At 67.5% G+C, this 105,653-nt stretch carries 120 protein-coding genes and 3 tRNA genes; 57 read left to right on the top strand and 66 right to left on the bottom strand.

What is annotated here, in order from left to right; translation table 11 throughout:
* Positions 1 to 492 precede the first annotated feature (492 nt).
* The gene (locus J0I99_RS18060; protein ID WP_291398878.1) at positions 493 to 939 is read right to left on the bottom strand and encodes a hypothetical protein; all 447 of its coding nucleotides are present in this window, start codon (positions 937 to 939) and stop codon (positions 493 to 495) included.
* 154 nt (positions 940 to 1,093) lie between these two features.
* On the opposite strand from J0I99_RS18060, the gene J0I99_RS18055 reads away from it, so the two are divergent.
* A complete protein-coding gene (locus tag J0I99_RS18055; protein WP_367115452.1) occupies positions 1,094 to 1,438 on the top strand; it encodes a recombinase family protein in 345 nt (114 codons plus the stop codon).
* Between the two features lie 43 nt (positions 1,439 to 1,481).
* Here the strand turns inward: J0I99_RS18055 and J0I99_RS18050 are convergent, their stop codons facing one another.
* Together J0I99_RS18050 and J0I99_RS18045 are read right to left on the bottom strand one after the other, a co-directional pair.
* Positions 1,482 to 1,997: a hypothetical protein gene (locus J0I99_RS18050; protein WP_291398877.1), complete on the bottom strand. Its 516-nt coding sequence runs from the start codon at positions 1,995 to 1,997 to the stop codon at positions 1,482 to 1,484.
* Between the two features lie 178 nt (positions 1,998 to 2,175).
* Positions 2,176 to 2,265 (bottom strand) — tRNA-Ser (locus J0I99_RS18045).
* A gap of 232 nt (positions 2,266 to 2,497) precedes the next feature.
* Here J0I99_RS18045 and J0I99_RS18040 point away from each other — a divergent pair.
* The 3 genes from J0I99_RS18040 to J0I99_RS18030 all read left to right on the top strand — a co-directional run bounded on the left by J0I99_RS18040 (position 2,498) and on the right by J0I99_RS18030 (position 3,505).
* Positions 2,498 to 2,821 (top strand): hypothetical protein, encoded by a 324-nt coding sequence (locus J0I99_RS18040; protein WP_291391282.1) that lies wholly within the window; start codon positions 2,498 to 2,500, stop codon positions 2,819 to 2,821.
* 10 nt (positions 2,822 to 2,831) lie between these two features.
* Positions 2,832 to 3,176, top strand: coding sequence for an MmcQ/YjbR family DNA-binding protein (locus J0I99_RS18035; protein WP_291398876.1), 345 nt, complete (start codon positions 2,832 to 2,834; stop codon positions 3,174 to 3,176).
* A gap of 62 nt (positions 3,177 to 3,238) precedes the next feature.
* Positions 3,239 to 3,505, top strand: coding sequence for a hypothetical protein (locus J0I99_RS18030; protein ID WP_291398875.1), 267 nt, complete (start codon positions 3,239 to 3,241; stop codon positions 3,503 to 3,505).
* Positions 3,506 to 3,559: 54 nt separating this feature from the next.
* Here J0I99_RS18030 and J0I99_RS18025 read toward each other — a convergent pair whose 3' ends face one another.
* The 7 genes from J0I99_RS18025 to J0I99_RS17995 form a co-directional block, all read right to left on the bottom strand.
* A complete protein-coding gene (locus tag J0I99_RS18025) occupies positions 3,560 to 4,195 on the bottom strand; it encodes a peroxiredoxin (RefSeq protein WP_291391279.1) in 636 nt (211 codons plus the stop codon).
* A gap of 176 nt (positions 4,196 to 4,371) precedes the next feature.
* On the bottom strand, positions 4,372 to 4,560 hold the full coding sequence (locus tag J0I99_RS18020) for a hypothetical protein (protein ID WP_291391278.1): 189 nt from the start codon (positions 4,558 to 4,560) through the stop codon (positions 4,372 to 4,374).
* A gap of 111 nt (positions 4,561 to 4,671) precedes the next feature.
* Positions 4,672 to 5,217: a CreA family protein gene (locus tag J0I99_RS18015; protein WP_291398874.1), complete on the bottom strand. Its 546-nt coding sequence runs from the start codon at positions 5,215 to 5,217 to the stop codon at positions 4,672 to 4,674.
* Positions 5,218 to 5,283: 66 nt separating this feature from the next.
* The gene (locus J0I99_RS18010; RefSeq protein WP_291398873.1) at positions 5,284 to 6,099 is read right to left on the bottom strand and encodes an amino acid ABC transporter permease; all 816 of its coding nucleotides are present in this window, start codon (positions 6,097 to 6,099) and stop codon (positions 5,284 to 5,286) included.
* 43 nt (positions 6,100 to 6,142) lie between these two features.
* Positions 6,143 to 6,940, bottom strand: coding sequence for an ABC transporter substrate-binding protein (locus J0I99_RS18005; protein ID WP_291390690.1), 798 nt, complete (start codon positions 6,938 to 6,940; stop codon positions 6,143 to 6,145).
* A 217-nt stretch (positions 6,941 to 7,157) separates the two neighbouring features.
* Positions 7,158 to 7,469: a SelT/SelW/SelH family protein gene (locus J0I99_RS18000; protein ID WP_291390692.1), complete on the bottom strand. Its 312-nt coding sequence runs from the start codon at positions 7,467 to 7,469 to the stop codon at positions 7,158 to 7,160.
* Positions 7,466 to 7,894, bottom strand: coding sequence for a Crp/Fnr family transcriptional regulator (locus J0I99_RS17995; protein ID WP_291398872.1), 429 nt, complete (start codon positions 7,892 to 7,894; stop codon positions 7,466 to 7,468). The genes J0I99_RS18000 and J0I99_RS17995 overlap by 4 nt, the downstream gene beginning before the upstream one ends.
* A gap of 334 nt (positions 7,895 to 8,228) precedes the next feature.
* Between J0I99_RS17995 and J0I99_RS17990 the strand changes: the two genes are divergently transcribed.
* Entirely contained in the window at positions 8,229 to 8,636 is a 408-nt protein-coding gene (locus J0I99_RS17990) for a DapH/DapD/GlmU-related protein (protein ID WP_291398871.1), read from the top strand.
* 233 nt (positions 8,637 to 8,869) lie between these two features.
* On the opposite strand, the gene J0I99_RS17985 is transcribed toward J0I99_RS17990, so the two are convergent.
* Positions 8,870 to 9,895 carry an aldo/keto reductase gene (locus tag J0I99_RS17985; protein WP_291398870.1) on the bottom strand — a complete coding sequence of 342 codons (1,026 nt, stop codon included), beginning with the start codon at positions 9,893 to 9,895 and terminating at the stop codon, positions 8,870 to 8,872.
* Positions 9,896 to 9,967: 72 nt separating this feature from the next.
* On the opposite strand from J0I99_RS17985, the gene J0I99_RS17980 reads away from it, so the two are divergent.
* Together J0I99_RS17980 and J0I99_RS17975 are read left to right on the top strand one after the other, a co-directional pair.
* Complete coding sequence (locus J0I99_RS17980) at positions 9,968 to 10,951, top strand: rhodanese-related sulfurtransferase (protein WP_291398869.1); 984 nt, start codon at positions 9,968 to 9,970, stop codon at positions 10,949 to 10,951.
* A gap of 168 nt (positions 10,952 to 11,119) precedes the next feature.
* Entirely contained in the window at positions 11,120 to 11,626 is a 507-nt protein-coding gene (locus J0I99_RS17975; RefSeq protein WP_291398868.1) for a DUF2306 domain-containing protein, read from the top strand.
* Here J0I99_RS17975 and J0I99_RS17970 read toward each other — a convergent pair.
* Positions 11,623 to 12,429, bottom strand: a complete 807-nt coding sequence (locus J0I99_RS17970) for a LytTR family DNA-binding domain-containing protein (RefSeq protein WP_291398867.1) — start codon at positions 12,427 to 12,429, stop codon at positions 11,623 to 11,625. The genes J0I99_RS17975 and J0I99_RS17970 overlap by 4 nt on opposite strands.
* A 113-nt stretch (positions 12,430 to 12,542) precedes the next feature.
* Between J0I99_RS17970 and J0I99_RS17965 the strand changes: the two genes are divergently transcribed.
* From J0I99_RS17965 to J0I99_RS17950, 4 genes are all read left to right on the top strand, one after another.
* Positions 12,543 to 13,031 (top strand): DUF6622 family protein, encoded by a 489-nt coding sequence (locus J0I99_RS17965; protein WP_291398866.1) that lies wholly within the window; start codon positions 12,543 to 12,545, stop codon positions 13,029 to 13,031.
* Between the two features lie 73 nt (positions 13,032 to 13,104).
* The gene (locus J0I99_RS17960) at positions 13,105 to 14,748 is read left to right on the top strand and encodes a GMC family oxidoreductase (protein WP_291398865.1); all 1,644 of its coding nucleotides are present in this window, start codon (positions 13,105 to 13,107) and stop codon (positions 14,746 to 14,748) included.
* A 147-nt stretch (positions 14,749 to 14,895) separates the two neighbouring features.
* A complete protein-coding gene (locus tag J0I99_RS17955) occupies positions 14,896 to 15,534 on the top strand; it encodes an FMN-binding negative transcriptional regulator (RefSeq protein WP_291398864.1) in 639 nt (212 codons plus the stop codon).
* A 63-nt stretch (positions 15,535 to 15,597) separates the two neighbouring features.
* On the top strand, positions 15,598 to 15,732 hold the full coding sequence (locus tag J0I99_RS17950; RefSeq protein ID WP_291390703.1) for a hypothetical protein: 135 nt from the start codon (positions 15,598 to 15,600) through the stop codon (positions 15,730 to 15,732).
* Between the two features lie 221 nt (positions 15,733 to 15,953).
* Here the strand turns inward: J0I99_RS17950 and mbfA are convergent, their stop codons facing one another.
* Positions 15,954 to 16,937: an iron exporter MbfA gene (gene mbfA, locus J0I99_RS17945; protein ID WP_291398863.1), complete on the bottom strand. Its 984-nt coding sequence runs from the start codon at positions 16,935 to 16,937 to the stop codon at positions 15,954 to 15,956.
* Between the two features lie 165 nt (positions 16,938 to 17,102).
* Positions 17,103 to 18,047: a LysR substrate-binding domain-containing protein gene (locus J0I99_RS17940; protein ID WP_291398862.1), complete on the bottom strand. Its 945-nt coding sequence runs from the start codon at positions 18,045 to 18,047 to the stop codon at positions 17,103 to 17,105.
* A gap of 96 nt (positions 18,048 to 18,143) precedes the next feature.
* On the opposite strand from J0I99_RS17940, the gene J0I99_RS17935 reads away from it, so the two are divergent.
* Together J0I99_RS17935 and J0I99_RS17930 are read left to right on the top strand one after the other, a co-directional pair.
* Complete coding sequence (locus J0I99_RS17935; RefSeq protein WP_291390084.1) at positions 18,144 to 18,293, top strand: hypothetical protein; 150 nt, start codon at positions 18,144 to 18,146, stop codon at positions 18,291 to 18,293.
* Positions 18,294 to 18,378: 85 nt separating this feature from the next.
* A complete protein-coding gene (locus tag J0I99_RS17930; protein ID WP_291390086.1) occupies positions 18,379 to 18,522 on the top strand; it encodes a hypothetical protein in 144 nt (47 codons plus the stop codon).
* A 14-nt stretch (positions 18,523 to 18,536) separates the two neighbouring features.
* On the opposite strand, the gene J0I99_RS17925 is transcribed toward J0I99_RS17930, so the two are convergent.
* The 4 genes from J0I99_RS17925 to J0I99_RS17910 form a co-directional block, all read right to left on the bottom strand.
* Positions 18,537 to 19,379: an extensin family protein gene (locus J0I99_RS17925; RefSeq protein ID WP_291398861.1), complete on the bottom strand. Its 843-nt coding sequence runs from the start codon at positions 19,377 to 19,379 to the stop codon at positions 18,537 to 18,539.
* 53 nt (positions 19,380 to 19,432) lie between these two features.
* Positions 19,433 to 19,924, bottom strand: coding sequence for a hypothetical protein (locus tag J0I99_RS17920; protein ID WP_291398860.1), 492 nt, complete (start codon positions 19,922 to 19,924; stop codon positions 19,433 to 19,435).
* A gap of 152 nt (positions 19,925 to 20,076) precedes the next feature.
* A complete protein-coding gene (locus tag J0I99_RS17915; RefSeq protein ID WP_291398881.1) occupies positions 20,077 to 20,280 on the bottom strand; it encodes a DUF4389 domain-containing protein in 204 nt (67 codons plus the stop codon).
* A gap of 9 nt (positions 20,281 to 20,289) precedes the next feature.
* Complete coding sequence (locus J0I99_RS17910; protein ID WP_291398859.1) at positions 20,290 to 20,715, bottom strand: DUF4389 domain-containing protein; 426 nt, start codon at positions 20,713 to 20,715, stop codon at positions 20,290 to 20,292.
* A 194-nt stretch (positions 20,716 to 20,909) separates the two neighbouring features.
* Here J0I99_RS17910 and lepA point away from each other — a divergent pair, with 194 nt between their 5' ends.
* Positions 20,910 to 22,715, top strand: coding sequence for a translation elongation factor 4 (lepA, locus tag J0I99_RS17905; RefSeq protein WP_291398858.1), 1,806 nt, complete (start codon positions 20,910 to 20,912; stop codon positions 22,713 to 22,715).
* 190 nt (positions 22,716 to 22,905) lie between these two features.
* Here the strand turns inward: lepA and J0I99_RS17900 are convergent, their stop codons facing one another.
* The 3 genes from J0I99_RS17900 to J0I99_RS17890 form a co-directional block, all read right to left on the bottom strand.
* Positions 22,906 to 23,601 (bottom strand): L,D-transpeptidase, encoded by a 696-nt coding sequence (locus J0I99_RS17900; protein WP_291398857.1) that lies wholly within the window; start codon positions 23,599 to 23,601, stop codon positions 22,906 to 22,908.
* Positions 23,602 to 23,768: 167 nt separating this feature from the next.
* On the bottom strand, positions 23,769 to 24,830 hold the full coding sequence (locus tag J0I99_RS17895; RefSeq protein WP_291398856.1) for a macro domain-containing protein: 1,062 nt from the start codon (positions 24,828 to 24,830) through the stop codon (positions 23,769 to 23,771).
* Positions 24,830 to 25,513 carry a DUF4433 domain-containing protein gene (locus tag J0I99_RS17890; RefSeq protein WP_291398855.1) on the bottom strand — a complete coding sequence of 228 codons (684 nt, stop codon included), beginning with the start codon at positions 25,511 to 25,513 and terminating at the stop codon, positions 24,830 to 24,832. The genes J0I99_RS17895 and J0I99_RS17890 overlap by 1 nt, the downstream gene beginning before the upstream one ends.
* A 268-nt stretch (positions 25,514 to 25,781) precedes the next feature.
* On the opposite strand from J0I99_RS17890, the gene J0I99_RS17885 reads away from it, so the two are divergent.
* Together J0I99_RS17885 and J0I99_RS17880 are read left to right on the top strand one after the other, a co-directional pair.
* Positions 25,782 to 26,480: a hypothetical protein gene (locus J0I99_RS17885; protein WP_291398854.1), complete on the top strand. Its 699-nt coding sequence runs from the start codon at positions 25,782 to 25,784 to the stop codon at positions 26,478 to 26,480.
* Positions 26,481 to 27,008: 528 nt separating this feature from the next.
* Positions 27,009 to 27,509, top strand: a complete 501-nt coding sequence (locus tag J0I99_RS17880) for a Crp/Fnr family transcriptional regulator (RefSeq protein ID WP_291393219.1) — start codon at positions 27,009 to 27,011, stop codon at positions 27,507 to 27,509.
* A gap of 3 nt (positions 27,510 to 27,512) precedes the next feature.
* Here J0I99_RS17880 and J0I99_RS17875 read toward each other — a convergent pair whose 3' ends face one another.
* Entirely contained in the window at positions 27,513 to 28,613 is a 1,101-nt protein-coding gene (locus tag J0I99_RS17875) for a THUMP domain-containing protein (protein WP_291398853.1), read from the bottom strand.
* Positions 28,614 to 28,815: 202 nt separating this feature from the next.
* Between J0I99_RS17875 and cpaB the strand changes: the two genes are divergently transcribed.
* From cpaB to J0I99_RS17860, 3 genes are all read left to right on the top strand, one after another.
* Positions 28,816 to 29,988, top strand: coding sequence for a Flp pilus assembly protein CpaB (gene cpaB / locus J0I99_RS17870; protein WP_291398852.1), 1,173 nt, complete (start codon positions 28,816 to 28,818; stop codon positions 29,986 to 29,988).
* A 125-nt stretch (positions 29,989 to 30,113) separates the two neighbouring features.
* Positions 30,114 to 31,469: a type II and III secretion system protein family protein gene (locus J0I99_RS17865; RefSeq protein ID WP_291398851.1), complete on the top strand. Its 1,356-nt coding sequence runs from the start codon at positions 30,114 to 30,116 to the stop codon at positions 31,467 to 31,469.
* Positions 31,466 to 31,735 (top strand): hypothetical protein, encoded by a 270-nt coding sequence (locus tag J0I99_RS17860; RefSeq protein WP_291398850.1) that lies wholly within the window; start codon positions 31,466 to 31,468, stop codon positions 31,733 to 31,735. The genes J0I99_RS17865 and J0I99_RS17860 overlap by 4 nt, the downstream gene beginning before the upstream one ends.
* 62 nt (positions 31,736 to 31,797) lie before the next feature.
* Here J0I99_RS17860 and J0I99_RS17855 read toward each other — a convergent pair whose 3' ends face one another.
* Positions 31,798 to 32,322 carry a tetratricopeptide repeat protein gene (locus tag J0I99_RS17855; RefSeq protein WP_291393209.1) on the bottom strand — a complete coding sequence of 175 codons (525 nt, stop codon included), beginning with the start codon at positions 32,320 to 32,322 and terminating at the stop codon, positions 31,798 to 31,800.
* Positions 32,323 to 32,523: 201 nt separating this feature from the next.
* Between J0I99_RS17855 and J0I99_RS17850 the strand changes: the two genes are divergently transcribed.
* Positions 32,524 to 32,994, top strand: coding sequence for a cyclic nucleotide-binding domain-containing protein (locus J0I99_RS17850; RefSeq protein WP_291393207.1), 471 nt, complete (start codon positions 32,524 to 32,526; stop codon positions 32,992 to 32,994).
* Positions 32,995 to 32,999: 5 nt separating this feature from the next.
* On the opposite strand, the gene J0I99_RS17845 is transcribed toward J0I99_RS17850, so the two are convergent.
* On the bottom strand, positions 33,000 to 34,298 hold the full coding sequence (locus J0I99_RS17845) for a sorbosone dehydrogenase family protein (RefSeq protein WP_291398849.1): 1,299 nt from the start codon (positions 34,296 to 34,298) through the stop codon (positions 33,000 to 33,002).
* A gap of 96 nt (positions 34,299 to 34,394) precedes the next feature.
* Positions 34,395 to 35,270 carry an NAD(P)-dependent oxidoreductase gene (locus J0I99_RS17840; RefSeq protein WP_291398848.1) on the bottom strand — a complete coding sequence of 292 codons (876 nt, stop codon included), beginning with the start codon at positions 35,268 to 35,270 and terminating at the stop codon, positions 34,395 to 34,397.
* A gap of 86 nt (positions 35,271 to 35,356) precedes the next feature.
* Here J0I99_RS17840 and gnd point away from each other — a divergent pair, with 86 nt between their 5' ends.
* Positions 35,357 to 36,334: a phosphogluconate dehydrogenase (NAD(+)-dependent, decarboxylating) gene (gene gnd, locus J0I99_RS17835; RefSeq protein WP_291398847.1), complete on the top strand. Its 978-nt coding sequence runs from the start codon at positions 35,357 to 35,359 to the stop codon at positions 36,332 to 36,334.
* Here gnd and J0I99_RS17830 read toward each other — a convergent pair.
* From J0I99_RS17830 to J0I99_RS17790, 9 genes are all read right to left on the bottom strand, one after another.
* On the bottom strand, positions 36,331 to 37,326 hold the full coding sequence (locus tag J0I99_RS17830) for a DUF1624 domain-containing protein (protein ID WP_291398846.1): 996 nt from the start codon (positions 37,324 to 37,326) through the stop codon (positions 36,331 to 36,333). The genes gnd and J0I99_RS17830 overlap by 4 nt on opposite strands.
* 175 nt (positions 37,327 to 37,501) lie before the next feature.
* Positions 37,502 to 38,713, bottom strand: coding sequence for an O-antigen ligase (locus tag J0I99_RS17825; RefSeq protein ID WP_291398845.1), 1,212 nt, complete (start codon positions 38,711 to 38,713; stop codon positions 37,502 to 37,504).
* Between the two features lie 2 nt (positions 38,714 to 38,715).
* On the bottom strand, positions 38,716 to 41,124 hold the full coding sequence (pheT, locus tag J0I99_RS17820; protein WP_291398844.1) for a phenylalanine--tRNA ligase subunit beta: 2,409 nt from the start codon (positions 41,122 to 41,124) through the stop codon (positions 38,716 to 38,718).
* A 130-nt stretch (positions 41,125 to 41,254) separates the two neighbouring features.
* Positions 41,255 to 42,385, bottom strand: coding sequence for a phenylalanine--tRNA ligase subunit alpha (gene pheS / locus J0I99_RS17815; RefSeq protein WP_291398843.1), 1,131 nt, complete (start codon positions 42,383 to 42,385; stop codon positions 41,255 to 41,257).
* 240 nt (positions 42,386 to 42,625) lie between these two features.
* A complete protein-coding gene (gene rplT / locus J0I99_RS17810; RefSeq protein WP_291398842.1) occupies positions 42,626 to 43,027 on the bottom strand; it encodes a 50S ribosomal protein L20 in 402 nt (133 codons plus the stop codon).
* A 12-nt stretch (positions 43,028 to 43,039) separates the two neighbouring features.
* Entirely contained in the window at positions 43,040 to 43,240 is a 201-nt protein-coding gene (rpmI, locus tag J0I99_RS17805) for a 50S ribosomal protein L35 (protein ID WP_291398841.1), read from the bottom strand.
* Between the two features lie 130 nt (positions 43,241 to 43,370).
* Positions 43,371 to 43,820 carry a MarR family transcriptional regulator gene (locus tag J0I99_RS17800; protein ID WP_291398840.1) on the bottom strand — a complete coding sequence of 150 codons (450 nt, stop codon included), beginning with the start codon at positions 43,818 to 43,820 and terminating at the stop codon, positions 43,371 to 43,373.
* A 130-nt stretch (positions 43,821 to 43,950) separates the two neighbouring features.
* Entirely contained in the window at positions 43,951 to 44,721 is a 771-nt protein-coding gene (locus tag J0I99_RS17795; protein ID WP_291398839.1) for a hypothetical protein, read from the bottom strand.
* A 117-nt stretch (positions 44,722 to 44,838) separates the two neighbouring features.
* Entirely contained in the window at positions 44,839 to 45,726 is an 888-nt protein-coding gene (locus tag J0I99_RS17790) for a LysR family transcriptional regulator (RefSeq protein WP_291392213.1), read from the bottom strand.
* Between the two features lie 44 nt (positions 45,727 to 45,770).
* Here J0I99_RS17790 and J0I99_RS17785 point away from each other — a divergent pair, with 44 nt between their 5' ends.
* Both J0I99_RS17785 and J0I99_RS17780 read left to right on the top strand, forming a co-directional pair.
* A complete protein-coding gene (locus J0I99_RS17785; RefSeq protein ID WP_291398880.1) occupies positions 45,771 to 46,451 on the top strand; it encodes an NAD(P)-binding domain-containing protein in 681 nt (226 codons plus the stop codon).
* 101 nt (positions 46,452 to 46,552) lie between these two features.
* Entirely contained in the window at positions 46,553 to 46,912 is a 360-nt protein-coding gene (locus tag J0I99_RS17780; RefSeq protein WP_291392215.1) for a DUF423 domain-containing protein, read from the top strand.
* 57 nt (positions 46,913 to 46,969) lie between these two features.
* On the opposite strand, the gene infC is transcribed toward J0I99_RS17780, so the two are convergent.
* Positions 46,970 to 47,506 carry a translation initiation factor IF-3 gene (gene infC / locus J0I99_RS17775; protein WP_291392258.1) on the bottom strand — a complete coding sequence of 179 codons (537 nt, stop codon included), beginning with the start codon at positions 47,504 to 47,506 and terminating at the stop codon, positions 46,970 to 46,972.
* Between the two features lie 181 nt (positions 47,507 to 47,687).
* On the opposite strand from infC, the gene J0I99_RS17770 reads away from it, so the two are divergent.
* Entirely contained in the window at positions 47,688 to 48,488 is an 801-nt protein-coding gene (locus J0I99_RS17770) for an alpha/beta fold hydrolase (protein WP_291392217.1), read from the top strand.
* 4 nt (positions 48,489 to 48,492) lie between these two features.
* Here J0I99_RS17770 and J0I99_RS17765 read toward each other — a convergent pair whose 3' ends face one another.
* The 4 genes from J0I99_RS17765 to J0I99_RS17750 all read right to left on the bottom strand — a co-directional run bounded on the left by J0I99_RS17765 (position 48,493) and on the right by J0I99_RS17750 (position 52,027).
* Positions 48,493 to 49,149 (bottom strand): GNAT family protein, encoded by a 657-nt coding sequence (locus J0I99_RS17765; RefSeq protein WP_291398838.1) that lies wholly within the window; start codon positions 49,147 to 49,149, stop codon positions 48,493 to 48,495.
* The gene (locus J0I99_RS17760) at positions 49,146 to 50,018 is read right to left on the bottom strand and encodes an SDR family oxidoreductase (RefSeq protein ID WP_291398837.1); all 873 of its coding nucleotides are present in this window, start codon (positions 50,016 to 50,018) and stop codon (positions 49,146 to 49,148) included. Before J0I99_RS17760 ends, J0I99_RS17765 begins: the two co-directional genes overlap by 4 nt.
* A gap of 12 nt (positions 50,019 to 50,030) precedes the next feature.
* On the bottom strand, positions 50,031 to 51,182 hold the full coding sequence (gene queG, locus J0I99_RS17755) for a tRNA epoxyqueuosine(34) reductase QueG (RefSeq protein WP_291398836.1): 1,152 nt from the start codon (positions 51,180 to 51,182) through the stop codon (positions 50,031 to 50,033).
* Between the two features lie 167 nt (positions 51,183 to 51,349).
* On the bottom strand, positions 51,350 to 52,027 hold the full coding sequence (locus J0I99_RS17750) for a glutathione S-transferase family protein (RefSeq protein ID WP_291392225.1): 678 nt from the start codon (positions 52,025 to 52,027) through the stop codon (positions 51,350 to 51,352).
* A gap of 86 nt (positions 52,028 to 52,113) precedes the next feature.
* On the opposite strand from J0I99_RS17750, the gene J0I99_RS17745 reads away from it, so the two are divergent.
* The 5 genes from J0I99_RS17745 (at position 52,114) to J0I99_RS17725 (ending at position 55,986) form a co-directional block, all read left to right on the top strand.
* A complete protein-coding gene (locus J0I99_RS17745) occupies positions 52,114 to 52,926 on the top strand; it encodes an undecaprenyl-diphosphate phosphatase (protein WP_291392227.1) in 813 nt (270 codons plus the stop codon).
* 225 nt (positions 52,927 to 53,151) lie between these two features.
* Entirely contained in the window at positions 53,152 to 53,979 is an 828-nt protein-coding gene (locus J0I99_RS17740; RefSeq protein WP_291398835.1) for an arylamine N-acetyltransferase, read from the top strand.
* Entirely contained in the window at positions 53,979 to 54,578 is a 600-nt protein-coding gene (locus J0I99_RS17735) for a YdeI family protein (protein ID WP_291392231.1), read from the top strand. Before J0I99_RS17740 ends, J0I99_RS17735 begins: the two co-directional genes overlap by 1 nt.
* A complete protein-coding gene (locus J0I99_RS17730; RefSeq protein WP_291398834.1) occupies positions 54,575 to 55,093 on the top strand; it encodes a DUF1697 domain-containing protein in 519 nt (172 codons plus the stop codon). The genes J0I99_RS17735 and J0I99_RS17730 overlap by 4 nt, the downstream gene beginning before the upstream one ends.
* Positions 55,090 to 55,986, top strand: a complete 897-nt coding sequence (locus J0I99_RS17725) for a ribokinase (RefSeq protein WP_291398833.1) — start codon at positions 55,090 to 55,092, stop codon at positions 55,984 to 55,986. The genes J0I99_RS17730 and J0I99_RS17725 overlap by 4 nt, the downstream gene beginning before the upstream one ends.
* 150 nt (positions 55,987 to 56,136) lie before the next feature.
* On the opposite strand, the gene J0I99_RS17720 is transcribed toward J0I99_RS17725, so the two are convergent.
* Positions 56,137 to 57,003 carry a glycosyltransferase family A protein gene (locus J0I99_RS17720; protein WP_291398832.1) on the bottom strand — a complete coding sequence of 289 codons (867 nt, stop codon included), beginning with the start codon at positions 57,001 to 57,003 and terminating at the stop codon, positions 56,137 to 56,139.
* Positions 57,004 to 57,130: 127 nt separating this feature from the next.
* Between J0I99_RS17720 and J0I99_RS17715 the strand changes: the two genes are divergently transcribed.
* Positions 57,131 to 57,550: an Hsp20 family protein gene (locus tag J0I99_RS17715; protein ID WP_291392250.1), complete on the top strand. Its 420-nt coding sequence runs from the start codon at positions 57,131 to 57,133 to the stop codon at positions 57,548 to 57,550.
* 15 nt (positions 57,551 to 57,565) lie between these two features.
* On the top strand, positions 57,566 to 57,838 hold the full coding sequence (locus tag J0I99_RS17710) for a DUF1150 family protein (RefSeq protein WP_291392251.1): 273 nt from the start codon (positions 57,566 to 57,568) through the stop codon (positions 57,836 to 57,838).
* Between the two features lie 156 nt (positions 57,839 to 57,994).
* Here J0I99_RS17710 and J0I99_RS17705 read toward each other — a convergent pair whose 3' ends face one another.
* From J0I99_RS17705 to J0I99_RS17675, 7 genes are all read right to left on the bottom strand, one after another.
* A complete protein-coding gene (locus J0I99_RS17705; RefSeq protein WP_291392252.1) occupies positions 57,995 to 58,462 on the bottom strand; it encodes a PTS sugar transporter subunit IIA in 468 nt (155 codons plus the stop codon).
* 48 nt (positions 58,463 to 58,510) lie between these two features.
* Entirely contained in the window at positions 58,511 to 59,074 is a 564-nt protein-coding gene (locus J0I99_RS17700; protein ID WP_291392254.1) for an HPF/RaiA family ribosome-associated protein, read from the bottom strand.
* A gap of 206 nt (positions 59,075 to 59,280) precedes the next feature.
* Positions 59,281 to 60,786 (bottom strand): RNA polymerase factor sigma-54, encoded by a 1,506-nt coding sequence (gene rpoN, locus J0I99_RS17695; protein ID WP_291398831.1) that lies wholly within the window; start codon positions 60,784 to 60,786, stop codon positions 59,281 to 59,283.
* 222 nt (positions 60,787 to 61,008) lie between these two features.
* Positions 61,009 to 61,770 (bottom strand): LPS export ABC transporter ATP-binding protein, encoded by a 762-nt coding sequence (lptB, locus tag J0I99_RS17690; protein ID WP_291398830.1) that lies wholly within the window; start codon positions 61,768 to 61,770, stop codon positions 61,009 to 61,011.
* Positions 61,767 to 62,219, bottom strand: a complete 453-nt coding sequence (lptA, locus tag J0I99_RS17685; RefSeq protein WP_291389973.1) for a lipopolysaccharide transport periplasmic protein LptA — start codon at positions 62,217 to 62,219, stop codon at positions 61,767 to 61,769. The genes lptB and lptA overlap by 4 nt, the downstream gene beginning before the upstream one ends.
* The gene (locus J0I99_RS17680; protein WP_291398829.1) at positions 62,216 to 62,854 is read right to left on the bottom strand and encodes a hypothetical protein; all 639 of its coding nucleotides are present in this window, start codon (positions 62,852 to 62,854) and stop codon (positions 62,216 to 62,218) included. The genes lptA and J0I99_RS17680 overlap by 4 nt, the downstream gene beginning before the upstream one ends.
* On the bottom strand, positions 62,854 to 63,468 hold the full coding sequence (locus tag J0I99_RS17675) for a ribonuclease H-like domain-containing protein (protein ID WP_291389971.1): 615 nt from the start codon (positions 63,466 to 63,468) through the stop codon (positions 62,854 to 62,856). Before J0I99_RS17675 ends, J0I99_RS17680 begins: the two co-directional genes overlap by 1 nt.
* Positions 63,469 to 63,595: 127 nt before the next feature.
* Between J0I99_RS17675 and J0I99_RS17670 the strand changes: the two genes are divergently transcribed.
* Positions 63,596 to 65,449: a nucleoside-diphosphate sugar epimerase/dehydratase gene (locus J0I99_RS17670; protein ID WP_291398828.1), complete on the top strand. Its 1,854-nt coding sequence runs from the start codon at positions 63,596 to 63,598 to the stop codon at positions 65,447 to 65,449.
* A gap of 24 nt (positions 65,450 to 65,473) precedes the next feature.
* Here J0I99_RS17670 and J0I99_RS17665 read toward each other — a convergent pair whose 3' ends face one another.
* Both J0I99_RS17665 and J0I99_RS17660 read right to left on the bottom strand, forming a co-directional pair.
* Complete coding sequence (locus tag J0I99_RS17665) at positions 65,474 to 65,929, bottom strand: group III truncated hemoglobin (protein ID WP_291391828.1); 456 nt, start codon at positions 65,927 to 65,929, stop codon at positions 65,474 to 65,476.
* Between the two features lie 11 nt (positions 65,930 to 65,940).
* Entirely contained in the window at positions 65,941 to 66,075 is a 135-nt protein-coding gene (locus tag J0I99_RS17660) for a hypothetical protein (protein WP_291398827.1), read from the bottom strand.
* 24 nt (positions 66,076 to 66,099) lie between these two features.
* Between J0I99_RS17660 and J0I99_RS17655 the strand changes: the two genes are divergently transcribed.
* The 4 genes from J0I99_RS17655 to arsC are packed head-to-tail and all read left to right on the top strand — an operon-like array spanning position 66,100 to position 68,125.
* Positions 66,100 to 66,471, top strand: coding sequence for a helix-turn-helix transcriptional regulator (locus J0I99_RS17655; RefSeq protein WP_291398826.1), 372 nt, complete (start codon positions 66,100 to 66,102; stop codon positions 66,469 to 66,471).
* On the top strand, positions 66,461 to 66,991 hold the full coding sequence (locus J0I99_RS17650) for an arsenate reductase ArsC (protein WP_291398825.1): 531 nt from the start codon (positions 66,461 to 66,463) through the stop codon (positions 66,989 to 66,991). The genes J0I99_RS17655 and J0I99_RS17650 overlap by 11 nt, the downstream gene beginning before the upstream one ends.
* Positions 66,992 to 67,037: 46 nt before the next feature.
* A complete protein-coding gene (locus J0I99_RS17645) occupies positions 67,038 to 67,706 on the top strand; it encodes an MIP/aquaporin family protein (protein ID WP_291398824.1) in 669 nt (222 codons plus the stop codon).
* Entirely contained in the window at positions 67,703 to 68,125 is a 423-nt protein-coding gene (arsC, locus tag J0I99_RS17640; RefSeq protein WP_291398823.1) for an arsenate reductase (glutaredoxin), read from the top strand. Before J0I99_RS17645 ends, arsC begins: the two co-directional genes overlap by 4 nt.
* 148 nt (positions 68,126 to 68,273) lie before the next feature.
* Here arsC and J0I99_RS17635 read toward each other — a convergent pair.
* Positions 68,274 to 68,358, bottom strand: a tRNA-Leu gene (locus J0I99_RS17635).
* 198 nt (positions 68,359 to 68,556) lie between these two features.
* Here J0I99_RS17635 and J0I99_RS17630 point away from each other — a divergent pair.
* Positions 68,557 to 69,519: a complex I NDUFA9 subunit family protein gene (locus tag J0I99_RS17630; RefSeq protein WP_291398822.1), complete on the top strand. Its 963-nt coding sequence runs from the start codon at positions 68,557 to 68,559 to the stop codon at positions 69,517 to 69,519.
* A gap of 12 nt (positions 69,520 to 69,531) precedes the next feature.
* On the opposite strand, the gene J0I99_RS17625 is transcribed toward J0I99_RS17630, so the two are convergent.
* The gene (locus J0I99_RS17625) at positions 69,532 to 69,762 is read right to left on the bottom strand and encodes a hypothetical protein (RefSeq protein ID WP_291398821.1); all 231 of its coding nucleotides are present in this window, start codon (positions 69,760 to 69,762) and stop codon (positions 69,532 to 69,534) included.
* A gap of 87 nt (positions 69,763 to 69,849) precedes the next feature.
* Here J0I99_RS17625 and J0I99_RS17620 point away from each other — a divergent pair, with 87 nt between their 5' ends.
* The 5 genes from J0I99_RS17620 (at position 69,850) to J0I99_RS17600 (ending at position 73,583) form a co-directional block, all read left to right on the top strand.
* Complete coding sequence (locus J0I99_RS17620; RefSeq protein WP_291398820.1) at positions 69,850 to 70,824, top strand: YafY family protein; 975 nt, start codon at positions 69,850 to 69,852, stop codon at positions 70,822 to 70,824.
* A 63-nt stretch (positions 70,825 to 70,887) separates the two neighbouring features.
* Entirely contained in the window at positions 70,888 to 71,253 is a 366-nt protein-coding gene (locus J0I99_RS17615) for a helix-turn-helix transcriptional regulator (protein ID WP_291398819.1), read from the top strand.
* Positions 71,246 to 71,746, top strand: coding sequence for an SRPBCC family protein (locus J0I99_RS17610; protein WP_291398879.1), 501 nt, complete (start codon positions 71,246 to 71,248; stop codon positions 71,744 to 71,746). The genes J0I99_RS17615 and J0I99_RS17610 overlap by 8 nt, the downstream gene beginning before the upstream one ends.
* A 95-nt stretch (positions 71,747 to 71,841) precedes the next feature.
* Positions 71,842 to 73,254 (top strand): glucuronate isomerase, encoded by a 1,413-nt coding sequence (gene uxaC, locus J0I99_RS17605; protein WP_291398818.1) that lies wholly within the window; start codon positions 71,842 to 71,844, stop codon positions 73,252 to 73,254.
* Entirely contained in the window at positions 73,251 to 73,583 is a 333-nt protein-coding gene (locus tag J0I99_RS17600) for a cupin domain-containing protein (RefSeq protein WP_291398817.1), read from the top strand. The genes uxaC and J0I99_RS17600 overlap by 4 nt, the downstream gene beginning before the upstream one ends.
* On the opposite strand, the gene J0I99_RS17595 is transcribed toward J0I99_RS17600, so the two are convergent.
* From J0I99_RS17595 to J0I99_RS17575, 5 genes are all read right to left on the bottom strand, one after another.
* Positions 73,580 to 74,410: a DUF6544 family protein gene (locus tag J0I99_RS17595; protein WP_291398816.1), complete on the bottom strand. Its 831-nt coding sequence runs from the start codon at positions 74,408 to 74,410 to the stop codon at positions 73,580 to 73,582. The genes J0I99_RS17600 and J0I99_RS17595 overlap by 4 nt on opposite strands.
* A gap of 84 nt (positions 74,411 to 74,494) precedes the next feature.
* Entirely contained in the window at positions 74,495 to 75,754 is a 1,260-nt protein-coding gene (locus tag J0I99_RS17590) for an Hsp70 family protein (protein ID WP_291398815.1), read from the bottom strand.
* Positions 75,755 to 75,909: 155 nt separating this feature from the next.
* Positions 75,910 to 76,311, bottom strand: a complete 402-nt coding sequence (locus tag J0I99_RS17585) for a hypothetical protein (RefSeq protein WP_291391814.1) — start codon at positions 76,309 to 76,311, stop codon at positions 75,910 to 75,912.
* Between the two features lie 113 nt (positions 76,312 to 76,424).
* Positions 76,425 to 77,792, bottom strand: a complete 1,368-nt coding sequence (locus J0I99_RS17580; protein WP_291398814.1) for a HAMP domain-containing sensor histidine kinase — start codon at positions 77,790 to 77,792, stop codon at positions 76,425 to 76,427.
* Positions 77,785 to 78,465 carry a response regulator transcription factor gene (locus J0I99_RS17575; protein WP_291391812.1) on the bottom strand — a complete coding sequence of 227 codons (681 nt, stop codon included), beginning with the start codon at positions 78,463 to 78,465 and terminating at the stop codon, positions 77,785 to 77,787. The genes J0I99_RS17580 and J0I99_RS17575 overlap by 8 nt, the downstream gene beginning before the upstream one ends.
* 183 nt (positions 78,466 to 78,648) lie before the next feature.
* Here J0I99_RS17575 and J0I99_RS17570 point away from each other — a divergent pair, with 183 nt between their 5' ends.
* Positions 78,649 to 78,906: a DUF1344 domain-containing protein gene (locus J0I99_RS17570; RefSeq protein WP_291391811.1), complete on the top strand. Its 258-nt coding sequence runs from the start codon at positions 78,649 to 78,651 to the stop codon at positions 78,904 to 78,906.
* 126 nt (positions 78,907 to 79,032) lie between these two features.
* A complete protein-coding gene (locus tag J0I99_RS17565) occupies positions 79,033 to 80,067 on the top strand; it encodes a PAS domain S-box protein (RefSeq protein WP_291398813.1) in 1,035 nt (344 codons plus the stop codon).
* Positions 80,068 to 80,128: 61 nt separating this feature from the next.
* Here J0I99_RS17565 and J0I99_RS17560 read toward each other — a convergent pair.
* Positions 80,129 to 80,204, bottom strand: a tRNA-Ala gene (locus J0I99_RS17560).
* A 186-nt stretch (positions 80,205 to 80,390) separates the two neighbouring features.
* Positions 80,391 to 80,813: a TIGR02300 family protein gene (locus J0I99_RS17555; protein ID WP_291391809.1), complete on the bottom strand. Its 423-nt coding sequence runs from the start codon at positions 80,811 to 80,813 to the stop codon at positions 80,391 to 80,393.
* A 182-nt stretch (positions 80,814 to 80,995) separates the two neighbouring features.
* On the opposite strand from J0I99_RS17555, the gene J0I99_RS17550 reads away from it, so the two are divergent.
* The 3 genes from J0I99_RS17550 (at position 80,996) to J0I99_RS17540 (ending at position 84,191) form a co-directional block, all read left to right on the top strand.
* On the top strand, positions 80,996 to 81,637 hold the full coding sequence (locus J0I99_RS17550; RefSeq protein ID WP_291398812.1) for a d(CMP) kinase: 642 nt from the start codon (positions 80,996 to 80,998) through the stop codon (positions 81,635 to 81,637).
* Positions 81,638 to 81,810: 173 nt separating this feature from the next.
* Positions 81,811 to 83,508 (top strand): 30S ribosomal protein S1, encoded by a 1,698-nt coding sequence (rpsA, locus tag J0I99_RS17545; RefSeq protein ID WP_291398811.1) that lies wholly within the window; start codon positions 81,811 to 81,813, stop codon positions 83,506 to 83,508.
* Positions 83,509 to 83,684: 176 nt separating this feature from the next.
* The gene (locus J0I99_RS17540; RefSeq protein WP_291390123.1) at positions 83,685 to 84,191 is read left to right on the top strand and encodes a GNAT family N-acetyltransferase; all 507 of its coding nucleotides are present in this window, start codon (positions 83,685 to 83,687) and stop codon (positions 84,189 to 84,191) included.
* Here J0I99_RS17540 and J0I99_RS17535 read toward each other — a convergent pair.
* Entirely contained in the window at positions 84,175 to 84,726 is a 552-nt protein-coding gene (locus J0I99_RS17535; RefSeq protein ID WP_291398810.1) for a hypothetical protein, read from the bottom strand. The two genes, J0I99_RS17540 and J0I99_RS17535, sit on opposite strands and share 17 nt — an antisense overlap.
* Before the next feature lie 111 nt (positions 84,727 to 84,837).
* On the opposite strand from J0I99_RS17535, the gene J0I99_RS17530 reads away from it, so the two are divergent.
* The 10 genes from J0I99_RS17530 (at position 84,838) to J0I99_RS17485 (ending at position 92,910) form a co-directional block, all read left to right on the top strand.
* Positions 84,838 to 85,530 (top strand): TetR/AcrR family transcriptional regulator, encoded by a 693-nt coding sequence (locus J0I99_RS17530; protein WP_291398809.1) that lies wholly within the window; start codon positions 84,838 to 84,840, stop codon positions 85,528 to 85,530.
* A gap of 111 nt (positions 85,531 to 85,641) precedes the next feature.
* Positions 85,642 to 86,589 (top strand): signal peptide peptidase SppA, encoded by a 948-nt coding sequence (gene sppA, locus J0I99_RS17525; RefSeq protein WP_291398808.1) that lies wholly within the window; start codon positions 85,642 to 85,644, stop codon positions 86,587 to 86,589.
* Between the two features lie 34 nt (positions 86,590 to 86,623).
* Positions 86,624 to 86,908 (top strand): integration host factor subunit beta, encoded by a 285-nt coding sequence (locus J0I99_RS17520; RefSeq protein WP_291390127.1) that lies wholly within the window; start codon positions 86,624 to 86,626, stop codon positions 86,906 to 86,908.
* A 15-nt stretch (positions 86,909 to 86,923) separates the two neighbouring features.
* Positions 86,924 to 87,277 carry a lipopolysaccharide assembly protein LapA domain-containing protein gene (locus J0I99_RS17515; RefSeq protein ID WP_291390128.1) on the top strand — a complete coding sequence of 118 codons (354 nt, stop codon included), beginning with the start codon at positions 86,924 to 86,926 and terminating at the stop codon, positions 87,275 to 87,277.
* A gap of 13 nt (positions 87,278 to 87,290) precedes the next feature.
* A complete protein-coding gene (locus J0I99_RS17510) occupies positions 87,291 to 87,941 on the top strand; it encodes a phosphoribosylanthranilate isomerase (RefSeq protein ID WP_291390129.1) in 651 nt (216 codons plus the stop codon).
* Positions 87,942 to 87,954: 13 nt separating this feature from the next.
* Entirely contained in the window at positions 87,955 to 89,175 is a 1,221-nt protein-coding gene (gene trpB / locus J0I99_RS17505; protein WP_291398807.1) for a tryptophan synthase subunit beta, read from the top strand.
* The gene (trpA, locus tag J0I99_RS17500) at positions 89,176 to 90,003 is read left to right on the top strand and encodes a tryptophan synthase subunit alpha (RefSeq protein ID WP_291398806.1); all 828 of its coding nucleotides are present in this window, start codon (positions 89,176 to 89,178) and stop codon (positions 90,001 to 90,003) included. It begins immediately after the preceding gene.
* Between the two features lie 217 nt (positions 90,004 to 90,220).
* A complete protein-coding gene (locus J0I99_RS17495) occupies positions 90,221 to 90,442 on the top strand; it encodes a type II toxin-antitoxin system HicB family antitoxin (protein WP_291390474.1) in 222 nt (73 codons plus the stop codon).
* Positions 90,443 to 90,582: 140 nt separating this feature from the next.
* Complete coding sequence (gene accD, locus J0I99_RS17490; RefSeq protein WP_291390475.1) at positions 90,583 to 91,542, top strand: acetyl-CoA carboxylase, carboxyltransferase subunit beta; 960 nt, start codon at positions 90,583 to 90,585, stop codon at positions 91,540 to 91,542.
* A gap of 45 nt (positions 91,543 to 91,587) precedes the next feature.
* Positions 91,588 to 92,910: a folylpolyglutamate synthase/dihydrofolate synthase family protein gene (locus tag J0I99_RS17485; protein WP_291398805.1), complete on the top strand. Its 1,323-nt coding sequence runs from the start codon at positions 91,588 to 91,590 to the stop codon at positions 92,908 to 92,910.
* A 186-nt stretch (positions 92,911 to 93,096) separates the two neighbouring features.
* On the opposite strand, the gene trxA (J0I99_RS17480) is transcribed toward J0I99_RS17485, so the two are convergent.
* From trxA (J0I99_RS17480) to ahcY, 7 genes are all read right to left on the bottom strand, one after another.
* Positions 93,097 to 93,432, bottom strand: coding sequence for a thioredoxin (gene trxA / locus J0I99_RS17480; protein ID WP_291398804.1), 336 nt, complete (start codon positions 93,430 to 93,432; stop codon positions 93,097 to 93,099).
* Between the two features lie 194 nt (positions 93,433 to 93,626).
* Positions 93,627 to 93,950, bottom strand: coding sequence for a thioredoxin (trxA, locus tag J0I99_RS17475; RefSeq protein ID WP_291390478.1), 324 nt, complete (start codon positions 93,948 to 93,950; stop codon positions 93,627 to 93,629).
* 80 nt (positions 93,951 to 94,030) lie between these two features.
* Positions 94,031 to 97,453, bottom strand: coding sequence for a double-strand break repair helicase AddA (addA, locus tag J0I99_RS17470; RefSeq protein ID WP_291398803.1), 3,423 nt, complete (start codon positions 97,451 to 97,453; stop codon positions 94,031 to 94,033).
* A gap of 10 nt (positions 97,454 to 97,463) precedes the next feature.
* Positions 97,464 to 100,418, bottom strand: coding sequence for a PD-(D/E)XK nuclease family protein (locus tag J0I99_RS17465; protein WP_291398802.1), 2,955 nt, complete (start codon positions 100,416 to 100,418; stop codon positions 97,464 to 97,466).
* A 156-nt stretch (positions 100,419 to 100,574) separates the two neighbouring features.
* The gene (gene tsaE, locus J0I99_RS17460; RefSeq protein ID WP_291398801.1) at positions 100,575 to 101,015 is read right to left on the bottom strand and encodes a tRNA (adenosine(37)-N6)-threonylcarbamoyltransferase complex ATPase subunit type 1 TsaE; all 441 of its coding nucleotides are present in this window, start codon (positions 101,013 to 101,015) and stop codon (positions 100,575 to 100,577) included.
* Positions 101,016 to 101,054: 39 nt separating this feature from the next.
* The gene (locus J0I99_RS17455) at positions 101,055 to 103,475 is read right to left on the bottom strand and encodes a PAS domain-containing sensor histidine kinase (RefSeq protein ID WP_291398800.1); all 2,421 of its coding nucleotides are present in this window, start codon (positions 103,473 to 103,475) and stop codon (positions 101,055 to 101,057) included.
* Between the two features lie 505 nt (positions 103,476 to 103,980).
* A complete protein-coding gene (gene ahcY, locus J0I99_RS17450) occupies positions 103,981 to 105,381 on the bottom strand; it encodes an adenosylhomocysteinase (protein WP_291398799.1) in 1,401 nt (466 codons plus the stop codon).
* Between the last annotated feature and the right edge of the window lie 272 nt (positions 105,382 to 105,653).

The raw sequence follows: 105,653 nt of genomic DNA, 5'->3' as shown, positions 1-105,653 counted from the left end.
AAAATGCCAGCGTCGGATAACGCTCAACAATGCCATGTCGATCACTCCACAGCCCCCGCTCAAACCACGAGGGGCAAGGGTCACACATGGGTCAAATCTCGATGGAAAAATCCCAGCCTGCTGGGTCAGTTCTCAGTGGCAATCAACAGGCTGACTGTATCGGCAACTGGTGTCCCGTCGAGACTGGCCACCATGCCGGTTGGGTCCACCGCCACTACGTTGCGGCCGTGTCGGACCCGAAACACTGTCTTGTCCGGCGAGCCGAAAGTACCCTTCGGGCATGGCCCAACGAGAGATCGCGTACGCTCACGAAGCTTCCGCGAGGTATGTGTGGTTTGGTTCTGCTGCCATACGAAATTGATGGCTGGCAGAAAGTCCGTGCGGGAGGATGGGAGGGATGGTTACTATCTGCAGGCGTGCGGTGAGTGGGTGCGGTCCTGGCCTAGATGCGGTCCGCTTGCCAAGCGCATCGGGGAGGCCGTCTAGACGCAGCTATTGAGCCGCCTCTTTCACCTCTGGCCCCACATCACCCCCGCCAGAAGCCACCTTAAGCTCATCCAGTCGAAGCCGCAGTAGCTCAAGCTCCGTGGTTGCCAGATGCACCTCAATGGCAAGGCCAGAAAGCTCCGCCGACATGGCCTCTGACTCCTTCCTGATTGCCGCCAAGTCTACCGCTGCGAGGTGCGCCGCGCGGAGGGCAAGGGACAGGAAATACCCCAAGGCGAACGCCACCAGCGCCCATGTAACCGCCGCCTGAGAGCCGGGGCCGAGGCGGATCGACCCAAGCTCAAACGCTTCCGGGGACAGGTGTATGCTGAGCACAACGCTGTAGGTGCCCCAAGCCCAGAGCATTCCCGTGAGGAACGGCAGGCAGGCCCTCCACGTCTCGCCAATGACATACGCAATGGCCTCGCCCAAGGCCTCGAGCTTCGCCAGCATAGCTCCTCCCCGCCGAGCACACAGACCCCGCAGGCACTATAAGCAGCCTGATTTGGACCGACCAGAGGCTACCCTGCCACTGGCCTGCCGCAGGGCCGCTCACCGGTGGACCGCCTCAGCGTCGTTCATCGCCCAGCTAATGGATGACCCCAAAGTGCGGCTCCGCGTTGCCACCATGCCGCAGGCCGACAAGTTCCAGCTTCACATCTACGCCGCGCTGGCCGAGCAGGAGCGAGACTTCATCTCCGCCCGCACCAAGGCAGCCCTGAAGGCCGCTAAGGCCCGTGGGACGAAGCTGGGAGCCTTCCGCGACACCACCATGAGGCGCAACGCCGCGATCCAGCGAAAGGCTGCCATGGAGGCCCAGAAGCTACTCCAGATCATCGGCCCCATGCGCAACGCCGGACAGACCCTTGAGGCCATCGCGGCCACACATGGAAGTCGCGACCTCCAGAGGCGGCACGTGGACGGCGAAGCAGGTTTCACGGGTGCTGTGTAGAAGAGAAGAAGCGCCAGATAGTGGCCCTGCGCAAAGCGTCAGCCTACCTAGATAGGGTAACAAGATCGAGCAGTTGCAAAGCGTCGCTGACCGGCGCTGAGCCCTGCATCGTCAAGACCATTCGCACGACACAGCCGTCTACGAGCGTAAACCTAGCACCATACGCCCGACGCTCTGGTGACCCAGCGATCCCGTCCTCGTCCTCATAAGTAACCGTCAGGGCGGAGCCACCGTCGATCGCTTGGAGGTTGGGTATCACCTGACGAAGTGCATCTAGTATCATGTGCTTGTAGGCATCGAATTCCGTCCCGCTTATGATCACCGGGTTGCCCCCAGGCACATACAACCACGAACGGCCGTCCTCGCTTTCAATCGCGTAAGGCGTCCACATCTCCTTGGGACGCCAAGAATCAAGTATCCCGGCCCGCTCAAGGTTTACCGGCCAAGAGCAAACACTGTCCGATATGGCATCGGACGCTCCCTGCGATGACCCACCCAGTAGACCTGTTGCGATGAGCGTGGCCACGGTCAGCGGCCTTGCCTTCAGGAGAAAGCCCAATCACGCCTCCAAAACAAGCGGCAACGAAGGAGCGCCACCCATCGAGACTAGCCGAAGGCTTTCACTAGTGCCACCGAGACAGCGAACGCAGCTTTGGGGCACCGGCGTGGGGCACCAGCCCTTTGTGGCACTTGCAAAAACACTGCAAAATCAATGAATTAGGATACATAAGAGCTGCTGGCGGAGAGAAAGGGATTCGAACCCTTGAGACGGTTCCCCGCCTACACACTTTCCAGGCGTGCGCCTTCGACCACTCGGCCATCTCTCCGCTTGTGCAGCGGCCGGGCACCAGTCCCGGAGGTCTGCGCATCCGGAGGCAGAGCCGGCCGGAGCGGGCGCAATATACTCATCGAGGCCCGGACCGCAAGGCAGATAACACACCGCGTCGGCGCGTCGTGGCGTGGCCGGCTGCCGCCGCGACTTGTGAGTGCGGCCGAACGCATGGCACAAGGGCATGGCGGCGCCTCGACGCGCACGCGCGGTGGGACCGACGAGACCAGATGCGGCTTATTCTCAGAGTGCTGGGCACCTGGTTGCTCGGCGTGGCGCTGATCCTGCTGATCATCGACGGCACGAGGTCGCTCGGCGCCAATGAACTGGTCTTCACCTCGCTGGCCGAGGACTGGGGCTGGGCCCACGCGCCGAGCCTCGCGGCGGTGCGCGAGTTCATCGCCGGGCGCTTCTTCGGCCTGGTACTCGAACCGGCCAGCGCGTTCATCCTTGCCCTTCCCGGCTGGGCGGTGCTCGCCGTGCCCGGCGCCTTGCTGGCCTGGGCCGGTCGTTCGCGCAAGACCCGGCTCTTTGTGCGCCACGACCAGATCTAGGCGTCCGGCGATGAGCCTGCACGATCGCGATGCCTACCGTGCTTTCGTCTCGAGCCTTGCGGCCGTCACGCTGCACGAGCAATGGGACGCGCTGGTCGCCAAGGTGGGCGGCAAGGTGTTCTGTCTGCACGGCAACGCCAACGGCGACCTCGTCTTCAAGGTGAGCGAGATCGCCTTCGACGGGCTGGTCGCGATGCCGGGTATCGGCCAGGCCGCCTATTTCGCCAGGCGCCAATGGGTGCGGGTGTCCCCGGCGGCGCTCGATGACGACCTGCTGGCCGGCTACATCGGCGAGGCGCACCGGCTGATCGCCGGCAAGCTGACCCGCCGGCTCAGGGACGAACTCGGCCTGTGAGGGCGTTGACTTGCCTCCGAACGCCTCCTTTACTCCCGGTCAACCATGCGAGGAGGGCGACGATGGTTGCGGGATTGCTGTATCTGGCCGGATTGGTGGCGACGCTGGTGACCTTGGTGATGGTCGGGTTCTCGGCTCCCACCCTGATCCAGAACTTCACGGTCGGCCTCGACTCACCGGGCGCCGACCTCATCGCCAATGTCGTCGACACGGCCCGGGCCCTCGGCTGGGCGGTCCTGCCGCTGGTCGGCGGCCTGGCCGTGATGGGGTTTGGGCGCATGCTCATGCTGCTCGGCTCGATCGACCGGGCGCTGCGCGGCAATCCCTGAAACGCGACGGGGCGGCCCCGAAGGACCGCCCGCATGCTGGTCGACCCGAGCCGGTCAGGCGCGCGGCTGCGGCACGATGCGCAGGTACGGCTTCAGCGTCTTCCAGCCGTCCGGATACTTTTCGCGCGCCGCCTCGTCCGAGACGGCCGGCACGATGATCACGTCCTCGCCGCTCTTCCAGTTCACCGGGGTCGCGACCTGGTGGCGGGCGGTGAGCTGCAGGCTGTCGATGACGCGCAGGATCTCGTCGAAGTTGCGGCCGGTCGAGGCGGGATACTCGATCTTGAGCTTGATCTTCTTGTCCGGTCCGATGACGAACAGCGAGCGCACGGTCAGCGTGTCGTTCGCATTGGGATGGATCATGTCGTACTTGGTCGCGACCTCGCGGTCGGGATCGGAGATGAGCGGGAAGTTGAGGCTCGCGCCCTGCGTCTCGGCGATGTCGGCGGCCCAGCCGGCGTGGTTCTCGAGCTTGTCGACGGACAGGCCCAGCACCTTGACGCCGCGCTTGTCGAACTCCGGCTTCAGCTTGGCGGTGTAGCCGAGTTCGGTCGTGCAGACCGGCGTGAAATTCTTGGGATGCGAAAACAGGACGGCCCAGCTGCCGTCGATGTAGTCGTGGAACCGGATGCGGCCCTCGGTGGTCTCGGCCTCGAAGTCGGGGGCGATATCGCCGATCAGAACTGCCATGATGAACTCCGTTGTGCGGTCGTTGCCGCGCTGCGCCTGGTGCGCCTGCGCGTCCAATATCGGACGCCCGGGACGCGATTGCGACGCCGGGCCTTGAAAACTTTTTGTGCGTTGCGGTCAAGGCGAAGCAATCGCTTCGCGACTTCGCGCCCTGCCTGGAATGCGCGCCGCAGGGCCTAGATGAAACCGAGCGCCAGGCCGTTGTCGAGCGCGACGGCGTAGGCCATCGGGGTCAGCGCGAGGGCCAGGGCCAGGCCCTGGCTGAGCCGCGCCACCCGGGCGATGAGGAAGATCGCGACGATCAGCAGCACCGAGGCGAACAGCATTGCCGCATCCTGCTGGAGCAGTTCGATCGCTTGCGTCATGGCCGGTCTCCCGGAGCGCGGGCCTCGCGCTCCCCAGGGCCGGAATCGTGGCCCTTGGGCCTTGCCGGCCGCTTGCCGGGATCGGTCGTGTTTGATCCGGATTTGAACGGATCAGATGCCGCCGGCGGCGCTGCCGGCAGGAGCCGCCTGCTTGGCGCCGGCGGGGGCGCCGTTGCTCCAGGTGACGTCGAGCCCGCTGAGCGGCACCACCGACAGGCTCATCTTGCCCGAACCCTGCTGCAGCTCGCGGGCATGGGCCAGGTAGACCAGCGCGTTGTTCTCGGCGTCGTAGATGCGCGACACGCGCAGGCTCTTCCAGATCAGCGAGCGCGACTGCTGGAAGATCTCTTCGCCGCCCTTGCCGGTATTGATCTTGCCCACCGTGATCGGCCCCGAGGCCGAGCAGTCGACCGCCGAGTAGGAGGGATCCTCAAACCAGTTGCCCTGCTGCAGCCGGTCGATCAGCGAGCGGTTGAAGTAGGCGACGTGGCAGACGACGCCCTTGACCTGGGGATCGGCGACCGCCTCGACCGAGATGTCGTTGCCGGTCCAGTCGACGCCGACGCTGCCGACATTGGTGCCGTTGTTGTTGCCGCAGGCCGCGAGCGCGCCGGCGAGGACGAGGGCAGAACCGAGGGCGGCGAGGCGCTTGAGCATGGGGCGAAGTCCCGGGGTTGGCATTGCGGACCGCGGTGATGTGGGGACCGCTGCGCCCCGCTGCAACTAGCGGTCCTGCGATTGTCTGAGGCGTGCTTCAAGCCAGCGCACGAACAGCGACAGCGAGATGGTCATGCTGAGGTAGAGGAAGGCCACGACATTGTAGGTCTCGAAGAACTTGAACGTCCCGGACGAATAGACCTTGCCCAGCTGCGTGATGTCCTGGACGCCCAGCGCCGAGACCAGCGCGGAATCCTTGATCATCGAGACGAAGTCATTGCCGAGCGGCGGCAGGATGGTGCGCAGCGCCTGCGGCGCGACGATGAAGCGGAAGGTATGCCAGCGGTTGAGGCCGAGCGAGCGCGCCGCCTCGATCTGGCCGCGCTCCACCGCCTCGATGCCGGCCCTGAAGATCTCGGCGATGAAGGCCGAGTAGCAGACCGTGAGCGCCACGATGGCGCGCCAGGTGAAATCGAAGTTGCGCACCGTCAGCGGGTCGGTGAGGCCGGCCTCGATCAGCGGCGTCAGCAGCCAGTTGGCGGCGGCGACCATGGCGGGCGCGCCGACGAAGGCGACGTAGAACAGCGCCACCAGCATCGGGATGCCGCGGATGACCTCGACATAGAAGGTCGCGGCCTGGCTGAGCCATGCATTGCCCGAGGTCCGGGCCAGCGCCACCCCGAGCCCGAGCCCGGAGGCGAGCACGAAGGCGACCAGCGTCACCCACAGCGTGGTGACGACGCCCCTGCGCAGCGTGTCGAAGATCTCGGCATAGCCCTGGTCGGCGACGATGGCCCACAGCGTGAATAGCCCGAGCAGCGCGATGGCCAGCAGCCACCACGGGAAACGGGACAGGACCTGGGAGTGCGGGCTGTTCGGCATCAGGAAGGGACGCGCGGTTGCACCCGCGCGTCCCGGTGGGGGATCAGGACTTCTGGCCGTACTCGAAGAACCACTTCCTGATCAAGCGATCGAGCGTGCCGTCGGCCTTCATCTGGTCGATCGCCGCGTTGAACGGCGCCACCAGGTCGGAGCCGGGTGTGAGGATGAAGCCGAGCGGCTCGGACTTGATCGGCTCGCCGACCTGCTTGAAGGCGCCCGGATCGGCGCCGATATAGCCGGACGCCGCCGACTGGTCGGCGATCACCGCATCGACGTCGCCGGCCTTGAGCGCGGCCACCGAGGCACCGAACGTGTCGAACAGCTTGACCCGCGGGTTGGCCTCGTCGCCGTCGAGCACGTCGTAGATGGCGGTGTAGAAGGCCGAGGTGCCGGGCTGGGCCCCGAACAGCAGCTTGTCGTCGCTCTTGAAGCTGTCGATACCGGTGATGCGCGTCTCATCGGCGCGGACGAGGAAATACTGCTCGACCGTGATGAAGGGCTGGGTGAAGTCGATCTGCTCCTCGCGCTCGGCATTGATGGTGATGCCGTCGGCGCCGATGTCGTACTGGCCGGTGCGCACCGCCTCGATCATCACGTCCCAGGCGGAAAGGCCCCATTCGACCTTGGCGTTGAGGCGCTTGGCCACCTCGTTGATCACGTCGTACTCGAGCCCGATGCCCTCGCCGGTCTTGGGGTCGGCGAAGTTGAGCGGGTAGTAGGCGTTCTCGGTCACCGCCTTGATGGTCCGGCCGCCGAGGTCCGGCAGCGCCTGGGCCTGAGCGGGCAGGGCGAGGCCGAGCGCCATCAGCGGCACGGCAAGAAGGGTCAGCATCGATTTCATGAGGCGGCGTTCTCCCGGAATGTGTGTTCGAGCCGGCCATTGTCACCCCTGCCGGCATGGCGGCGACAATATCCATTTAGCTTCGGCGCCCTCAACCGGATTGTTGGCAAAAAGGCTTGTGGAATCCCCCCTCTCCCTGGGGGAGGGGCAGGGGGTGGGGGTCCGTCGTTGGTGAACCGCACTCCCCTCCCTCGATCCATCCCCCAGGGAGCCCCGATCAGGGACGGCCGTGCCGGGCCGCCGGACCATGCGGGTGATCGATGTGACCGAGGTCGCGGCCGGGGTCGATCCTGTCGCGCACCAGCTGCTTGATCTGCTTGGCGTCCGGGAAGCCGCCATCGCGCTTGCGCTCCCACACCAGCTCGCCGTCGAGGTGGATCTCGAAGATGCCGCCCGTTCCAGGGATGAGGCTCACCTCGCCCATCTCGAGGCTGAAGGTGGAGAGCACCTCCTGCGCCATCCAGGCGGCGCGCAGCAGCCAGTTGCACTGCGTGCAGTAGGTGATCCGGAGCGTCGGCTTGCCGGTCATACCTGCGGATCCACCCAGCTGGAGAAGACGTTGCTGGGCAGCACGAGGACGTCTTCCTCGGCTTCCCGGCTCTTGAGCTCGACGAGCTGGGCCGTGGTGGCGTTGACGCGCTGGGCCAGCAGGCGGGCGATCTGCAGCAGCCAGGCCGGATGGGCCTCGAGCACCTTGAGCGCATCTTCGATGACGTAGAGCTGAACGTCGGTCACCGCGCTCACGCTCGCCGAATGCGGCCGCTCGAGCAGGACGCTCATCTCGCCGAAGATGGCGCCCGGCTGCCGGATGGTGGAGACGAACCTGCCGTCGCGGATGACCTCGACCTCGCCCTCCTTGAGCACCAGCAGGCTGCCGCCGGCGTTGCGTCCCTGGGTGATGAGCTCGCTGCCGGCCGGAAAGTAGTCGAACCTCACCCAATCCTGATCTGCCACCCGCGTACTCCCGCCCGGAACGCCGCTGCGCCGGATGGTAGCCGAGGTTCGGGGTGATGCGAAGCCGGATTGACACTGCAAGGATCGCCGAGCGAAGCGGCGTATCCACGGATTATCCGGGCCAAACGAAGAGCCGCATAGGCAAATGGAAGGTACTCAGCCATAAGCTCTGGCTCCGCCTAGGTTACTGCATAGACTAATAATCAGGCTTCGAGCATTTGTGAGGACAGGTTAATTGAGAAGGCCGGTAGAGCGGCTGATGAGGGTGCGAGAGCGGTTGCACCCCATTGCCTTGAAGCCAAAACGTGACAGAAGCCTGATTGAGCGTCTGTTGATGGCGATGCATGCCCGAAGGTATGCGCGCGAGATGGCTACCCGCTATGGCGCAGCAGTGCCCATCACCGCCGAGATCGGACCTGGGCTTCGACTGCTCCATGAGTTCCACGGCATCTTCATCGCGAAGCGCGCGAGGATTGGAGCCAACGTCACGATCGGCCAGCATGTGACCATTGGGGCATCCTACAAGGCGGATCAAAGCAGTCTGAAGACACGCGCGTTCCCATTGATCGGCAACGGGGTATTCATTGGGGCGAACGCCACGATCATCGGCCGCTGTGTTATTGGTGACGGGGCCCGGATCGGTGCCGGCGTAACGCTGGTCGACGCGACGATCGACTCGGGCGAGGTCGTGATCGACAAGACTGCCTTCAGCCTGACCAAGGGTCGGCCGGTCCACTCGTAAGGGCACGCGAGGCCTGTCGCCTCGCGCAACCGCTGCCCGTCGAAGCCCTTTCCCCGGGGTATTAGGTTGTAGTCAGCACTCAGACCGCGCCATGATCGGAGGCAGGAAGAAGCGAGATCCGCCACCGCGCCACACCGCTCACCACCGCCTCCCGACCCTGTGATGGAAGGGTCGACGGAGGGGTGGCGCGGTGCTCCCCGATGGATTCCAAGGGGACGCCGACCCGTTGCGGCCTACTTGATCGGCCGGCTGTCCACCAGCCCGCCCTTGCTCGCGTCGTCGATCGCCGCGATCTCCTCTGCCGACAGCTCGAGGTTGTCGAGCACGCCGAGGCAGTCCTTGAGCTGCTCGAGGGTGCGCACGCCGATGAGCGCCGAGGTCATCTCCTTGCGGCGCAGCACCCAGGCCAGCGCCAGCTGCACCATCGACTGCCTGCGCTTCTCGGCGATGGCGCCGAGCTTCTGCACTGCATCAAGGATGCGCGGCTCGAGCCGGCCGGCGTTGAGCGAGTAGTTCTCCGAGGCGCGCGTGCCTTCGAGCCGGCCGGCCAGCTTGTTGTACTTGCCGCTGAGGATGCCCTGCATCAGCGGCGAGAAGGCGATGACGCCGATGCCCAGTTCGCCGCAGGCATCGATCGTCTTGTCGTCCTCGATCCAGCGGTTGAGGATCGAGTAGCTCGGCTGGTGGATGACGCACGGAACGCCCATCTCGCCGAGGATGCGGTGCGCCTCGCGCGTCTGCTGCTCCGGATAGGACGAGATGCCGACATAGAGCGCCTTGCCCTGCCGGACGAGCTGCGCCAGCGCGCCCATCGTCTCCTCGAGCGGCGTATTGGGGTCGAAGCGGTGCGAATAGAAGATGTCGACGTAGTCGAGCCCGAGGCGCTTGAGGCTCTGCTCGGCCGAGGCGATGACATATTTCTTGCTGCCCCATTCGCCGTAGGGACCGTCCCACATCAGGTAGCCGGCCTTGGACGAGATGATCATCTCGTCGCGATAGGGGCGGAAGTCGCGCGCCATCACGTCGCCGAACAGCTCCTCGGCCGAGCCCGGCGGCGGGCCGTAGTTGTTGGCGAGGTCGAAATGGGTGATGCCTCTGTCGAAGGCATGGCTCAGGATCTCGAAGGCCGACGGATAGTCGCGGTTGCCGCCGAAATTCTGCCACAGCCCCAGGCTGATCACCGGTAGCTTCAATCCCCACTTGCCGGTCTTGCGATACTGCATGGCGCCATAGCGAGCGTCGCTGGCCCGATAGGTCATGTCATCCTCCACTCATGTCCGATTTGCCCGGTGGCGCCGGTGAATGCTACACCCGCCGCGATGTCCGAGCCCGTGAAAATCACTGCCAGTCTGACCGATGCGGATGCACGGTTCAAGGTGCTGGCGCTCTACAAGTTCGTCCGCCTGCCCGATGCCGAAGCGCTCAAGCCCGAGCTCGCCCGCTTCTGCTGCGCCCACAGGATTCGCGGTACCTTCATTCTCGCCCCCGAGGGCATCAATGGTACCGTCGCCGGCCGGCCGGAGGCGGTCGACGAGCTGATGGCATGGTTCACGACGAGCCCGCTCTGGGCCGGCCGCCTCGCTGGCGCCGAAGCGAAGATCTCGAGTGCAAGCGAGATGCCGTTCCTCAGGATGAAGGTGCGGCTCAAGCCCGAGATCGTCACCCTGCGCGCGCCCGAGGCCGATCCCTCCAGCATCGTCGGCACCTATGTCGAAGCCCGCGACTGGAACCGCCTTATCGAGCGCAACGACGTCACCGTCATCGACACGCGCAACGACTACGAGGTGAAGCTCGGCACCTTCGCCAATGCGCGCGATCCGGGGACGCAGAGCTTCACCGAGTTCAAGGACTACGTGGCCGGGCTCGATCCGAACCGGCATCCCAGGGTCGCCATGTTCTGCACCGGCGGCATCCGCTGCGAGAAGGCCTCGGCCTACATGCTGTCGCAGGGCTTCAAGGAGGTGTTCCACCTCAGGGGCGGCATCCTCAGATACCTCGAGGTGGTGCCGGAGGGCGAAAGCCGTTTCAACGGCGAGTGCTTCGTCTTCGACGAGCGCGTCTCGGTCACGCACGGGCTCAGGGAAGGCGAGGCCGTGCTCTGCCGCGCCTGCCGCGACCCCATGATGCCGCACGAAGCGGTGGGCTCGCTGTGCCGCGACTGCGCCGAGGCGGCTCCCGAGGGTGCGCAAGAACGCGAGCGGCAGATGCAACTGGCCCGAGCCCGCGGGGACGCCCATCTCGGCGACGATGCGGCAGAGGTCGCGGCGCGCAACAAGGCGGCGAAGCTGGCGAGGCGCCGGCAGCCGGTCGGCTGAACAGCCCAAGCCCGGCCGCCGGATGTGGCCTGGCGCCTGCATTCCACGAAGCGTGAACTGCACGGCAGCGCCGAACACGTAGCGGCGCGTCGTTCCGCGCAGTCGGCGTTGCCGCGCCGCGCCCCATGTCCGATTGGCCCGGACAACCCCAACGTCCGGAGCCAGACCATGAACCTCACCCCGCTCGCCACTGCCCCGCTTGCCGTCCAGATCCACGCCGTCGCCGCCATCGGCGCCCTCGTCCTCGGCGCCCTCGTGCTGTTCCGCCGCAAGGGCACGCCGCTGCACCGGCTGATGGGCCGCCTCTGGGTGGTGCTGATGCTGGTGGTGGCGACCAGCGCGCTGTTCATCAACGAGATCCGCCTGATCGGACCGTTCAGCCCGATCCACCTGTTCGTGGTGGTCACCTATGTCGGCGTCGCCCGCGGCATCTATACCATCCGGCGCCGCCGGGTGGCGGAGCACCGGGCCGCGATGCAGGGGCTGTACTTCTTCTCGCTGGTTCTCGCCGGTTGCTTCACGCTGCTGCCCGGCCGGCGGATGGCCGCCGTGCTGTTCGGCGCCGAGGCCGGCTGGACGCCGTCGCTGGTCGCCATCGCGCTCGGCCTGGTGGTGTCGGCCGCCATCTACATGCGCCTGCAGGCGCGCGCCCGCCGCGTCGGCGCCCGAGTCTAGTTGAACCCGGCGGCGCGCACCGCATCGACATGGCTGCGGCTCACCGGCAGGCGGCGCCCGTCGGTGAGCTCCAGCATGGGCTTGCCGTCGACGCGCACCAGCCGCCTGACCGCATCGAGCGCCACCCAATGCGAACGGTGGATCTGCAGGCCGGGGACGTCCCCGGCCTCTTTCATGGCATCGCCCAGCCGGATCAGCACCAGCCCGCGCCCCTTCTCGGTGGTCACCTCGACATAGTGATCGGCCACCGACATCGACACCAGCCGGCCGCGCTGCGGATGCGGCAGGCGCGCGACGATGGCCGGCGGGGCGGCCGGCGCGTCCTGGGCCGGCATGGCCGGGGCCGGCGGCGCCTCGGCGGCGGCCTGGCGGATCGACGCATCGAGGATTTCCAGCATAGTCATCACGCACAGCCCGATCAGCGTGCATTGCGCCCACAGCGTCAGCACGTCGCCCGGCAGCCTGCCGTAGGCGATGACGTTGACCAGCGTCACCGCGAGCGTCACCGGCACGCCGGCGATGGCGCCGAACACCAGCACGCGTGCCCACACGGCGGTGATGCGCCGGCCGAGGCCGAAGGCGTGCGAGATCAGCAGCGACACCGAGAAGGCGAGGCCGTAGGAGCTCGCAACGATCGCCGCCCAGTAGGCGAAGCGGGCGCCCAGGGTCATCGAGTCGCTCGTGCCGAACGGGCCGGCCAGCGCCAGCACCACGGCGACGACCAGCATCGCGCCGAGCACGCGCAGGTTGCTGAAATGCGCCCGTATTTCACGAAGCGCCGAATGCAGGGCAGTGCGGTTCACGTAGTTTCCGGGCGGCTGGCGCAGGGGCGATTGCGACCTAGTGCTATGCGGACCATTCCGGCCTGGCAAGCCGCGGCACGGCGCCGGCGGCACACCATATTCCGAGGTTCCGCATGTCCACCCTGTCCGCCATCATCGCCCACACGCCCTTCTGGGTCTGGCTCGCCCTCGCCGCCATCGTCGTCATCGGGCTCAAGCGGACCCAGGATCGCACCGTCTCGAGCGCGCGGCTGGTCTTCATGCCGCTGATCATCCTCGCGCTGGCCGTTTCGAGCCTTGCGGCGAGCAACGGATCGCTCGCCGCCCTCGTCGGGCTCGGCATCGGCCTCGTTGCCGGCACCAGCGCCGGCCTCGCCATCGAAGGCCGCGCCGGCACGACGCAGGTCAGCCGCGGCGTCGTGCTGGTCAAGGGCGACTGGGTGTCGCTGTTCGTGCTGCTGGCAATCTTCCTCGTGCGCTACGTCGCCACCGTCATCGCCACCACCGTCCCCGCGGTCGCGGCCGGCGAGGGCTATCAGTTCGTCACCGCCCTGCTCGCCGGCTTCTTCGCCTTCCTGACCCTGAGCCGCACCGGCCTGCGCCTGCGCATCGCCTACGCCTGATGCGGGACCGGGCCCCCCGGGGGTCCACTTGCGCCCGCTTCTCGGCTAGAACGCTGCAGTCGAGGAGTGGCGGATGGCCGAGCGCAGTTTCGATTTCATCATCGTGGGGGGCGGCTCGGCCTCATCCGTGGCCGCCATGCGGCTGGTCCGCGACTTCGGCTTCTCCGTGCTGATGATCGAGCGCGGGCCGCGCGCCACCAACCCCATCATGGCGATGCCGGCCGGGTACATGAAATACCTCGCCCGGGACACCTTCCTCGAGATGCACCGCACCGTGCCGCAGCCGCAACTGGGCGGTCGCGCGCCCATCGTCCCGGTGGCCAAGGCCCTCGGCGGCGGCAGCGCGGTCAACGCCATGGTCTATATGCGCGGCCAGAAGGAGGATTACGACGGCTGGGCCGCCGGCCTGGGCCATACCGGCGAGTGGAGCTACGAGGACCTCCTGCCGCACTGGACAGCGCTCGAGCACAACGCGCGCTTCAACAACCGCTACCACGGCATTTCCGGCAACCTGCGCGTCTCCGAACCGGGCTACATCTCCGACACGACCGAGGATTTCCTCCTCGCCGCGCAGGGGCTGGGCCACGCCTACAATCCCGATTTCAACGGCGAGCGGCAGAACGGGGTGGGCCTCATGCAGCACACCTACGGCCAGTGGGGCCGCTACCGCCGGCGCTCCGACGCCAGGAAGGCCTTCCTCGATCCTCTGCGCCGTGACAAGCGGCTGACCATCGTCACCGATGCGCGCGTCGACCGCATCCTCATCGAGCACGGCCGCGCCGTCGGCGTCGCCTATACGCGCCATGGCGATCCGCACGAGGCGCGGGCGGGGCGCGAAGTGCTGGTCGGCGCCGGCACCTACAACTCGGCCAAGCTGCTGATGCTCTCCGGTATCGGCCCGGCCGATCACCTCGGCGATTTCCAGATCCCGGTCGTCGCCGACCTCATGGGCGTGGGCGAAAACCTCATGGACCACCACGAGGTGCCGGTCATCGCCACGACGAAAGGCAGGTCCGGCTATTTCGGCCAGGACCGCGGCTGGCCGATGATCCGCAATGGCCTGCAATACATCCTGTTCAACTCCGGGCCGGTGACCACCACGGGCATCGAATCCTGCCTGTTCTACGATCCGGACGGCGGCGACCGGCCGACCATCCAGCTCTACTGCGCGCCGATCGTCTACCAGGACCGCGACGTGTCGAAGGCCAGGCCCACCTGGGGCGTCACCCTGACCTCGTGCCTGCTCCGCCCCAGGGCGCGCGGCACGGTCAGGCTGCGCTCGGCCGATCCGGCGGCCCAGCCGCTGGTCGACTGCAACTTCTTCGGCGACCCCGAGGACCTGCGGCTCACGCTCGCGTCCATGCGCTTTGCCCGCAAGATCCTCGCGACCGAGCCCTTCCTGTCGAAGATCAAGGAGGAGACTCTCCCCGGCCCCGGCGTCACCGACCTGGCCGGCATGACCCGCTTCGCGCACGAGACGGTCAAGACCAACTATCACCCGTCGGGCAGCCTCAGGATGGGGCGCGACGACGACCCCACGGCCGTGGTCGATGCGCGCCTGAAAGTGCGCGGCGTCGAGAACCTGCGCGTCATCGACTGCTCGATCATCCCCGCCATCCCCTCCGCCAACACCAACGCCATCGCCATGGCGATCGGGTCGAAGGCGGCGAGCCTGATTGCCGCCGATCACGGTTCAACTGCCGTTCAGCCGGCCTGAAGTACCGACTCGCCTGCCCCACGCACCGGGTCATTCCCGCGAAAGCGGGAACCTCTGTCTGCGGCGCGTGTGGCCGGACGGAGATCCGCCGCTTTGGCGGATGACGCCGGTGGTGTCGTCGAAAACGAGATTTGTCCGAGGTCCGCCATGTACCAGCCCCCCGCCTTCCGCGAGACCGACGTCGCGACCCAGCAGGCGTTCATCGCCGCCCATCCGCTCGGGCTGCTGATCTCGGGTGGCGCGGCCGGCCTCCTCGCCAACCCGATCCCCTTCATGCTCTATCCGGGCGAGGGGCGGTTCGGCACGCTGCGCGCCCACCTGTCGCGCGCCAACGCGCAGTGGCAGGCGCTGGCGGAGGCGCCCGGGGCGCTCGTCGTGTTCCAGGGCGCCGAGCACTACATCACCCCCAGCTGGTACCCGCAGAAGGCCGTGGACGGCAAAGTCGTCCCGACCTGGAACTACGCCGTGGTGCAGGCGCGCGGTACGGCGCGGGTGGTCGAGGATGCCGGCTGGCTGCTGGCCAATGTCGCCGCCCTGACCGATCGGCACGAGGGCGGGCGCCCGCAGCCCTGGGCCGTCTCCGACGCGCCCGATGCGTTCATCGCCGGCCAGCTCAAGGGCATCGTCGGCATCGAGATCGAGATTTCGGGGCTCGAGGGCAAGTTCAAGGCCAGCCAGAACCGCGTCGAAGCCGATCGGGCTGGCGTAGCCGCGGGCCTTGCCGCCGAGGCGTCGCCCGAGGCCGCGGCCATGCGCGAACTCGTGAAGGCGCGCGGCGGCGTCTGACACTTCAGCCGCACGGCGCGCGATGCTATCCTGCTGCCTCGGGTCAATCGACTGGAGGCCATGATGGCCGTCATTCGCCACGAGACGCTCGACCATCCGCTCGCGCCGCAGCGGGAACTGCACCTGCTGGCCTGGCCCTACCTGGTGGTCCTGTTCGCCGTCCTGACGCTGGTGGTGTTCTTCGTCGTCGCCAACTGAGGCGACGCCGCAGCGACAGCCGCGGCTGTTTCGAGTAACCGGACGCGTTGATCCGGGGTGATCCTGCTTTGACCCTCCTGGGAAGGCCGACCCCTTGCCCGCCGTGACGCCGCGCCCTCTGCCAGCGGCACGATCACGCCACGCCACCACCTCTCCCTCTGGGGGAGAGGTCGGCCCGAAGGGCCGGGTGAGGGGGCCTTTCGCGACCCCGGGAAGGACCGTCAGGCGCTGCCGATCAGGATGCCGGCGGCAAACACCAGCGCGCCGCCCAGCACGACCTGCAGCGCCGCACGCCAGAACGGGGTCTGCATGTAGCGGTTCTGGATGAAGGCGATGGCCCACAGTTCGATCACCACCACCACCGCGGCCGCGCCCGTCGCCGTCCAGAAATGCGGGATCAGGTAGGGCAGGGCGTGCCCGAGCCCGCCCAGCGTCGTCATCAATCCGGTGACCACACCGCGCGTGATCGGCGAGCCCCGGCCGGTCAGCTTGCCGTCATCGGCGGCGGCCTCGGTGAAGCCCATGGAAATGCCGGCGCCCACCGCCGCGGCGAGGCCGACGAGGAAGGTCGACCAGGTGTCGCCGGTGGCGAAGGCCGCCGCGAACACCGGGGCCAGCGTCGACACCGAGCCGTCCATCAGGCCGGCCAGCCCCGGCTGCACGTAGGTCAGCACGAACTGGCGGTGCTCCTCGCTCTTTTCGGCCGAGCGCTCCTCGGGCCCGAGCGACTCGGTTTCCAGCCGGTCGGCCAGGTGGGCATGCTTGCGCTCGTCGACGGCAAGATCGCCGAGCAGCTTGCGCACCCCGGCATCGGTCGCCTGCCGTGCCGCCTCGGCGTAGAAGGAGGCCGCCCCCTCCTCCATCTCCCAGGCCAGCTGGCGCACCTGCTCGAGGCTCATGGCCTGGGTCAGCCAGATCGGCTTGCGCGCGATGTAGCCGCGCACGTGCTCGCGCCGGATCGGCACCAGGCGCGGCCCGAACTTTTCGACATAGAGGTCGAGCAGGCGGCGCCGATGCCCGTCCTCCTCGGCGGCCATGCCCTCGAAGACGCGCGCCGTTGCCGGATAGCGGTCGGCAAGGCGCACCGCGAGTTCCGCGTAGATGGCGCCATCCTCTTCCTCGGACCCCACCGCCAGCGACAGGATCTCGCGTTCGTCGAGAGAGGAGAAATCGCGCCGGTTCGGCTGGAGAAAGCGTGCAAGCATGGCCAGTTATCCATTCAGTTTAGAACTCTTCTAAACTGTGGATCGGGTCGCTTCAAGAGGGGCGGTGCGCGACCCCGCGCCCCTGAGGGGAGAGGGTAGCGTCGCCAGGAGCGCAAGCGACTTGGCAGAGCTTGGCCGAGGGGTTCAGCCTCGCGACAGGACCCGTCATCCGGGGCTGCGCGCCACCTTCCCACCACCGTGGCCCCGCCGCGCCTGGTCGACATAGCCCGCGGCGGAGTCCGGCACTTCCGCGCGCAACCAGTCGCGGAACAGCTGCACCTTGCGCGGCATCCGTCGGCCCTCCGCAACGATCAGCCAGTAGCCGACGTCGCTGTCGACGTGGATGTCGAACGGCCGCACCAGCCGGCCGTCGCTCACCGCATCGGCCGACATCAGGTCGACCGCCATCAGCGCCCCCTGTTCCGAGATCGCCGCGTCGAAGGCCAGCGTGGGGTCGTCATAGCGCGGACCGCCGAGCGGGATCGGGGCGATCCCGGCCGCGGCGAACCACGGTTCCCACGGCAGCATCGAGGCCGTGTCGCGGATCAGCGGCAGGTGCCGGAGATCGGCCGGGGTCCGCAGGCGCCGGGCCAGGGGAGGGGCGACCACGGGACTGTAGCGCGATCCGCCTACCAGCTCGGAGCGCACGCCCGGCCAGCTGCCGCGCCCGAAGCGGATGCCGACATCGATGTCGGAATGAGCAAGGTCGATCATCGTGCCGGTGACCACGAGCCGCACCTCGATGTCCGGATGCAGGTGGTTGAACTTGGCGATGCGCCAGATCAGCCAGCGCGAGGCGAAGACGCTGCCCACGGTCAGCGTCAGCACATGCTCGTCGCCGCCCTTGAGGCCGGCAATGCCATCGGCCAGCGCGTTGAAGCCGGCCGTCAGCTGCGGCATCACCTGGCGCAGCGCCGCCGTCGGCTTCAGGCCCTGTGCGGTCCGCTTGAACAGCTCGATCCCCAGCCGCTCCTCGGCCCGGCGCAGGTGCTGGCTGACCGCGCCGGGCGTGACCCCCAGCTCCTCGGCCGCCGGCGCCAGGGCGCCGCGACGGGCCACGATCTCGATGGCGCGCAGCGCGTTCAGGGGAATGGGGAAGGGGTTTGCCATATAGATAATCTAAAGATGCGTCGAACTCTTGTCGATTGTCGATCGCAGCCTCTGCGCTCATATCAGGCGCGATCCTGCTCAAGAGGAGGTTCGAAAATGCACAAAATCTTCATGGTCGTCCGTCTCTGGCTGGGCGAGCTGCTGAGCCATGATCCGCCTTCGGACCCGCTCGCCGGCATGAGCGCCCGCGAACTCGCGGACCTGCCCGTCCACCACCCCGCCAGCGATCGTTGCCTGCTCGGCTGAGGCCATCGGCTGACGGGCGGTTCATGGTCGGTTCAGCCACGGCCGCATAGATCGCCGCCCCTGACCCCGAACGGGGAGAGAGAAGATGAAGATGAGAGAACTGTTCAAGCGCCGCCGCGAGCCTTCGGCAGGCAAGCCCCGCACCCGCGACTGGTCGGTGGACTTCACGCCGCGCGATTGGGCCGACCTGCCCATCCACCACCCGCGTCGCGACGACGACGCGGCCTGATCGCGGCCCGTCGGCTACTCGCACAGCCGCGCCGTGCAGGCCTTGCCGTGGCAGCCGAGATCGACATGCAGGTGGTCGCGATGCAGCGCATTCGCCTCCGGTCCGAGCACGGTGGTGAAGTGGGCGCAGGCCGAGTCATGCGCAAAGCGCAGCAGTCGGCCCTCCGCTGACAGCGCGTCGGCCCAGCCGGCCTCGACCGTCACGGTGCGTCCGTCCTCGAGCCGAAACCCGACCACGTCGAGCGCATCGGCAAAGGCATGGAAGCTGAGCTTGCCCTCGCCGGCATTGTTGACGTTGCGGCACATGTAGGACGTGCCGACCAGCACCTCGGCGATGCGGGTATTGTCCCGGGCCAGCAGGTAGCCGTCGATCGACTCGATCCAGCCCGGCAGCGCCGAGGCCACCCCGCAGTCGGTCTGTACGCCGCCCGAGACCGGCACCATGCGTCCATTCGCCACCACCCCCGTCACCGACAGGGGTGATGGCGTGCCGCATTGCCCGTTCTCGCGGATCGGCGGCAGCGCCTCGGCCTCGATCCGTCCCAGCAGCACTGCCGGACAGGCCGTCTGGTAGATGCGCGTCGGCGCGGGCGGCTCGGTCGACCCCGTTGAGCGTGCATCGGGATTGGTGGGCGGTCCGTAGCGTTCGCCCTGGCGCTCGGCGCCGGCCGCCGGCGCCGTCGGTGCGGCAGGGCGATGGCGCGGCAGCGGTACGATCGGCGGCTCGGGCGGGGCGGGCGTGATGCCAGCGAGGCCGGTTGCGCTCGGTCGCGGTTCCGGCAGGGGAGGGGTGGCCTGCTGCGCCTGGGCGGGCAGGCTTGCGAGCAGCAGCAGCAGGGTGGCGAGGGCGATCCGCATCGCCTGCCAACGCGCGTGGGCGTTCCGGGTTGCGCCGAAGTGACCGGGCCCCGTCAGCCGCAGCGGTCGAGCACCTGCCGTATGGCCCCCGACGAGCCCTTTGCGCCGAACTCGTTGCCGTCGAAGACGTGCAGCTTGCCCGCTGCGTCCTTGTGCACATACGCGACCCGGATCGCCGCCTTCGCCTGCTGCGCGATGCGGGCCCATTGCCGGGCCACCGGACCGCGCACGATCATCGAGCTGCCGTCGCTGTGGATGAGCGGCATGTCCTGGGCATAACTCGTGTTCGCCGCGGGGTCGCCGGCTCCCTTGCCGGGGTCCGGCGTGATCGCCATGTTCATCGCGGCCGCCGCGGCGACCGCCTTGCTCGGCGAGCGGACCCAGAAGCCCATGGCCAGGTCGCCGCCGCGACACGCGAACTGGAACTGCGCGGCGCCGTTGTCGACATAGGCGATCGGCACCGCGCCGCCTTCGTAGCGCCATTCCTCTGCCGTAGCCGCCGTCGCCACCAGCAGCAGGGCGATGGTGGCGGATATCCTGAGCATGTGCATCCCCTGGCAACTGTCGAAGCCGCGGCGCTCGCGCGACGAGACCGCGGCCAACTCTTGCGAGCGCCAGGGTTTACAATTGCTTACAGGCCACCGCGCGCCTGTTCAAAACCGCGTGCCGGCTCCCGTGATCCGGCGCCCCCGTGGGCTCAGCGCAGGCTGAACGGCGGATAGGTGTCCGTCACCAGCAGGAACGCATAGGCCCAGACGCGCGCCGCCCAGCGCCCCACGCCGACGACGAAATCGAACAGCCCGCGCGGATAGCTCCCGGTGAACAGGATCGCGAACCAGGCGAGGATCGTCGCCAGCACCGCCAGGATGCTCAGGACCGCCAGCACGATGTAGTGCGGGATGGCGAGCAGTCATTTCACCAGCGGCAGCCAGCGGTTCAGTTGCATGGCGTCGGGATAGTCGACCTCGATGTGCACCGACTGGGCCTCGGTGGTCGACGGATACTTGTCGGTGAGCAGGAACAGGTAGGCGCTCACCCGCGCACTGAAGCGCGCCAGCTCGACGCCGAAATCGAACCACCAGCGCGGGTATTTCTGCCGGACCACCAGCATCAGCACGGTGGCGACGAACAGCCCCGCGGTGATGCCGCCGCCGCCCGACTGCACCGCCTTGCCGGCCGCGTCGACATATTGATAGCCGCCGCCGGTATTGGTGATCAGCCCGAACAGGATCAGGATCGGGATCGCCCAGATCAGCCGCAGCAGCGTGGTCAGCCGGTCCATCCGGCCGGGATAGTCGATTTCGAAACGCACTGCGTAGTCGCTGCCGTCGGCCATGTCGTCCCCCATGCTGCCCGGATCGGACCCTTCCGCCCCGGCCCCTGGCCACCAATAGCACGTCTCGGGCGAAGGGCGTGCCGTTAACCCTGCGTCCCCCGCACTGTTAACCCCCCATAAACCATCTTTGCCCCGCCCCGCCCCTCTGCTATCAGGCGCAGCAAGCGGCGCGTAGCGCGCATCTGGAATCCTGCATGTCCGTGCCCCTCGACCACATTCGCAATTTCTCCATCGTCGCCCACATCGACCATGGGAAATCCACGCTTGCCGACCGGCTGATCCAGCTGACCGGCGGGCTCGATGCGCGCGAGATGAAGGAGCAGGTGCTCGACTCGATGGATATCGAGCGCGAGCGCGGCATCACCATCAAGGCGCAGACCGTCCGGCTCTCGTACAAGGCGAAGAACGGCGAGACCTATATCCTCAACCTCATCGACACGCCCGGCCACGTCGACTTCGCCTATGAAGTTTCCCGCTCGATGTCGGCCGTGGAAGGCTCGCTGCTGGTCGTCGACGCCAGCCAGGGCGTCGAGGCGCAGACGCTGGCCAACGTCTACCACGCGCTCGATGCCAACCACGAGATCGTCCCCGTCCTGAACAAGGTCGACCTCCCCGCCGCCGATATCCCGCGCGTCAAGCAGCAGATCGAGGACGTGATCGGGCTCGATGCCTCCGACGCGCTCGAGATCTCGGCCAAGACCGGCATCGGCATCGACACCGTGCTCGAAGCCATCGTGCACCGCCTGCCCGCGCCGCAGGGCAAGCTCGATGCCCCGCTCAAGGCCCTGCTCGTCGACAGCTGGTACGACACCTATCTCGGCGTCGTCGTCCTCATCCGCGTCGTCGACGGCACCATCCGGAAGGGCCAGAAGATCCGGATGATGGCCTCCGGCGCCACCTACGAGCTCGACCGCGTCGGCGTGTTCACGCCCAAGCTGGTCACCGTCGACAGCCTCGGCCCCGGCGAGATCGGCATGTTCACCGCCTCGATCAAGCAGGTGGCCGATACCAATGTCGGCGACACCATCACCGATGATAGGAAGCCCACCGAGCACGCGCTGCCCGGCTTCCGCCCGGCCCAGCCCGTCGTGTTCTGCGGCCTGTTCCCCGTCGATGCCTCGGACTTCGAGGAACTGCGCGAGGCCATGGGCAAGCTCCGCCTCAACGACGCGAGCTTTTCGTACGAGATGGAAACCTCGGCCGCGCTGGGCTTCGGCTTCCGCTGCGGCTTTCTGGGCCTGCTGCACCTCGAGATCATCCAGGAGCGCCTCTCCCGCGAGTTCGACCTCGACCTCATCGCCACCGCGCCGAGCGTGGTCTACGAGATCGAGCTCACCAACGGCGAGACGATCCAGCTGCACAACCCGGCCGACATGCCGGACGTGGTCAAGATCGAGGAAATCCGCGAGCCCTGGATCAAGGCGACGATCCTCACCCCGGACGAATATCTCGGCTCGATCCTGAAGCTCTGCCAGGACCGGCGCGGCATCCAGCGCAACATGACCTATGTCGGCAACCGCGCCATGGTCGAATACGACCTGCCGCTCAACGAGGTCGTGTTCGACTTCTACGACCGGCTCAAGTCGATCTCGGCCGGCTATGCCAGCTTCGACTACCAGCTGTCCGACTACCGCGCCGGCGACCTGGTGAAGCTGTCGATCCTCGTCAATGCCGAGCCCGTCGACGCCCTGTCCATGCTGGTGCACCGCAACGCCGCGGAATCGCGCGGCCGCCAGATGTGCGAAAAGCTCAAGGAGCTGATCCCCCCGCACCTGTTCGTCATCCCGATCCAGGCCGCCATCGGCGGCAAGATCATCGCCCGCGAAACCGTCCGCGCCATGCGCAAGGACGTGACCGCCAAGTGCTATGGCGGCGACGCCACCCGCAAGCGCAAACTGCTGGAGAAACAAAAAGCTGGTAAGAAGCGCATGCGCCAGTTCGGCAGCGTCGAGATCCCGCAGGAGGCGTTCATCCAGGCGCTGAAAATGGGCGACGAGTAGCCCATCTCCGCTCGCCCCGGGCATTTCATCCTTTTGTGGAATCGCTCAGTCATCGCCTCCCTCCCCCTTGAGGGAGGGATTGAGGGAGGGGGTGGTGCCGCGATCACCGATGGACCCCCACCCCTAACCCCCCTCAAGGGGAGGGGAGCCCGACCATCAGCGTTTCGATCGGAAGGTGAATCGCTCCGCCTCAGGCCTTGAGCACGATCACCTTGGTATTCACCGGCGTGCGTTCGTAGAGATCGAGCATGTCCTGGGTCAGAAAGCCGATGCAGCCGCTCGAAATGCCCTTGCCGATCGTTTCGGGGTGGCTGGTGCTGTAGAGCGTGTAGAGCGTGTAGCGCCCGTCCTGGTAGAGATAGAGCACCCGGGCGCCGAGCGGATTGTCGAGGCCGGGCGCCATGCCGCCGGCGTACTTGGCCGCCTCCGGCTGCCGCTTGATCATCTCCTCAGGCGGTGTCCACACCGGCCATTCGGCCTTGCGCCCGATATAGGCGTCGCCGCTCCACAAGAACCCCTGCCGCCCGACGCTGACGCCGTAGCGCGTGGCCATGCCGTCGCCCTCGATGCGATAGACATAGTGGGCCCGCGGATCGACGATGATCGTCCCCACCGCCTCCTTGCTGGCGTAGCTCACCGTGCGGCGCAGGTACTTCTCGTCGACCTTGTTGAGGTTGACCGCCGGGATCGGGAACCGCTCACTGGGCACCGGCCCATAGGCCACTTCCGCCTGCGCCCGACTCATCCCCGCCGGCGCACAAGCACTGAGCGCCAGCGCCCCGACCCCCGCCACCGACCCGAACAGGACGGCGCGACGGGTCAAGCGCTCGTCCCGGCCGAGCGCACGGCGTTCACCTGAAGCACTGGAATCGTTCACAGACGTCATCCGAGGCCCTCCCCTTTGCCCGACCAACGAGCACACGAGCCCCCACCTGTGCAGGGGTGAGAGTGGGACGGATGGGGGCGGTTGGCAAGGGTGGTTGGGGGGTGGGCATAGATGACCGCTTTGCGCCAAAAGCGACCCCCCACGCCCCATCATTAGTCGCGGGGCGGCTAAGCAGCGATAGTCACCAATCGATCGATAGCCAAGCCAATCATCCGCTTGTCGAATAACGCTAGCTTACGCTCCCCAGCTTTGCGTCCGCCGGGCCAATCAGACAAGGCCGACTGAATCGAACCGACATCGGGAGCGACACCGTCGGCAAGCAGCCAGTCCACGGTCGCCAGCAGCTCCATGCCGAGGGGCGATTCAAAACCGTCGATTAGGTCGGAGGTCTGCTCAAGTGCGTCAGAGTACTGCTTGGCTTCGGTGTTAAGATAAAGCGCGACCTGAGCCTTCTTGCCCTCGTCGAACCAAATCGTGTCCAATGCACCAGCGTCAGCCAATCGCTTGTCGCAGTGCAGATAGCTACCATCCAGGCCATCTAGGAGGTGTGTCAGCCTATTCGCATATGGACCAAACTTGTTGGCTTCGAACCTAAGGTCGAGAGGATTGCTCGAACCGGTTCGAACAATCATTCGCTCCAGAAAATAGGCGAGTTTCTGCACCTCAAGCAACGTGCACTCCAAACCCAGAATGCTGTATCGACGCACCAGCTCCGCGACCAATGCCCGTGCTGGAGTTAGCTTCTGAACGCCGGTTCTCTTGGCGACATTCTGGTACTTATTGGTAGGTTCGTAGACGATAATGTCCGCATCAACGTCACCCAATACCTCTTGAATGACCTCTCGAACATCAGGCCACTGCAAACCACCATTGCCGCTGCCCAGTGGAGGGATAGCGATTGACCGAATTTCGTTGGCGCGTATGAACGCCTTCAAGTCCTCCAGGCCCGAGCGAATCCACTCAATCTTCGAGGGATTCCTCCAATGTTGCTTGGTCGGGAAGTTTACAATCCACCTCGGGCCCAAGAGCTGATCTCGGCGGGTAACGAACATCTTTCCAACGGTGATGCGCTGCTCCTTCGAAGCAGCTTCATATTCCCGAAAATTCTCTGGGAATGCCTCCTTGAACATCAGAGCGATGCCCTTGCCCATCACACCAACGGTGTTGACGGTATTGACCAGAGCCTCGGCGTCAGACTTCAGCAGGTTTCCCTCGGTGAACGTCATCATCAGAAGTACCACCCCCCCTTAGCCAGCACCTTCAATTGAACCCTGTGTTCATCGACGATGCCCTGAATTTCATCTCGAACGGTTGGGTTGCAACAAGCAAACCCCAGTAGCCCATTCACACCAACGCTTTTGTGGACCAGTGCTTCTGCTTGGTAGCGCTCGACCTTCCCGAGGTCGTCCGGATCTCGCTTAAAGTCACGATTCTGCAATATCCCCCAGTCAATCATGGAAAGATCGGCCGGATCATCACTAAATTTGGCTGCAACGAGATAGGCGTGACGATCGGTAAACAGATAAGGTATGCCATTCTTTTCAAGGTGGGGAAGAGACGAGACCATAATTACTATCTCAGTATTGTCTCTTTTCTTAATGCCGTTGTACCCCGTCTTGATGTTGAGGAGCATGGGCGAAAGCGGGGTAAAATAGAACGGTACGTAGTCGCTCAACGTTCCGCCTGGGGCGTGCGAAACGGTCCTGCCGTGCCGCTTGTCGATGAGGTCGGGATTACCGATGTTGACGTATTGCGGGTCGAAAACCTGAGAATTCCTGCAATGGACGCCATGACCGAGTATCCATGGGAGGTTGTCCCGGTGGACTATCCTGAAGATCAGCGCTCGCTCCGGATTGAGCTCCGGCAACATATCGACCGCCCCCGCGACTCGCACCGGGACTCTTTGTCCCATCCAATCATCCGTGTCCCATGAGCAGGTGTCTGCGTCCACCTATAATGCGGTGACAATGCTATATTTAGCACAGGAACAAAGCAGGAACAATGCCGTGCAGGGCGCGCACGTCACGCTCCTCCTGATTGAAAGCCTGACGGACCCCACACCCTAGATACGGGCGATGGGGTCCGAGCGTCCCCTTTGGGCCAATAGCGGACTTCCCTTATCCCCACCCCCTCCCACCCGCCGTATCCTCCGCCGTTTCACCCACAGCGGAGGCGCGATCGTGCCCATCACCCTCACCGAAACCCTCATCGCCACCCATGAGCGGCTCTATCCTCGCCTTGCCGCGCTGTTGAAGCAGGTGGAGCGGGCGCGGCCGGGTGCGGCTGTGCCCGAGGAGACCGTGCGGCTCTCGCGAACCCTTTGCCGGGAGGCCAGGAAGCTGCTTGGGCGGGAGGGGCAGTCCATCACCCTCCCCGGCGGGAAGGCGGGCAAGGGCGCTCCGCTCGATCACCAGGGGCTGGCCGTGGCGCTGGGGCAGGCGGTGGCCGGGCTCGAGGCGTTCGAGGCGGCGCATTCGGGCTGGTCGGCCGAGCGCAAATGCACCGTGTGGATGCTCGATGGTCCGGCGCGCCCGGTGCTGCGCCTGTTGCCGCCGGGCAGCGCGGCCAACCCCGTCACGACGCGGGACCGCCAGCGCGACGGCAACCGGGCCTTCATGATCAGGCTGATGCTTTCCCGCTATGCGGCCGGTTACGATGACGGCTACCGCCAGGCCAGCGAAGGCAAGCCGCCCTCGCCGGACTATGCCGAGGACGCCTGGGACGGGCTCGTCGCCAAGGCGCGCGGCAATGACGAGCTGGCCCGCCTGCGCGAGCTGAAGCGGCTCTACGGCTCGGTGAACCCGCCGCCGCACCTGCTGCCCGTGGGCGCGGTACTGCGCGATCCCAAGATGCTGCGCGGCGCCGGCAAGAAAAACTAATCCCCCTCGCTTCCTGCCCCCTCATACTGCCCCGGCCTTCCCGCACGGGACGGAGTCGAGACGAACGGCTGCGGGGAGGTGGACGGGTCGGTGGCGGGTCGCCGCCACCGAGGCCCAAAGCACGCGCGGCAGGCGCCGGTTCGCCGGTGAAGCCGCTGTCAACGCGGGGTGGCGCCATGCCGGCGCCATCACGGACCGGAAGCTGCCAAGGCATGGGCAGCGGGTAGCGGCGTCGCGCAGAGCTTCGTGCACGGCGATCCGTCGATACCCACCGGTCTCGCGATGCGGCAGGGGATGCGCCCCGGTCCGCGTGCCATAAGCCCAAAACCCCGGCCGCGCCGGTGGGGCGATGCTCCACCTTCCTGCGGACGACCGCGTGAGGGGCAAAGCCCCACCGGCGCGCTGTCCCACTGGCCTGCCATCCCCCGAGGCTTCCGGCCGTCGGGCGCTTCGGCACGCCTCTTTCCATAGCCGGCGCAACGGGATAGGGTTTGCCTCGATACTCCCCGGCCATGATCGAGAGCGACGATGTCGAGCCCTGCTGCGCCTGCCGCGTCCTATTCCACCCTCCGGCTGGCGCCCGGCGACGTGCTGATCCGCCAGGGCGAGCCGGGCGGCACGCTCTACGTGCTCGAGGAGGGTGAGCTCGGCGTGGTGCGCGACGGGGTCGACATCGCCACGGTGTCGCGGCCGTTCTCGGTGGTGGGCGAGATGTCGGTGGTGCTCGGCACGCCGACCAGCGCCACGGTCAAGGCGCGGCAGCCCAGCACCGTGCGGGTGTTTGCCGATGCGCGCTCGACCCTGTCGCAGGACGCCGATTTCGCCTTCCGCATCGCCTATCTGATGGCGTGCCGGCTCGATGCCACCTCCTCGCTCCTCGTCGAGCAGGCCCGCAAACACGGCGGCAAGCCCGAGGGCGACGTGTTCAGCCGCATCCTCTCGGCCCTGCACCTGCCCGAGCAGCCCGGCTTCACCATCGCCCGCGACGACATGTTCGGCCGCCCCGAGGAGGCCGCGTTCCGCGACTAGCGCCTATTTCAGCGGCGGCGTGACGAACAGGCTGACCCTGATGCCGCCATGCGACACGGGCGGGTACGGCGCCGCGAACGGCAGGCCGGTGGCCCTGGCGAGCCCCGCCTCGGTGGTGATCAGCGCCACTCGCCAGCCGCTGAACCGGGCGAGGCTGCGCCCCAGCGTGCGGTAGAGCGGGGTCACGGCGCCTCGTTCGCCGATCCGCGCCCCATAGGGCGGGTTGACGATCACCAGCCCCGGCGCCCCCTCCGGCGGCACGATGTCGGCGATATCGGCCTCGGCAAAGCTGGTCCAGTCGGCAACTCCAGCCCGCTCGGCATTGGCCCGGCTCATCCGGATCGCTCCCGGATCGCGGTCGCTGCCGTAAAACCGCGCCACCGGCACCCCGTTCGCCCCCGCCGTCCGCATCGCCGCCCAGGCGGCCGCATCGAAATTGGCCAGCTGCTCGAAGGCAAAGCGCCGGTCCCGCCCCGGCTTCAGCCCCGCCGCCATCTCGGCCGCCTCGATCACGAACGTCCCCGAGCCGCACATCGGGTCGAACACCGGCCCGCTGCCGTCATAGCCGGCCTGGCGCAGGAACAGCGCCGCCAGCGTCTCCCGCATCGGCGCCCGATTGACCGCCTCCTTGTGCAGCATCTCGCCGGACGTATCGACACTGATCGTCACGAGATCGTCCTCGATCCGTGCCTTGACGACCACCTGTGCATCCGCCGCGATCGGCGCGCCCAGCTCCTCCCGGATGGCAGTCGCGATGCGCTGCGCCGCGGCCCCGGAGTGGTAGATCTTCGAGCGCCGGCAGGTCGCCTCGACCTGCACCGGACGATCCGCGCGCAGCACCTCGGACCACGCCAGCTTGCGGGCCCGCTTGTCGAGCTGCGCCAGGTGCATGGCGCGAAAGCTGGCAATGCGCACCAGCACGCGGCTGGCGCCGCGCAACTCGAGATTGGCGCGCCACGCCTCGTCCCAGGGCCCCTCGACGGTCACGCCGCCCTCGCCGATGCGGGCGCCGGCAAATCCCCGCTCGACTGCCTCGGCATATAGTGGCGCCTCGAGCCCGGGCGGGGCGACAAGGAAGATCTCGTGGCGGGAGGAGGTGTCCATCCGGGCTCAATAGCGCCAACGCCGCCCGGCAGCGACAGGTTTCTACGGTCCGATAAGGTTAACCGTGTCTGGCGACGAACGATAAACCTCGGGGCATGAAATGGGACGAAGCAGTGAGGCTTTTTCCTTTAGATGGGCATGGGGCACTCGGACATCGACAACCGGTAGTGTCCCGTATCTTGGCTGTTCCCAGGAGGGGCATTTGCTTCGGCGTTCGGAAAAGATCGTGCTCAGGGACGAGCCTGCGGGCCGGGAGGACGTCATTCCCCGCACCCTCGCGCAGCGTCGTGGCCTCGGCACCCTGAAGTCTGAGGCCGCTGAGCCCTCACCGCCCTCCGACCCGGAACCCGCGCCGATGGCCGAGGACGCCACCGCGCAGCGCTGGCGCGAGGAGATTGCGCAGCAGCCGCAGATGTCGCCGGAGCATCGCCGCAACATCGATCGCTGGCGGGCCGAAGTCCTGCAGTCGGTCGCGGCCAGCGACGAGGACGAGGGGGCCACCGGCCGCTGGCGGCACCTGTTCAAGCCCGCCAACATCGCCCTCATCGCCGTGGCGCTGATTGCCGGCGGCACGGCGGCGTTCCTTGCCATGCAGCAGGGTGCGCCACCCGCGGAGGCGCCCGTCATCGCCGCGGCCCCCGCGCCGCAGACCATCACGCAGGTGGTGGAGGAACCCAAGGTTCAGGTGCTGGTGGCCAGGACCGCCATCGCCGTCGGCCAGCGCCTCTCGCCCGCCTCGGTCGAGTGGGTCGAGTGGCCGGAGGACACGACGCGCCCGGACTTCCTGCTCCAGACCGCCGCCCCCGATGCGCTCGAGACCATGAGCGGCGCCGTGGCGCGCTACGAGTTCTTCCCCGGCGAGCCGATCCGCGAGATCAAGCTGGCACGCGCCGACCGCGGCTTCCTGTCCGCCGTGCTCGATCCGGGCACGCGCGGTGTTTCGGTGGCGGTGAGCGCGGAATCCGCCTCGGGTGGCTTCATCCTGCCCAACGACCGGGTCGACGTGGTGCTCACCACCACCGTCGGCGCCAAGCAGGCCTCGAGCACGATCCTGCGCAACGTCAAGGTGCTCGCCATCAACAGCACGATCGGCGAAACGGCCGGCGCCAAGCCGAAGAGCGAGAGCAGGAACAGCGGCGACAGCGACAAGCCGCAGGGCGAGGACGCCGCGGATGCGGTTCCCGGCACCTTCTCGAGTGCCATCGCGACCCTGGCGCTCGCTCCCGAGCAGGCCGAGGTGATCATTTCGGCGACGCTCAACGGCCGGCTGTCGCTGGTGCTGCGTCCCACGGCGGACGTGGCCGAGGCCGCCGACGACGGGGTGCGCGCCGCCAACGAGGCCATCCGCATTTCCAGCCCGTTCTGGGCGAACTGATCGTGCATGACATTAAGCGGGCGTTGACCGAACGGCGGTACGCTTGCGCAAAGGGCTTGGTTTGACTGGCGGACGGGGCGAAATTGGCGGCGGGTAGGCAACAGGGGGCTTCGGCCCGGGCGGTGATGGGTGCGGTGATCGCCCTGCTGTTGGGCATGGTCGCCTTCGGCGCGAGCCCGGCCGCGGCGCAGACCGTCAAGTACGACCTCAAGACCACCTCGGTGATGCGGATCAACCTGCCGGTGTCGCAGGCGGTGACGGTGGTCATCTCCGACGCGGTCGGCAAGATCGTCTCGGCCGACCCCACCATTGCCGACGCACAGCCGATCACCGATCGCTCGCTCTACCTCGTGGGCAAGAGCTTCGGCACCACGACGGTGAACCTGTTCTCCGATACCGGCGCGCCGGTCGGCCTGCTGGCGGTCGAGGTCGGCGCCGACGTTGCCGACATGAACCGGTCGATCAAGGCCGCCGTACCCAACGCCGACGTCAAGGTCTCGACCGTCAATGGCCGCATCCGGGTTGGCGGCACCGTCCCTGACGACGTGACGATGGGCAAGGTGCTCGAGATCGTCGGCCAATACGGCAGCCCGGCAGTGATCAACACCATGACCGTCACCGGCGGCCGCCAGGTCAATCTCGAGGTCCGCATCCTCGAGGCGCAGCGCGACGCCGGCCGCCAGCTCGGCATCCAGTGGGAGGGCAGCATCGGCGGGGTGGGCGTCAACGTCATGGGCGGCGCCGCCAATCCGGCGGGCGACGCCACCAAGTTCTCGAGCTTCGTCACCCAGGTGCTCTCGGGCGGCGGCGTCGGTCTCAGCGCTACCATTAATGCGCTCGAGGGCAAGGCGCTGGTCCGCACCCTGGCCGAACCGAACCTCACCACGCTGTCCGGCGTCAAGGCGAGCTTCCTCGCCGGCGGCGAGGTGCCGATCCGCGTGGTCGACAACAACGGCAACGCAGCGCTCGAATATCGCGAGTTCGGCGTCCGGCTGATCTTCACCCCGCAGGTGCTCGACAACGACCGCATCCAGATTCATCTCACGCCCGAGGTCAGCGGGGTGACGATCACCAAGGATAGCGATCCGGTCTTCAACACCCGCAAGCTCGACGCGACGGTCGAACTGCGCGACGGCCAGAGCTTCTCAGTGGCCGGGCTGCTGCAGAACGACTCCCAGCTGAGCCAGAACCAGTTGCCGTGGCTGGGCGATGTGCCGGTGCTGGGCTCGCTGTTCAAGTCGTCCGGTTTCCAGAAGCACGATACCGAGCTGGTCGTCATCGTCACCCCCCGGCTGGTGCAGCCGATGGTGCCCGGCCAGGTCGCTGCGACTCCGCTCGACCAGACCCAGCCGGCCAACGACTTCGAGTTCTTCGCGCTCGGCCAGATGGAAGTGACGCCCAAGATGATCAAGAACTTCCAGACCGGTGCCGGCGTTGTCGGGCCCTACGGCTACATCATCGACCTGGGGAGCGGCAGTTGAGCGCGACACCGACCACAAAGCTCGCCGGCGCCTTTGGTCTTGGCGCCACCCTGCTGCTCGGCGGCTGCGCCTACGACTACGCCCAGCATACCGACCGCGTCGGCTATGTCGCCGGCAATGCCGTGAAGGCCAACATGGCCATGCAGACGATCAATCCGTCCAAGCCGTCGATGAATACGACCACGGGCTTGGGCAAGAACGGCGTCGTCGGCACCGAGGCCACGACCTCGACCACCCCCACCACGACGCCTCCGGCGACACCCTAGTCGTGGTCCCACGCCTGTCGGCGCGCGGCAGGGCCGTATCCGGGCTCTGCCTCTCGTTCGGCTCAGGCGCGAGAGGCCGCTGCGTCCTTGAGGATCTGGATATTGTTGGCGACCACGAGGTTCTCCGGGTCGATCGCCTGGGCCTTGCGGAAATTCGCCAGCGCCTCGCTCAGCTTGCCGCGCAGCATGAAGGAATAGCCCAGGTTGTTGTAGTACTGGGCGGTGCCGCCGGAGAGCTTGTACAGCGAGGCATAGACGCGATCGGCGAGGTCGAACCGGCCGAGCCGGTCGTAGGAGGCCGACAGCCCGACATAGCCCTCGGCATTGCCGGGGTTCAGTTCCACGGCGCGCTTGTAGAGCGCGGCCGAGTAGCCGAAGTCGGAGTTGCGGAAATGGGCACGCCCCTCGGACAAAGCCCGCTCGGCCGTGTAGTCGCCGATGTTCTTGAGTTCGGCGACCTCGAGCTTGTTCTGACCGAAGCTCGAGTAGCCGATCGAACTGCAGGCCGAGAGCGAGGTCCCGCCCAGCGCCAGCGCCACCGCGAACAGCCCGAACCGGGCCGACCTGCCGAGGCCGTTCTTGATCATTCTATGCCCCCATACGAATCCGCCGGTAGACTGGGCGGACGTGCTTTCGCGACCCAAGCTAGGGGGATTGATGGTTACTTTTGGTGAACGGACCTGGTTGACATGACGGTAGGCTTAACGAGGCGTTAGTGGCCCCTGTTTGCCCTCTTCCGTTCGAGGCGTGCGCCATGCAACTCTGGCGCGCCAACGGAGATTTGCGCCATGCCCGGCCTTGCCGCCCTCACCGTCGCCCTGCCGCTCGAGACCCTGGCTCCGGGCACGCAGCTGACGACCGAAGGCACTCGTTCCGGACAGCTCTACATTCTCGAGAGCGGGAAGCTGAAGGTCACGCGCGGCGGGGTGACCCTGGCGACGATCGACCAGCCCGGCGCGATCGTCGGCGAGATGGCGGTCCTGCTTGGCACCCCGCACAGCGCCACGGTTGTCGCCGAGACGCAGAGCACCGTGCGCGTCGTCGACGAGGCGATCGAAGTGCTGATGCAGCATCCCGAGCTGGCGCTGCAAATCGCGACCATCGCCTGCGCCCGGCTCAACACCACCTCGGCCCTGCTGGTGCAGCTGCAGAGCCAGGCGACCGACCAGCCGCGCGAGAACGCCCTGCTGAACCGCCTGCTCGGCGCCCTCAGCGCCATGCCGCGCGGATCGCGCGGCAACTGGGCGGATCACGAGTAGCGGGCTCAGGCGCCCGTCACGCGCCAGATCACGTCGCCGACGTCGTCGGCCATCAGCACCGCACCATCCGGACCGATCACCACGCCGACCGGCCGGCCGTACGACTCCTTCTCGTCGGGCGAGAGGAACCCGGTCAGGATTTCGCGCGGCGTCCCGGTCGGCTTGCCGTTGACGAAGGGCACGAAGGCCAGCTTGTAGCCCGACAGCGTCGAGCGGTTCCACGAGCCGTGCTGGCCGATGGCCATGCCGTCGGGAAAGCCCGGCAGCGTGCCTTCGGGCAGCCAGCACAGGCCCAGCGAAGCTGTATGCCCGCCCAGCGCATAGTCGGGTGCCGTGGCCTTGGCCACCATGGCTGGATCCTGCGGCACGCGGTGATCGACGATCTGGCCCCAGTACGAATAGGGCCAGCCGTAGAAGCCGCCGTTCTTGACCGAGGTCAGGTAGTCGGGCGGCGTCTCGTCGCCGATGCCGTCGCGCTCGTTGACCACGGTCCACAGCTCGCCGGTGGTCGGCTCGAAGGCGAGCCCGACCGGGTTGCGCAGGCCGCCGGCGAAGATCCGGTGCGTACCGGTGGCGAGGTCGAGTTCATAGATGCAGGCGCGGCCGATCTCCGCTTCGAAGCCATGCTCGGCGATATTGGAGAGCGAGCCGACCCCGACATACAGCTTGGTCTTGTCGGCGCTGGCCAGCAGGCTGCGCGTCCAGTGGCCGGCGGGCTTGGTGTCCATCAGCTTCTTACCCGGCGCGGTGATGCGCGTCTCGCCGGGCTTGAACGGATAGGCATAGACGCCGTCGGTGTTGCCGACATAGAGCGTCTCGCCGATCAGCTGCATGCCGAATGGCTGGTTCAGGCCCTCGAGCAGGGTGTGGCGCACCTCGGCTACGCCGTCCCCGTCGGCGTCGCGCAGCAGCGTGATGCGGTTGGGGCTTTCACCCACCGCGGCGGCGCGCTTCATCGTCGTGTAGATGGCGTAGTCGAACGGGGTCTTGATTCCGCCCGGCGTCGACAGCGCCTCGGCCACCAGCACGTCGCCATTGGGCAGCACGTGCATCCAGCGCGGATGGCGCAGGCCCTTGGCGAAGGCGTTGACCTTGAGGCCCGCCGCGGCCGTCGGCTTGTGGTCGCCGGACCAGCCGCGTGCCGTCGGCATCTTCAGCGTCGGGATCGCCTGCGGCTTGGCCTCGGGAATGGCGGGCGTGCCGCCATAGATCGGATCGCGCCTGGGCTCGTTGAAGCTGCGGGCGAGAATTGCCCCGGCGCCGATCCAGGCAACGACGCGGGCGTAGATATCGGCAAAGCTCATTGTGTTCCCCCTGTAGTGACGGGCGGCGCGCCGGGCGCGCCGTCCTGCTGGTGCCGCATTACTTGCCGGCGGCTCCGAAGGCAATGCCCGCGAGCGTCAGGCGCGCCCCGCCTTCTCGAGCTCGGCCCAGACGTCGTCCTGGGGATCGTAGCCGATCCAGGCGCGTCCGTCCTCGAGGTCCCAGGGCATGCCCGAATTGTTCGACATGCCGTTGACGACGATTGCCGGGGCCGGCCACTTGCTGGCGTCGGCGGTCAGGGCCGCGATCATCAGCCGCTCGTGGTCGGCGTTGCTGAGCCACATGTCGCGATACCACCGGGCGTTGCGCGCGGCGCCGCTGGCGTCGGGCTCGCCGGCCCCGCCGCCGCCATCGGTGAGCGTCGTCGCGAGGTTGGCGCCGCCCTGGCACCAGCCGATGCGAGTCGCAACCGCGGTAATGCGGCCGTTGGTGGCGTGGGCCCGCGCCATGCAGACGCGCTCGCCCAGCATCTTGGTCGCGCCATAGGCGGCGCCCCAGCGATACATCTGTCCGTCCCAGTAGCGCGTGCCGCTCATCTGAGGCGTTGCCATCCTGAGCTTCTGGCCCCCCGGCAGCGGATCGTCCTTGTAGCCGCCCATGGCGTGATTGGACGAGGCGAAGACGAACCGGCACGGCCGCGAGCCGCCGCCGGCGTTCTCGAGCAGGTTTGCCGTCATGTCGAACGACTTCGCCGATTCGGCCCAGCTCGAGGTCGGCGCCGGATTGGCCGAGGCATAGTGCACGATTCCGTCGGCGGCGCGGACCGGCTCCAGCCAGCGCTCGTCATCGGGGTCGGCGAGATCGGCAACCACCGACCGGGACTTGCCCGAGGCCTCGAACGGCCTGACGTCGATGCCGACGACCTCCTCCACCCAGTCGGCCGTCTCCAGCGCCAGCCGCAGCTTGGTTCCGAGATTGCCGGCTCCGCCAGTCACCACTACCCGCATAGTCATCCTCCTCGCCGGGGGCTTGCTCCCCCCGTGCCACGTTGTCGCGTATAACACTCCCCGCGTCAGTCGCCAGCACGGAGAACATAATCATGCAGATCGGCATTGTCGGGTTGGGCCGCATGGGCGGCAATATCGCCAAACGGCTGATGCGCGCCGGCCATGAAGTCGCAGTCTACGACATCGACGCCGATGCGCGCGCCGCCCTGGGCGGGGAGGGCGCCCGGCCGGCCGAGACGCTGGAGAGCCTAGTGGGGTCGCTGAGCGCGGCGCCGCGCGCCATCTGGGTCATGCTGCCTGCCGGCAAGATCACCGAAGGGACCCTGGCCCACCTCGCCTCCTGCCTCTCGCCAGGCGACATCCTGATCGACGGCGGCAACACCTACTACAAGGACGACATCCGTCGCGCCGCCGAGTTCGCGCGCACCGGCATCCGCTATGTCGACGTCGGCACTTCCGGCGGCGTCTGGGGGCTCGAGCGCGGCTACTGCCTGATGATCGGCGGCGACAAGGCCGCGGTCGACCATCTCGACCCGATCTTTGCCGCTCTCGCGCCCGGGCGCGGTGACATCCCCGTCACCCCGGGCCGCGAGGGCTCCGATCCCCGCGTCGAGCAGGGCTATATCCATGCCGGACCGGCCGGGGCCGGCCATTTCGTCAAGATGATCCACAACGGCATCGAGTACGGCATGATGCAGGCCTATGCCGAGGGCTTCGACATTCTCGCCAGCAAGAATTCCGAGCTGCTGCCGCCCGACCTCCGGCTTGACCTGAACGTCGCCGACATTGCTGAAGTCTGGCGGCGAGGCTCCGTCGTCACCTCGTGGCTGCTCGACCTCAGCGCCACGGCGCTCGCCAGGGATCCCGAACTCGAGGGCTTCTCCGGCCACGTCGCCGATTCCGGCGAGGGCCGCTGGACGGTGGAGGCGGCGGTCGAGGAAGCGGTGCCGGCCGAAGTGCTGACGGCGGCGCTCTTCACGCGCTTCCGCTCCCGGCAGGACCACAACTTCGCCGAGAAGATGCTCTCGGCGATGCGGTTGGGCTTCGGCGGTCACCGGGAACAGAACTAGGGAGCCGGCGGGTTCTGCACCATCGCGGTGCAGAGCTTGGCGACCGAGTTCAGGCCCGCCAGTTGCTCTGCCGTCGGGTCGGAGGCCGACACGGTGTCCCACATGTCGGCCTTGTCGACCTGCTCGAGCGCGCAGGCGCAGTAGCGCGTGCAGTACTCGGCCGTCGCGCCGGTCGCTTCGCAGCTCTGGCGGCAGGTGCGCACGAAGCCATCCGACACCGACTCGACCGCCGGCATCACCGCGGGCGGCTGCACCATCTGCAGCAGGTCGAATCCGCCGATGAGCAGCGGCTGGTGCAGCAGGTAGATCAGCAGGCTCCAGCGCCCGACAAAGGCAAGCCCGCGCGCCGCCGGCTCATTGCTCGAGAACGCCGCCAGTCCCCCGGCGAGCGGGCTCGCAAGCACCAGTTTCATGCCCGCGATGCCGAGCAGCACCACACCCAGCCAGGGGAAGATCGGCACCACGTCGCTGGTCGGCGGCGAGCTCGGCCAGAAGCCGATCCAGCCCAGTTCCCGGCTCGAAAAGACCGGATTGCTGTAGGCAAAGTTGGCGGCGATCGCGACCACGCCGGCCGCCGCCGTCAGCCATGGCGGCAGGCGCAGGAACGCCAGGCCGATGAGCGAAAACAGCGCGATGGCATGCAGCACGCCGAAGAACACGAAGAAATCCGGAAACTGGATGTATGTCCCGGCCGTGACCAGCAACGCGGCCAGCACGAGGAATGCGAAGCGCCGCCAGAAACGCGTCCAGCGGATGCCGCTGCCATGCGCAAGCATAAGACCGGCCCCCACCAGCAGCAGGAAGCTCGTCAGGATCGCCTTCTGGAAGATGACCCAGCCCAGCTCGCTCGTGACGTCTACGTTCGAGTAGCCGAAGTAGAACAGGTCCCAGGCGATGTGGAACACGATCATGGCGAGAATCGCCAAACCGCGCAGGATGTCGAGCAACTGGTAGCGCGGCCGCGGCGCGACGCTCACCTGTTCCGAACCCAATTTCGACCCCCGCACGACTCGGCGCCGACAATAGTGGAACCCATCGGCTGCTCAAGCGTTTGATGGAGGTCCCCTGTCCGGCAGGTGCGCCCCCACCGCCGGCCGAGCCGCCCGAACCTCCCCCGTTCGGGCGGCTTCTCTTTGCCGCAACGGGCAAGACGGCCGAGCCCTGGTATCAAGGGCGAGGGGAACGCCCAACCACCGCCGCAGCCAGCACCACGTAGATCGTCAGCGTCATCGGCGCGGCGAGGAAAGTATCGGGCAGGCCCAGCACGAGCGCCCCGACGACCAGCACCAGCAGCGCGTGGCGGCGCTGCGGGGTACGCGCGTTGTCAGGCAGGCGCAGGTATCCGGCAATCGGCGCCAGGACAAGCAGCAGCCAGGCCATGATGCCGAAGAGGCCGCCGGAGACGGCGAACTGGGCGATGTCGCTATGGAGGTGGGGCAGGCGTCCCCAGCTGAGCTGGGCGGGCGTAAGGAGCGCCCACACCTGCGGCATCGTCGCTTCGCCCCAACCGTGGCCAAGCAACGGCGACGAAACAAACAGCTCGGCGGCGGCGCGGTACAGCCCGAGGCGGATGTCGATGGCCGAGTCGCTCACCGGGCTGCCGGAACCGATCGCGACGAGGATGTCCCACAGCCGTACGCGCTCGGTGCCGGGGAGTTCGACGAACAAGGCGGCGACAATCACGGCCACTGCCGCGGCGATGACCGCTATCCGCGCAAGCGGTCGGCGCGCGAGGCAGAGACCGGTGATGAGCATCAGTACCGGCAGGCCGAGCAGGGCGGTGCGGGACCCGCTGAGCACGATGACGGCAACGCCGGCGGCAAGGGCGAAAAGGCTCAGACCGCGCCAGCGGTGTTGCGAGAACCAGGCGCCGAGGCCAAGCGTCGCGGCGAGCAGCGTGGTGACGGCCAGTCGGTAGGGATCGGTGAGCCAGGAACCCTCGGCCGCGCGGGGCATGCCGAGGCCGTAGCGGTAGAGGAGGGCGGTGGCGAGTCCGATGATGGCACCGGCAATGCCGTAGCGGACAAGATCGGCGCCGCCGACCAGGCTGGCGAGGGGCGCGTAGAACAACGGCGCGGCAAGGCCGAGGAGGGGGACGAGGTCCGCAGGGGTGCGAACGGTCGTGAGGGCCGAGACTGCGATGAGGAGGTAGGAGAGGCCGAACAGAAGGGCTGGGAAGGCGCCCACACCCAGCCTCGGGCTGACCCCTCCCTCTGGGGGAGAGGTCGCCGCGAAGCGACGGGCGAGGGGGCCTTGCCAAAGCCACGAGATTGCCGCCAGCCCAAGCAGCACGAAGGTCGTCGCGTAGCCGAGCGCGGGGCTCAGCCCCAGCGCCACCGTCAGGACCGCCGATCCGAGGTATCGTCCGGCGGTGCCCATGGTCAGGTGCGCAGCGTGCCGCCGGTCGCCTTGGTGACGGCGGCGACGACGGCCTGGCTCACCGCATCGATCTCCTCGTCGGTGAGGGTTTTCTCGGTCGGCTGCAGGGTCACCGCGATGCCGACCGACTTCTTGCCCTCGGGCACGCCCTTGCCCTCGAACACGTCGAACACGCCGACATCGGTGATCAGTGCCTTGTCGGCCCCGCGCGCCGCCCTGAGGATGGTCGCGGCGGCGACATCGCGATCGACGAGGAAGGCGAAGTCGCGGTTGAGCGGCATCAGGTCGCTGAGCTTCAGCGCCGGCTTGGAACGGGTCGGCCTCCGGCGCGGCTCGGGGATGGCGTCGAGGTCGAGCTCGAAGGCGGCGATCGGTCCCACGAGGTCGAACGCCTGAAGTTCGGAGGGGTGCACCTCGCCGAACCAGCCGATGACCACCTTCGGGCCGAGCTGCACGCGGCCGCCGCGGCCAGGATGGCTCCAGGACGCGGATTCGGCGACGAGCTGAAGCTTGTCGATATCATGCCCCATGGCGTCGAGCAGCGCCGCGATATCGGCCTTGGCGTCGAACACGGAAACCTGGCCGTTCTGCGCCTGCCAGTGGCGCGAGCCGCCCAGGCGGATGCCGGCGGCATAGGTGCGCTGGCCCTCGGGCAGCACCGAGTGGAACACCTGGCCGATCTCGAACAGCTTCAGGTCGGCGAAGCCGCGATTGGTGTTGCGCTGCGCCGCCGCGAGCAGGCCCGGCAGCAGCGAGGGCCGCATGTCGGTGAGCTCGGACGCGATCGGGTTGGCGAGCTTCAGTTCCGGCTTGCCGCCACCAAAACGCCGCGCCTCCGCCTCGGGGATGAACGACCAGGTCACCGCCTCGTCGAGCCCGCGCGCCGCGAGCGTGCGGCGGGCAATGCGGCGGCGGTTCTGCAGCGTGGTCAGCATGCGCGTCGCAACGTGGTTGAGCCGCGGCAGCGGGTCGGTGGGCACGTTGTCGACGCCGACCATGCGCATCACTTCCTCGGCGAGGTCGGCCTTCATTGTGATGTCGGGCCGCCAGGACGGGACCTGCACCTTGCGGGTGTTGCCGGTCCCCTCCAGCCTGAAGCCGAGGCGGCTCAGGATTGCTTCGATCTCGGTAGCGCTGGTTTCGAGCCCGGTCAGGCGCTTGACCTCCGAAAGTGGGAACTCGACGACCGTATTGGGGAACACGTCCTCGCCGGAGATCACCGGCTCCATGGCCTGCCCGCCGACCATCTCCAGCATCAGCCGGGTTGCGAGCTCGAGGCCGGGCTCGGTCAGTGCGGGATCGACATGGCGCTCGAGGCGATAGCGCGCGTCCGAGACAATGCCGGTCCTGCGGCCGGTCTGGGCGATGAGGTCGGGATCCCAGCTGGCGCATTCCATGAGGACGTTGACCGTCCCCTCGGTGACGCCCGAGCGGATGCCGCCCATGATGCCGCCGAGGCAGAGCGGGCCCTGGTCGTCGGCGATGACGGTCATGGTCTCGTCGAGCGCGTAGATCTTGTTGTCGAGGGCATCGAACTCTTCGCCGGGCTTCGCGACGCGCAGCACCGGCTGGCCGACGATCTTGTCGGCGTCATAGGCGTGCAGCGGCCGGCCCCAGCCGAGCGAGACGAGGTTGGTGATGTCGACAACCGTGTTGATGGGACGAAGACCCACGGCGCGCAGGCGCTGCTGCAGCCAGTCGGGCGACGGACCGTTCTTGATGCTCTTGAAGTAGCGCCCGGCGAACTTGCGGATGGCCTTCGGCTCGCCAGCCGCGAAATTGTGCGGCAGGGCTGGAATCGGGCTCGGGCCCTTCGAGGGTACCGGCGACATATCGGTGGGCTTGAGCGTGCCGAGGCCGAAGGCAGCCAGGTCGCGCGCCACGCCGTAGACGCCCGTGGCATCGCCGCGGTTGGGGGTGATCGAGATGTCGATCACGGTGTTCCCGAGCTTGGCATATTCCACGTAAGGCATGCCGACCGGCGCATCGGCCGGGAGCTCGATGATGCCGTCGTGGTCGTTCGAGAGTTCGAGTTCGGCTGCCGAGCACAACATGCCGTCCGACTTCTCGCCGCGGATCACGACGCCGGCCTTGAGGGTGAAGTCCTTGCCCGGGATGTAGGTGCCGGGGGGGGCAAATACCGACTTCATGCCGGTGCGGGCATTGGGCGCGCCGCACACCACGTCGATGATCGTGCCGGTGCCGGCGTCGACCTTGCAGACGTTGAGATGGTCCGAGTTCGGATGCGGCTTGGCCTCCACCACATGCGCAACGACGAAGGGACGGAGCTTCTCGGCCGGATCGACGATCTCCTCGACCTCAAGGCCGATCATGGTCAGCGCCTTGCCGACCTCCTCGGCCGAGGCGGTGGTGTCGAGATGCTCCTTGAGCCAATCAAGGGTGAATTTCATCGGGAAACTCGCAATTGTAAGTACCGGGTCATCCCCGCGAAAGCGGGGATCCCTGTTTTTCTGTCGGCACCGCAAACGAAGATTCCCACTTTCGCGGGAATGACGCCGAGTGTGGGGATAGAGCGAAGCATCAGCTCGACAGCCCACCGAACAGCGTCGGCAGGTCGAGGGGGCGGAAGCCGTAGTGGTCGAGCCAGCGCTTGTCGGCGTCGAAGAAGGCGCGCAGGTCGTTCATGCCGTATTTCAGCATGGCGATGCGGTCGATGCCCATGCCCCAGGCGAAGCCCTGGTAGACGTCGGGATCGAGCCCGCAATTGCGCAGGACGTTGGGGTGCACCATGCCGCAGCCGAGAATCTCGAGCCAGTCATTGCCCTCGCCGATCTTCACTTCGGGGCCGGAGCGGTCGCACTGCACGTCGACTTCCATCGACGGCTCGGTGAAGGGGAAGAAGCTCGGGCGGAAGCGCAGCGTGACGTCGTCGACCTCGAAGAAGGCCTTGAGGAACTCCTCCAGCACCCAGCGCAGCTGGCCGATATGCGAGCTCTTGTCGATGACCAGGCCCTCGACCTGGTGGAACATCGGCGTGTGGGTCTGGTCGGAGTCGTGCCGGTAGGTGCGGCCCGGCATCACCACGCGGATCGGCGGATCGATCGTCGGGGTGAGATAGGGCGCTGCCGGCTTCTCGTTGGTGTTGAGCATGGTCCGGATCTGCACCGGCGAGGTGTGGGTGCGCAGCACGCGCTTCACCCCGTCCGGCGCGGGGGCCATGAAGAAGGTGTCGTGCATTTCGCGCGCCGGATGCCCCTCGGGGAAGTTCAGCGCGGTGAAATTGTACCAGTCGGTCTCGATGTCTGGACCTTCGGCGATCGAAAAGCCCATGTCGGAAAAGATCGCCGTGATCTCGTCGATCACCTGGCTGACCGGATGGATGCGGCCCTCGGCGGTCGGCGCGGGGCGCACCGGCAGGGTGACGTCGACGCGCTCGGCGGCGAGGCGGGCATCGAGCGCAGACTTGGCGAGTTCCCCGGCCTTGGCCTCGATCAGCGCGGTGACCTCGGTCTTGAGGCCATTGATGGCGGCGCCGGCCGACTTGCGCTCCTCCGGCGCGATGCCGCCGAGCGTGGCGAGCAGCGCGGAGACCGAGCCCTTCTTGCCGAGCGCGGAGACGCGCACCGCTTCGATGGCGGCTTCATCGCCGGCGGCGGCGACGGCAGCGCCGATATCAGCGCGGAGGGTGGCAATCTGAGCGTCGAGGGACATTATTCTATCCATTTGTCTGTCATGCCTCCCACCCACCGGTCATACCGGCGGAGGCCGGTATCCATCTCGAGGTCTTCCACCGCCCCAGCGGGAGGAACTGTCTCATGATGGACCCCGGCCTTCGCCGGGGTGACGCCGCGTGTGGGGCGGCGCTTGGCGCAGAAACACAAAAGCCCCGCGCCGTCCCGAATGTTCGGGCGGCGCAAGGCTTAGCTTGAGGCCTCAGAAAAGGCTAGGCGATTACGCGCTGATGCGCTCGTGCGTGGTCGTCTCGAGCTTCTCGAGATACCCCAGGGCCTTCTTGGCCTGGGCAACCAGCGCGGCGAACGCTGCGGGCTCGGTGATCGCGAGATCGGAGAGCACCTTGCGGTCGACGGCAATCTCGGCCTTGCTGAGGCCGTCGATAAATCGACCGTAGGTCAGGCCGTGGTCACGTACCGCGGCGTTGATGCGCTGGATCCAGAGGGCGCGGAAGTTGCGCTTCTTGACCCGGCGATCGCGGTACGCGTACTGGCCGGCCTTGTCGACGGCGGCCTTGGCGGTGCGGATGGTATTCTTGCGGCGGCCGTAGAAGCCCGAAGCAGCCTTCAGGACCTTCTTGTGGCGAGTGTGGGCGGTGACGCCTCTCTTAACGCGGGACATAGGTTCGGCTCCTTAACGGTTGTACGGCATGTACCACTTGACCAGACTTTCATCGCCCTTCTTGAGGATCTTGGTCCCCCGGTGAGAGCGGATGTAGTCGGCATCGTGGCTAAGGAGGCGGTGACGCTTGCCCGCGACGCCGGTCTTGACGCGGCCCGTCGCAGTCATCTTGAAGCGCTTCTTGGCGCCCGATTTAGTCTTCATCTTTGGCATTTTGCTTGTCCTGTTAGAGGCGGTCCCGGGGGACCAGCATTTCGAACCGCCACGGCATGCCTTTTGGCCGGGCGACCCGTCGAAGAAGCCGGGTGTATAGGGGGAAAGGCGTCGAGGTGCAAGGGGGCGGCTACGCCCGGTTTGCCGCAGCCAGTTCGCTCAGCCCGTCGATCAGCAGTGCCGCCTCGGTGCGGCTCAACGAGGCCACCGCCTGCCGGTCGGCTTCCGCCGCGGCTTGGGCCGCCAAGGGCAGTATCTCCCTGGCGCGCGCACTGAGATACAGCCCCTGTGCCCGGCCCTTGCCGAGCGAGGACTTCTCGATCCAGCCCTCCGCCTCGAGCGCGGCCAGCGTGCGCGCCACGCCCGGCTGCTCGAGATGGAGCCGTACCACGAGCTCGGCCTGCGTCAATCCTTCGCGCTGCGCGATCTCGCTGAGCGCGGTGAACTGGGCAGGATGCAGCCCGAACGGCACGAGCGCCTCGCGCAAGCCGCTGGAGAGCTGGCGCGCCAGCAGGCTGGCGACGTGGAACAGAGTTTCCTTGTGGTCGAACATCGGCTCCTCCTCCGAGGATCGGGCCATGATACGCCTCCGGAAATTAAGGGCTTCTGACTGACCTCAATGGCCCCAGGATAGGCTGCGGCAGTGCCAAACGCGCTGGGATGACAGCCGGTGTTGTGGAGATGGTGTGCCCGCAACAAGGCCTTGGTACCTATCTCACGATCTCCGACCATGGCCGGCCGCTGCGGGCGGCGGCCGCGGCGAGGGCGATGAAGCGCTTCTGCGGGGCGGTCAACTCGTCCGATACAATGTTGGCGGCATTGGCCGGATCGAGCATGGCACGCGGCACCAGCAGGCGCTCGAGGAAGCCGAGCGTGGCCCAGACGTTGTCGACGAGGGCGCCGACCGGCCGTCGGCGCAGCGCCGCGTTGGTCGCGAGTTCCAGGTAGAACGAGGGAAAGTCCAGCCCGTTCTGGTCGCGCCAGAGCTTAAGGATGCGAATCTCGTCCTGCCGATTGGCCTCGTGACTGTCGAGCACGTGCTGGTGCAGGTTCGTGGTGATCGCCTGGGCCCGGCGGCTGGAGTAGATCTCGTGGATGTCCGAGATCATCGACAGCCGCCTCGCGGGCAGGACGTCGACGGCAATGGTGCCGACCTGCAGCGCGATAGTGACGTCGCGTCGGATCGGCCTGAGGCCCAGCCGCTGAAACGTCGCATGCATGGACTCGTAGACCTCGGGGATGCGGCGCCCCGCATCGGTTCGGATCCAGACGACGAAATCCATGCAGATGCCGGAGCGATTGGCGGTCGACTTCTCGAAGCCTCCTCCCGGGACGACTTCGACGATGTGCTCGCCTCCCCAGGCCGTGCACAGCAGTTCGACCTTGCGAGCGATCCCGTCCAGTTGGGTGGCTGAGCGGCGATCGACCACCTCGCGCGCGAGAATGCGCGAAAGATAGTCTGACGCTGTTACGCTGCGCACGGCCGTACTCATGCCGGGCATTTTACGAAATTATGCTCGTTAAGGCCAGTAGTGCGGCCGGTGGACGAGTTGAAGTGGTTAGCGCGTGAAGTTAACCGCGCTAGCCGCGGCCGATGGTTACTCCTTCAAGCCGGCGGCGATCGCATCCATGAATGCGCTCAACCGGCGCGGAACCAGTCGGCGCGACGGATGGACAATATGGATGGGCAGCGTCATCCTGTTCCAGTGCGGCAGCACTTCGATCAGCTCGCCGGTCTTGAGCGGCGCCTCCACCAGGTCGACCGGGAGGTACACGATACCGGCCCCGGCCAGGGCCGCCGCGAGCTGGGCCTCGCCATTGTCGATCTGCAGCCCGCCCTCGACCTCCGCCACCACCGAGACCCCGCCGGGGCCGATGAACGGCCAGCGGTTGCGCGGACTCATGTTGAGATTGAGGATGCAGCGATGGTGGCGCAGTTCCTCGGGTGTCAGCGGCAGGCCAAGCGAGGCGGCATAGGACGGGGCGGCGGCGCAGCGAAAGCGATAGGTGCCGATCCGCCGTGCAATCATGCTCGAGGCCTGCAACTCGCCGACGCGGACCGCCACGTCATAGCCCTCGGCGATGAGGTCGGCGCGCCGGTCGTTGAGGCTCAGCTCGACCGTCACAGCCGGATTGAGCTCGCAGAAGCGGGCGACGATGGCGGCGAGCCGGTGGATGCCGAGTGTTGCCGGTCCGGTCGCCCGGATGCGGCCGGTGAGCCTGCCAGGCTCGGTGCGCGTGAGGTCGTCGAGCTCGCTCATCGCCTCGAGCACGGCTTGGGCCTGCGCGTAGAAGCTCTCGCCCAGCTCGGTCAGCCGCTGCGCGCGCGTGGTGCGTTCGATCAGCCGGGCGCCGTGATGCTCCTCCAGCGCCTGGATGCGTCGTCCGACCATGGCCGGCGAGATGCCGAGCAGCCGCGCCGCGCCGGCGAAGCTTCCCGACTTCACCGCCGTGACAAAAGTCTCGAGGTTGATCAGCTCTGCCATTCGATACCTTGATGCAAGGGTGAAGCGCGAATGGCGGCAATTCTATACTCCAGAGGCCGGGACTAGATAGGGGTCATCGCAATCGCAACAGAGGGATTTCCCAAATGACCACCGCAATCCTCGGCCTCGGCAACATGGGCAAGGGCCTCGCCAAGCGCCTTGCCGGCAAGACCGAACTGGTGCTCGGCGCCTCCAATGTCGCCGCCGCTGCCGACTTCGCCAAGTCCGTGGGCGCCACCGTGACCGACTACAAGTCGGCCGTCGCCGGTGCCGACATCGTCGTCCTCGCCGTGCCCTACCCGGTAGCGCTGGAACTGGTGAAGACCCTTGAACTCGCCGGCAAGACCGTCGTCGACATGACCAACCCGGTGAAGGCCGACTTCTCGGGCCTGGCGATTGGCCACACGACCTCGGCCGCCGAAGAACTGCAGGCCGCTGCGCCCGCCGCCAAGGTGGTGAAGGGCTTCAACACGATCTTCGCCAGCCTGTTCGACACCCCCGCCTCCGCCACCGCCCATGTCCCGGTGTTCCTCGCCGGCAACGACGCCGCTGCCGTCGACGCGGTTGCCGCGCTGGTCAGCGCCGCGGGCTTCGCGGTCGAAAAGGTCGGCGGCCTTGACGGCGCTCGCCTCGTCGAGCCGGTCGGCATGCTGAACATCCGCTTCGGCTACGGCCTCGGCCAGGGCACCGCTATTGCCCCGGCATGGCTGAAGCTCGCCGCCTGATCCGAAAAACCTGCAGCAGACGACAAGGCCGGGGAGCGATCCCCGGCCTTTTCGTTTGTCGTCGCCTCGGCTATCGATCGCGGGCGCCTCGAGGAAAATCCATGTCGAGTACTGTTCCCGGCCGACTGCTGGTCACCGCCGCCGGATTGTTCGGCGCCCTTGGCGTGGCCGCGGCGGCACGCGCCAGCCATGCCGGCGACGACAATCTCGGGATCGCCGCCAATTTCCTGCTCCTGCACGCGCCGGTGCTGATCGGCCTCAGCCTGATGGCGGCCAGCCGGCTGGCGGTGGCAGCCGGTGCGGTGATGACGGTGGGGGTTGCGCTGTTCGCAGGCGATCTCGTCATGCGGGCCTTCACCGGCAATGCGCTGTTCCCGATGGCCGCGCCGACCGGTGGCGGTGCGATGATCGCCGGCTGGGTGCTGGTGATGGTATCCGGCATCTGGGGCCGGCGTTCGTAGATAGCAGAAGGGCGCCTTGCGGGCGCCCTTGTCATGTCGGTCGGATGGTGTCGGCCCTCACTTGGGAGCCAGCACCATAACCATCTGGCGACCTTCCGAACGGGGGGCCGATTCGACCTTGGCCTTGGCCTCGAACTCGTTCTGCACCTTGACGAGCAGTTGCATGCCCAGTTCCTGGTGCGCCATCTCGCGGCCGCGGAAGCGCATGGTGACCTTGACGCGGTCGCCATCCTCGAGGAAGCGCGCCAGCGCCTTCATCTTGGTCTCGTAGTCATGGGTATCGATGCCAGGACGCATCTGGATTTCCTTGACCTCGATCACCTTCTGCTTCTTGCGCGCTTCCGCTGCCTTCTTCTGGGCGGAATACTTGAAGCGGCCGAGATCCAGGATCTTGGCCACCGGCGGCGTCGCGTTCGGCGAGATGATGACGAGATCCAGTCCCTGCTCCTGCGCTTCAGCGAGCGCTTCACGCGTGCGCACAACGCCGCGATTGGCGCCTTCGCCATCGATGAGCTGGACGTCGGGGGAGGAGATGTCCTCGTTGGATTGCGGCCCATCCTTCTGGGGGGCGACGGGTCTCATGGGACGACGAATGGCAGGCGATCCTTCAACTGTTACCGAAGCGGCGGGAAATCCGCGCTAAAATCGTGCTGCGCCGGGCATAAGTCAACACCGGGTGGCGCAAGAAACACACGCTCGAGGCACATCGTCGACAAACTGTTGCCGCGAAGCGAGGCTCGGGGCATAGGCCTTTTCCACATTGGAGTCGATGGTGATGACGGAACCGGCGCTCGAGTACCTTGAAGTCGGCGCGGGGGCGGGCGCGCGGCGCGTCGCCATGCTGCCCCGGACCGGCAAGGCGCCCGGCATCTTCTGGCTCGGCGGTTACCGCTCCGAGATGACCGGTTCGAAGGCGACGGCGCTCGACCGGTTCGGCGCCGACAGGGGCGTGGCGGTGACCCGGTTCGATTATTCCGGCCATGGCCAGTCGGGTGGCGAGTTCCTCGACGGGACGATCTCGCGCTGGCTCGAGGAAGCGCTGGCCGTCTTCGCCCAGACCGAAGGACCGCAGGTAATCGTCGGCTCGTCGATGGGCGGCTGGCTGGCGCTGCTCCTCGCGCGGCACATGCACCGACTCGGCAACAGCCGGGTCAAGGCGCTGGTATTGATCGCCCCGGCGGTCGACATGACCGAGGAACTGATGCTGAAGGGCTTTTCGAAGAAGGAGCTGAAGGCGCTGCGCGAGACCGGCGTCGTCGAGCAACCCTCGGAATATTCCGCCGACCCCTATCCGATCACCGCCAGACTGATCGAGGACGGCCGGGAGCACCTGATGTTCGGGCGCGGCATCGATGTGGGCTGCCCGGTGACGATCCTGCAGGGCGGCAAGGACCCGGACGTGCCGCGCGACCATGCGCTGAAGCTCGTGCAGCACCTGTTGACCGACCCGGTCACCTTCACGCTGGTGCCCGACGGCGACCATCGGCTAAGCCGGCCCGAGGACCTCGAACTGCTCGAGGCGGCGGTCGAGCGCGAGATCGCTGTGCCGCCGGAGCAACTGGCGCTGGATATCTAGTTCCTCACACGAGGCGAAGCGGCGCGAGTTGTCGCCCCTCGGCATCGAAATTGGCCGGGTCGAGCCAGCGTTCGAACGCGGCCTTGCGCGCCGGCCACTCGCTGTCGAGCATCGAGAACCAGGCCGTGTCGCGGTTCTCGCCCTTGACGATCATGTGCTGCCGGAACGTGCCTTCGTAGGAGAACCCGAAGCGCGTCGCGGCGCGCTTGGAGGGCTCGTTACGGTCGTTGCACTTCCACTCGAAGCGGCGATAGCCGAGATCGTCGAAGACGTGCCGGGCGAACAGGTAGAGCGCCTCGGTGGCGCGGCGAGTCCTGGCGATGTCCGGGCCCCAGTAGATCGAGCCGATCTCGATGACGCCGTGCTCGGGCACGATGCGCATCAGCGCCTGCCGGCCGCCGGCCTTGCCTGTTGCCGTGTCGATGACGGCGAACAGCATCGGGTCGTCCTGGGCGGACACCTTGTCGACCCAGCCCCGCATCTCGGTCTCCGAGGCCGGCGGAGTCTCGAACAGGTAGGCGAAGCGTTGCGCCGCGTCGGGGGCGGACGAGGCGCGATAGAGATCGGCGGCGTGCCGTGGTCCGAGCGGCTCGAGTCGTACGTACCGGCCATCGAGCACAATGCGGGAGGGACGGGCCTTGGCCGGCCGCGGCGCACTCACGCGTGTGCTTTCCAGATGGCGTCGAGGCCTTCGCGATAGGTCGGGAACTCGAGTTCGGTGCCCAGCGCCGCGAGCACGCGCTTGGACGAAACCCGCTTGTTGTCGGAGTAGAAGCTGCGCGCCATCTCGGTCATCTGCGCCGTCTCGAACGGAATCTCCGGTGGGGGGGCGATCCCCATCATCTGGGCCGCATAGGTCACGAGGTCCTGCGGCGGGGCCGGTTCTGCATCGGCGAGGTTGTAGGTGCCCTCGAGCTTGGCGAGCGCCGCCAGCGCCGTGATCCGCCCGATGTCGGCCACGTGGACGCGATTGAACACCTGCCCCGGCTTGACGATGCGCCGGGCCGTGCCCTCGCGCAGCTTGTCGAAGGCGGAGCGGCCGGGGCCATAGATGCCGGCCAGCCGCTCGATGAACAATGGCACGCCGCGCGCCCCGGCGTAGTCGCGCCAGGCCTGCTCGGCCTCGACCCGCTGCTGCGACCGGACATTGACCGGCCGCGTCGGCGCGTCCTCGTCGACCCACTGGCCGCCGAAATCGCCATAGACGCCGACGGTCGAGAAGTACCCGATCCATTCGAGATTCTGCGCCGCATCGAGATCGGCGCGGTGGTGCAGCAGGGCGGGGTCGCCACGCTCGTCGGGCGGGATCGAGAGAATGACGTGCGTTGCCTTCCGCAGGTCTGGCCCGAGCGTCGCCCCGCGGACCTCGCCGTCGAAGATGTGGATGCGGTAGTTGGTGTCGGCGAAGGCCTCGGCGCCCTCCTCGCTGCGGGTCGTGCCGGAAATCGGGATGTCCGGGTCGCGCAACTGATGCAATGCTCGCGCCGTGGCCCGCGAGGAGTAGCCCATGCCGAAGAAGAAGACGCCCATCTGAAGTGGTCTCTAGTTTGCGCGCGCCGGCTGGACGGCTGCGCTCCACTCTGCCTGGACGCTCATGTCGCCCTCATCGGGCAAAAAGGCAAGCCTCAGCGCGTCCGCGCGCGCTTCGTTCACAAGGCGTCGGACGGCCCACACCGCAGCGCCGCGGATGAGCGGATCGGGGTCGCCGAGCCGCGCTTCGACGAGCGGGACGAGCGCGTCGTCCGCGGAATTGCCCGCAGCGACGAGGACGTTGCGCAGGAACCGCGCGTGGCCGATGCGCTTGATCGGCGAGCCGGTGAACAGGGCGCGGAACTTGACCTCGTCGAGTTGCAGCAGATCGGCCAGCGCCGGCGCGCGCAGCTCGTCGCGCGCCATCAGCTTCATCTCCCGCGTCGCCGAGGCGAACTTGTTCCACGGGCACACCGCGAGGCAGTCGTCGCAGCCATAGATGCGGTTGCCCATGGCGGTGCGGAACTCGTGCGGGATCGGGCCCGGATGCTCGATGTTGAGGTAGCTGAGGCAACGCCGCGCATCGAGCTGGAACGGCGCGGGGAAGGCATCGGTCGGGCAGACATCGAGGCAGCGCCGGCAGTTGCCGCAGCTTTCGGGGTGCGGGTCGTCGGCCGGGAACTCTGCGGCAGTGAAGATCGCGCCGAGGAACAGCCACGAACCGTAATCGCGCGAAACGAGCACCGTGTGCTTGCCCTGCCAGCCGATGCCCGCCGCCTCGGCGAGCGGCTTTTCCATCACCGGGGCAGTGTCGACGAAGACCTTGGCCTCCTCGCCGGTCCAGCGCCGGACGAGACCTGCGATCTCCTTGAGCTTGCCCTTGACCACATCGTGGTAGTCACGGTTGCGGGCATAGACCGAGATGTTGCCGATGCCCGGCTTGCTGAGGTCGGACATCGGATCGGAGTCCGGGCCGTAGTTCATGCCCAGCATGATCACCGAGCGGGCTCCGGGCCACAGCCCCGCCGGCGCGGCGCGGCGCTCCACCGTCTCGGCCATCCAGGCCATTTCGCCATGCCAGTGCCGCGCCAGCGCGGTCTCGAGCTTTTCCGGCAGATCCGGCCGTGCATCGGCCCGCGCCACGCCGAAGGCAGAAAAGCCGAGGCTTGTGGCGCGGGCACGGAGCTTGGCGAGCAGTTCTGTGCGGTCTTGCGCTTCTGTCACTGTGTCATCCCGCGAAAGCGGGATCTCCGTTTGCGGTGCCTGCAACAAGACAGAGGTTCCCGCTTTCGCCGAATGACACCGTGCATGGAGGATAGCACCTCGCCCCTATTCCAACGCAGCGCTGGATTAGTTCCAACTCCCGCACGCTAATCCAACGTTGGGTTGGACTAGAAGTCCAAGTCAGCGTAGCCGGCCGCGGCCGGCATGCCGCCGATGCGGTCGTTGAGCAGGGTGCGGAAGGCGGGGCGCGACTTGATGCGGGCATACCAGTTGCGCGTCTCGATCGAGGTGTCCCACAGCACATCGCCCAGATAGTCGAGGCTGGACAGATGTGCGGCCAGTGCGAAATCGGCGAGCGTCATGGCGTCGCCGGCGATCCAGTGCCGGGTCGCGAACAGCCAGTTGAAGTAGTTGAGATGCTCGGCGAGGTTGGCCTTGGCGACGCGCAGCACGCCGGGATCGGGCACGGCGCCGCGCTGGTCGCGCTTCACGATCTTCTCTTCGAGGATGTAGCGCGTCACCTCGTCGTTGAGCTTGACCAGGACCCACTCGTTGAGCCGCCACATCTCGTTGCGCATGGCCGGCTGCATCGGAACAAGGCCGGCAACCGCGCTTGGCGCGTAGCGATCCTCGATTGCGTGGATCACCGCCATCGTTCCGATGATCGGCGGCTCCTGCGTGTCGACGAGGATGGGCACCGTCGCCGCCGGATTGATCTCGAGCAGAGCGGGGTCGCGCGTCCACGGCTTGATGTCCTCGAGATCGATCCCGACGCCATACTCGGCGAACATCAGGCGGGCGAGGCGGGAGGACGGGTCGAGCCGGTGCTGGAGCAACCTTGGCATGCGCTGTTCGATCCTTGGCGGGCTACCGCAAATCGGGCTAGATGCCGCCCGGCGCCCCGAGCGGTGGGGTTGAGTTAGGGGATCAGATGAACGCCGATCAAGGTCTTTTTGTGCCCCTGATCCTCGGGATCATCGAGGGGCTTACCGAATTCCTACCGGTCTCGTCGACCGCCCACATTCTGCTCGCTGGTCATTTCCTCGGTTTCAACAGCCCGGGGCGTGTATTCGAGGTGCTGATCCAGTTCGGCGCCATCCTCGCCATCCTCGTGGTCTATTTCGGACGCCTCGTCGGCATCGCCAAGGACGCCATGGCCCGCAAGCCCGGGGCCCTGCGCTTCATCCTGGGGGTGGTGCTGGCATCGTTTCCGGCGGCGATTGCCGGCGTGCTGCTGCACGACTTCATCAAGAACGTGATCTACGAGACGCCGGTGGTATTCTGCGTATCGCTGATCGTCGGCGGCATCGTGCTGCTCTATGTCGACCAGCTCAAGCTGACGCCGAAATACACAGATATCTACAACTACCCCCCACTCCTTTGCCTCTATATCGGGCTGTTCCAGATGCTGGCGCTGGTCCCGGGCGTGTCGCGCTCCGGCGCGACGATCGTCGGCTCGCTCCTGCTCGGCACCGACAAGCGCTCGGCGGCGGAGTTCACCTTCTTCATCGCCATGCCGATCATGGGCGGCGCCTTCCTGTACGATCTCTACAAGAGCCGTGAGTTCATCACCGCCGAGCTCGGTGCCGCCGTGATCATCGGGTTCGCTGCCGCGTTCGTCGTCGCCTTCTTCGTCGTCCGCTACCTGCTCGACTACATCTCGCGGCACGGCTTCGCCATCTTCGCATACTGGCGGATTTTCGTAGGTGCGATTGGGCTTTGGGCCGTCCTGCTGTTCAGGTAGTCGGGCCGTTCGTGCGGACTGATCCGGATGCTTGCCGTGACCCACGGAGTCATTCCCGCGAAAGCGGGAACCTCTGTTTTCGGCGCGGGCGGCAAAACGGAGATCCCCGCTTTCGCGGGGATGACCCTGTGACCGATGCCGTCGTCGGTGAACACTTCCCCACTGGTCGGGGTGACAAAGCCGCGCCGCTTCATCATTATGGCCCTCCCGGAATCGGCGGTGGGGATGTCCGTGGCGACTAAGGCCAATATCGATGCCTGGTTCGAGCGCATCGGCTTTGCCGGCTCGATCGCTCCTTCGCTGGAGACCTTGGGCCAACTGATGCAGCTGCACCTTTCGGCCATTCCGTTCGAGAACCTCGATCCTCTGATGCGGGTGCCCGTCCGGCTCGAGCTCGCAAACCTGCAGCAGAAGCTCCTGTTCGACCGTCGCGGCGGCTATTGCCTCGAACACAACCTGCTGTTCAAGGCCATGCTCGAGGAACTGGACTTCGCCGTGAAGCTGCACGCGGCCACTGTGCTGTGGGGGCAGGTCGAGCCCGTCGATGGTCCGCCCACGCATGTGCTGCTCACCGTCGACATCGCCGGTTCCAGCTACCTCGTCGATGTCGGCTTCGGCGGCCAGACGCCGACCGCGCCGCTGCGCCTGCGCGCCGATGTCGAGCAGGCGACTCCGCACGAGCCCTGTCGGCTCAGCCAAACGGATGGCCTGTGGCGGCTCGAATCGCAGATCGGGGCGGAGTGGCAGCCGCTTTATGCTTTCACCACCGCCGAGCCGGAGGCCGATGCCCTGGTCCGGATGAACGAGAGTGTTTCGTCGAGTCCGGCCTTCCGCGAGCGGCTGGTCGCGGCCCGGGTCGACAAGGGGCGGCGCCTGGCACTCCGCAACCTCCGTTTCAACATCCACGCAATCGGCGGGGACAGCGAGACCCGGTTGCTCGGTTCGGTCGCCGAACTGCGCGAGGTTCTCTCCGGCCCGTTCGGCATCGCTCTGCCCAATGACGAGCGGCTTGAGCCGGCGCTTCACAAGGTCGTCGAGCGAGGGGCAGCCTGATGGCGCCGTTCGTCGTCAACCACGACAATGTGCGCGAGTTCGAAGACTTTCGGGCGTTCTACGACTGGCTGGCGGCCAACCACGACAAGGCCGACGAGGTCTGGATCAAGATGCACAAGGCCGGCTCGGGCCTCAAGTCGATCAATGCCAAGGAGGCGATCGACGCCGTCCTGTGCTGGGGCTGGATTGACGCAATCCGCAAGGGCCACGACGAGAGGAGCTTCCTGCAGCGCTACACGCCGCGTGGACGCAAGAGCGTGTGGAGCAAGATCAACGTCGACAATGTCGCCCGGCTCGAACAGGCGGGGCTGATGACCGACCACGGTCGCGCCCATGTCGCTGCCGCCAAGGCTGATGGCCGCTGGGACAAGGCTTATGGCAGCGGCAAGGACCTGAAGATCCCCGACGACCTGCAGGCGGCGATCGACGCCGAGCCGGCAGCGAAAGAAATGCTGGGCAAGCTGACCGAGCAGAACCGCTTCGCGCTCGCCTTCCGTATTCACAACCTCAAGACCCCCGCCGGGCGCGAGAAGAAGATCAGGACCTTCGTCGACATGCTGAAGGCGGGGGAGACGATCTATCCCCAGAAGGCCAAATGACCGTCTGGGTCGCTTTCCTGCGGGCCGTCAATGTCGGCAAGCGCCAGATGAAGATGGCCGAGCTCAAGGCGCTTTGCGAAGAGCTGGGCTATAGCGGCGTCAAGACCATCCTCGCCAGCGGCAACGTGCGCTTCGAGTGCGGCCATGAGCCCAAGGCCGAGCTCGAGGCGGCGATCGCGAGGCGCTGGGGCTGGTCCAGCCAGGCGCTGATCCGCACCGGCGACGAGATAGAAGCCATGCTTGCCTCCACTCCGTTCGCCGCCTATCCCGACGAGGGGCCGTTCCATCGCTACGTGATGATGTTCGATAAGCCATTGTCGAACAACACGAAATTCACCGGCGCCACCGGCGACTATGACATCGTGCGGGTCGATGCCCGCGACCTCTTCCTCGTCGGCTGGCGCCAGCCGGACGGGCGGCATGGGCCGGGGCTGGACAAGTTCGACCGGCAGTTGGAGAAGGGGGCGGTTGCCACCATGCGCAACTGGAACACCATACCCAAGGTCCTCGAATGATTACGGTTCTCGGCTCCACCAATCTCGACCTGATCGGCACCGTGAGCCGCATTCCCAAGCCCGGCGAGACCGTGCCGGGGCACCAGTTCTCGATGGCGGCCGGGGGCAAGGGCGCCAACCAGGCCCTGGCGGCGCGTCGGGCCGGGGTGGAAGTCCGTATGTTCGCAGCGGCAGGTTCCGATGCTTTTGCAGCAGAAGCCTTGAAACTTCTACGCGGCGATGGGGTCGATCTATCGCATGTGCGCACGGTCGAGGGCCCGACCGGCATCGCCATGATCTTCGTCGACGACGCGGGCGAGAACGTCATCGCCATCCTGCCCGGCGCCAACGGCACGATGGGCCCGGCCGATGCCGATGCGGCGCTCGCCGGGCTCGGCATCGGCTCGGTGCTGATGCTGCAGCAGGAGATTCCGCAGGCGGCGACCGAACGGGCGCTTGAACTGGCCAAGGCGCAGGGCGTGGTCTCGATCCTCAACACCGCCCCCTTCCTCACGACGACCAGGGCGGTGGCCGAGCAGGCCTCGATCGTCATCGCCAACGAGACCGAGTTCGAACTGCTGACCGGCGCCGGACTCGACCGGCTCGACGCCGCCATGACTGACTGGGCCCGCTCGCAGAACCAGACCGTGATCGTCACCCTGGGGGCCGACGGCGCCCGCGCCGCCACCCCGGCCGGAAGCTTCAGCGTGCCGGCCATGCGGGTGGAGCCGGTCGATACGGTGGGCGCCGGCGACACCTTCTGCGGCTACCTTGCCGCCGGCCTCGACCAGGGCCTCGCCCTCGAGCCCGCCATGCGCCGCGCTGCGGTGGCCGCTAGCCTTGCCGTGCTGAAGCCTGGCGCGCAGCCCTCGGTGCCCTATGCGGCGGATGTAGAGAAGGCGCTGCGGGGCTGAACGGCCGGATGGGGAGAAGCTTGTTTTCGGACCACACCCGGGTCATCCCCGCGAAAGCGGGGATCTCCGTTGGCCGCACGCGCCGAAAACAGAGGTTCCCGCTTTCGCGGGAATGACTCTGTGCGTTACGGCGGCCGCCGGTGCAGTCCGCTAGTCCCCCTTTACCCGCGCCTCATGGGCCCTGAGCATCGGCTCGAGATGGTCCTCGAACAACAGGCCGGGCTTTTCCTGAAGCGCGGCCGGATAAGCGGCCTCGGCGGCCAGCGACAACTCGAGGAAGGCGATCAGGCCCTCGGCGGCGTCGGGGGCGGCGAAGCTGTAGTGCCCGCCCTGCAGCCGCTCGAGCAGGGTGGTCTTGGACGCGATCATCCTGGCGGTGACACCTTCGCTATTGCTCATCGAACTGGCGATCTTGACGTAGTCGTGCTGCGGCGTGCCCAGGTGATGCACGACCCCGGCGGTACGCCACAACTGCATCAACAGTTCGAGATCGGTCATGTTGGAAAGGTCGGGGTCGTAGCGGGCATCGCACCGGCGCCGGTCCCAGACGATCATCGAATCCATCGACAGGTTGGTGAACTTGTAGCTCCCCGGCGCCAGGCGGCGGTCCGGACCGTCGCCCACCAGTCGCAGCCGCCGGTAGCGCTCGTCCATCACGTCGAGCGCGCTCGAGACGATCGGCGCTTCGGCAAGCGCCGCGATCGCCAGTTCCAGCTTGTTCGGCTTCAGTCGGTCATCGGCATCGAGGATGGCGGCGTAGGGCGTCTCGATCCGGTCGAGTGCGAGGTTGCGGGCGCGCGAGGCGCCGGCAGCGACCCGGCCGGTCGAGAGGAAGTGGAAGCGTGGATCGCTGAGGCCGGCCCGGCCCAGCAGCGCCTCGTAGTCGGTGCCGTCATCGGCGATGATCCAGATCTGCCAGTCCGGAAAGCTCTGCGCCAGGACCGATTTCACCGCCTCGCCGATAAACCGCTCGGCCTTGTAGGCGGGGATCACCACCGCCACCGTCTGTTGCTCCAAGTCCTGGTTCTCCTACCCCCCGCCGGACTTGATCCGGCCCCGTGCCGGACCCATATCACGAGCATGAAACGGTGCCACTGAAACTCGGGCCGCTTCACGAACCGTTGCTTTGAACAAGGACGATCGGATGTCGCGCGTCTCCATGTTTTCGGCGCCCTTCCTGCTTGGTTTCGATGCCTTCGAGGAACGCATCGACCGCTTGAGCAAGGCCGCCGACGGCTATCCGCCCTACAACATCGAGCGCACGCTCGAGCGGGAGGGCGCGGAGAGCTTCGTCATTTCCATCGCCGTCGCCGGGTTCGCCGAGAGCGACCTCGACGTCACGGTGGAAGACAACCAGTTGCTGGTGCGCGGCCGGCAGAAGGACGACGCGACACGCGAATACCTGCATCGCGGCATCGCCGCGCGGCAGTTTCAAAGGAACTTCCTGCTCGCCGACGGCATGGTGGTCCAGGACGCCGAACTGAGGAACGGGATGCTGGTGATCTCAGTTGTTCGTCCAAAGGCCGAAAAGATTGCCCGTCGGATCGAGATACGTTCTGCCTAGAAAGGGGAACATGAGATGCAAGAGAACAGAGAACAGCCTTTCGACAATCCCCTGCGGAACCTGACCGAAGCCCAGTTCATGGCGCTCGGCGGCAACGCGGTGGTCTATGTCAAGCACGTCAAGGGCGCGGAGATGGGGCCGATCCTGCCCGGCGCCGATTTCGACGAGGAGACCGATTTCCACATCGTGGTCTCGGCCGATGGCTCGCCGCTGATGGTCGGCGATAGCGAAGAGGCCGTCGCAGAGTGGCTGAGCGACAAGTCCTTCGGCATCGTCACCCTGCACTGACGGCTTGATCCTCCATCGCTGAGCGACGGAGTTCAGCACCGGGCCATTCCCGCGAAAGCGGGAAACCCCGTTTACGGGGCCTCCCAAGACAGAGATTCCCGCTATCGCGGGGCCAAGAGGTCGGTGGTGGCTGCAGCCGAGGCCGTCTGCGGGCTCTCAGGCGGCCTGCGTCTGGGTGAGCGGCTGGGTCAGGATCGCGTACAGTTCTGCGGCGTCCTCGGCCGCGCGCAGGCGTGCCACGACCGCATCGGTGCGCAGCAGGCGCGCCACCCGGGCCAGGGCCTTCAGGTGGTCGGCGCCCGCCCCCAGGGGGGCGAGCAGCATCATGACCAGGTCGACCGGCTGGTCGTCGACCGCCTCGAAGTCGATCGGCGTGGTCAGCCTGGCGAACACGGCCGACACCGAATCCAGACCGGCGAACTTGCCGTGCGGAATGGCGATGCCGTTGCCGAGGCCGGTCGACCCCAGTTGCTCGCGCGCATTCACCGCTTCGAAGATGGTCGCTACACTCTGTCCGGTGACCCTGGCAGCGCATTCGGAGAGCTTGTGCAGGACCTCGGACTTGGTCTTGATGCCCGAGCAAACAATCACGGCCTCCTCGGAGAGGATATCAGCCAATTCCATCAAGAAGTTCCTATCGTGGAAGCGGAGAGGACACGCTCTCTGGGAGCCCTAGTTCGGCTTGAGGGCAGGATCGATCCAGCCAATATTGCCGTCGGCGCGGCGGTAGACCACATTCAGGCCACCATGTCCAGCATGCCGGAATACGACCACTTCTGCCTGGGTCAGATCAAGCTGCATGACCGCTTCTCCCACAGACATCTGCCTCAGGCTCGAGGTGGTCTCGGCGATCACCGGCGGGGAGTAGTCCTCGGCGAGCTCCTCGTCGCCCGGGGCGGCGAGCACGTATGACGGGGCCTCCTCGTTCGTGCCGTTGTGCTTGCGATGGGCCTTGAGCTTGCGGTTATAGCGCCGCAGCCGCTTCTCGATCGCGTCGACCATCAGCTGGTAGGCCGAGATGGCGTCGCCGCCATAGGCGTTCGACTGCAGCACCGTGCCAGAGTCGAGGTGAACGAGGCATTGCGCGTTGAACCCCGAGCCCTCCGGCTCGAGCGTCATGTGGCCGTTGTAGTTGCCGTCGAAATACTTCTTCACGACCGCGTCGAAGTGCCCCTGTGCCTTGGCCCGAAGCGCGTCGCCGACATCCATGTTCTTTCCTGAAACACGCAGAGTCATGGAAGTCCTCTCTTGAATTGGTGGTAGCCGGCCGGAGCCGCCCACCACCAGAGGTGAACTCCCCGGCAAGCAGGAGTCTAGCCCGCCCCCTCGCAGGGGGCAATGCGGCGAATGCGGATCGGGTCGCGGGGATTGTGCGGCGACAAAAGCCGGTGCGAGAAGAGGGCATATCTTTTCTGCTTCGGCGGAGGAGCCGGCCAGGCAGCTTACCGCGCTGCCGCCAGGGCCCGTTTCTGCCGCCGGCGGATGACCGAACTCGGGATGTTCATGCCTTCGCGATACTTGGCGACCGTGCGGCGGGCCACCTCGATGCCCTTTTCCTTCTGGAGCATCTCGGCGATCGTGTCGTCCGAGAGGATGTCGCCCGGCTGCTCGGCCTCGATCAGTTGCCGGATGCGATAACGCACCGCTTCCGCCGAGTGGTCCCCCTCGCCGGTCGACGAGGCGAGCGCGGTGGTGAAGAAGTACTTCATCTCGAACAGGCCGCGCGGCGTCGACACGTATTTGTTCGAGGTGACGCGGCTCACCGTCGACTCGTGCATCTCGATGGCATCGGCGACGGCCCTGAGCGTCATCGGCCTCAGATGCGTGATGCCGTGCTGCAGGAAGCCGTCCTGCTGCCTGACGATCTCGGCGGTGACCTTGAGGATGGTCTGGGCGCGCTGGTCGAGGCTCTTGGCCAGCCAGTTGGCAGTGGCGAGGCAATCGGTGAGGAAGGTCTTTTCCGCCGTATCGCGCGTCTTCCTGGTCACCGAGGCATAGTAGGTGCGGTTGACGAGCACGCGCGGCAGCACGTCGGAATTGAGCTCGATCTGCCACTCGCCGCCGGGACCCGGACGGACATAGACATCCGGAACCACGGCCTCCACCGGCCCGGACTCGAAGGCGCGACCGGGCTTGGGGTCGAGCTGGCGCAACTCGGCCAGCATGTCGGCCAGATCCTCGCGGTCGACGCCGACGTCGCGCATCAGCCTGGCCATGTCGTGCCCGGCGATTAGCTCCAGATGGTCGAGCAGGCGCTGCATCAGCGGATCGAGCCGATCCTTCTCCCGCAGTTGCAGAGCGAGGCATTCGCGCACGTCGCGGGCGAATACGCCGACAGGGTCGAGGGTCTGCAGCTTTCCCAGCACAGCTTCGACCGACTCCAGCGGCGCACCGAGTTGTGTGGCGACGGTATCGAGCTCGACGGCGAGGTAGCCTGCCTCGTTCAGGCTGTCGATCAGGAACTGCGCGATCAGGCGCTCAGCCGGGTCGGCGATGATGAGGCCGGCCTGCGCGGCAAGGTGATCGCCGAGGCTGAGCCGCGCCGCGACGAACTGGTCGATGTCGGCCGGCTCGCCGTCGCCGCCACCGCGTTCGCTCCAGGGCTGCGCATCGGCGCGCCGGTCGGTGCTGTCCTGCTCTGGGAAGACGTTCTCGACCGCAGTGTCGTAGCCGTCGGCGATCGAGTCGGCCGACTGGATGCGCTCGGAGAAGTCGACCGTGTCCTCGGCGGCGTTGAGTTCGACCGGACGCTCGGCTGGCTCGACCGTGTCGGTCTCGCCCGGCTCTGCGTCCTCGCGCTCGAGCAGCGGGTTGCGCAGCAGTTCGGCTTCGACGAAGGCATTGAGTTCGAGGTGGCTGAGCTGCAGCAGCCGGATCGACTGCATCAATTGCGGCGTGAGCGTCAGGCTCTGGCCCTGGCGAACCTCAAGCCGTGGCGACAAGGCCATGCACTACACTCCCGCGGCACGTAACAGGCTTCCCGCTGTCACAATGCACATTCGGTCCGGTTGGGCAAGGATGGAGGGCAAGAAGCGTGCCAAGCTGCAGCGCGTCTCGCTTGTTGCGGGGGCCTCCCTCCCCCTTGAGGGGAGGGAGCGAGGGAGGGGGTGCTCCTGTGATCGCCGATGGACCCCACCCCCGACCCCTCCCTCAAGGGGGAGGGGAGCATTTCACGTGTCGAACGTGTCGCCCAGGTAGACCCGCCGCGCCTCGGGGTCGGCGGCGATCATCTCGGGCTTGCCCTGGATCATCACGCGCCCCTCGTGGATCAGGTAGGCGCGATCGACCAGCGACAGCGTCTCGCGCACCGAGTGATCGGTGATCAGCACGCCGATGCCGCGCCGCGTCAGGTGCCGGACCAGGGTCTTCACCTCGCCCACCGCGATCGGATCGACCCCGGCGAAGGGCTCGTCGAGCAGGATGAACAACGGGTCGGAGGCCACGGCGCGGGCGATTTCGACGCGGCGGCGTTCGCCGCCCGACAGCGCCATCGCATTGGACCTGGCGATGTGGCGGATGTGGAACTCGTCGAGCAACTGGTTGAGCCGCTCGATGCGGGCGGCGCGGCGCGGGACGTGGCCCTCGAGCACGGCAAGGATGTTGCCCTCGACGCTCAAGCCCCGGAAGATCGAGCTTTCCTGCGGCAGGTAGCCGATGCCGAGCCGGCCGCGCTGGAACAGCGGCAGGTTGGTGATCGGCCGCCCGTCGAGCAGGATGCGGCCCTTGTCCGGCTTGACCAGCCCCATGATCATGGTGAAGACCGTGGTCTTGCCGGCGCCGTTCGGGCCGAGCAGGCCCACCGCCTCGCCGCGCCGCACCGCCAGACTCACGTCCTCGACCACGGTGCGCTTGCCGAAGCGCTTGTTGAGCCCGTGCGCCACGAGCCAGCCGCTCTGGTCGAGGGTACCTGAGGGGTCCGCGGCGGCGCTCATTGCGGGGTGAACACCCCGGTGACCCGCCCGCCCTTGCCGCCCTCGAAGGTCGAGGTTTGGCTGGCCAGGTTGATGGTGAGTTCCGGTCCGCTCACCTTGCCCTGGGCGTTGAGCACGGTGACGTTCTCGGTGAGCTTGAGGATCTGGGTCAGTGGATCGAACGTGGCGCGGCCGCCGGTGGCTTCCTGCGCCGGGGTCTTGATCCGCACCGCGCCGGTGGCGGTGATGGTGTCGATGTCGCTCTCGCCGCCCTTGCCGTAGGTGACCACCACCTTGTTGGCCCAGATCGTCAGGTTGGTGCGGGTGATGACGACGCTGCCGGTGAACGTGCCGGACTTGTTGCCCTGGTCGACGGTGAAGTTGTCGGCCGTGATCTTGACCGGCTCGGCGGCGACGACCGGGGCGGCGAGCAGCAGCAGGGCGAGAGCGAGGGCGAGGCGGTGCTTCACTTGCCTTCCCCCGGCGTCATGGTCAGGTTCACCGTCACGTCCTTGAAGCTGTAGAGCCGGGTCTTGTGGTCGTAGCTCATGCCGCCGGCATCGAGCGTCGCGCCGTCCGGCATGCTGAGATGGACCTTGCCGCTCGCCGTCATCGTCCACTGCATCAGGTCGGCGAAGATCCCGTCCACCGTGCCCTCGAGCCCGTCCGTGCCCTGCACGCGGGTGGTGCCCGGGACGCTGAGGAGCTGGTTGGAGGTCTGGAACTGCGCCGCCGCGGCCGTCGCCGTCACCGTCGCGCCCTTGCTGGGGGCCATGGTGAGGCGTGCCTCGGCCATGTCGATGATGTCGCGCTGCGTCACCGACACCCGGGCCGACTGGGCCGTGACCGAGAACACCGTGCCGTCCTGCCCGGTCGAGGTGAGTTGCGGCGTCTCGACCACGAGGTTGTCGCGGTCGATGCGGATGTTGGCGAAGCCGAAGCGGTGCGCGAGGGCGTCGAGCGCCATCGCCCCGATCACCACCGCCAGCACCGCGGCGCCCGCGGCCGGGACCACCCAGCGCAGCACGGCCACGATCCGGTTGCGCCGCATCAGGCCACGATAGAGCCGCTCGCGCGTGTCGGTGGGAGCGGCGACCGCGGCCATCAGCTGTGCGCGAAGATGTCCGTCTCGTCCCAGCCCTGGAGGTCAAGGTCGATCCGGTGCTTGAGGAACTCGAAGCAGGCGGCGGCCAGCTCGACGCGCCCCTCGCGCTTCAGCATGCGATCGAGATGGCGCTTGACGTCGTGCAGATAGAGCACGTCGGAGGCGGCATAGTCGAGCTGCGCCTCGGAGATCTTCTCGGCGCCCCAGTCCGAACTCTGTTGCTGCTTGTTGAGGTCGATGTTCAGCAGCTCGCGCACCAGGTCCTTGAGCCCGTGCCGGTCGGTATAGGTGCGCACCAGCCGCGAGGCGATCTTGGTGCAGTAGATCGGCCCGGTGACGATGCCGAAGCGGTGCTTCAGCACCGCCATGTCGAAGCGCGCGTAGTGGAAAATCTTGGTGACCCCGGGATCGGAGAGCAGCTTCACCAGGTTCGGCGCCTCCTTGAGGTCGGCCGGGATCTGCACCACGTCGGCGCTGCCGTCGCCCGGCGACAGCTGCACCACGCACAGCCGGTCGCGCCGCGGATCGAGCCCCATCGTCTCGGTGTCGATCGCCACCTCCCGGCCATAGCGGGACAGGTCGGGCAGGTCGCCCCGGTGCAGTCTGACGGTCATGTCGTGATCCTGATCGAACGGTAGGGGCTGTGATGCCACAGCATAAAGGCGTTGGAAAGGCCGGGCCGCACCGCTAAGAAACCTCTCGGTCGCGGCGCCGCGACCGGCTGGGCGGCATGTGGGTCGAATGGACGCATTGGAAAAAGTCCGGGATGCGCTCAGCAGCCTGCCGCGCCCGTTGAAGCGCGTCCTGTTCATCGGCTTCGACATGGTGGGCCTGTTCGGGGTGCTGTGGCTGAGCTTTGCCATCCGCCTCGCGCCGCCCTATGCCCCGCCGGGTCCGGCCCATCTCGGCCTGATGCTGCTGGCGCCGGTGATCGCCGTGCCGGTGTTCGTTCGCCTCGGGCTCTATCGCGCCGTGATCCGCTACCTGCCGGAGCGTGCGCTGTGGACCATGATCGAGGCGATGCTCGTTGCCACCGTGATCTGGGTGGCGGCGCTGTTCGTCGCCGAGGCCCTGCGCCTCGCCGTATTTCCACGCACCGTGCCGCTGTTCTATTTCGTCTTCGGCACGCTGCTCGTCGCCGGTTCGCGCTTCCTCGCCAAGGGACTGCTGTCGCTGCCCGAGCGCAACATGGGCCATGCCCGCGGTGTCGTCATCTACGGCGCGGGCTCGGCCGGCACCCAGCTGGCCGAGGCCCTGCGCAACGGCAGCCGAAACTACGTCGTCGCCTTCCTCGACGACGATCGTACGCTGTGGGGACGCGATGTCGCCGGTATTCGCGTCTATCCGCCGGCCAAGCTCGACGAGCTGATCCGCAACCGCGGCGTGCGCGAGGTCGTCCTGTCGATCGCCTCGGCCGATGCCGGCCAGCGCGGCCGCATCGTCGCCGAGCTGAGCCGCCTGCCGGTCAAGATCCGGACGCTGCCGGCCATCTCGGACATCGTCGCCGGCAAGTACCAGGTCGGCCAGTTGCGCGAGATCGACATCGACGACCTGCTTGGCCGCTCCGCCGTGCCGGCCGATCCGGTACTGGTCGCCTCGATCCTGCGGGAGCGCGTCATCCTCGTCACCGGAGCCGGCGGCTCGATCGGCGCGGAACTCACCGGCCTGATCGTCCGCCAGCGGCCGACGAAGCTCGTCCTGCTCGAAGCCAACGAGTTCGCCCTCTACGAAGTCGAGCGGCACCTGCGGGCCGTGGCCGACGTACCGGTCGTCGCCGTGCTCGGTTCGGTCTGCGATGCCCCTCTCGTTCGCCGCACGCTGACCGAGCATCGCGTCGAGGTCGTGTTCCACGCCGCCGCGCACAAGCAGGTGCCCCTGCTCGAAGCCAATGTCCTCGAGGCAGTGCGCAACAACGTGTTCGGCACCCGCGTGCTGGTCGAGGCGGCGGTCGAGGCCGGGATCGGGCGTTTTGTGCTGATTTCCACCGACAAGGCGGTACGGCCCTCGAGCGTGATGGGCGCCACCAAGCGCTGGGCCGAGCTGATCGTGCGCCAGGCCGGTCGCGATCGGCCCTACTGCGCCGTGCGCTTCGGCAACGTGCTGGGCTCGAACGGTTCCGTGGTGCCGCTGTTCCGCGAACAGATTGCCGCCGGCGGGCCGGTGACGCTGACCGACAGCCGCATGACGCGCTATTTCATGTCGATCCACGAGGCGGCCGAACTGATCGTCCAGGCCGGTGCGCTGGCGGAGGGCGGCGACGTGTTCCTGCTCGAGATGGGTGAGCCAGTCGCCATCCGCGAACTCGCCGAGAACATGATCCGCCTCGCCGGCCTGACCGTAAAGACCGCCGACAACCCCGGGGGGGACATCGCGCTGGTCGAGACCGGCATGCGGCCGGGAGAGAAGCTGGTCGAGGAGCTGTTCTTCGATCCGGCCAACGCGCAGCGCACCAGCCAGCCGCGCATCCTGAAAGCTGCCCCGGCCTCGCTGCGCGCCAAGCAACTCACCGCCGCACTGGCTGCGCTCGAGGCCGCGGCGCGGGCCGGCGACGAGGCCGAGGTGCGCCGCCAGCTCTTTGCCGTCATCGAGGAGTAGCCCGGCTGCCGCCAGCGGCGCGCGCTACAGCGCGGTCCCCGCCCGCATCAGCTTGAGCTGGCGCGGGTCCTCGCCGCGGAACTGGGCGATGCGGATGCGGAAGTTGTTGCCGATGGTCTCGGCCCGCTCGACGAACAGCGCCGCCACGGCCGGCGGGCACAGCTCCTCGACGGTCATCCGGAACAGCGTCAGCCAGCGCTGGAAATGCGTGTCCGCGAGCTCGGGGATGGCGATGTGCCTGGGCATCGGCCGGCCCATGTAGCGACCGGTGCCCAGCAGCATCGAGCTCCAGAAGTCGGCGATCTTGTCGAGGTGCGCCGGCCAGTCCTCGGGCGCGATCACGCGGTTGAACACCGGTCCCACGACCTCGTCCCGCCGCGCCCGGGCGTAGAAGGCGTCGACCACGGCGCGCACCATGGCCTCATCGAGCTCGTCGGGCACGAGCCTGCCGGTAGGATGGAGCCGCTGGGTGTCCGTCATCGTCAGGATACTCACGCACCGGGAGTGGTTTGTCGATGCGTCACGATGGCGGCGAGCGCCGCGCCCGCGAGCGCCGGACCGAGGGTGAGCGTCACGCCGGTGATCGCCGGGGACTGGCGTCGGCGTCCGCCGCAGGCTATCACCATTTCAATAACTCTTGAGAGGTTGAAATGAGACTCGACGAACCGCAGGCCCTCGCGGCGTTCGGCGCCCTGTCCCAGCCGACCCGGTTGCAGATGGTGCGGGCCTTGGTGGTGGCCGGACCTGGCGGCATGCCGGCCGGGGCCGTTGCCGAGGTCGTCGGCGCCTCGTCCTCCAGTGCCTCCTTCCACCTGGCGAACCTCGAACGGGCAGGCCTCGTGACCTCCCGGCGCGAGGCCCGCTCGATCCTCTATTCGGCGAACTTCGAGGGCCTGTCGGGCCTCGTCGAGTTCCTCATGCGCGACTGCTGCTCGGGACATCCCGAGGTCTGTTTCCCCGCTGCCGCGGTCGCCGCCGATTGCTGCTCCACCTCAACCAGGGAGGCCACCTGTGCCTGCTGACCGCGTCTACAACGCCCTCTTCCTCTGCACCGGCAACTCAGCCCGCTCGATCCTGGGCGAGGCGCTGCTCAACCATGTCGGCGGCGACCGGTTTCGGGCCTACTCCGCCGGCAGCCATCCCAAGGGCCAGGTACATCCCATGACGCTGGAGGTGCTTGCGGCGGCGGGCATTTCCACCGAAGGGCTGCGCTCGAAAGCCTGGGACGAGTTCGCCGGCCCGGATGCGCCGAAGATGGACTTCGTATTCACCGTCTGCGACCAGGCCGCTGGAGAAGCGTGCCCGATCTGGCCGGGCCAGCCGTTGACTGCCCACTGGGGCATCGAAGATCCTGCCGCCGTGCAGGGCCCGGACTTCAGGCAGCGCGCGGCCTTCGAGGGCGCCCTCGGCTATATGCGCAATCGTATCGGCGCGTTCATCAGCCTGCCGCTCGATAGCATCGACCGGCTGACGCTGACCGGCAGGCTGCGCGGCATCGGCGCCATGCAGGGTGGAACCGTGCTGGCGCCGCAGGTGGCCTGAATGAGAGTGGACAGAACCTGCACGCAGCCGGCTGCCGGGGCGCCCGATGGCTGCTGATCTCGTCCGCCGGCTCGCCGCCGAGGCGCTGGGAACAGCCATGCTGGTGGCGACGGTAGTCGGCTCGGGCATCATGGCCGATCGGTTGACCGACGATGTCGCGTTGGGCCTGCTCGGCAACACGGTTCCCACCGGGGCCATCCTGTTCGTGCTGATCACCATCCTCGGCCCGGTCTCGGGAGCGCACTTCAATCCGGCGGTGACGCTGGTTTCGGCCCTGCAACGGGCCTTGCCGTGGCGCGCCGCCGGGCTCTACGTGGTTGCGCAGGTCCTCGGCGGCATCGCCGGTACCATCGTCGCGCACCTGATGTTCGACGTCCCGGCGCTTGCGCTCGGCGCTCAGCCCCGCACCGGCATGACCCAGTGGCTCTCCGAGAGTGTCGCCACTTTCGGCCTGCTGCTGACCATCCTGATCGCTGCGCGGAGCCGGCCGCAGGCCGTGCCGGCACTGGTCGGCAGCTACATCGTCGCCGCCTACTGGTTCACCGCCTCGACCTCGTTCGCAAACCCGGCCGTGACGCTGGCGCGGGCGCTGACCCCCACCTTCTCCGGCATCCGGCCCGACGATGTACCCCTGTTCATCGTCGCGCAGCTGTCCGGAGCCCTTCTTGCCGCCGGTTTCTGCCGGTGGTTCCTGGCACCAGAGCAGGCAACATGACCGTCACGATCTACCACAACCCCGATTGCGGCACCTCCCGCAACACCCTCGCGATGATCCGCCAGAGCGGCGTCGAGCCGACGGTGGTCGAGTACCTGAAGACGCCGCCAGACCGGGAAACCGTGGCCCGGCTCGTCGGCGACGCCGGCCTCACCGTCCGCGAGGCGCTGCGGCGCAAGGACACGCCGTTCGACGACCTCGACCTCGGCGACCCGGGCAAGACCGACGATGAGCTGCTCGATGCGATCGGGCGCCACCCGATCCTGCTCAACCGCCCCTTCGTCGTCGCCCCGCGCGGCACGCGGCTATGCCGGCCGTCCGAACTGGTGCTGGACATCCTCGACAACCCCGACATTGGCCCCTTCATCAAGGAGGACGGCGAGGTGGTGATCGACGCCGAGGGCAGGCGGGTGGCCTGATCTCGGTCGTGTCGGCAACGGGTTGCGGGAACGGTGTGAAAGGCCAGCCCTGGGAGCACCGGTGCACACCTTTGTTGCACAATCTCATCCGGGCAAGACGTTGAAAACCCGTAAGCTATCGAGCCGGTTGGTAGTCCGGAAGCAGCGATGGTGCCCTGGAGAGGACTCGAACCTCCACGTCGTTAAACACACGGACCTGAACCGTGCGCGTCTACCAATTCCGCCACCAGGGCAATCCGATGGGCGCCGCTACGTAGGGGAAGGCGAGGGGCGTGTCAATGCGCCGGTTCACTGTTGGCGACAGAATGTGCATCGCCGTGCCCGCAGGCGCCGCGGACATGCGGGCTGCGACGGTCCGAACCCTCGACACGACCTCCCCGCGCGCGCTAGAAGCGGGGCAGCCTGATCGCGCCAAGGGAGCCGCAAGCGCCATGGAGTTCTCGAACAATCTCGTCACCATTTTCGGCGGTGCCGGTTTCATCGGGACACAGCTGGTGCAGGTACTGACGGACAGGGGCTATCGCATCCGGGTGGCGGTGCGTCGGCCCGACCTCGCCGGGCACGTCAAGCCGCTCGGCATGGTCGGGCAGGTGATGCCCATCCAGGCCAATATCCGCAACCGTGATTCGGTCGAGCGCGCCATCAGGGGCGCCTCGATCGTCGTCAACCTCGTCGGCATCGGCCACGAGAGCGGCAAGCAGCGCTTCCGCGCCGTCCACGCGCAGGGCGCGCGCAATATTGCCGAGGCGGCGACGGCGCTGGGGGTCGAGCACCTGGTGCATGTCTCGGCCATCGGCGCCGATGCGCAGAGCCCGAGCAGCTACGCGCGCTCCAAGGCGCTGGGCGAGAGCGAAGTGCTGTCGGCCTTCTCGTCGGCGGTGGTGATCCGTCCCTCGATCGTGTTCGGGCCCGGCGACGGCTTCATCAACCTCTACGGCAAGCTGGCCCGCCTGCTGCCGGTGCTGCCGGTGATCGGCGGCAAATCCCGCTTCCAGCCGCTCTATGTGGGCGACCTCGCGCTCGCCATTGCCGCCGCGGCCGAGGGCGCAGTCAAGGGCGGACGGATCTATGAGCTCGGCGGGCCGGAAGTCGTGTCCCATACCGAGCTGGTCAAGCGCGTGGTCGCCGGGACCGGCCGGACCAATCCCGTCGTGCCGCTGCCGGCCGGCCTGGCCAAGCTGCTGGCCTTGCCGCTCTCGCTCCTGCCCGCGCCGCTCATCACCGGCGACCAGGTCGAGCTGCTGCAGGCCGACAATGTCGTCTCCGAGGCGGCCATCCGCGACAAGCGCACGCTTGCCGCCTTCGGCGTCGCCCCCACGGCGATGGGGGCGATCCTGCCCGGCTACCTGTGGCGCTTCATGCGGCACGGCCAGTTCGACCGGCAGGCCGCCTGATCGGCGCCGCCCTCACCGGGGCGGCCAGCCGATATCCCTGAGGATGTAGGGCGACAGTTCGTCGATGCGGGTCTTCCGCATCGGCTTGAGCGTACGTCGCAGCAGCGCGTTGGCCTGAAGCCGCGCCAGCGCCAGCCGCAGCCAGTTGCCGAGGCGCCGGGGCCTTGCCGCCACGTCCGGCAGCAACGCTCCGGCCATTGCCTGTTCCAGTGTCGCTTCGCTCCTCACCCGCTCGAGATTCATCGTCCACTCTCCTTATCGCTTGCGAAACGACTCTACCGGCATAACTCTGACATCGGCCGTCAGGGTTGATCGGGTAGAGAAGATTTCATGCGAGCCAGCCGACTACTCACCATCCTGATGATCCTGCAGACGCGCGGGCGGACCAGCGCCGACAGGCTGGCCGAGGAACTCGAGGTCTCGGTGCGCACCGTCTATCGCGACATCGACCAGTTGAGCGCCGCCGGCGTGCCGGTCTATGCCGAAACCGGCCGCAATGGCGGGTTCGCCCTGCTCGACGGCTGGAAGACCAGGCTGAACGGGCTGACCGCCCCCGAGGCGCGCGCCCTGTTCTTTTCCGGCCTGCCCGGTCCGGCCGGCGAACTGGGGCTCGGCGACGAGGCGGCCCAGGCCGAGCTCAAGCTGCTCGCCGCGCTGCCGGCCGACTGGCAGGCCGAGGCGCGCCGCATGAGTTCGCGCTTCCACCTCGACCCGCGCGGCTGGTTCCAGCCCGGCTACAAGCCGGAGTTCCTCAAGCTCGTCGCCGAGGCGGTGTGGAGCGAGACCCGCATCGCCATCCGCTACGAGAGCTGGACGGACACCCGGGACCGGGTGATCGAGCCGCTCGGCCTCGTGCTGAAGGGCGGCATCTGGTACGTCGTGGCGCAGCGCGAGGGCAATATCCGCACCTACCGGCTGTCGCAGATCCAGGCGCTCGGCCCGACCGGCGAGACCTTCACCCGGCCGAAGGACTTCGACCTGCCCAGCCACTGGGTCGAGGCGACGCGCCAGTTCGAGCGCGACATCTATGTCGGCACCGCCAGGGTGCGGGCCAGCGAGCGCGGGCGGCGCAAGCTCCGGGATTTGAGCGACACGGTCCGCCAGGCCATCGAAGCGCTGACCGTGACACCGGACGCGGACGGCTGGGCCGAGTTCGACGTGCCGATCGAGGAGATCGGCTGGGCCAGCCATGAGTTGACGCGGATCGGCGGCGACGTCGAGGTGCTGGGCCCGCCCGAGTTGCGGGCCCGCGTGGTGCAGAACGTGCTGACCATGGCACGGCTCTACCGGGTCAACGGAACCTGACCACCCACGGAGGGGACTCGGCCCCTTGTGCGCCGGTCCGCGCCTGTCTATAAACTGAACCGTATGGTTCAGTATAATTCGCAGCCCCGCTTCGATGCCTCGTTCTCCGCACTGTCGGACGCCACGCGCCGTGGCGTGCTCGAGCAGCTCGGGCGCTCGGATGCCTCGATCAGCGAGCTTGCCGACCGGTTTCACATGACCCTGACGGGCATGAAGAAGCACGTCAGCGTGCTCGAGGCCGCGGGACTGGTCACCACCCGGAAGGTCGGGCGCGTGCGCACCTGCCGGCTGGGACACCAGCGGCTCGAGGAGGAGGCGGCGTGGATCGAGCGCTACCGCCAGCTCTGGGCCAAACGTTTCGACGAACTGGACAAGGTCGTGGCGGAATTGCAGCAAAGGGAGAATGCAGATGGACCAGCGCGTGACTGAAACCACTTCCAGCGGGCATGCGACCACGACCGAGCGGCGCTCCGACCTCGAGCTGGTCGTAACGCGCACGATCCACGGTCCGGCCCGGCTGGTCTTCGAGGCCTGGACCAGGCCGGAGCTGATGAAACGCTGGTGGGCGCCGAAGTCGTTCGGCATCACCCTCGTCTCCTGCGAGATCGATGCCCGCACGGGCGGTACCTATCGCTTCGAGTTTGCCGTTCCCGGCACGGCAGAGCCGATGGCGTTCTTCGGGCGCTACCTCGAGGTGGTGCCGGCAGAACGGATCGTCTGGACCAACGAGGAAGGCGCCGAGGGAGGATCGGTGACCACGGTCACTTTCGAGGAGAAGGACGGCAGGACCCTGCTGGTCGTCACCGACCGGTATCCGAGCAAGGCGGCGCTCGACGAGGCCATTGCCTCGGGCAGCACGGGGGCATACCCCGAGCAGTTCGACGAACTGGATGCCCTCATCGCCGCGATGCCGCGCTCCTAGCGACGCTCCCCATGCCGAACCGGGCTGGACAGTGGCGGGCCGCGCTTCCTATGGTGCGACCCGCTAAGTAACCAACCGGTTCGGGGAGGATGAGGGTGGCTGCGGCGTATCTCGATGAGGACCGGCTGTTCGATGCCGAGCCGAAGGCGCGCGCCGTGGCGCGGGCGCTCTATGCCGGCATCCGCGACCTGCCGCTGGTCTCGCCGCACGGCCATACGGAGCCGCGCTGGTACGCCGAGAACCAGAGCTTCCCCGATCCGGCGCAACTGCTGATCGTGCCCGACCACTACGTGTTCCGCATGCTGTTCAGCCAGGGCGTGCGGCTCGAGGACCTGGGCGTGCCGACCACCGACGGCGCCGCCGTCGAGACCGACGGACGGGCGATCTGGCGGCTCTTCGCCCGGAACTACCACCTGTTCCGCGGCACGCCGACGCGCATGTGGCTGGACCATACCTTCGCGACGCTGTTCGGCATCACCGAGCGGCTGGGCGAGGCCAATGCCGACGCGATCTACGACCGCATCGCCGAACTGCTTCAGCGCGACGACTATCGTCCGCGCGCCCTGTTCGAGCGCTTCAACCTCGAGGTGATCTCGACCACCGATGCGGCGACCGACGAGCTCGAGTGGCACCGGATGATCCGTGACAGCGGCTGGAAGGGCCGGGTGGTGCCGGCCTACCGCCCCGACTCGGTGGTCGATCCGGACTTCGCCGGCTTTGCCTCGAACCTCGACCGGCTGGGCGAGCTGACCGGCGAGGACACCGGGCACTGGAACGGCTATCTCGAGGCGCACCGCAAGCGCCGCGCCTATTTCAGGCAGTTCGGCGCGACCTCGTCCGACCACGGCCATCCGACCGCCGAAACCGCCAACCTCAATCCCAAGGAAGCCGGACAGCTGTTCGACCGCGTGCGCACCGGCCAGGCCGACGCGCGCGAGCGCGCCCTGTTCCGGGCCCAGATGCTCACCGAGATGGCGCGCATGTCGATCGAGGACGGGCTGGTGCTGCAGATCCATCCGGGCGCCTGGCGCAACCACTCGCCGACCATGCTGGCTCGCTTCGGGCGCGACAAGGGCTTCGACATTCCCTCGCGCACCGACTATGTCGGCGCGCTGAAGCCGCTGCTCGACGCAGTCGGGACCGAGCCGGGGCTGTCGATTATCCTGTTCACGCTCGACGAAAGCACCTATGCGCGCGAGCTCGCCCCGCTGGCCGGCGTCTATCCCTCGCTGAAGCTCGGGCCGCCCTGGTGGTTCCACGACAGCCCCGAGGGCATGCGCCGCTTCCGCGAGATGGCGACCGAGACGGCCGGCTTCTACAACACCGTCGGCTTCAACGACGACACCCGCGCCTTCCCCTCTATCCCGGCCCGCCACGACGTCGCCCGCCGCATCGACTGCGCCTTCCTCGCGCGGCTGGTCACCGAGCACCGGCTCGATGAGGACGAGGCGCACGAAGTGGCGCGCGACCTGAGCTACAACCTCGTGAAGAAGGCCTACAAGCTATGAGCACTCCCACGGTTTTCGCCCAGCCCGGCGACGGCAAGGTCACCCAGCTCGATGGTTCGAGCCGGCGCGTCATCCTCGACCTGCCCGAGCTGATGCTGGTCGAGTTCACCTTCGACAAGGGCGGCGTGGGCGCGCTCCATTCGCATCCGCACCTGCAGACGAGCTATGTCGCCGACGGCGTGTTCGAGGTGACCATCGACGGCGTCACCCAGATCATCGGCACGGGCGGCGCCTATATCGTTCCGTCCGGGCTGGTGCATGGGGTGAAGGCGCTCGAGGCCGGCAAGCTGATCGACAGCTTCACCCCGCGCCGCGACGACTTCCTCTAGCCCCCGGATCGCGGCCAGGGCTCGTAGCTGGTCACCTCGCCGCGCCAGTAGGTGAACAGGCCTTCGGGCAGCTGCCAGCCGACCTCGCCATGGCTGGGCACGCGATAGCGGCCAAACTGCCGGTAGCCGGCATAGGTGCCAACCCACCGCGTCGGCTGCGTGCTGTTGCCCACCGTCATCGGCCGGTCGTCGGCTACTATGCCCACGATATCGCCCCCTGCATCGAAACTGAACCGGGCCGACGCCGGCCCGTCCGGCGTATCGGCGGTGACTTCCACGCTGGTTGCGTCCACCTGGCGCCAGCGCAGCGCGGAGTTGTTGAGGATCGCGTCGGGCAGCAGGGGCAGTTCGGACAGGTAACGCTGCAGCTCGCCCTTGTCGAACGGGCCGCCGGCCCCGTAGGCGGCACGGATGGCGCCGCCGATGCGCGCCTCCAGCAGCCCATGGCCATCCACGTAGCTGTCGAGCACGACCAGCGGGATGCCGAGCATGCTGCCGTGTCCGCGCCAGACGATGCCCGGCATCGCGGTGGAAGCCCACTGGTCGGCGGCGATGTCGGACGGCGGTTGCCCGACTGCCGTGGCCAACCGGGCCGCGTGCGTCAGGTGGATCACCGCCGGCCCGCCGGAGCTGCCCCCGGCGCGCTCGGCATAGGTTCGTACGATCGCGGGCAGGTCCGGCGTCGCGGACGCGGCCGGTCCCGCCTCGAGCCGCGCCCGCAGCGCCGCGATGCGTCCCTCGAACTCGGCGCCGCTCCACAGGGCATAGGCCCCGGCGAGCGCCAATGCGGCCAGCACGCTCAGACCGATCACCTGCCACATCCGCATCGCCCCCATCTCCAGTATCGGCCAGCAGGCCAACACTAGGGGGCGGGGCGGCCAGGGCCTTGATTCCGGTCAAGTCGTCGGGCGTCAGCCGAAGCGGCGCGCGGCGTCGATGGCGAGGCCGAGCCCGACGCTGCCGAAGGCGTCGGTTTCCACCGCCCTCGCCCGGGGGAAGAGTCCGCGCAGCATGCTGGCCACCGCCGGAACCCGGGCCGAGCCGCCGGTCAGGATGAGCGTATCGATGCGATCGCCGCCGATGCCGGCATGTGCCAGCGTTCGCCCGATGGCCCGGGCAACGGCCTCGTTGGCCGCGGCCAGTGCCGCATCGAGCTCCTCGACCGCGATCGTCGTTTCGAGCCGCACATCGCGGGTGGCGAAGCGGAACTGCGTCAGCGGTGCCTCGCTGAGCGCGATCTTGGCCTCCTCGACCCGGCCGGCCAGCCGGTGGCCCTGCCGGTCCTCGACCAGCGCCACCAGCATGGCGACGAGATCGGGGAACTGCGCCTCCTGCTGGGTCGAGCGCAGCTCGGCCATCACCTTGGCGTTGTAGAGCCGGTTGATGCGGTGCCAGGTGGCGAGGTCGTAATAGGGCGCCGAGGGCAGGGGACGCTTGCCGTCCGCCGTCTCGGTGCCATAGCCCATCAGCGGCATCACCTTCTTGAGCGACAGGAGCCGGTCGAAGTCGGTGCCCCCGATGTGAACGCCGGCGGTGGCGAGGATATCGGCCTTGCGGTCCTTGGCCCGGGCCCGTTCCGGCGACACACGGATCACCGTGAAATCCGAGGTGCCACCGCCGATGTCGGCGACGAGCCCCAGCTCCTCGCCGGTCACCTGCTGTTCGTAGTCAAGCGCCGCGGCGATGGGCTCGAACTGGAATTCGACATGGCGGAAGCCCTGCGCCGTGACGGCGCTCTCGAGCTGATGCTGTGCCTCGACATCGGCGGCGTCGTCGTCGTCGACGAAGCGCACCGGGCGGCCGCAAACGATCTGGTTGATCTCGTGGCCCAGGTTCGCCTCGGCGCGGTGCTTCAACTCACCGACGAAGCGACCGAGAATCTCGGAGAACTTCAGCGCCTCGCGTTTCACCCGCGTGGTGTCGTTGAAAAGGCTCGTGCCGAGCACGCTCTTGATCGAGCGCATCAGTCGCCCGTCGGCGCCGGTGACATATTCGCTCACCGCCCGCCGGCCGAAATAGGCGAGGTCGTCCTCGAACGAAAAGAAGATCGCCGACGGGATGGTCGGCTTGCCGTCCTCGAGCGGCAACAGCCGGGGCGGCTCGTTGCCGCCCGCGACCGCGAAGGTGGAGTTGGAAGTGCCGAAATCCATGCCGCAATGGGTCCGCGCCATTCCTGTCTCCGCCGGTCGCCGATGAGGGGGCCGCCGGTCAGGGAAGTGCAGGCGGGGCGCGCGATATAGGCGGTCCGACGCCGCCTGTCGAGCCCGAAAGCGGACGGGCGCCGCTCCGGCGGAGCGGCACCCGTGCAGCCAGGGCCCGCTCGGGCCTACTGGATGTAGAGCTGGACGTTGCTGCCGCCGTCGATAATGTCGACGACCTGGTCGACCTTGATATTGTGGGCGGCCAGCAGCTTCACCGCCTCGGGGTTCTTGTCCAGCGCCGCGCGCAGCCGCGAGATGCTCCCGCTGTTGTCGGTCAGCAGGCCGACGGCCTTGCCCGCCTTGTCGGTCCAGGCCGTGTTGAAGCTGTACACGGTCACCTTGGTGGCGTGCAGCAGGTCGTTGATCTCATTGCCGTTGAAGACGGAGAGCTCGCTGGCGAAAGCATCGACGCTCATCCCGGTGCCGGGGGCGGCGTTGACGAACGTCGGCGATGCGGCAAAGACCGGGCTCGCCATGGCAAGCGCGGTGACAAGGGCAACGATCGAAAGGCTCGAGAACTTGGTCATGAGTGATCTCCGCAGGATGGAACACGTCGGCGGAGCGTGTGCCGGCGGCCGGTGCGACTGCATCGACGGCGGCGAGACTGGCCCCTCAGCTTTGCTTCGTCCTGGCGCGAGACTTACAAATGCTCAAGCTTGGGCGGCGGCGCCGGCGGAAAGCGCACAACCACGCGCAGGCCCGGGTCGTTGTTTTCGAGCTCCACCGTGGCGCGGTGGCGCGTGGCAATGGCCTGGACGAGCGCCAGCCCGAGCCCGGAGCCCTTCTCGTCCCGTTCCGGATTGAGCCGGCGGAACGGCTCGAAGACGGCCTTGCGCTGGTGCTCGGCTATGCCCGGGCCGTTGTCGGCCACGACCAGCACCGGGTGGTGGTCGTCCATGCCGGCGGCGACCTCGATGCGGGCGCCCGCCGGGCTGTAGCGCGAGGCATTGGTGATGAGGTTGACCAGCATCTGCACCACCATGCGCCGGTCGCCCACGATCGTCACGTCGTCCGCGGACTCGCGCGCGACCAGCGTCTGCCGCGACTCCTCGATTACCGGCTCGAAGGTCTGCAAGATCTCGCCCACCAGCTTGTTGGCCGAAAAGGGCACGAAGCCGGACTGGTCGTCGGACGCCTCGATGCGGGAGATGCGCAGCACCGTGTCGAAGATGCCGTTGAGCCGCTCGATCTCGCCTTGCGCTTCCTCGATCAGGCGTGCACGGCCCTGCCTGCCGCGCTCGTCCGCCGCCTCCTGCAGCAGGATGTAGGCGCGGTTGAGCGGCGACTTGAGGTCGTGCGCGATCGAGATGATTGTGTTGCGCATGGTATCGAGCAGGTCGCTCAGCCGGTCGAGATGCGCGTTCATCTGCACCGCGACGCGATCGACCTGGTCGTTGGAGCGCCCGACCGGCAGGCGCACCCGGCTCTCGCCCCGCGCCACCCGCTCGAGCGTCGCCGCCATCCGGTCGAGCTTGGCCGAAACGCCGTGGCTCATCAGGTAGCCGATGCCGAGGGCGCCGATGCCGACCACCACGCTCGCCAGCATCAGGGCCCGCCACAGCGCGTCCGATCCGACCTGGACGAAGCGCAGCGTGCGCCCGAAGGTCACGAGGTTCGCCCCGATCCGCTCGGTCAGCGCCAGGTATTGCTCGGGCGCCGCCCCCGGGGGGGCGGTGGTGATGGTGCTCCAGCCCACCGGGGCCGGCAGCGGGATGGCATCGCCCGCCAGCAGCGTTGCGTCGGCACTGTAGTACGCCACCACGAAATCGCGCGGCCCGGCAAAGCGCGCCGACTCGTCCACCAGGTCCTGAAGCTGCGAATCGCCGCCGTTCGCGGAGGCCTCCCTGAACAGCTGGAACTCGTTGCTGATCAGGGCGCGGATCTCGCTCTCGGCCTCGCTGCGGGTCTGGCTCACCACCACCAGTCCGGCGATGAAGAACACGGCGAGGAACAGCAGCAGCGATAGCCAGGCGGAGCGGAACGCCGCTCCCGCCAGGATGCTACCCACGCGGTGCATGGATCGAATAGCCGGTGTTGCGGGTGGTGTGGATGAGCGGCACCTCGAACGGCTTGTCCACCTTGGCGCGCAACCGGCTCATGTGCGTCTCGACCACGGTGGTCTGGGGGTCGAAGTTGAAGTCCCAGACCTGCTCGAGCAGCATGGTCTTGGTGACGATCCGGCCGGCGTTGCGGACGAGCAGCGCCAGGATGGCGAACTCCTTGGCCTGCAGGTCGAGCCGCTGCCCGCCGCGCGTCGCCGTATGGGCCATCAGGTCGAGCTCCAGGTCATGCACGCTGAGCTTGCTCGGCGCCTCGGCCACCTGCGGCCGGCGCGCCAGCACGACGATGCGCGCCATCAGCTCGGAGAAGTGGAACGGCTTGACGAGGTAGTCGTCCCCGCCGGCCAGCAGCCCCTCGACCCGGTCATCGACGTCGCCCATCGAGGTGAGGAAGAGGATCGGCATGGTCCGGCCGGCGGCGCGCAGCGCCTTGGCGACGGTCAGCCCGTCCATGCCGGGCATCATGCGGTCGAGCACCAGCACGTCGCACCGGTTGTACAGGCAATAGGTCAGCGCATCGCGCCCGTCGTAGACGCACTCGACGCTGTGCCCTTCCTGGGTCAGGCCCTTGCGGATGAATTCCGACGACGTGCGGTCGTCCTCTGCGACAACGACTTTCAACGCGGCACCCGAACGTTGGCGTTCGCGGGTAGCATACACCCGCACCCGGGGCTGATGGCTTACGAATAAGTAAGTTTGGGGAAAGGGGCAGGCAATCGGCCGGGACCAGTCTCGCTGACGCCGACGCAAGACGCCTCGGCCGCCACTCTAGAGCGTGGCGAACCCGACGAAAAGGAGATCGTCATGCGCAAGTTCCTCATCCCCCTGATGCTCGTTGCTTCCGTTGGTGCCAGCTCGATGGCGCTGGCGGCCGACAGCACCGCCAAGGGCGCCATCCTGTCCATGGACGCCAAGGCCTGCACGGTGACCCTCGCCGACAAGGCCGTGTACCAGTTCGCGCCCAAGTGCGACTTCTCCAAGCTCAAGGCCGGTGAAAAGGTGACGATCACCTACACCGTCAAGGGCAAGGTGAACGAAGCCTCGGCCATTACTGCCGGCTGATCCTCCCCAGCATCGGCAGCACTAAGGCGAGGGGCTTGTCCCGGCTCCTCGCCTTCTTTTCTGCGCCTTGCCCCTGGAACCAAACTGCGCAAAGCATGTTTTGACCGGGGGCAAGGGCAATGACAGTTGCGTGACGACAAGAGCCGAGAACGACCGTCGCCGGATCATGGCGATCCGCGCATCGCCGAGGCGCGGCTGGCCGCGATCATCGAGTCGTCGTTTGACGCCGTCATCGCCAAGGACCTCAACAGCATCATTACCGACTGGAACCCGGCGGCCGAGCGCATGTTCGGCTATGCGGCGCACGAAGCGATCGGCCGCTCGATCACCATGCTGATCCCCGACCATTTGCGCGATGAAGAGACCGGGATCATCCGTCGCATCCGCGCCAATGAGCGCGTCGAGAGCTTCGAGACGGTCAGGCTGCGCAAGGACGGCACCCGCATCCATGTCTCGCTGACAGTCTCGCCCATCCGCGATGCCCAGGGTAACGTGGTGGGCGCCTCCAAGATCGCCCGCGACATCACGGCGGCGCGCGAGAGCGAGGCGCGCATCCGCCTGCTGCTGCGTGAGATCAACCACCGGGTGAAGAATCAGTACGCCGTCATCCTGTCGCTGATCCGCGAGACGGGCCTGCGCTCGCAATCGATCCAGGAGTTCCAGGGCAAGGTGCGCGAGCGGATCACCGCCCTGGCCGCCTCGCATGATCTGCTGGTGAAGTCCGAGTGGTCGGGATCGACCCTGGCCGAGATCGTCAAGGAGCAGCTTTCGGTCTTCGGCCACGAGGATGTCGTCGTGATTTCGGGGCCGCTCCTCTCCGTGTCGCCCAGCACGGTCCAGAGCCTGGGCATGGCGTTCCACGAACTCGGCACCAACTCGGCCAAGTACGGCGTCCTTTCCGGCCGGGGCGGTTCGATCGCGGTATCCTGGCGGCTCGAGCCCGGCCCGGAGCCTACCCTCGAGATCGAGTGGCTCGAACAGTTCGATCCGCCGCTACCCAAAGCTCCCGCCAAGGTGAGGGGGTTCGGCACCGTCGTCCTCGACCGCGTCACGCCGCTGTCGCTGGGCGGACGCTCGAGCCTCGAGCGGTCCACCCAAGCCGTCCGCTGGCACCTCTCCGCTCCGGCCAGCTCGGTGCTGGAGACGCCGTCCGAAGGCTAGGCCCCGCGTCCGTACGGCCAGAAAGCAAAAACCCCGGCACGTGCCGGGGTCTTTTGAGGATTGGTGGAGCCAAACGGAATCGAACCGTCGACCTCTTGAATGCCATTCAAGCGCTCTCCCAACTGAGCTATGGCCCCATCAACGATCACATGGATCACATCCGGATGCCCGGGTCTGGCCGGGCCTTGGGATTTCGCGCGGCGGCGTCTCCGTCGCAGCGCGGGTGCTATCTACCTAGGTGATCCGCTCGTGGCAAGCGGGTTTTTTACACCTATGTGAAAGTGGCCTGCGGAATTGCCCCCGAGGCCACCCACGGGCATCGGTCAGCGCTCGTCGCCGCCGCCGCCACCCACGTCGAAGTCGAGGTCTTCGTCCTCGTCCTCATCCTCTTCGAGGAACACGTCTTCGTCCTCGCCGAGGTCTTCGACATCCTCGACGTCCTCGACATCGGGAATTTCCTCGCCCTCGTCGGCGCCCGCTTCCTCGGCATCGGCGTCTTCGAGCGAAACGATCTCGGGAGCACCCGGATCGGCTGCCTCTTCCGTCTCGAGCTCTTCGTCCTCGTCCTCTTCGTCACGCTCCGGCGCGGCCTTCACGCGCGCCGTCGTGGCCACGAGGTTGTCGAAATAGGAGCGCGGATAGGATTTGCCGGTGTAAGGCGAGACGATCGGATCCTTGTTGAGGTCGTAGAACTTCTTGCCGGTATCGGGGTCTTCCCGCTTCGTACCGCGTTCGTCCTTGGCCAATTGCTTGCCTCTTCAATGTGCGGGGGGAGGGCCCGCAGGGAGAGGTCCGGTTAGGGTGAAAGTTTTCTCGTGTCAAACCCAAAATGCGCGCGAACTCTGGGGGTAGATTTCCCCCCGGCTGGCCCGCCCCGATGGCGGATGCTAGTCAGGCGACCATAGCCGGTGGCGCGAGGGGAGAGCCCATGATCATCGCAGTCGATGGACCTGCCGCCTCGGGCAAGGGGACGCTCGCCGCGGGGCTGGCCCGGCACTACCGCCTGCCGCATCTCGATACCGGCCTGCTCTACCGCGCCGTGGGCCGCGCCGTCGCCGCGCTCGAGGGCGCCCCGGGCTTCGAGGCGGCCGCCGTGGCCGCCGCGCGCGCCGTCGACACGGCCCATCTCGACGCGGTCGCCCTGTCCGCCGCCGATATCGGCGTGCTGGCCAGCAAGGTGGCGGTGATCGCCGACGTGCGCGCCGCCCTGTACGATTTTCAGCGCCAGTTCGCCCTCCGGCCGGGCGGCGCCGTGCTCGACGGCCGCGATATCGGCACCAAGATCGCGCCCGATGCCGACGTGAAGCTGTTCATCGAGGCGGACAGCAAGGCGCGCATGGAACGGCGGGCCCGCCAGCTCGAGGCCCGCGGGCAGGTGGTTGATCGATACGCCCTCTATCACCAGATAGAACAGCGGGACGCCCGTGACCTGGCGAACCCGAACGGCGGCTTCTATCCCGCGCCCGATGCCCACTTGCTGGACACCACGCTTCTGGATATAGAAGCCGCACTCCGCGCAGCCGTCGCCATTGTCGACGGGGTCATGGCGCGCAAGGCGCAGCACAACTAGCTGCTAAACCAAACCTTGCGGCTTTCGTCCCCCGGCAAGTTCCAAGAGCCGGCAGCGGAAACCAATCTCGACAATCGTTTTGGCTCGCGCGCCGGCGCACCGGATCGTCACTTTTGATGACGATGGCGCCCGAGTCCTCAACACCAGCCACCGGGCGCAACTGGAGAATTAGTTTGGCAGTTCAAACTGTTACCAAGGAAGACTTCGAATCCCTGCTGCTCGACTCGTTCCTTGAGAACGAGCCCCTGGAAGGGACCGTGGTCAAGGGCCGCGTCGTGGCGATCGAGAAGGATCTCGCCATCATCGACGTCGGCCTGAAGACCGAAGGGCGCATTGCGCTCAAGGAATTCGGCGCCGCCGGCCGTGACGGCACCATCAAGGTCGGCTCGGAAGTAGAGGTCTATGTCGACCGCGTCGAGAACGCCGTCGGCGAGGCCGTGCTTTCGCGTGAGAAGGCCCGCCGCGAAGAGAGCTGGGTCAAGCTCGAAGAGATGTACAACGCCAACCAGCGCGTCGAAGGCATCATCTTCAACCAGGTCAAGGGTGGCTTCACCGTTGACCTCGAGGGCGCCGTGGCCTTCCTGCCGCGCTCGCAGGTCGACATCCGTCCGATCCGCGACATCGCTCCGCTCATGAATGTCCCGCAGCCGTTCCAGATCCTGAAGATGGACAAGCGCCGCGGCAATATCGTCGTGTCGCGTCGCGCCATCCTCGAGGAAAGCCGCGCCGAGCAGCGTTCCGAGATCGTCCAGCAGCTCGAAGAGGGCCAGGTGGTCGACGGCGTGGTCAAGAACATCACCGACTACGGTGCGTTCGTCGACCTCGGCGGCATCGACGGCCTGCTGCACGTCACCGATATCGCGTGGCGCCGGGTCAACCACCCGTCCGAAGTGCTGTCGATCGGCGAGACCATCAAGGTCCAGATCGTCCGCATCAACCACGAGAGCCACCGCATCAGCCTGGGCATGAAGCAGCTCCAGGCCGATCCGTGGGACGGCATCGCCGCCAAGTACCCGGTCGGCGCCAAGTTCACCGGCCGCGTGACCAACATCACCGACTACGGTGCGTTCGTGGAACTGGAGCCGGGCATCGAAGGCCTGATCCACGTCTCCGAGATGAGCTGGACCAAGAAGAACGTCCACCCGGGCAAGATCGTCTCGACCTCGCAGGAAGTCGAAGTGATGGTGCTCGAGGTCGATCCCGAGAAGCGCCGCATCTCGCTGGGCCTCAAGCAGACCCTCGCGAACCCGTGGGAAACCTTCGCGGACAAGTATCCGCCGGGGTCGACGGTCGAGGGCGAGGTCAAGAACAAGACCGAGTTCGGCCTGTTCATCGGCCTCGACGGCGATGTCGACGGCATGGTGCACCTCTCCGACCTCGACTGGCAGAAGCCGGGCGAGCAGGCGCTCGACGAGTACAACCGGGGCGATGTCGTCCAGGCCAAGGTGCTCGACGTCGACGTCGAGAAGGAGCGCATCTCGCTCGGTATCAAGCAGCTGGCAGTCGGTGACGTGGCCGATGCTGGCGGCGACGGCATCCGCAAGGGTTCGGTCGTCACCGGCACCGTGACCGAGGTCAACGACGGTGGCATCGAAGTGCGCATCAACGACACCGAGATGACCGCCTTCATCCGTCGCGCCGACCTGTCGCGTGACCGCAACGACCAGCGTCCGGAGCGTTTCTCCAAGGGCGAGAAGGTCGACGCGCGCGTCACTCAGTACGATCGCAAGACCCAGCGCATCCAGCTCTCCATCAAGGCGCTTGAAATCGCCGAGGAGAAGGAAGCCGTGGCGGCCTACGGTTCGTCGGACTCGGGCGCTTCGCTCGGCGACATCCTGGGCGCCGCGCTCAAGGGCCGCGACGAGAAGTAAGCCGTTCGCGGGCGGGAGAACGTCCGCGATCCGGAATTCGGGGCTCGCACCATTGGTGCGGGCCCTTTGTTTGAGACAATGTCCGCTTCGACCCGTTTGCCCACCGGGAATGACCTCGGTGAGCGGACGCGCCGGTCAGCGTCGGGGCGGGTACGGCCGTTGTTTGGGGAATGCCGATGGTTTTGAACGATGTCGCCTGGCGCGCCATGACCGCCTACGACTTGCCGGCGGTGCAAGGCATTGCCGACACCGTGCATGTCGATTTCTTCGAGTCCCCCGAGGTGCTGGCCGAGCGCCTGAAGCTCTACCAGCACGGCTGCTACTTGCTCGAGATCGGCGAGAAGCCGGCCGGCTACGTCCTGAGCCACCCCTGGACCTACGCCTCGCTCCCCCCGCTCAATACGCTGCTGAAGCGCCTGCCGGCCGAGCCCGACACCTACTACCTGCACGACCTCTGCCTGCTGCCGGTGGCCCGCCGCATCGGCGCTGCGTCTAGGATCGTCGAGGCGCTGCACAAGCACGCCGTCGCCGAGGGCTACCCGACCATGACGCTGGTTGCCGTCAACGGCTCCATCCCGTTCTGGGAGCGCCACGGCTTTGCGGTGACCGACGTCCCCGAGCTCTATGGCAAGCTGCTGAGCTACGAGGAAACCGCCCGCTACATGGTCAGGCGGCTCGACTGACGTTTCGCTGGCGCAGGCGCCCGGCCCATGCCCGGCCCGCCTTCACGACGAGAAGCAGCAGCACGGCGGACATGGCGATGGCTGTCGCCGTCGACTTCAACTGCGTCCAGCCGCTTGCCGTCGCGACCATCTGCGCCGTCACCCCGTCGGCTCCGGCATCGAGCATGAGCGCGACGGCGCCGTTCTCGAGCCAGTCGAGCGGCGCCACCAGCAGGGCGGGGGCCGCGCATGCGAAGCGCCAGGCGCCAAGGCGACGCGGGAGCAGGGCAGCGATGGCGAGGAACAGCGTCAAGGCGTTGAGCGCGGGATAGGCGATATCCAGCGCATGCTGCACCTCGCGGTAGAATCGTGCCGCCGCGGGCGTCAGTGACGCCAGGAACTGCCGCGCCTCCTCGAAGCTGTAGCCGCCAGGCCGCATGTCGAACGGAGCTAGCCCTCCGGACCCGGCCGACACAGTCGGCAGCGACCAGGCGAGCATTGTCAGGTAGAGCGCGAGCGTCGCCCCGGCCAGCGTCCAGAACAGGATCCTCGGCATTTCACCATCTCCCTCCGGTCGCCCCTTGCGACCCGTCGTGGCTCTACGTCATCAACTTTACAGTGTCAAGATTGATTTTGACACCGTCATGATCCGGCGCTAGTCAGGGACATGATCACCCCTGTCGACCAATCCGCGCCGCTCCCCGCCCAATCCCGGCCCTACCATCACGGCGACCTGCGCAAGGCCCTGCTTGCCGCCGCGGTCGAGGAACTCGCCGAAAAGGGCATCGAAGGCCTGACGCTGCGCGGTTGCGCGCGACGGGCCGGGGTTTCCCATGCGGCGCCGGCGCACCACTTCGGCGATGTCACCGGGCTCCTCACCGAGGTGGCCATCGCCGCCCAGGCCAAGCTTGCCGCAACCATGCGGGAGGCCATCGCACGGGCCGAGCGGGGCTCGGCCGAACACGTGATCGCCTCCGCCCTGGGCTACGTCCGCTTTGCGCTCGAGCATCCCGGCGAGTTCGGCCTGATGTTCCGGCGCGAGCGCCTCCGCCCTGACGATCCCGGGCTGCTCGCGGCGGGGGCGGAAAGCTTCGGGCTGGCAGCCGATGCCGTCGGCGCCTTCCTGGGACGGCGCGAGCCGATGAGCGAGCCGCAGTCGGCACGCCAGATCGCGGCCCTGTGGAGCCTGGCCCATGGCTTCGCCGGCCTGATGCTCGCCGGACAGTTCGGCCCCGTCGCCACCGCGGCGGCAAGCCTCGAGGCCCTGCTGCCCGACATGGTGCGCGCGCTGTTCGGCCTCGCCCCGGCAAACCGGCCCGAGGACCTGGCCACCATTTCCATGATCGCGCGCCGGCGCTGAAGTCTCCCGCGGCGGGCGCCCATGAGCGCCGGCACGCCGGGGCGCGGGCCGCTTGCATTGCGGCCCCGCCACGGGCTACCTGCTGTCCACGTGTTCGGCTCGAGGCCTCCCATGACCGATACTCCCGGCGATCCCGCCCACCTGGTTCCCGCCAACCGCGTGCTCAGGCGCTCGCGACGGACCTGGCGGGTCCTGTTCTTCGTGGCGCTCGCGGTTGCGGTCATCGCCATCGCCGGCCGCTTCGCCCTCGAGGGGGGTGCGCCCGGCGACCGCATCGCAAGGGTGACCATTGCCGGGACCATCACCACCGACCGCGAGCGGCTGAAGGTGCTGACCGATCTTGCCGACAACGCCGCGGTCAAGGCGGTGATCGTGTCGATCAACTCGCCCGGCGGCACCACCGCCGGCGGCGAGGAGCTCTACGAGGCGCTGAGCACCCTGCGCAAGACCAAGCCGGTGGTCGCGACCATCGACGAGCTCGGGGCCTCGGCCGCCTACATGACCGCCATCGCGGCCGACCGCATCTTCGCGCGCCGCCTGTCGATCGTCGGCTCGATCGGCGTGCTCTACCAGCATGTCGATGCCGGCAAGCTGCTGTCTACCATCGGCATCGCCCTGGACAAGGTGTCAACCGGACCGCTCAAGGCCGAGCCCGACCTCAACGAGCCCATGCAGGGTGAGGTGCGCGCCTCGCTGCAGGCACTGGTCAACGATTCGTTCGTGTGGTTCGTCGACATCGTTTCGGAGCGTCGCGGGCTGTCGCGGCCCGAGACGCTGGCTCTCGCCGACGGCCGCATCATCACTGGGCGGAAAGGCATCGAGACGCGGCTGATTGACGCCATTGGCGGCGAGGCCGAGGCCGTTGCCTGGCTCGAGTCTGACAAGCAGGTGCCGGCCGACCTGCCGGTCGTGGACTACTTCCCGCGGCCCGAGGCCGGCTGGGGCGGGATCACCCGCTGGCTGGGCCGGAGCGCGGCCGAGGTGGTCCGTTCCGGCGTAGGCGAGGCGATGTCGCTTGACGGGCTGGTCTCGCTTTGGCACGCTCAGCAGCCGATGTGACATTCATTGTCCGTAGGAAGCGCCGGGGGGCGGTATGATCAAGTCCGAACTCGTGCAGCGACTGTCCGAAGAAAATCCGCATCTGTTCCAGCGGGATATCGAGAACATCGTCAACGCCATCCTCGATGAGGTCGGCGACGCGATGGCGCGGGGTGACCGGGTCGAGTTGCGCGGTTTCGGCGCCTTCTCGGTCAAGAACCGTCCGGCCCGCGTCGGGCGCAACCCCCGGACCGGCGAGACCGTGGACGTGGGCGAGAAGTACGTGCCGCAGTTCAAGGCCGGCAAGGAAATCCGAGAACGGATCAATCGCGCCGAATGATGTCTGGCAGTTCCCATGATTAGGCGGGTCGTCGGTTGGTTCGTGCTGGTGCCGCTGTGCGCGGCGCTGATCGTGTTCGCGCTCGCCAACCGGCAACTGGTCGTCGTCAATTTCAATCCGTTCGCCCCGGTGGAAGCGCTGACCGCGCCCGGCGTCGGCGTGCCGCTGTTCCTGGTGTTGTTCGCGGTGCTCCTCGTCGGCGTCGTGCTCGGCGGCGTCGCGGCCTGGTTCGCCCAGGGCTCGCACCGCCGCGACGAACGCCATTTCCGGCGCGAGACCGAACGGCTGCATCGCGAGCTCGAGCTCGCTCGCCGCTCGCCCGAACCGCACTCGGCGCTCGGCGCTGAAGATTTCGCCCATACCAGCTGACCCAAGACCTCCCATGCCGGACCCTCTCGTCGTCAAGATCTGTGGCATCAAGACGCCTGCACTGCTCGACGCGGCCATAGACGCCGGCGCCGACATCGTCGGCTTCATGCATTTCGAGCGCAGTCCGCGGCATGTCGGGCTGGAGACGTTGCAGGAGCTGATCTCGAAGGCCCGGGGGCGGGTCGAAACCTGCGTCGTCCTCGTCAATCCGGACAACTCGACGGTGATGGAAGTCGCGGCCCTGTCGCCGGACTGGATCCAGCTGCACGGACCGGAAACCCCGCATCGCGTCGAGGCCATCCGCGACGAGGCCGGCATCGCCATTCTCAAGGCGCTTTCCATCGGCACCGCCGAGGACGTGGCGCGGGTCGCCGACTTCGTCGAGGCGGCCGACCGGATCCTGCTCGACGCCAAGCCGCCCAAGGGTGCGGACCGGCCCGGAGGGCTGGGCGTGTCGTTTGACTGGGGCCTGCTCAAGGCGCTTGACCCCAGCGTGCCGTTCATGCTTTCCGGTGGCCTTACTCCCGCGACGGTGGGCGAGGCGATCAGGGCCGTTCGGCCAATGGGCGTCGATGTCTCATCCGGCGTCGAGACCGCGCCCGGCGTCAAGGACGCGGCACTGATCAGGGCCTTCATCGACAGTGCGCGCGCCGCGCACCCATAGGAGCTAGCGACAAGTGACTGCGATCCGGGCCAACTCCCTTCGCAACGGCCCCGACGAGCAGGGTCGTTTCGGTATCTATGGCGGCCGCTTCGTTGCCGAGACGCTGATGCCGCTGATCCTCGACCTCGAGAAGGCCTATCGTGCCGCCCAGGTCGATCCCGCCTTCCAGGCCCAGGTCAAGGATCTCGGCGAGCACTATACCGGCCGGCCCTCGCCGCTCTATTTCGCCGAGCGCCTTACCGCGCAACTTGGCGGCGCCAGGGTGTACTTCAAGCGCGAGGAACTGAACCACACCGGCTCGCACAAGCTCAACAACTGCATCGGCCAGATCCTGCTGGCCCAGCGCATGGGCAAGACCCGCATCATCGCCGAGACCGGCGCTGGCCAGCATGGCGTCGCCACCGCCACGGTCTGCGCCCGCTTCGGCCTGCCCTGCACCATCTTCATGGGCGCCACCGACGTGAAGCGGCAGTGGCCGAACGTGCTGCGCATGAAGATGCTCGGCGCCGAGGTCCGCCCGGTCACCTCCGGCGCCGGCACGCTCAAGGACGCCATGAACGAGGCGCTGCGCGACTGGGTGACGAATGTCGAGACGACCTACTACCTGATCGGCACCGCCGCCGGCCCGCACCCCTATCCCGAGATGGTGCGCAACTTCCAGTCGGTGATCGGCGAGGAGATCAAGGCCCAGTTCTTCGAGGCCGAGGGCAAGCTGCCCGATGCCGTCGTGGCCTGCGTGGGCGGCGGCTCGAACGCCATCGGCACCTTCCATGCCTTCCTCGACGATCCGTCGGTTCGCCTCTATGGCGCCGAAGCCGGCGGGCACGGCATCGACGTCGAGAACGGCCACGCCGCCTCGATGACCGGCGGCCGCCCCGGCGTGCTGCACGGCAATCGCACCTACCTGCTGCAGGACGCCGACGGCCAGATCCTCGAGGGCCACTCCATTTCGGCCGGCCTCGACTATCCCGGCGTGGGTCCCGAGCACTCGTACCTTCACGACACCAAGCGCGTCACCTACGTGCCGATCACCGACAACGAGGCGCTCGAGGCCTTCCAGCTCTGCACCAAGCTTGAGGGCATCATCCCGGCGCTGGAGAGCGCCCACGGCCTCGCCGAAGTGATCAAGCTGGCGCCGACCATGAAGAAGGACGAGACCATCGTCCTCTGCCTCTCGGGCCGCGGCGACAAGGATGTCGAGAGCGTCGGCCGTTACCTGGGATTGATCGAGTAGATGACCACCCGCATTCCCGCCCGCTTTGCCAAATGTGTCGCCGAGGGCCGTCCGGCGCTCGCCACCTACACCATGGCGGGCGATCCCGACCCCGCCACCGGCCAGGCCATCCTCGATGCGCTGCCGGCTGCCGGCGCCGATATCATTGAACTCGGCATGCCGTTCTCCGACCCGATGGCCGATGGCCCCGGCGTCCAGGCCGCCGGCCAGCGCGCGCTGGCGGCGGGCCAGAACATGAAGAAGACCCTGGCCATGGTCGAGGCCTTCCGCCGCAAGGACGACGAGACCCCCATCGTGCTGATGGGCTACTACAACCCCATCTACATCTTCGGCGTCGACGCCTTCCTCGCCGCCGCCAAGGCCGCGGGCGTCGACGGCCTGATCGTCGTCGACCTGCCGCCCGAGGAAGACGAGGAGCTTTGCATCCCGGCGCTGAAGGCCGGCCTCAACTTCATCCGCCTCGCCACGCCGACCACCGACGACGCGCGCCTGCCGGCCGTGCTGAACAACACCTCGGGCTTCGTCTACTACGTCTCGATGACCGGCATCACCGGCGCGACCATCAAGGCGAACGCCGGAGTGGGCGCCGCCGTCCAGCGGATCAAGAGCCATACCGACCTGCCCGTGGTCGTCGGCTTCGGCATCAAGACGGCCGACGATGCTGCCACGTTCGGTCGCGAATCCGACGGCGTCGCCGTCGGCACGGCGATCTGCAACGCGGTGCTCGGCTCGCTCGACAACGGCAAGGCCACCGCTGGCACGGTCGCGGCAGTGACCACCATGGTCGCGGGCCTCGCGAGCGGCGTGAAGCGGGCCAAGGCGGCCTGAGGAAGGCGAAGTGGCGGAGGAAGGCGAAATCAATCGCAATAGACAGCGCCTACTGCGGAAGACCGAGTTCAGGGGCACCGACCACAATCAGTGGGCGCTGCAATGCGAGCGCGATGGGTGTGGTCATGTTTACGGCGCGAACGGCTCAGATTTTCACCATAGACGATGCCCTAAGTGCGACGGTGGTGCTCAAGGTATCTAGGACGAAGTACTCGGGATGACCCAGCTCACTTACCCCGTGATCGTCTCGCCCCTGTCTGCGGCGGATGGCGGCGGGTTTGCTGCGACAGTGCCCGATCTGCCGGGCTGCATGAGCGACGGTGAGACGCCGGAGGAGGCGATCGCAAACGTGCAGGACGCCATCGAGATGTGGCTCGAGGCCGCACGAGACGCGGGCCGCGAAATTCCGCCGCCGTCCGGTGTGGCGGCTATCGCCTGAGCCACCAAATCCGGTTACCAAGGCCAGCCCCGTGGCTTAACCACGGGGAGCGATGCTGATAATATTCGCCACAATCACCATATAGGCCCGCATCCGGTGCCCCAACGCACCGGCAAAGCGGCAGCTGCACAGGCTAGGCAATGAACTGGATCAACAACGTCGTCCGTCCCCGCATCCGCTCCTTCTTGAAGCCGAAGGACACCGGATCGGAGAACCTCTGGGTCAAGGACCCCGAGTCGGGCGAGATGGTGTTCTACCGCGACCTCGAGGCCAACATGTGGGTGGTGCCCAATTCCGGCTACCACATGAAGATCAAGGCTTCCGACCGGCTCGCGACCTTCCTCGACGACAGCAGGTACGACACCGTGCCGCTGCCGCAGGTGGCCACCGATCCGCTGAAGTTCCGGGACAGCAAGCGCTATGTCGATCGCCTCAAGGAGCAGCGCCTGAAGACCGGCGCCGAGGACGCCGTCACGGTCGCGACCGGCGAGCTGTTCGGCCAGGCCGTCACCGTCGCCGTGCAGGATTTCGATTTCATGGGCGGCTCGCTCGGCATGGCTGCCGGCTCGGCCATCGTCACCGGCCTCGAGACCGCCGCGCACCGGAAGACGCCCTTCATCCTCTTCGTGTCCTCGGGCGGCGCCCGCATGCAGGAGGGCGTGCTCTCCCTGATGCAGATGCCGCGCACTACCGTCGGCGTGCTGCGCCTGCGCGAGGCCGGACTGCCCTTCATCGTGGTGTTCACCAACCCCACGACCGGCGGCGTCACCGCGTCCTATGCCATGCTGGGCGACGTGCACCTGGCCGAGCCGGGCGCGCTGATCGGCTTTGCCGGCCCGCGCGTCATCGAGCAGACCATTCGCGAGAAGCTGCCAAAGGGCTTCCAGCGTTCGGAATACCTGTACGAGCACGGCATGGTCGACATGGTCGTCCACCGCCACAACCTGCGCGAGACCATCGGTTCCATCGTCGGGCTCCTGACCAAGGCGCCGCAGCGCGAGGAACTGAGCGAAAGCGCCCCGGCCCGCCTCGCGACCCCGGTGGCGGCCGGTGCCGGCGACGACCTCGTCGGCGTGCCGGAGGCCGCGCACGCCGAGTAACGGCACGCCCTTCATCGAGCGATATCGGGGTGCTAGAAGCGCGCCATGCTGCTGTTCGAGAATCTGGTTCCCGTGTCCCGCACCGACGCCATCCTGAAGCGCCTCCTCGCGCTGCATCCAAAGCTTATCGACCTGAGCCTCGATCGCATCGAGCGGCTGCTGGGCAAGATCGGCCATCCGGAGGACCACCTGCCGCCGGTGATCCACGTGGCCGGCACCAACGGCAAGGGCTCGACCATCGCGTATCTGCGCGCCTTCCTCGAGGCCTCGGGCAAGAAGGTGCATGTGATGACCTCGCCGCACCTCGTACGCTTCAACGAGCGCATTCGCCTCGCCGGCAAGCTGGTGTCGTCGCGCAAGCTCAACCAGGCTCTGCTGTTCTGTGAAGAGGCGAACGGCGGCGATCCGATCACCTTCTTCGAGATCACCACGGCCGCGGCATTCAAGCTGTTTGCCGAGGTGAAGGCGGATTACCTGCTGCTCGAGACCGGCATGGGCGGCACCTATGACGCTTCGAACGTCGTCAAGCACCCGCTGGGCGTCGTCATCACGCCCGTCGACTACGACCACCAGGCCTTCCTCGGCAACACGGTGGGCGAGATCGCGGTGAGCAAGGCCGGCATCCTCAAGCGCGGCGCCAGGGCCGTGTTCGGCCGCCAGCGCGCCGAGGGCCGCGACGTGCTGGTGCGCCGGGCGGCCAGGCTCGGCATCACCCCGCTGGTGATGGGCGAGGACTTCGACGGCCGCCCCGAGGATGGCCGGCTGGTCTACCACGACGAGCAAGGGCTGCTCGACCTGCCGCCGCCGGCGCTGATCGGGCCGCACCAGTTCGACAACGCCGCGCTCGCCATTGCCGCGACCCGCCATTTCGGCCTGCCGGTGAGCGAGGCGCAGATTGCCGAGGGCCTGCGTTCGGTCCAATGGCCGGCCCGTCTCGCGCCCGTGCATGGCACGCTGCTGCAGATGCTGCCCGAGGGTTCCGAACTCTGGCTCGACGGCGGCCACAACGCCCACGGCGCCGCCGCCCTGGCCCTGGCGCTGAGACAGATGGACGACAATCGCCACCTGCCCATGGTGCTGATCATGGGCCTGATGAACACGCGCAAGCCCGCCGATTTCCTCGCCCCCTTCGCCGGCATGCCCGAGAAGGTCTTCGCCCTCACCATCCCGGGCGAGCCGAACGCGCATCCCGCCGCCGCCATCGCTGCCGAGGCGCGAGCAGCCGGGTTCGATGCGGTGGAATCGGCGTCGATCCTCAACGCGCTCGCCGCCGCAGCGGCGCTCGGCCACCCGATGCGCGTGGTCTTTGCCGGCTCGCTCTACCTCGCCGGCCACGTGCTGCACCAGAACGGCACGCCGCCGACCTGACTGGGGGACGGTGTGCCTCCCTCCCCCTTGAGGGGAGGGATCGAGGGAGGGGGTGGCCAGGTGATCACCGATGGACCCCCACCCCCAACCCCTCCCCTCAGGGCGGGAGGGGAGCGGCAGGCTCAGCGGCCCTGTCGCTCGCGCTGCCGGCCGACATTGAGCACGGGCCGCGTGTCGCGCCGCAAATCAGGCCGCGAACTGGTCCAGCCACTTGATCAGCTGCACACGCGACTGGCCGGCCCCGACCTTGTAGTCAACCGGCTCGCCATCCTTGAACACGATGAGCGTCGGCATGGCGCGGACATTGTATTTGACGGTGGTGCCCGGGTTGTTGTCGACGTCAAGCTTGACGATCTTCACCCTGCCGGCAAGCTCCTCGCCAAGCTGGTCGAGGATGGGGTCCATCGCCTTGCACGGCGCGCACCATTCGGCCCAGAAGTCCACCAGCACGGGTTCCTTGGCGCCGAGCACTTCGGCATCGAAATTCTGGTCGTTCACGCGCTGGCCCAACCGAGCCTCCATCGTTGATTGCCGATGGAAGCTAGCGGGAGTCGCAGCGGAAGGAAAGGAATGGGTTTTCACGCTTTGGTGGGCGGAACGACATTCCCACTGTCGCCGGAACGGCCTCCGTGAGGGGCCTGCGCGGCCCCCCAGGCAAAAACGCCGCCGGCTGGGCCAGCGGCGTTGATCGAAGTCTCAGGCGAGTGCCCGCGCCCTCAGGCGGCGTGGCTCTCCAGCCACTTGGCGAGGCCCGCCTTGGGGGTACCGGCGCCGATCTTCATGTCGGCGGCTTCGCCGCCCTTGAACAGGATCATCGTCGGGATCGACCGCACACCGTACTTGACGGTGGTGTTCGGGTTCTCATCGACGTTCAGCTTGACGATCTTCACCTTGCCCTGGAGCTCGCTCGACAGCTCTTCGAGGACCGGAGAAATGGCGCGACACGGGCCGCACCACTCGGCCCAGAAGTCGACGAGTACGGGCTCTTTCGAGGACAGGACTTCCTCGCCAAAATTGGCGTCGGAAACGTGGGTTGTCATAAGAATTTGCCTTTTGGGTTGAAAGCGGCGGTCTGTTTGATCCAAAAGCTAGGTAGAGTCCAGCATCCGTTCAATGAATGTCACTGCACGGTGAAGCCCCGGGCCGCTTCCGCCAAAACAGCCGGTGACAATTTTACCAGCGATTCCAAGCTAGTCCAGAGAATAGCGGCGCTGACCGCATGGCGGGGGAAAAGCTGGCTTGCAGCGAGCGCATAGAGCGCCAGCTGCCTCTGGTAAGCGCCTGGAATGCCATCGGGTTCCATCGCCGGGCTGGCATCGGACTTGAAATCGACGAGCAGGATTTCGTCCGCGCTTTCCACCAGACGGTCGATGCGGCCGGCAATGGTCACCGTTTGGCTGTTGCGCAGTGCCGTGGCGAGGAACGGCACTTCGGCCCGGCTGTTGGGTCCGAACAGATGTGCGAGGTCCGGCCGCGACAGGATCGAGATCGCCTTTCCCGCCAGCCCTTCGTGCTGCGACGGCGCTTCCGGCAGCAGCAGGGGCAGGGCCCGCGCGGCGACTGTCGCGCGCTGCTCGGGAGGCGTCCGCGACAGGTGTTGCAGCAGCGCATGCAGCGCCGTGCCCGCGAGCCGCGCCGTCTCCGGATCGAGGCTCTGCTCGAGGCGCGTCTGCAGGGCCCGCTCGGGGTCGGCCGGGGCGTCGACCGATGACGGACGGATGACCTGCCGGGCCCGGTGCGGCGGCAAGGGGGGCAGCACCAGCGGCGGCGCCATGTCGAGCGACAGCTGTGCCGCCGCGGCGGCCGGGGCTGCCACCTGCCGCTCGCGTGGATAGATCAGCGCCGTCGGCTTGCCCTCGGCATCGAGCACCGGCTCGCTCAGCGGGCTCAGGCCCTGTTCGATCGCCTCGTACCAGCTGCCCTCGACCTTCCCCATCTTGGTGAGGTAGCCCGTGACATACAGTTCGTCCTCGGCCCGCGTCATGGCGACATAGAGCTTGCGCCAGTACTCGGCCTGCTGGTCGCCGTCGGCTTCGTCCTTGAACGCGCGCGTCTCGTCCACATGCGTCGCGGCGGACGAGGCGTGGATGAAGAGCGGCGGGTTGGCCCGCAGGTAGATGCTGCGCCGGTCGCGCCCGCGCTCGGTGGTTGCCGCGTCGGCGAGGATGACGATCGGGGCTTCGAGGCCCTTGGCCCCATGCACCGTCATCACCCGTACGCCCGCGCCGCCCTCGGCCAGTTCGCGCTTGATGATCACCTCGCGCGAGCGCAGCTCGGCGAGGAAGCCGAGCAGCGAAGGCTGTGGCGCCTGCTCGTGCTCGAGCGCAAGGTCGAGGAACTCCGCCATCACGTCGTCGATCTCGCTGCCGAAGCGCGAGCGCATGCGCCTGAGGCCGCCGCCGGCATAGAGCACGTCGGCGTAGAAGTTGAACGGCCGCTCGAAATCGAGCCGGTTGCGCCAGCTCTCGAGCTGCTCGAATGCCGCCTGTACCGACGGGATGGTCGAGCCTTTCATCGCCCAGTAGAGCCGCTCGTTTTCGCCGCGCGGCTGCGCCAGCTCCAGCAGGTCCTCCTCGCTGACGTCGAACAGCGGCGAGCGCAGCAGGGCCGCCAGCTGCAGGTCGTCGGCCGGATTACTCAACACGTCGCCCAGCGCCATCATGTCGAGCACGCCGATATGCGTGGTGACCGCCAGCCGGTCGGCGCCCGGCGTCGGGATGCGCTCGCGGATCAGGGCCCGGATGATCTCGTGGAACAGCACGCTGCGCACCTGCACGAGGATCAGCACGTCGTCGGCGCGCACCGGCCGGCCGCGCGGGCCGAGCGGGCGCTTCAGATCGATCCAGCCTCGGATTTCCCGGGCGATGCGCTCGGCCACCTTGCGCTGCGCGCTCTGCGTCTGGATCAGCGGCGGCTCGGTCGGCCAGTTGTCGGGGTCGGTTGGCTCCGCCTCGTCCTGGATCGGCCGCCACAATGTCACCACGCCGCCGCCCTCGGATCGTGCCGTATCATGAACGACACCTGTCTCCTCGAGCGCGCCGGCGCGCAGGTCGGGCCGCTTGAACACCTCGTCCACCGCGTTCAGCACATTGGGCAGCGTGCGAAAGCTGTGGCGCAGCGGCACGTGGGTGATCTCGAAATCGGCGGCCTTGGCGCTGAACGCATATTGCCGGCCGGCATCGACGAACACGGCCGGATCGGCGCCCTGGAACGAGAAGATCGACTGCTTCTGGTCGCCCACCGCGAACAGGGTGCGCGGCCGGTCGGCGGCGCTGTCGCCGAAAAAGAAGTCGTCGATCAATGCTCCCACCACCTGCCACTGCAGCGGGTTGGTGTCCTGCCCCTCGTCGACGAGGATGTGGCTGAGGCCGGCATCGAGCTTGTAGCGCACCCACAGGCCCTGCGCCTCGTTGCGCAGCAGCGCCGCCAGCTTTTCGATCAGGTCGTCGAAATCGAGCAGCGAGCGGGCGCGCTTGGCCTTCTCGTAATGCGCCGAGATGGCGGCGACCACGTCGAGCATGGCTTCGCTGCGGGCGATCAGCTCGGCCTTGACCAGCTTGCCGTAGAGGCGCTCGACGCGTTCGCCCTCCGCCGCGAGACGATCTGCGATCTCGGGGATCAGCGCTGCCGTAGCCCTCTTGAGCAGGGTCTTGCGCAGCGTGCGGTCGGCCTGGGTGAGGAAGGCATCGATCAGCGTATCGGGCTCGGGGCGCGCTGGATCAACCTCGGCGAGCCGATCGACGAAGCCGGTGCCCCCGGGGTCCGGCGCGACCAGCCGGAAGATCTCGGCGTGGTCGGCCCGGCTCAGCGTGTAGCCCGAGCTGAGCTCGTCGAGCACCTCGTCGATCGTCCCGGCATGGCCGACCAGTTGCCTGAGCTCGCGCTTGGCCCGCATCGGGTCGGCCAGCACGCGGCGCAGGTTGCGCTGCTGGTTCAGCGCCTCGAGGATCGCCTGCTCGATCGAGAAATCGCTCATCAGGCCGAACAGCGTCTCCACCGCCGCCGCCTCGCCGCTGCCGCGCAGGCCTTGCGCGATCACGGTTTCGCGCGCTTCGAGCAGCATCAGGTCGCGCTGGTGTTCCTCGAGCACGCTGAAATCGAACGGCACGCCCGCCTCGCGCGGGAAGCGATGCAGCACGCTCTCGCAGAAGGCGTGGATGGTCTGGATGCGCAGCCCGCCCGGCGCCTCGAGGGCGTGCGCGAACAGCGCGCGGGCGCGTCGCCGCATGTCGTCGGTCGGCGGCCTGCCGCTGAGCCCGGTGAGTTCGGCGGTGAGATCGTCCTCGCTCGCCAGCGCCCACGTCCCCAAGCGCTCGGCCACGCGGCCGCGCATCTCCGCCGCGGCCGCCTTGGTGTAGGTCAGGCAGAGGATTTCTTCCGGCTTGGCGCCACTGAGCAGCAGGCGCAGCACGCGGGCGGTCAGCACATAGGTCTTGCCCGAGCCGGCGTTCGCCGTCACCCAAACGCTGCGCTCGGGGTCCGAGGCATCGCGCTGGCGCAGCACGATCTGCTCCGGCATGGGCTTGAGGAGACGCCGGCTCATTGTTGGGTTCTCATGGATCGTCCACCCCCGCCGTCAGCGTCCATTCGTCGGTGCGCGCCAGGTGATCGTAGTCGCCAGGGAAGGATTTGCGTCCCGTCTCGGCCCGCGGCCGGATGCGCGCCGTCATCGGCAACCCGTCATGCAGCAGGAAGGCGTCGACATGGCGCTGCAGGCGACGCTCGATCTCGCCCACTGCATCCATCAGCTCCAGGCCCTTGGGCAGCCTGAACGGCATGACCTGGAAGGCCGCCGGCCCGAGGCCGATCTTGATGTAGGTCAGCGCCGAACTGTGGACCGGCCCCAGTTCGGCAAATACGCCGGCGCGCGCCATCGCCGCCTCGAGCAACAGCTGCGGCGCATCGAAGGCGCGCATGTCGCCGGGCGCCGGCACGCCGCCGGTCTTGAAGTCGATGATCTCGAGCGTGCCGTCGCGCTTCACGTCGAGCCGGTCGGCCTTGCCCACGAGGGTGAAATTGTCGAGCGTCGGGAACACCCACTCCCCCCTGAGCTCGGCGTGGCGCGCGGCGATGTGCGGGTCGCGCCTCCGCTCGTAGTCGAGGAACTGCCGCGCCGCGCGCTCGAAGCGCTTGAGCCAGATGTCGCGCCGCTCCTTGATCGCGTCGAGCCCCTCGAAGGCCTGCCGGGCAAATCCCATCATCGTGGGCAGCGCATCGGCCGCCTCGACATCCAGCCCGTCGCGGATGAAGCGCTCGAACACGCCGTGGATCATGGTGCCGCGCTCGCGCGCGCTTGGCTCGGTGCCGAGCGGTTCGAGCCGGTAGAGGCCGAGAACGCGCTTGGCATAGATGTCGTAGGGCGAGCGCATCAGCGGCTCGACCTCGGTGATCGACAGTTTGCGCGGGCGGAGGCTGGCCGGCGGGTTGGGCATTGGCCGCGGCGCCGGGCGCGGCACGCCGGCATGGTCGATCGCCTCGGCCTGGGCGAGCCACACCGCCCCACGTTCGCGCAGCGCTCTCGCCTCTGCCTCCCCGATGAACGCATCGATGCGCTGCAGGAGCGGCGAGGGCAGGGCGGGTGAGGTGCCGATGCGCTCGGCATAGGCGATCAGCACCTCGGCATTGCCGAACGCCATGGCGAAATCGTGCGCCGCCAGCCCCTGCTGCCGCTCCGGCGGCTCGAGCCCGATGCCGATGCGCATGCCGCGGCTGAGCCACGGGCCGGGATCGGCGACGGCCGGCCAGATGTCCTCGTTCATTCCGGCAAGGATCATCAGGTCCGGATTCTGCAGCCGCGCCTCGAGCTCGCCCCAGATGTGGATGTCGTCGCGCTGCGACACCGGCCCCTGCGCCTTGGCGCCGGCCAGCAGCGCCGCCAGCACCGCATCGAGGTCGTTGGGCGGAAACGGCGTGCCGGCCTGCTCGGTGGCCGCCAGGTCCTCGGCCCAGCGCCGGAACTCGACCATGCCGGGCGGCTCCGTGTCGGGAGCGAGCGCGCCCAGGGTCTGGCGCAGCGCCGCAGCCAGCTCGGGAGCGGTCAGCGAGGCCTGTGCCTGCAGCGCCGTAACCGGCTCCATCGCCGCGCCCACCTGCGTCAGCACCGCGCGCACGTCGTCCCGGTCGGCGAGGCCGTGCAACCCGGCCAGCCCCGGCAGGGGACGGATGCGGCGCAGCCTGAGATCCAGATGATCCGCCGCGCGGCGCACGTCGAGCCGGTCGAGCCCCAGCGACACCGCCGCGTTGCGCAGCAGCGCGATGATGTCGATCGCCGCATAGTCGCTCGCCGCGGCCGCCAGCACCTGCCGCGCCAGGCGGCCGGCGCCCGACTGGTAGAGCGGGGTTCCTGCCGCATCGTCGACCGCGATGCCGTGGCGCTTGAGCTCCACCGCGATGCGGCGGGCCAGGGTCTGGTCGCGCGCGATGATGCCGACGGTCTTGCCGTCCGCCAGCTTGGCGCGGGCCGCGAGCGCGATCGCCCGCGCCTCGACATCGGCGTTGCGCGCGGCGAGGATCGAGACCCCCGCCAGCGCATCGGCGACCGGCAACGCCGCCCGCCAGCCCGGCCAGTTCGGGGTCTCGCTGGCCGGGGCGAGGGCGGCACGGGCCAGCGTCGTTCGCGGATGCGCGCCCGCCAGCTCGACCACGTCGCCGATGCCGGCCTCGAGGCTGCGCAGCAGCTTCATCAGCCCGTATTGCGGGTGGCCCTGCGTTGTCCCGCCCGTGAGCATCCGTTCGTGCTGCTCCGGCGACAAGCCGGTGTCGAGCCCCGGCAGCACCAGCACGCCGCGCGGCAGTTCCGCGATCGCCTTGAGCAGCGCTGCCGTCGCCGGGATCGAGCCGGTGGAGCCGGCCGCGATCACCGGCCGGTCGCCGTAGATGTGCGCGGCGGCCCCGGCCTGCCGCAGCAGCCGCTCGTTGCGCGCCGCGGCGGCGTCGATCTTGCCCTGTTCGGCGAGGATCGCCGGCCAGGCCTTGAGCGCCACGTCGAGGAACCTCAGGATCTGCTGCCAGTTCTCCGCCAGGCTCTCGGGCACCAGGTCCTTCAGCTGGTCGGGCGAGACCCCCTCGATGGTGAAATCGTCCACCACCTCGCCCAGCGAGTCGGCGAGCCAGAAGATTTCTGCCGCGTTGGGGGGCGTGGCGAAGCTCCCGGCCTGCTCGGCGAACAGCCGCACCAGGTGTGACAGCGTCAGCCGCCGCTCGAGCGCCGAGGCCGCCGGCGCGATCGCCGGTGCATCGAAGGGCGGCAGGAACGGCTCCTCGTCCGCCACCTCGCCGCCGAAGGTGCGGATGTCGGGCAGCAGTGCCGTCCCGCCCGATTGGCGCGCGAATTCCGCCGCCAGCGCCAGCCGTGCGCGCCGCGTCGGCAGGATGATGGTGACGTCGCTGAGCCAGAACGCCCCCTCGCGCCGCCAGTCGCCCAACAGCGTGCCGTCGAGCACCCGCGCCGCGAGCGTCGAAAGGAAGGGCGCGTGGGGCGCGATGGAAAAGAGCGAGTCGCGGCGCATGCAGCGATTTGAGCGGGTAGGGCCGGGGAAGTCCAGCGGGCACTGCCCCTCACCCCGACCCTCTCCCCAGCGGGGAGAGGGGGCGATGTGGCACTGTCCGTGGTCTCGCGTCCCCTCTCCCCGCTGGGGAGAGGGCCAGGGTGAGGGGAAGTGCGGCTACACCGTCCGCCCATCGGCAAACGCCACCGTCGCCACCCGGCCCGCGCCGCCCGGCGGCACCGCCAGCGTCACCTGCACCGTCCCCTGCGCCACCACCTCGGCCGATCGCTCCGCCCACTCGACGAGCACGATCGCATCGGGCCGGTCGAACAGGCCCAGTTCGTCGACCTCGCGCGGATCGCCGAGGCGATAGAGATCGGCGTGCAGGATCGGGTGGCCGTTCGCCTCGTAGGGCTGCACCAGGGCAAAGCTCGGCGAGGGCACGTCGAGCCGCTCGTCCCCGACCAGCGTCCTGACGATGGCGCGCGCCAGTGCCGTCTTGCCGGCGCCGAGGTCGCCCTCGAGCAGTACCAGGTCGCCGGGCTCGAGCCGGACGGCGAGCCGGCGGCCCAGGGCGGCGGTCGCATCGTCGTCGGCAAGGGTGAGGGTCTGGCTCATGGCTTGGGCATAGCCGAGGCTGCCGTCGCGCGCAAAGCCCTACTCGGCCGCGCCCGCCAGCGCCACGTCGCTGGGCAGGCTGACGATCACCCGCGTGCCGCGCGGCTCGCGCCGCTCGATGCTGATCGTGCCGCCATGCATGTTGACGAAGGCACGCACGATGGCGAGGCCGAGGCCGGCGCCGCGCTGCCGCGCCGCGCCGGTCAGCGCGTCGTCGCGGTCGAGCAGCGCCTGCCGCATCTCTTCCGACATCGGGGCGCCCTCGTCCTCGACGACGAACTGGAGGCGCCCGGTGCGGCCCGAGACGGTGAGCTTCACCTCGCCGCCCGGCTCGGAGAAGCGGGCCGCGTTCGACAGCAGGTTGTAGAGCACGTTGACGATGCGCGTGCCGTCGGCGACGAACACCGGCAGGTCCGGCTCGATCACCACCTTGAGGTTGAGCGCCGGTTCGCCATCGACCTCGGGGAAGGTGGCGGTGAGCCCGGCGCGCGCCTTCTCGACCAGCGCCGCGACGTCCTGCTGCTCGGGCTGCAGCTCGGCAATGCCCGCATCCACCGTCGCGAGGTCGAGGATGTTGTCGATCAGCACGCCCAGCGTCGCGCTCGAGGCGCGGATGTAGTTGGTGTAGCTCGCCTGCTTGTCGTTGAGCTGACCGGCGACCCCCGAGGCCAGCAGGTCGGCAAAGCCGATGATGTTGGTGAGCGGCGAGCGCAACTCGTAGGAAACGTTCTGGACGAACGCGTCCTTCAGCCGGTCGGCCGTGATCAGAGCGTCGTTGCGCTCCTTGAGCACGCGCTGGTAGTTGGCGCTCTCGGTCACGTCGAGGAAGGTCATCATCGTCTGCCCGTCGGGCAGGCGCACCACGGCGTAGTCGATCAGCTTGCCGTCGGCGCGGGTGATGCGACCCTGCCGGTCCGAGCGCGTCGGATTGAGGTCGATGATCGAGCGCTTGAGGTCGCGCCAGATCGCTGCCCCGTCGTCGGGCAGGGCCTTGGCCGCCGCTTCGGCGATCTGGTCGATATGCGGATTGTCGGCGAACAGGTTGGTCGGCAGCTTCCACAGCGTCGACAGCTTGGGATTGGAGAGCGTCAGCCGCCCGTTGGTGCCGAACACGGCCACCGCTTCGCTCAGTGCGTTCAGCGTCGACCGCTGCACGTCCAGCACCGCCTGGTGCTGGCTCTTCAGGTTCAACTGGTCGGTGATGTCCTCGAACACATAGATCACCCCGCCCTTCGGGCCGGCCGGCGCCGCAATCACCTGCACGGTGCGGCCGTCGGGCAGGTGCCAGGGCTCGAGCTCGCGCGGCCCGCGCAACTGGTAGGAGCTGAGGTGCCGGGTGCGCCAGCCCTGGTAGTCGGGCTCGTTGGGGAGCTTGCCCTCGGTGCGCAGCTTGTCGAGGATGGCCCGCTCGTCGAGCCCCAGCCGCAGCCAGTTGGCATCGAGCTGCCACAGGTCGCGATAGGCGCGGTTGAACTGCACCAGCTCGCGATTGGCGTTGAAGATCGCGATCGGGCTGGCCAGCGCCTCGATGATGGTGCTCAGGTGATGCAGCCCGTTGTCCCTGGCGGCCGGGTCGGTCCGCGGGTGCAGATAGCCGGCGGAGCCGCCGTTGACCGCGAAGTCGACGACGTCGAACTCGCCCAGTTCGCCGAGCGTCACCGTCGTGGCCTGCGGCTTGCGGGCATCGCCGGGCACGGCCTGGTTGCGCTGCAGCAGGCCGGGGTCGATCAACTCGGCCGGCTGGCTCTCGCTGGTCTTGCGGCCCAGCGCCCGGGCCAGGTCGTGGTAGGGCGCATTGGCGAAGACGAGCCGTCCGGAGCCGTCGCGCAGGAACGCGGGCTTGCCCAGGCTGGCGAGCACCGTGCGCGCCATGGCCGTATCGGTCGGCGCCGGTTCGGCGGCAACCGCGGGGGCGGGCATGGTCGCCACGGTCTCACCGGCCGCCGGCGCGACGGCGGGCCGCAGTCGCAGCGCCGCGCCGTTGCCGAGCAGGGAGCCGACGGCGCGCACCGTGCGTCCGTCCCTCGCCGCGAGGTTCAGCTGGAAGCCGCGCCCGCCGACGCGCAGCGCCTCGATGGCGCGCGCCAGCCGGTCGGCATCGGCGTCCGGTAGCCAGGTGGCGAAATCGAGCACCGCCTCGGCCCGCCGGCCGGGCGGCAGCAACGCCGAAGCCTGGCCGAGGAAGCGCGGGCCTTCGCCCGGGTTGGCCCACAGCACGATGATCTCGCGTCCGCCGGCGAGCAGCGCCTCGTATTCGTCGACCCGGGCGCGCAGGCGCGAAATCTGCTCGGCGGCGCGCTGTCGGGCGGTGCGGCCGTCTCTGAGCATGCGGCGCACCAGCGCCACCGCTATCAGCGCGAAGGCGCCGGCGCCCAGCGCGATGGCGACGGGGGCGGCGCCCATGACGTTGCCGGAGCTGATGCCCTGGGCCAGGGCTGGCGACGCGCTCAGCAGGGTCACGAGGCTCGCAACCGTCCCCGCGAATCCCCAATCGTTCCGGACCCGATCCGGCGCCATAGACTGCCCCTAACCCGAAATTGCCGCTCTCGCCGCCGCAATGGCCGGCGATACACCGCACCTGAGCGCCTTCAGGAAAAGTTGCAGACTTTTCCGGTTCGAAGGCGTGACCACTCAAAACTGCCGCGCCGAGCCCCGTGATTCGCCGCGTGTCCGGCGGGACAAGAACCCGTAACCGCCGAATCACCCGACATTACCGGGCGGGGATTCGCGCAAAAAGAGTCAAATTGCATGTGAAGAGCGGGGATCGTGGCCAGATAGGGTGTTGACCGGAGTCCGAACAGTGAACGCTTCGTTAACGCCGCGGTGATTTGGGCGGGTTTTTTTGCGGGGGGTGGGGGGTGATCCCCTCACTCTCCGCCTGACCTTCTCCCGCAAGGGGAGAAGGCGGACGCTGGAAGTGCAACGGCAAGAAAGAAAGGGCGCCTCGTGGGCGCCCTTCGAAAACTCAGTAGCGGTACTGCTCGGACTTGAACGGCCCTTCGGCGCTGACGCCGATATAGTCGGCCTGGCCCTTGCTGAGCCTGGTGAGCTTGGCGCCCAGCTTGCTCAGGTGCAGTTCGGCGACTTTCTCGTCGAGATGCTTGGGCAGCACGTGCACGGCCTTGTCCAGCTTGTCGGCATTGGTCCACAGCTCGATCTGCGCCAGCGTCTGGTTGGCGAACGAGGCGCTCATCACGAAGCTCGGGTGGCCGGTGGCATTGCCGAGGTTGACCAGGCGCCCTTCGGACAGCAGCACGATGCGCCTGCCCGGCGCGAGCTCGACGATGTCGACCTGCGGCTTGACGTTGGTCCACTTGTAGTTGCGCAGTTCCGCAACCTGGATCTCGTTGTCGAAGTGGCCGATGTTGCAGACGATCGCCATGTCCTTGAGGTTGCGGATGTCGTCGAGGGTGACGACGTCCTTGTTCCCCGTGGCGGTGACGACGATGTCGGCGCGATGCGCCGCATCCTCGAGCGTCACCACCTCGTAGCCGTCCATTGCCGCCTGCAGCGCGCAGATCGGATCGACCTCGGTGACCAGCACGCGGGCGCCGGCGCCGCGCAGCGACTGGGCCGAGCCCTTGCCGACGTCGCCATAGCCGCACACGATCGCCACCTTGCCGGCCAGCATCACGTCGGTGCCGCGGCGGATGGCGTCGACCAGCGATTCACGCGTGCCGTACTTGTTGTCGAACTTCGACTTGGTGACGCTGTCGTTGACGTTGATCGCCGGGAAGGGCAGCTCGCCCTTCTGCTGCAGCTGGTAGAGCCGCATCACGCCCGTCGTCGTCTCTTCCGACACGCCGCGGATATTGGCGCGGATCTTCGAATAGAAGTGCGGTTCCCTGGCGAGGCGCTTCCTGATCGTGGCGAAGAAGATCTCCTCTTCCCCGCTGTGCGGGTTGTCGAGCACCGACACGTCGGTCTCGGCCTTGGCGCCAGTCAACACCAGCATGGTGGCGTCGCCGCCATCGTCGAGGATCATGTTGGGCGTGGTGCCGCCGGGCCAGTCCATCATCCGGTCGGTGTAGTCCCAGTATTCCTCGAGCGTTTCGCCCTTCCTGGCGAACACCGGGATGCCGGCGGCGGCGATCGCGGCGGCGGCATGGTCCTGGGTCGAGAAGATGTTGCAGCTGACCCAGCGCACATCCGCGCCGAGAGCCTTGAGCGTCTCGATCAGCACGGCGGTCTGGATGGTCATGTGCAGCGAGCCGGCGATGCGCGCGCCCTTCAGCGGCTGCCTGGCCGCATATTCCTCGCGGATCGCCATCAGCCCGGGCATCTCGATCTCGGCCATGCCGATTTCCTTGCGGCCATAGTCGGCAAGGCCGATATCGGCGACCACGTAGTCGTTGTTGCTGGCCATCGGCCCTGTCTCCTGTCGGTCGTGTTTGACCGGCTTATACTGAACCGCGCCAAGCCTAGCAACCGGGACATAAAGAAAGCTTTATATCCGGAATTCGCCACGACGACGCATCCGGCCGCCTTGCGGCTCCGGGTGATGGATGGGCGGGGTGACCGGCGCGGTTCAGGGCCACGCGGGTAGTCCGCAAATGAAACGGCCGTCGCCGCGCCGGTCTTATCGAGGTCTGGGTGAGACCGCTGCCGTGAGGGAGCGTGCGCGGCTGGTTCTCTCCA

The organism is Devosia sp. (assembly GCF_017307495.1).
In the GTDB taxonomy this organism is placed as follows: domain Bacteria; phylum Pseudomonadota; class Alphaproteobacteria; order Rhizobiales; family Devosiaceae; genus Devosia_A.
The sequence above is the reverse complement of the archived record's forward strand: the minus strand, read 5'-3'. Positions and strand labels throughout refer to the sequence as shown.

Coding starts and splice junctions, on each gene's coding strand:
- J0I99_RS17985 (WP_291398870.1), bottom strand. CDS start 9,895: ATGACCTATCGGGCCAGCGACGCTCGCTATGGCGCCATGCAGTATCGC.
- J0I99_RS17855 (WP_291393209.1), bottom strand. CDS start 32,322: ATGATCAAGAACGGCCTCGGCAGGTCGGCCCGGTTCGGGCTGTTCGCG.
- J0I99_RS17950 (WP_291390703.1), top strand. CDS start 15,598: ATGGCCGTCATTCGCCACGAGACGCTCGACCATCCGCTCGCGCCGCAG.
- J0I99_RS17625 (WP_291398821.1), bottom strand. CDS start 69,762: ATGAATCTCGAGCGGGTGAGGAGCGAAGCGACACTGGAACAGGCAATG.
- J0I99_RS17960 (WP_291398865.1), top strand. CDS start 13,105: ATGGCCGAGCGCAGTTTCGATTTCATCATCGTGGGGGGCGGCTCGGCC.
- tsaE (WP_291398801.1), bottom strand. CDS start 101,015: ATGAGCCAGACCCTCACCCTTGCCGACGACGATGCGACCGCCGCCCTG.
- J0I99_RS17645 (WP_291398824.1), top strand. CDS start 67,038: ATGGCTGCTGATCTCGTCCGCCGGCTCGCCGCCGAGGCGCTGGGAACA.
- J0I99_RS17900 (WP_291398857.1), bottom strand. CDS start 23,601: ATGACGTCTGTGAACGATTCCAGTGCTTCAGGTGAACGCCGTGCGCTC.
- J0I99_RS17770 (WP_291392217.1), top strand. CDS start 47,688: ATGACGGAACCGGCGCTCGAGTACCTTGAAGTCGGCGCGGGGGCGGGC.
- J0I99_RS17495 (WP_291390474.1), top strand. CDS start 90,221: ATGACCCAGCTCACTTACCCCGTGATCGTCTCGCCCCTGTCTGCGGCG.
- J0I99_RS17935 (WP_291390084.1), top strand. CDS start 18,144: ATGCACAAAATCTTCATGGTCGTCCGTCTCTGGCTGGGCGAGCTGCTG.
- J0I99_RS17510 (WP_291390129.1), top strand. CDS start 87,291: ATGCCGGACCCTCTCGTCGTCAAGATCTGTGGCATCAAGACGCCTGCA.
- J0I99_RS17845 (WP_291398849.1), bottom strand. CDS start 34,298: ATGAGCTTTGCCGATATCTACGCCCGCGTCGTTGCCTGGATCGGCGCC.
- J0I99_RS17665 (WP_291391828.1), bottom strand. CDS start 65,929: ATGACGGACACCCAGCGGCTCCATCCTACCGGCAGGCTCGTGCCCGAC.
- J0I99_RS17745 (WP_291392227.1), top strand. CDS start 52,114: ATGAACGCCGATCAAGGTCTTTTTGTGCCCCTGATCCTCGGGATCATC.
- lptB (WP_291398830.1), bottom strand. CDS start 61,770: ATGAGCGCCGCCGCGGACCCCTCAGGTACCCTCGACCAGAGCGGCTGG.
- J0I99_RS17675 (WP_291389971.1), bottom strand. CDS start 63,468: ATGACCGTCAGACTGCACCGGGGCGACCTGCCCGACCTGTCCCGCTAT.
- J0I99_RS17740 (WP_291398835.1), top strand. CDS start 53,152: ATGTCCGTGGCGACTAAGGCCAATATCGATGCCTGGTTCGAGCGCATC.
- J0I99_RS18035 (WP_291398876.1), top strand. CDS start 2,832: ATGAGCCTGCACGATCGCGATGCCTACCGTGCTTTCGTCTCGAGCCTT.
- J0I99_RS17680 (WP_291398829.1), bottom strand. CDS start 62,854: ATGGCCGCGGTCGCCGCTCCCACCGACACGCGCGAGCGGCTCTATCGT.
- trxA (WP_291390478.1), bottom strand. CDS start 93,950: ATGACAACCCACGTTTCCGACGCCAATTTTGGCGAGGAAGTCCTGTCC.
- J0I99_RS18005 (WP_291390690.1), bottom strand. CDS start 6,940: ATGAAATCGATGCTGACCCTTCTTGCCGTGCCGCTGATGGCGCTCGGC.
- J0I99_RS17890 (WP_291398855.1), bottom strand. CDS start 25,513: ATGGGACAAAGAGTCCCGGTGCGAGTCGCGGGGGCGGTCGATATGTTG.
- addA (WP_291398803.1), bottom strand. CDS start 97,453: ATGAGCCGGCGTCTCCTCAAGCCCATGCCGGAGCAGATCGTGCTGCGC.
- J0I99_RS17570 (WP_291391811.1), top strand. CDS start 78,649: ATGCGCAAGTTCCTCATCCCCCTGATGCTCGTTGCTTCCGTTGGTGCC.
- J0I99_RS17705 (WP_291392252.1), bottom strand. CDS start 58,462: ATGGAATTGGCTGATATCCTCTCCGAGGAGGCCGTGATTGTTTGCTCG.
- J0I99_RS17615 (WP_291398819.1), top strand. CDS start 70,888: ATGGTTCAGTATAATTCGCAGCCCCGCTTCGATGCCTCGTTCTCCGCA.
- sppA (WP_291398808.1), top strand. CDS start 85,642: ATGACCGATACTCCCGGCGATCCCGCCCACCTGGTTCCCGCCAACCGC.
- J0I99_RS17670 (WP_291398828.1), top strand. CDS start 63,596: ATGGACGCATTGGAAAAAGTCCGGGATGCGCTCAGCAGCCTGCCGCGC.
- J0I99_RS17725 (WP_291398833.1), top strand. CDS start 55,090: ATGATTACGGTTCTCGGCTCCACCAATCTCGACCTGATCGGCACCGTG.
- J0I99_RS17800 (WP_291398840.1), bottom strand. CDS start 43,820: ATGGCCCGATCCTCGGAGGAGGAGCCGATGTTCGACCACAAGGAAACT.
- J0I99_RS17940 (WP_291398862.1), bottom strand. CDS start 18,047: ATGGCAAACCCCTTCCCCATTCCCCTGAACGCGCTGCGCGCCATCGAG.
- ahcY (WP_291398799.1), bottom strand. CDS start 105,381: ATGGCCAGCAACAACGACTACGTGGTCGCCGATATCGGCCTTGCCGAC.
- J0I99_RS17485 (WP_291398805.1), top strand. CDS start 91,588: ATGCTGCTGTTCGAGAATCTGGTTCCCGTGTCCCGCACCGACGCCATC.
- J0I99_RS18000 (WP_291390692.1), bottom strand. CDS start 7,469: ATGACCGGCAAGCCGACGCTCCGGATCACCTACTGCACGCAGTGCAAC.
- J0I99_RS17975 (WP_291398868.1), top strand. CDS start 11,120: ATGAACCTCACCCCGCTCGCCACTGCCCCGCTTGCCGTCCAGATCCAC.
- J0I99_RS17965 (WP_291398866.1), top strand. CDS start 12,543: ATGTCCACCCTGTCCGCCATCATCGCCCACACGCCCTTCTGGGTCTGG.
- J0I99_RS17875 (WP_291398853.1), bottom strand. CDS start 28,613: ATGGACACCTCCTCCCGCCACGAGATCTTCCTTGTCGCCCCGCCCGGG.
- J0I99_RS17715 (WP_291392250.1), top strand. CDS start 57,131: ATGTCGCGCGTCTCCATGTTTTCGGCGCCCTTCCTGCTTGGTTTCGAT.
- J0I99_RS17710 (WP_291392251.1), top strand. CDS start 57,566: ATGCAAGAGAACAGAGAACAGCCTTTCGACAATCCCCTGCGGAACCTG.
- J0I99_RS18010 (WP_291398873.1), bottom strand. CDS start 6,099: ATGCCGAACAGCCCGCACTCCCAGGTCCTGTCCCGTTTCCCGTGGTGG.
- J0I99_RS17520 (WP_291390127.1), top strand. CDS start 86,624: ATGATCAAGTCCGAACTCGTGCAGCGACTGTCCGAAGAAAATCCGCAT.
- J0I99_RS17790 (WP_291392213.1), bottom strand. CDS start 45,726: ATGGCAGAGCTGATCAACCTCGAGACTTTTGTCACGGCGGTGAAGTCG.
- J0I99_RS17620 (WP_291398820.1), top strand. CDS start 69,850: ATGCGAGCCAGCCGACTACTCACCATCCTGATGATCCTGCAGACGCGC.
- trxA (WP_291398804.1), bottom strand. CDS start 93,432: ATGGAGGCTCGGTTGGGCCAGCGCGTGAACGACCAGAATTTCGATGCC.
- J0I99_RS17925 (WP_291398861.1), bottom strand. CDS start 19,379: ATGCGGATCGCCCTCGCCACCCTGCTGCTGCTGCTCGCAAGCCTGCCC.
- pheS (WP_291398843.1), bottom strand. CDS start 42,385: ATGTCCCTCGACGCTCAGATTGCCACCCTCCGCGCTGATATCGGCGCT.
- J0I99_RS17700 (WP_291392254.1), bottom strand. CDS start 59,074: ATGACTCTGCGTGTTTCAGGAAAGAACATGGATGTCGGCGACGCGCTT.
- accD (WP_291390475.1), top strand. CDS start 90,583: ATGAACTGGATCAACAACGTCGTCCGTCCCCGCATCCGCTCCTTCTTG.
- J0I99_RS18030 (WP_291398875.1), top strand. CDS start 3,239: ATGGTTGCGGGATTGCTGTATCTGGCCGGATTGGTGGCGACGCTGGTG.
- J0I99_RS17750 (WP_291392225.1), bottom strand. CDS start 52,027: ATGCCAAGGTTGCTCCAGCACCGGCTCGACCCGTCCTCCCGCCTCGCC.
- J0I99_RS17595 (WP_291398816.1), bottom strand. CDS start 74,410: ATGCGGATGTGGCAGGTGATCGGTCTGAGCGTGCTGGCCGCATTGGCG.
- J0I99_RS18060 (WP_291398878.1), bottom strand. CDS start 939: ATGCTGGCGAAGCTCGAGGCCTTGGGCGAGGCCATTGCGTATGTCATT.
- J0I99_RS18015 (WP_291398874.1), bottom strand. CDS start 5,217: ATGCTCAAGCGCCTCGCCGCCCTCGGTTCTGCCCTCGTCCTCGCCGGC.
- J0I99_RS17585 (WP_291391814.1), bottom strand. CDS start 76,311: ATGACCAAGTTCTCGAGCCTTTCGATCGTTGCCCTTGTCACCGCGCTT.
- J0I99_RS17760 (WP_291398837.1), bottom strand. CDS start 50,018: ATGGGCGTCTTCTTCTTCGGCATGGGCTACTCCTCGCGGGCCACGGCG.
- J0I99_RS17780 (WP_291392215.1), top strand. CDS start 46,553: ATGTCGAGTACTGTTCCCGGCCGACTGCTGGTCACCGCCGCCGGATTG.
- J0I99_RS17730 (WP_291398834.1), top strand. CDS start 54,575: ATGACCGTCTGGGTCGCTTTCCTGCGGGCCGTCAATGTCGGCAAGCGC.
- trpA (WP_291398806.1), top strand. CDS start 89,176: ATGACCACCCGCATTCCCGCCCGCTTTGCCAAATGTGTCGCCGAGGGC.
- mbfA (WP_291398863.1), bottom strand. CDS start 16,937: ATGCTTGCACGCTTTCTCCAGCCGAACCGGCGCGATTTCTCCTCTCTC.
- J0I99_RS17540 (WP_291390123.1), top strand. CDS start 83,685: ATGGTTTTGAACGATGTCGCCTGGCGCGCCATGACCGCCTACGACTTG.
- J0I99_RS17530 (WP_291398809.1), top strand. CDS start 84,838: ATGATCACCCCTGTCGACCAATCCGCGCCGCTCCCCGCCCAATCCCGG.
- J0I99_RS17550 (WP_291398812.1), top strand. CDS start 80,996: ATGATCATCGCAGTCGATGGACCTGCCGCCTCGGGCAAGGGGACGCTC.
- J0I99_RS17535 (WP_291398810.1), bottom strand. CDS start 84,726: ATGCCGAGGATCCTGTTCTGGACGCTGGCCGGGGCGACGCTCGCGCTC.
- J0I99_RS17920 (WP_291398860.1), bottom strand. CDS start 19,924: ATGCTCAGGATATCCGCCACCATCGCCCTGCTGCTGGTGGCGACGGCG.
- J0I99_RS17630 (WP_291398822.1), top strand. CDS start 68,557: ATGGAGTTCTCGAACAATCTCGTCACCATTTTCGGCGGTGCCGGTTTC.
- J0I99_RS17990 (WP_291398871.1), top strand. CDS start 8,229: ATGGCGATGCATGCCCGAAGGTATGCGCGCGAGATGGCTACCCGCTAT.
- rpmI (WP_291398841.1), bottom strand. CDS start 43,240: ATGCCAAAGATGAAGACTAAATCGGGCGCCAAGAAGCGCTTCAAGATG.
- arsC (WP_291398823.1), top strand. CDS start 67,703: ATGACCGTCACGATCTACCACAACCCCGATTGCGGCACCTCCCGCAAC.
- rpoN (WP_291398831.1), bottom strand. CDS start 60,786: ATGGCCTTGTCGCCACGGCTTGAGGTTCGCCAGGGCCAGAGCCTGACG.
- J0I99_RS17655 (WP_291398826.1), top strand. CDS start 66,100: ATGAGACTCGACGAACCGCAGGCCCTCGCGGCGTTCGGCGCCCTGTCC.
- J0I99_RS18040 (WP_291391282.1), top strand. CDS start 2,498: ATGCGGCTTATTCTCAGAGTGCTGGGCACCTGGTTGCTCGGCGTGGCG.
- J0I99_RS17660 (WP_291398827.1), bottom strand. CDS start 66,075: ATGGTGATAGCCTGCGGCGGACGCCGACGCCAGTCCCCGGCGATCACC.
- J0I99_RS17735 (WP_291392231.1), top strand. CDS start 53,979: ATGGCGCCGTTCGTCGTCAACCACGACAATGTGCGCGAGTTCGAAGAC.
- J0I99_RS17850 (WP_291393207.1), top strand. CDS start 32,524: ATGCCCGGCCTTGCCGCCCTCACCGTCGCCCTGCCGCTCGAGACCCTG.
- J0I99_RS17600 (WP_291398817.1), top strand. CDS start 73,251: ATGAGCACTCCCACGGTTTTCGCCCAGCCCGGCGACGGCAAGGTCACC.
- J0I99_RS17880 (WP_291393219.1), top strand. CDS start 27,009: ATGTCGAGCCCTGCTGCGCCTGCCGCGTCCTATTCCACCCTCCGGCTG.
- J0I99_RS17465 (WP_291398802.1), bottom strand. CDS start 100,418: ATGCGCCGCGACTCGCTCTTTTCCATCGCGCCCCACGCGCCCTTCCTT.
- lepA (WP_291398858.1), top strand. CDS start 20,910: ATGTCCGTGCCCCTCGACCACATTCGCAATTTCTCCATCGTCGCCCAC.
- J0I99_RS18020 (WP_291391278.1), bottom strand. CDS start 4,560: ATGACGCAAGCGATCGAACTGCTCCAGCAGGATGCGGCAATGCTGTTC.
- J0I99_RS17955 (WP_291398864.1), top strand. CDS start 14,896: ATGTACCAGCCCCCCGCCTTCCGCGAGACCGACGTCGCGACCCAGCAG.
- gnd (WP_291398847.1), top strand. CDS start 35,357: ATGCAGATCGGCATTGTCGGGTTGGGCCGCATGGGCGGCAATATCGCC.
- J0I99_RS17825 (WP_291398845.1), bottom strand. CDS start 38,713: ATGGGCACCGCCGGACGATACCTCGGATCGGCGGTCCTGACGGTGGCG.
- J0I99_RS17910 (WP_291398859.1), bottom strand. CDS start 20,715: ATGGCCGACGGCAGCGACTACGCAGTGCGTTTCGAAATCGACTATCCC.
- J0I99_RS17515 (WP_291390128.1), top strand. CDS start 86,924: ATGATTAGGCGGGTCGTCGGTTGGTTCGTGCTGGTGCCGCTGTGCGCG.
- J0I99_RS17930 (WP_291390086.1), top strand. CDS start 18,379: ATGAAGATGAGAGAACTGTTCAAGCGCCGCCGCGAGCCTTCGGCAGGC.
- pheT (WP_291398844.1), bottom strand. CDS start 41,124: ATGAAATTCACCCTTGATTGGCTCAAGGAGCATCTCGACACCACCGCC.
- J0I99_RS17840 (WP_291398848.1), bottom strand. CDS start 35,270: ATGACTATGCGGGTAGTGGTGACTGGCGGAGCCGGCAATCTCGGAACC.
- J0I99_RS17865 (WP_291398851.1), top strand. CDS start 30,114: ATGGGTGCGGTGATCGCCCTGCTGTTGGGCATGGTCGCCTTCGGCGCG.
- rplT (WP_291398842.1), bottom strand. CDS start 43,027: ATGTCCCGCGTTAAGAGAGGCGTCACCGCCCACACTCGCCACAAGAAG.
- J0I99_RS18025 (WP_291391279.1), bottom strand. CDS start 4,195: ATGGCAGTTCTGATCGGCGATATCGCCCCCGACTTCGAGGCCGAGACC.
- J0I99_RS17895 (WP_291398856.1), bottom strand. CDS start 24,830: ATGATGACGTTCACCGAGGGAAACCTGCTGAAGTCTGACGCCGAGGCT.
- J0I99_RS17590 (WP_291398815.1), bottom strand. CDS start 75,754: ATGGCGCGGACCCATTGCGGCATGGATTTCGGCACTTCCAACTCCACC.